107 protein-coding genes and 1 tRNA gene (1 of these 108 running past the window's edge) are annotated in these 115343 nt (G+C 40.9%); 31 read left to right on the top strand and 77 right to left on the bottom strand.

Going from position 1 to position 115343, the window contains the following annotated elements; all coding sequences use genetic code 11:
- Nucleotides 1–149: the 5' portion of an OmpA family protein gene (locus tag J8L86_RS15105; RefSeq protein WP_211030935.1), read on the bottom strand. It extends 436 nt beyond the left edge of the window; 149 of the gene's 585 nt are visible here — the first part of the coding sequence; the start codon lies at nt 147–149; its stop codon lies off the left edge, out of view.
- A gap of 620 nt (nt 150–769) precedes the next feature.
- Here J8L86_RS15105 and J8L86_RS15100 point away from each other — a divergent pair.
- Nucleotides 770–2242: a peptide MFS transporter gene (locus J8L86_RS15100; RefSeq protein ID WP_055024999.1), complete on the top strand. Its 1473-nt coding sequence runs from the start codon at nt 770–772 to the stop codon at nt 2240–2242.
- A 147-nt stretch (nt 2243–2389) separates the two neighbouring features.
- Here J8L86_RS15100 and J8L86_RS15095 read toward each other — a convergent pair whose 3' ends face one another.
- Both J8L86_RS15095 and J8L86_RS15090 read right to left on the bottom strand, forming a co-directional pair.
- A complete protein-coding gene (locus J8L86_RS15095; protein ID WP_055025000.1) occupies nt 2390–3535 on the bottom strand; it encodes a response regulator in 1146 nt (381 codons plus the stop codon).
- 49 nt (nt 3536–3584) lie between these two features.
- On the bottom strand, nt 3585–4370 hold the full coding sequence (locus tag J8L86_RS15090; RefSeq protein ID WP_055025001.1) for a VacJ family lipoprotein: 786 nt from the start codon (nt 4368–4370) through the stop codon (nt 3585–3587).
- Between the two features lie 386 nt (nt 4371–4756).
- Here J8L86_RS15090 and J8L86_RS15085 point away from each other — a divergent pair, with 386 nt between their 5' ends.
- Together J8L86_RS15085 and J8L86_RS15080 are read left to right on the top strand one after the other, a co-directional pair.
- Entirely contained in the window at nt 4757–6901 is a 2145-nt protein-coding gene (locus J8L86_RS15085; RefSeq protein WP_211030934.1) for a hypothetical protein, read from the top strand.
- Between the two features lie 90 nt (nt 6902–6991).
- Nucleotides 6992–7291, top strand: a complete 300-nt coding sequence (locus tag J8L86_RS15080) for an EscU/YscU/HrcU family type III secretion system export apparatus switch protein (protein ID WP_211030933.1) — start codon at nt 6992–6994, stop codon at nt 7289–7291.
- A 12-nt stretch (nt 7292–7303) separates the two neighbouring features.
- On the opposite strand, the gene J8L86_RS15075 is transcribed toward J8L86_RS15080, so the two are convergent.
- The 50 genes from J8L86_RS15075 to J8L86_RS14830 form a co-directional block, all read right to left on the bottom strand.
- The gene (locus tag J8L86_RS15075; protein ID WP_055025004.1) at nt 7304–7702 is read right to left on the bottom strand and encodes a DUF2802 domain-containing protein; all 399 of its coding nucleotides are present in this window, start codon (nt 7700–7702) and stop codon (nt 7304–7306) included.
- A gap of 84 nt (nt 7703–7786) precedes the next feature.
- Complete coding sequence (locus J8L86_RS15070; protein ID WP_055025005.1) at nt 7787–8281, bottom strand: chemotaxis protein CheW; 495 nt, start codon at nt 8279–8281, stop codon at nt 7787–7789.
- Nucleotides 8282–8289: 8 nt separating this feature from the next.
- A complete protein-coding gene (locus J8L86_RS15065) occupies nt 8290–9522 on the bottom strand; it encodes a chemotaxis protein CheW (RefSeq protein ID WP_247663429.1) in 1233 nt (410 codons plus the stop codon).
- Nucleotides 9506–10297, bottom strand: a complete 792-nt coding sequence (locus J8L86_RS15060) for a ParA family protein (protein ID WP_055025007.1) — start codon at nt 10295–10297, stop codon at nt 9506–9508. Before J8L86_RS15060 ends, J8L86_RS15065 begins: the two co-directional genes overlap by 17 nt.
- A 51-nt stretch (nt 10298–10348) precedes the next feature.
- Nucleotides 10349–10798 (bottom strand): membrane anchored protein in chemotaxis locus, encoded by a 450-nt coding sequence (locus J8L86_RS15055; RefSeq protein ID WP_247663427.1) that lies wholly within the window; start codon nt 10796–10798, stop codon nt 10349–10351.
- Between the two features lie 13 nt (nt 10799–10811).
- Nucleotides 10812–11951: a chemotaxis response regulator protein-glutamate methylesterase gene (locus J8L86_RS15050; protein ID WP_211030932.1), complete on the bottom strand. Its 1140-nt coding sequence runs from the start codon at nt 11949–11951 to the stop codon at nt 10812–10814.
- A gap of 24 nt (nt 11952–11975) precedes the next feature.
- Nucleotides 11976–14285, bottom strand: a complete 2310-nt coding sequence (locus J8L86_RS15045) for a chemotaxis protein CheA (protein ID WP_211030931.1) — start codon at nt 14283–14285, stop codon at nt 11976–11978.
- 16 nt (nt 14286–14301) lie between these two features.
- Nucleotides 14302–15039 carry a protein phosphatase CheZ gene (locus J8L86_RS15040; protein ID WP_055025011.1) on the bottom strand — a complete coding sequence of 246 codons (738 nt, stop codon included), beginning with the start codon at nt 15037–15039 and terminating at the stop codon, nt 14302–14304.
- 14 nt (nt 15040–15053) lie between these two features.
- Nucleotides 15054–15437 (bottom strand): chemotaxis response regulator CheY, encoded by a 384-nt coding sequence (gene cheY, locus J8L86_RS15035; RefSeq protein WP_080916243.1) that lies wholly within the window; start codon nt 15435–15437, stop codon nt 15054–15056.
- Nucleotides 15438–15478: 41 nt separating this feature from the next.
- Entirely contained in the window at nt 15479–16198 is a 720-nt protein-coding gene (locus J8L86_RS15030; RefSeq protein ID WP_055025013.1) for an RNA polymerase sigma factor FliA, read from the bottom strand.
- Complete coding sequence (locus tag J8L86_RS15025) at nt 16191–17072, bottom strand: MinD/ParA family protein (RefSeq protein WP_055025014.1); 882 nt, start codon at nt 17070–17072, stop codon at nt 16191–16193. The genes J8L86_RS15030 and J8L86_RS15025 overlap by 8 nt, the downstream gene beginning before the upstream one ends.
- 4 nt (nt 17073–17076) lie before the next feature.
- Entirely contained in the window at nt 17077–18465 is a 1389-nt protein-coding gene (flhF, locus tag J8L86_RS15020; protein ID WP_211030930.1) for a flagellar biosynthesis protein FlhF, read from the bottom strand.
- Nucleotides 18466–18495: 30 nt separating this feature from the next.
- Nucleotides 18496–20595, bottom strand: a complete 2100-nt coding sequence (gene flhA, locus J8L86_RS15015) for a flagellar biosynthesis protein FlhA (RefSeq protein ID WP_055025016.1) — start codon at nt 20593–20595, stop codon at nt 18496–18498.
- Nucleotides 20596–20727: 132 nt separating this feature from the next.
- The gene (gene flhB, locus J8L86_RS15010) at nt 20728–21858 is read right to left on the bottom strand and encodes a flagellar biosynthesis protein FlhB (RefSeq protein ID WP_055025017.1); all 1131 of its coding nucleotides are present in this window, start codon (nt 21856–21858) and stop codon (nt 20728–20730) included.
- Between the two features lie 7 nt (nt 21859–21865).
- On the bottom strand, nt 21866–22672 hold the full coding sequence (gene fliR, locus J8L86_RS15005; RefSeq protein WP_055025018.1) for a flagellar biosynthetic protein FliR: 807 nt from the start codon (nt 22670–22672) through the stop codon (nt 21866–21868).
- Between the two features lie 4 nt (nt 22673–22676).
- A complete protein-coding gene (gene fliQ, locus J8L86_RS15000; RefSeq protein WP_055025019.1) occupies nt 22677–22946 on the bottom strand; it encodes a flagellar biosynthesis protein FliQ in 270 nt (89 codons plus the stop codon).
- 9 nt (nt 22947–22955) lie between these two features.
- Nucleotides 22956–23702 carry a flagellar type III secretion system pore protein FliP gene (gene fliP, locus J8L86_RS14995; protein ID WP_055025020.1) on the bottom strand — a complete coding sequence of 249 codons (747 nt, stop codon included), beginning with the start codon at nt 23700–23702 and terminating at the stop codon, nt 22956–22958.
- A gap of 5 nt (nt 23703–23707) precedes the next feature.
- The gene (gene fliO / locus J8L86_RS14990) at nt 23708–24121 is read right to left on the bottom strand and encodes a flagellar biosynthetic protein FliO (protein WP_065108528.1); all 414 of its coding nucleotides are present in this window, start codon (nt 24119–24121) and stop codon (nt 23708–23710) included.
- 41 nt (nt 24122–24162) lie between these two features.
- Entirely contained in the window at nt 24163–24549 is a 387-nt protein-coding gene (fliN, locus tag J8L86_RS14985; RefSeq protein ID WP_055025022.1) for a flagellar motor switch protein FliN, read from the bottom strand.
- A 9-nt stretch (nt 24550–24558) separates the two neighbouring features.
- Complete coding sequence (fliM, locus tag J8L86_RS14980) at nt 24559–25587, bottom strand: flagellar motor switch protein FliM (protein ID WP_055025023.1); 1029 nt, start codon at nt 25585–25587, stop codon at nt 24559–24561.
- 27 nt (nt 25588–25614) lie between these two features.
- On the bottom strand, nt 25615–26139 hold the full coding sequence (gene fliL / locus J8L86_RS14975) for a flagellar basal body-associated protein FliL (RefSeq protein ID WP_055025024.1): 525 nt from the start codon (nt 26137–26139) through the stop codon (nt 25615–25617).
- A 95-nt stretch (nt 26140–26234) separates the two neighbouring features.
- On the bottom strand, nt 26235–27737 hold the full coding sequence (locus tag J8L86_RS14970) for a flagellar hook-length control protein FliK (protein ID WP_211030929.1): 1503 nt from the start codon (nt 27735–27737) through the stop codon (nt 26235–26237).
- A gap of 220 nt (nt 27738–27957) precedes the next feature.
- The gene (gene fliJ / locus J8L86_RS14965) at nt 27958–28404 is read right to left on the bottom strand and encodes a flagellar export protein FliJ (protein ID WP_055025026.1); all 447 of its coding nucleotides are present in this window, start codon (nt 28402–28404) and stop codon (nt 27958–27960) included.
- The gene (fliI, locus tag J8L86_RS14960) at nt 28404–29741 is read right to left on the bottom strand and encodes a flagellar protein export ATPase FliI (protein ID WP_211030928.1); all 1338 of its coding nucleotides are present in this window, start codon (nt 29739–29741) and stop codon (nt 28404–28406) included. Before fliI ends, fliJ begins: the two co-directional genes overlap by 1 nt.
- Complete coding sequence (gene fliH / locus J8L86_RS14955) at nt 29710–30783, bottom strand: flagellar assembly protein FliH (protein ID WP_211030927.1); 1074 nt, start codon at nt 30781–30783, stop codon at nt 29710–29712. The genes fliI and fliH overlap by 32 nt, the downstream gene beginning before the upstream one ends.
- A 71-nt stretch (nt 30784–30854) precedes the next feature.
- Entirely contained in the window at nt 30855–31901 is a 1047-nt protein-coding gene (gene fliG, locus J8L86_RS14950) for a flagellar motor switch protein FliG (protein WP_055025029.1), read from the bottom strand.
- On the bottom strand, nt 31891–33510 hold the full coding sequence (gene fliF, locus J8L86_RS14945) for a flagellar basal-body MS-ring/collar protein FliF (protein ID WP_247663437.1): 1620 nt from the start codon (nt 33508–33510) through the stop codon (nt 31891–31893). Before fliF ends, fliG begins: the two co-directional genes overlap by 11 nt.
- 107 nt (nt 33511–33617) lie before the next feature.
- Nucleotides 33618–33959 carry a flagellar hook-basal body complex protein FliE gene (gene fliE / locus J8L86_RS14940; RefSeq protein ID WP_055025031.1) on the bottom strand — a complete coding sequence of 114 codons (342 nt, stop codon included), beginning with the start codon at nt 33957–33959 and terminating at the stop codon, nt 33618–33620.
- A gap of 228 nt (nt 33960–34187) precedes the next feature.
- On the bottom strand, nt 34188–35534 hold the full coding sequence (locus J8L86_RS14935; RefSeq protein ID WP_065108531.1) for a sigma-54 dependent transcriptional regulator: 1347 nt from the start codon (nt 35532–35534) through the stop codon (nt 34188–34190).
- A complete protein-coding gene (locus J8L86_RS14930; RefSeq protein WP_247663425.1) occupies nt 35527–36750 on the bottom strand; it encodes a PAS domain-containing sensor histidine kinase in 1224 nt (407 codons plus the stop codon). Before J8L86_RS14930 ends, J8L86_RS14935 begins: the two co-directional genes overlap by 8 nt.
- Before the next feature lie 132 nt (nt 36751–36882).
- Nucleotides 36883–38313, bottom strand: a complete 1431-nt coding sequence (locus tag J8L86_RS14925) for a sigma-54 dependent transcriptional regulator (RefSeq protein WP_055025033.1) — start codon at nt 38311–38313, stop codon at nt 36883–36885.
- Between the two features lie 438 nt (nt 38314–38751).
- A complete protein-coding gene (gene fliS / locus J8L86_RS14920) occupies nt 38752–39156 on the bottom strand; it encodes a flagellar export chaperone FliS (protein ID WP_055025034.1) in 405 nt (134 codons plus the stop codon).
- 14 nt (nt 39157–39170) lie between these two features.
- A complete protein-coding gene (locus tag J8L86_RS14915) occupies nt 39171–39491 on the bottom strand; it encodes a hypothetical protein (protein ID WP_055025035.1) in 321 nt (106 codons plus the stop codon).
- A 5-nt stretch (nt 39492–39496) separates the two neighbouring features.
- Nucleotides 39497–40864, bottom strand: a complete 1368-nt coding sequence (fliD, locus tag J8L86_RS14910) for a flagellar filament capping protein FliD (RefSeq protein ID WP_211030925.1) — start codon at nt 40862–40864, stop codon at nt 39497–39499.
- Between the two features lie 60 nt (nt 40865–40924).
- Entirely contained in the window at nt 40925–41314 is a 390-nt protein-coding gene (locus tag J8L86_RS14905; RefSeq protein ID WP_082972216.1) for a flagellar protein FlaG, read from the bottom strand.
- A gap of 108 nt (nt 41315–41422) precedes the next feature.
- The gene (locus J8L86_RS14900) at nt 41423–42241 is read right to left on the bottom strand and encodes a flagellin (RefSeq protein WP_065108533.1); all 819 of its coding nucleotides are present in this window, start codon (nt 42239–42241) and stop codon (nt 41423–41425) included.
- 264 nt (nt 42242–42505) lie between these two features.
- Nucleotides 42506–43327 (bottom strand): flagellin, encoded by an 822-nt coding sequence (locus tag J8L86_RS14895; RefSeq protein WP_065108534.1) that lies wholly within the window; start codon nt 43325–43327, stop codon nt 42506–42508.
- A gap of 112 nt (nt 43328–43439) precedes the next feature.
- On the bottom strand, nt 43440–44642 hold the full coding sequence (gene flgL / locus J8L86_RS14890) for a flagellar hook-associated protein FlgL (RefSeq protein WP_055025040.1): 1203 nt from the start codon (nt 44640–44642) through the stop codon (nt 43440–43442).
- Between the two features lie 11 nt (nt 44643–44653).
- On the bottom strand, nt 44654–46588 hold the full coding sequence (flgK, locus tag J8L86_RS14885; protein WP_065108535.1) for a flagellar hook-associated protein FlgK: 1935 nt from the start codon (nt 46586–46588) through the stop codon (nt 44654–44656).
- The gene (flgJ, locus tag J8L86_RS14880) at nt 46588–47667 is read right to left on the bottom strand and encodes a flagellar assembly peptidoglycan hydrolase FlgJ (protein WP_211030924.1); all 1080 of its coding nucleotides are present in this window, start codon (nt 47665–47667) and stop codon (nt 46588–46590) included. Before flgJ ends, flgK begins: the two co-directional genes overlap by 1 nt.
- A 17-nt stretch (nt 47668–47684) precedes the next feature.
- Entirely contained in the window at nt 47685–48797 is a 1113-nt protein-coding gene (locus J8L86_RS14875; protein WP_082420009.1) for a flagellar basal body P-ring protein FlgI, read from the bottom strand.
- A 10-nt stretch (nt 48798–48807) separates the two neighbouring features.
- Nucleotides 48808–49482 (bottom strand): flagellar basal body L-ring protein FlgH, encoded by a 675-nt coding sequence (flgH, locus tag J8L86_RS14870; RefSeq protein ID WP_055025043.1) that lies wholly within the window; start codon nt 49480–49482, stop codon nt 48808–48810.
- 23 nt (nt 49483–49505) lie between these two features.
- A complete protein-coding gene (flgG, locus tag J8L86_RS14865) occupies nt 49506–50294 on the bottom strand; it encodes a flagellar basal-body rod protein FlgG (RefSeq protein ID WP_055025044.1) in 789 nt (262 codons plus the stop codon).
- A gap of 11 nt (nt 50295–50305) precedes the next feature.
- The gene (flgF, locus tag J8L86_RS14860) at nt 50306–51049 is read right to left on the bottom strand and encodes a flagellar basal-body rod protein FlgF (RefSeq protein WP_065108537.1); all 744 of its coding nucleotides are present in this window, start codon (nt 51047–51049) and stop codon (nt 50306–50308) included.
- Between the two features lie 206 nt (nt 51050–51255).
- A complete protein-coding gene (gene flgE / locus J8L86_RS14855; RefSeq protein ID WP_211030923.1) occupies nt 51256–52620 on the bottom strand; it encodes a flagellar hook protein FlgE in 1365 nt (454 codons plus the stop codon).
- Nucleotides 52621–52695: 75 nt separating this feature from the next.
- The gene (flgD, locus tag J8L86_RS14850; RefSeq protein WP_055025047.1) at nt 52696–53466 is read right to left on the bottom strand and encodes a flagellar hook assembly protein FlgD; all 771 of its coding nucleotides are present in this window, start codon (nt 53464–53466) and stop codon (nt 52696–52698) included.
- A 24-nt stretch (nt 53467–53490) separates the two neighbouring features.
- Nucleotides 53491–53907 (bottom strand): flagellar basal body rod protein FlgC, encoded by a 417-nt coding sequence (flgC, locus tag J8L86_RS14845; RefSeq protein WP_211030922.1) that lies wholly within the window; start codon nt 53905–53907, stop codon nt 53491–53493.
- Between the two features lie 2 nt (nt 53908–53909).
- Nucleotides 53910–54308, bottom strand: a complete 399-nt coding sequence (gene flgB / locus J8L86_RS14840) for a flagellar basal body rod protein FlgB (RefSeq protein ID WP_065108539.1) — start codon at nt 54306–54308, stop codon at nt 53910–53912.
- 149 nt (nt 54309–54457) lie between these two features.
- Nucleotides 54458–55291, bottom strand: coding sequence for a protein-glutamate O-methyltransferase (locus J8L86_RS14835; RefSeq protein ID WP_055025050.1), 834 nt, complete (start codon nt 55289–55291; stop codon nt 54458–54460).
- A 153-nt stretch (nt 55292–55444) separates the two neighbouring features.
- The gene (locus J8L86_RS14830; RefSeq protein WP_065108540.1) at nt 55445–56365 is read right to left on the bottom strand and encodes a chemotaxis protein CheV; all 921 of its coding nucleotides are present in this window, start codon (nt 56363–56365) and stop codon (nt 55445–55447) included.
- Nucleotides 56366–56664: 299 nt separating this feature from the next.
- Between J8L86_RS14830 and flgA the strand changes: the two genes are divergently transcribed.
- From flgA to J8L86_RS14815, 3 genes are all read left to right on the top strand, one after another.
- Nucleotides 56665–57387, top strand: a complete 723-nt coding sequence (flgA, locus tag J8L86_RS14825) for a flagellar basal body P-ring formation chaperone FlgA (protein WP_080916258.1) — start codon at nt 56665–56667, stop codon at nt 57385–57387.
- A gap of 72 nt (nt 57388–57459) precedes the next feature.
- Nucleotides 57460–57789, top strand: coding sequence for a flagellar biosynthesis anti-sigma factor FlgM (gene flgM / locus J8L86_RS14820; RefSeq protein WP_055025053.1), 330 nt, complete (start codon nt 57460–57462; stop codon nt 57787–57789).
- 81 nt (nt 57790–57870) lie between these two features.
- Complete coding sequence (locus tag J8L86_RS14815) at nt 57871–58296, top strand: flagellar protein FlgN (protein WP_065108542.1); 426 nt, start codon at nt 57871–57873, stop codon at nt 58294–58296.
- Between the two features lie 143 nt (nt 58297–58439).
- Here the strand turns inward: J8L86_RS14815 and J8L86_RS14810 are convergent, their stop codons facing one another.
- Nucleotides 58440–58898 (bottom strand): LPP20 family lipoprotein, encoded by a 459-nt coding sequence (locus tag J8L86_RS14810; RefSeq protein WP_065108543.1) that lies wholly within the window; start codon nt 58896–58898, stop codon nt 58440–58442.
- Nucleotides 58895–59602, bottom strand: coding sequence for a FlgO family outer membrane protein (locus J8L86_RS14805; protein ID WP_065108544.1), 708 nt, complete (start codon nt 59600–59602; stop codon nt 58895–58897). Before J8L86_RS14805 ends, J8L86_RS14810 begins: the two co-directional genes overlap by 4 nt.
- A 290-nt stretch (nt 59603–59892) precedes the next feature.
- Between J8L86_RS14805 and J8L86_RS14800 the strand changes: the two genes are divergently transcribed.
- The 3 genes from J8L86_RS14800 (at nt 59893) to J8L86_RS14790 (ending at nt 63824) form a co-directional block, all read left to right on the top strand.
- Nucleotides 59893–61080 (top strand): flagellar assembly protein FlgT, encoded by a 1188-nt coding sequence (locus J8L86_RS14800; protein ID WP_055025057.1) that lies wholly within the window; start codon nt 59893–59895, stop codon nt 61078–61080.
- 59 nt (nt 61081–61139) lie between these two features.
- A complete protein-coding gene (locus tag J8L86_RS14795; protein ID WP_211030921.1) occupies nt 61140–63623 on the top strand; it encodes a 6-hydroxymethylpterin diphosphokinase MptE-like protein in 2484 nt (827 codons plus the stop codon).
- A gap of 125 nt (nt 63624–63748) precedes the next feature.
- Nucleotides 63749–63824 (top strand) — tRNA-Arg (locus J8L86_RS14790).
- Between the two features lie 66 nt (nt 63825–63890).
- Here the strand turns inward: J8L86_RS14790 and J8L86_RS14785 are convergent.
- The 14 genes from J8L86_RS14785 to J8L86_RS14720 form a co-directional block, all read right to left on the bottom strand.
- The gene (locus tag J8L86_RS14785) at nt 63891–64955 is read right to left on the bottom strand and encodes a putative sugar O-methyltransferase (protein ID WP_211030920.1); all 1065 of its coding nucleotides are present in this window, start codon (nt 64953–64955) and stop codon (nt 63891–63893) included.
- A gap of 134 nt (nt 64956–65089) precedes the next feature.
- The gene (gene pseI / locus J8L86_RS14780) at nt 65090–66127 is read right to left on the bottom strand and encodes a pseudaminic acid synthase (RefSeq protein WP_065108557.1); all 1038 of its coding nucleotides are present in this window, start codon (nt 66125–66127) and stop codon (nt 65090–65092) included.
- Nucleotides 66120–66353 carry a phosphopantetheine-binding protein gene (locus J8L86_RS14775; protein ID WP_055025067.1) on the bottom strand — a complete coding sequence of 78 codons (234 nt, stop codon included), beginning with the start codon at nt 66351–66353 and terminating at the stop codon, nt 66120–66122. Before J8L86_RS14775 ends, pseI begins: the two co-directional genes overlap by 8 nt.
- Before the next feature lie 13 nt (nt 66354–66366).
- A complete protein-coding gene (locus tag J8L86_RS14770) occupies nt 66367–67290 on the bottom strand; it encodes a ketoacyl-ACP synthase III (protein WP_211030919.1) in 924 nt (307 codons plus the stop codon).
- Nucleotides 67290–67874, bottom strand: a complete 585-nt coding sequence (locus J8L86_RS14765) for a hypothetical protein (RefSeq protein WP_065108559.1) — start codon at nt 67872–67874, stop codon at nt 67290–67292. Before J8L86_RS14765 ends, J8L86_RS14770 begins: the two co-directional genes overlap by 1 nt.
- Before the next feature lie 15 nt (nt 67875–67889).
- On the bottom strand, nt 67890–68537 hold the full coding sequence (locus J8L86_RS14760) for a NeuD/PglB/VioB family sugar acetyltransferase (RefSeq protein ID WP_211030918.1): 648 nt from the start codon (nt 68535–68537) through the stop codon (nt 67890–67892).
- A 26-nt stretch (nt 68538–68563) separates the two neighbouring features.
- Nucleotides 68564–69634: a UDP-2,4-diacetamido-2,4,6-trideoxy-beta-L-altropyranose hydrolase gene (gene pseG / locus J8L86_RS14755; RefSeq protein ID WP_211030917.1), complete on the bottom strand. Its 1071-nt coding sequence runs from the start codon at nt 69632–69634 to the stop codon at nt 68564–68566.
- Nucleotides 69631–70317: a pseudaminic acid cytidylyltransferase gene (gene pseF, locus J8L86_RS14750; RefSeq protein WP_055025072.1), complete on the bottom strand. Its 687-nt coding sequence runs from the start codon at nt 70315–70317 to the stop codon at nt 69631–69633. Before pseF ends, pseG begins: the two co-directional genes overlap by 4 nt.
- On the bottom strand, nt 70314–71462 hold the full coding sequence (gene pseC / locus J8L86_RS14745) for a UDP-4-amino-4,6-dideoxy-N-acetyl-beta-L-altrosamine transaminase (protein ID WP_211030916.1): 1149 nt from the start codon (nt 71460–71462) through the stop codon (nt 70314–70316). Before pseC ends, pseF begins: the two co-directional genes overlap by 4 nt.
- A gap of 2 nt (nt 71463–71464) precedes the next feature.
- Complete coding sequence (gene pseB / locus J8L86_RS14740; protein ID WP_055025074.1) at nt 71465–72457, bottom strand: UDP-N-acetylglucosamine 4,6-dehydratase (inverting); 993 nt, start codon at nt 72455–72457, stop codon at nt 71465–71467.
- A 540-nt stretch (nt 72458–72997) separates the two neighbouring features.
- A complete protein-coding gene (locus tag J8L86_RS14735; RefSeq protein ID WP_119969021.1) occupies nt 72998–73777 on the bottom strand; it encodes a class I SAM-dependent methyltransferase in 780 nt (259 codons plus the stop codon).
- A 236-nt stretch (nt 73778–74013) separates the two neighbouring features.
- Nucleotides 74014–74520, bottom strand: coding sequence for a prepilin-type N-terminal cleavage/methylation domain-containing protein (locus J8L86_RS14730; RefSeq protein ID WP_211030915.1), 507 nt, complete (start codon nt 74518–74520; stop codon nt 74014–74016).
- Between the two features lie 195 nt (nt 74521–74715).
- Nucleotides 74716–75237: a protein disulfide oxidoreductase gene (locus tag J8L86_RS14725; RefSeq protein ID WP_211030914.1), complete on the bottom strand. Its 522-nt coding sequence runs from the start codon at nt 75235–75237 to the stop codon at nt 74716–74718.
- Nucleotides 75238–75411: 174 nt separating this feature from the next.
- Nucleotides 75412–77490 carry a protein-disulfide reductase DsbD domain-containing protein gene (locus tag J8L86_RS14720; protein ID WP_211030913.1) on the bottom strand — a complete coding sequence of 693 codons (2079 nt, stop codon included), beginning with the start codon at nt 77488–77490 and terminating at the stop codon, nt 75412–75414.
- Nucleotides 77491–77932: 442 nt separating this feature from the next.
- Here J8L86_RS14720 and J8L86_RS14715 point away from each other — a divergent pair, with 442 nt between their 5' ends.
- Together J8L86_RS14715 and J8L86_RS14710 are read left to right on the top strand one after the other, a co-directional pair.
- Entirely contained in the window at nt 77933–80518 is a 2586-nt protein-coding gene (locus J8L86_RS14715) for an acylase (RefSeq protein WP_211030967.1), read from the top strand.
- Between the two features lie 381 nt (nt 80519–80899).
- A complete protein-coding gene (locus J8L86_RS14710; RefSeq protein WP_065108565.1) occupies nt 80900–82312 on the top strand; it encodes an endonuclease/exonuclease/phosphatase family protein in 1413 nt (470 codons plus the stop codon).
- Between the two features lie 71 nt (nt 82313–82383).
- Here J8L86_RS14710 and J8L86_RS14705 read toward each other — a convergent pair whose 3' ends face one another.
- Nucleotides 82384–82737 carry a winged helix-turn-helix transcriptional regulator gene (locus J8L86_RS14705; RefSeq protein WP_055025080.1) on the bottom strand — a complete coding sequence of 118 codons (354 nt, stop codon included), beginning with the start codon at nt 82735–82737 and terminating at the stop codon, nt 82384–82386.
- A gap of 115 nt (nt 82738–82852) precedes the next feature.
- On the opposite strand from J8L86_RS14705, the gene J8L86_RS14700 reads away from it, so the two are divergent.
- Nucleotides 82853–83641 (top strand): SDR family oxidoreductase, encoded by a 789-nt coding sequence (locus tag J8L86_RS14700; protein ID WP_211030912.1) that lies wholly within the window; start codon nt 82853–82855, stop codon nt 83639–83641.
- On the opposite strand, the gene J8L86_RS14695 is transcribed toward J8L86_RS14700, so the two are convergent.
- On the bottom strand, nt 83638–84297 hold the full coding sequence (locus tag J8L86_RS14695) for a glutathione S-transferase (RefSeq protein ID WP_065108568.1): 660 nt from the start codon (nt 84295–84297) through the stop codon (nt 83638–83640). The genes J8L86_RS14700 and J8L86_RS14695 overlap by 4 nt on opposite strands.
- Nucleotides 84298–84423: 126 nt before the next feature.
- Here J8L86_RS14695 and J8L86_RS14690 point away from each other — a divergent pair, with 126 nt between their 5' ends.
- The 4 genes from J8L86_RS14690 (at nt 84424) to J8L86_RS14675 (ending at nt 90199) form a co-directional block, all read left to right on the top strand.
- Entirely contained in the window at nt 84424–86715 is a 2292-nt protein-coding gene (locus J8L86_RS14690) for a peptidase U32 family protein (RefSeq protein WP_211030911.1), read from the top strand.
- A 356-nt stretch (nt 86716–87071) separates the two neighbouring features.
- Nucleotides 87072–88634 (top strand): PAS domain-containing methyl-accepting chemotaxis protein, encoded by a 1563-nt coding sequence (locus tag J8L86_RS14685; RefSeq protein WP_211030910.1) that lies wholly within the window; start codon nt 87072–87074, stop codon nt 88632–88634.
- 163 nt (nt 88635–88797) lie between these two features.
- Nucleotides 88798–89277: a DUF2947 domain-containing protein gene (locus J8L86_RS14680; RefSeq protein ID WP_055025085.1), complete on the top strand. Its 480-nt coding sequence runs from the start codon at nt 88798–88800 to the stop codon at nt 89275–89277.
- 349 nt (nt 89278–89626) lie between these two features.
- On the top strand, nt 89627–90199 hold the full coding sequence (locus J8L86_RS14675; protein WP_065108571.1) for a chalcone isomerase family protein: 573 nt from the start codon (nt 89627–89629) through the stop codon (nt 90197–90199).
- A gap of 163 nt (nt 90200–90362) precedes the next feature.
- Here the strand turns inward: J8L86_RS14675 and J8L86_RS14670 are convergent, their stop codons facing one another.
- The 3 genes from J8L86_RS14670 to J8L86_RS14660 form a co-directional block, all read right to left on the bottom strand.
- Nucleotides 90363–91175 (bottom strand): hypothetical protein, encoded by an 813-nt coding sequence (locus J8L86_RS14670; RefSeq protein WP_211030909.1) that lies wholly within the window; start codon nt 91173–91175, stop codon nt 90363–90365.
- A 79-nt stretch (nt 91176–91254) separates the two neighbouring features.
- Complete coding sequence (locus tag J8L86_RS14665) at nt 91255–92184, bottom strand: DUF6268 family outer membrane beta-barrel protein (RefSeq protein WP_211030908.1); 930 nt, start codon at nt 92182–92184, stop codon at nt 91255–91257.
- A gap of 159 nt (nt 92185–92343) precedes the next feature.
- A complete protein-coding gene (locus J8L86_RS14660) occupies nt 92344–92988 on the bottom strand; it encodes a TetR/AcrR family transcriptional regulator (RefSeq protein ID WP_055025088.1) in 645 nt (214 codons plus the stop codon).
- 233 nt (nt 92989–93221) lie between these two features.
- Here J8L86_RS14660 and J8L86_RS14655 point away from each other — a divergent pair, with 233 nt between their 5' ends.
- The 4 genes from J8L86_RS14655 (at nt 93222) to J8L86_RS14640 (ending at nt 100196) form a co-directional block, all read left to right on the top strand.
- Nucleotides 93222–94334 carry an efflux RND transporter periplasmic adaptor subunit gene (locus tag J8L86_RS14655; protein WP_065108574.1) on the top strand — a complete coding sequence of 371 codons (1113 nt, stop codon included), beginning with the start codon at nt 93222–93224 and terminating at the stop codon, nt 94332–94334.
- On the top strand, nt 94331–97405 hold the full coding sequence (locus J8L86_RS14650) for an efflux RND transporter permease subunit (RefSeq protein WP_211030907.1): 3075 nt from the start codon (nt 94331–94333) through the stop codon (nt 97403–97405). The genes J8L86_RS14655 and J8L86_RS14650 overlap by 4 nt, the downstream gene beginning before the upstream one ends.
- 169 nt (nt 97406–97574) lie before the next feature.
- Nucleotides 97575–99578, top strand: a complete 2004-nt coding sequence (locus tag J8L86_RS14645; RefSeq protein ID WP_211030906.1) for a methyl-accepting chemotaxis protein — start codon at nt 97575–97577, stop codon at nt 99576–99578.
- A 141-nt stretch (nt 99579–99719) separates the two neighbouring features.
- Nucleotides 99720–100196 carry a DM13 domain-containing protein gene (locus tag J8L86_RS14640; protein WP_055025092.1) on the top strand — a complete coding sequence of 159 codons (477 nt, stop codon included), beginning with the start codon at nt 99720–99722 and terminating at the stop codon, nt 100194–100196.
- A gap of 136 nt (nt 100197–100332) precedes the next feature.
- On the opposite strand, the gene cydX is transcribed toward J8L86_RS14640, so the two are convergent.
- Genes cydX through J8L86_RS14625 form a run of 3 tightly spaced genes read right to left on the bottom strand, consistent with a single transcriptional unit; the run spans nt 100333 to nt 103183 of the window.
- On the bottom strand, nt 100333–100458 hold the full coding sequence (cydX, locus tag J8L86_RS14635; RefSeq protein WP_063124246.1) for a cytochrome bd-I oxidase subunit CydX: 126 nt from the start codon (nt 100456–100458) through the stop codon (nt 100333–100335).
- 13 nt (nt 100459–100471) lie between these two features.
- Entirely contained in the window at nt 100472–101611 is a 1140-nt protein-coding gene (gene cydB, locus J8L86_RS14630) for a cytochrome d ubiquinol oxidase subunit II (RefSeq protein WP_055025093.1), read from the bottom strand.
- 15 nt (nt 101612–101626) lie between these two features.
- Complete coding sequence (locus J8L86_RS14625; RefSeq protein WP_065108577.1) at nt 101627–103183, bottom strand: cytochrome ubiquinol oxidase subunit I; 1557 nt, start codon at nt 103181–103183, stop codon at nt 101627–101629.
- 2437 nt (nt 103184–105620) lie between these two features.
- On the opposite strand from J8L86_RS14625, the gene J8L86_RS14620 reads away from it, so the two are divergent.
- From J8L86_RS14620 to J8L86_RS14570, 11 genes are all read left to right on the top strand, one after another.
- Nucleotides 105621–106526, top strand: coding sequence for a hypothetical protein (locus tag J8L86_RS14620; RefSeq protein WP_211030905.1), 906 nt, complete (start codon nt 105621–105623; stop codon nt 106524–106526).
- Entirely contained in the window at nt 106523–107194 is a 672-nt protein-coding gene (locus J8L86_RS14615; protein ID WP_211030904.1) for a hypothetical protein, read from the top strand. Before J8L86_RS14620 ends, J8L86_RS14615 begins: the two co-directional genes overlap by 4 nt.
- A 156-nt stretch (nt 107195–107350) precedes the next feature.
- Nucleotides 107351–107983 carry a hypothetical protein gene (locus J8L86_RS14610; RefSeq protein WP_211030903.1) on the top strand — a complete coding sequence of 211 codons (633 nt, stop codon included), beginning with the start codon at nt 107351–107353 and terminating at the stop codon, nt 107981–107983.
- A gap of 585 nt (nt 107984–108568) precedes the next feature.
- Nucleotides 108569–109576, top strand: coding sequence for a prolyl oligopeptidase family serine peptidase (locus J8L86_RS14605; RefSeq protein ID WP_211030902.1), 1008 nt, complete (start codon nt 108569–108571; stop codon nt 109574–109576).
- A 362-nt stretch (nt 109577–109938) separates the two neighbouring features.
- Complete coding sequence (locus tag J8L86_RS14600; RefSeq protein WP_211030901.1) at nt 109939–111000, top strand: sensor domain-containing diguanylate cyclase; 1062 nt, start codon at nt 109939–109941, stop codon at nt 110998–111000.
- A 1073-nt stretch (nt 111001–112073) separates the two neighbouring features.
- Complete coding sequence (locus J8L86_RS14595) at nt 112074–112607, top strand: hypothetical protein (RefSeq protein ID WP_211030900.1); 534 nt, start codon at nt 112074–112076, stop codon at nt 112605–112607.
- A 101-nt stretch (nt 112608–112708) separates the two neighbouring features.
- A complete protein-coding gene (locus tag J8L86_RS14590; protein WP_211030899.1) occupies nt 112709–113041 on the top strand; it encodes a hypothetical protein in 333 nt (110 codons plus the stop codon).
- A gap of 120 nt (nt 113042–113161) precedes the next feature.
- Nucleotides 113162–113557, top strand: coding sequence for a hypothetical protein (locus J8L86_RS14585; RefSeq protein ID WP_211030898.1), 396 nt, complete (start codon nt 113162–113164; stop codon nt 113555–113557).
- Between the two features lie 103 nt (nt 113558–113660).
- Nucleotides 113661–113960 carry a hypothetical protein gene (locus tag J8L86_RS14580; protein ID WP_211030897.1) on the top strand — a complete coding sequence of 100 codons (300 nt, stop codon included), beginning with the start codon at nt 113661–113663 and terminating at the stop codon, nt 113958–113960.
- Nucleotides 113961–114088: 128 nt separating this feature from the next.
- Nucleotides 114089–114832 carry an endonuclease NucS domain-containing protein gene (locus J8L86_RS14575; RefSeq protein WP_211030896.1) on the top strand — a complete coding sequence of 248 codons (744 nt, stop codon included), beginning with the start codon at nt 114089–114091 and terminating at the stop codon, nt 114830–114832.
- Between the two features lie 124 nt (nt 114833–114956).
- Nucleotides 114957–115328: a DoxX-like family protein gene (locus J8L86_RS14570; RefSeq protein ID WP_211030895.1), complete on the top strand. Its 372-nt coding sequence runs from the start codon at nt 114957–114959 to the stop codon at nt 115326–115328.
- The last annotated feature ends 15 nt before the right edge of the window (nt 115329–115343 follow it).

Here is a 115343-nt window from a genome sequence, read left to right as displayed (position 1 = left end):
CAGCCATTGGCTAACACAACCGCATCAGCGGGTGTATCAGGACATGCATCTTTTTTATCTGGTACGCCGTCTTTATCGGTATCAACCCACGCCGAACAAGGTAAACTCAAACTTAATAAGCAAGCTAAGACAAATACTTTGTAAAACATCTTGCCTCCACGCTTATAAATCCAAGATTAGGCATGCGAAAACAGCACATGTTACTAACACGTAAATCAAACAATTGAATATCTAATTAAGACAAACAGATCCAAAGAGTTACATTTTATCTTTTTGTTAACAGATTGCAAAGCAATTAACCAAACTTACTCTAGTATAGGTAGGATTTTTTAACTTGCTTATCCTTAGCCCCTCTCGCTTCAACACTGCATTAACCAAAACAGTGAAATACAAGCTTGAACTTGCACCAGCGTTAAACGAATACAAACCCACTACAAATCTCAACAAAGGTATCTAAAAATCCAACGAAGTTGTGATTTTATACAAGTATTTACAGAGCCAGATGTCGCATTAGCATTGACTTTTAAGGCCTTTAAAGGGTATATAAGGTTAGCTTTTTGAGGTTTTAATGATTAAAACTTTAAAATGATGACATTTAATATAATAAATAAACAACAAAGTGATTAATTTTATAGCAACTAAATTGAAACACTAACGGGCGTAGACCCTTAAATAATCAATACGTTGAAATTAATCACCATTTGCAGACAACAATTTCTGTGGCGACCCTTGTCCCGCAGGCAATCACAAGCTTAAGGTGGAAGACTTAATGAGCAATGCAAAACCACAGGGGACCATGCTTGGTCATCCCAAGGGGCTTTTCCTGCTGTTTACAACAGAATTATGGGAAAGATTTAGTTACTACGCAATGCGCGCCATTTTGGTGCTCTATCTAGTCGATAAGGTTCAATCAGATGGTGGTCATGGTCTTGGTTGGACACAAGCAGATGCAATCTCTCTTTATGGTACTTTCACAGGTCTAGTATACTTAACACCGCTTATTGGTGGTTGGTTAGCTGATAATTATTTAGGCCAACGTAAAGCCATCATGATTGGTGGTGCATTAATGGCTGCTGGTCAATTTACTTTGGCATTTCCTCATAGTTGGGCACCAGGTGCCGAAACGACTATTTTCTATATCGGTCTATTTACTCTTATCATTGGTAACGGCTTATTTAAGCCAAATATCTCTACTATGGTAGGTGACTTATATGAAGAAGGTGATCACCGTCGTGATGGTGCATTTACTATCTTCTATATGGGTATCAACGTAGGTGCATTCCTTTCAGGTATTATTGTTGGTTCGGTTGTTGCAGCTTACGATGGTAACTTCCAAATGGGCTTCTTGTGTGCAGGTATCGGTATGGTACTTTCACTGATTATTCAATTTGTTTTTGCGCAAAAATTATTAGGTGACATTGGTCGCTACCCTGCTGCAAAACTTGAAAAAGAGAAGCAAAAAGAAAAAGGTGATGTACGTAAAGAGCCATTAACCAAAGTTGAGCGTGACCGTATTAAAGTGATTATGGTTATGGGTCTGTTCACCATTATCTTCTGGGCTGGCTTTGAGCAAGCTGGTGGTCTGATGAACTTGTTCACTAATGACTTTACTGACCGTATGATTGGTAGCTGGGAAGTACCAACAACTTGGTTCCAGTCTTTAAACGCTATGTTTATTGTTATTTTTGCGCCAGTGATAGCCTCTATTTGGGTACGTCTTGGTAAAAATGAGCCTAACTCACCTGTAAAATTTGCTTTAGGTTTAGTATTACTGGGTATTGGTTTCCTATTCATGATTGGTGCGGTATTAGAAATGGGCGGTGACGCCAATGCCAAATCAAGCATGTGGTGGCTTGTAGGTGCATACTTCTTCCATACTATGGGCGAACTATGTTTATCTCCAATCGGTCTATCAATGGTAACTAAACTTGCTCCACTGCGTATTGCTTCTCTAATGATGGGTGCTTGGTTCCTATTCGTTGCTATTGCAAACAAAGTTGGCGGCATTGTAGGTTCATTCATTGGTCATGGTGGCGAAAAAGAAGAGCAACTTGCTAATGCAATGGCTATTTTCGCTGGTATCGCAATTACTTCTGCTGTATCAGGCATTATCCTTTACTTCATGGCTGACAAGCTCGTTGACTGGATGCACGGCGCTGAAGGACACAATGAAAGCGAAGAAGAAGCATTAGCAGAAGAAATCGCTGTTACTGCTGAACATGAAGCGATTAAACCAAGTTAATCGATAAGTGTTAAAAAGCTAAAAACCTCGCAATTGCGAGGTTTTTTTATTTTACTTTCTTAATGCTTGTTGGCTAATGACTTATCACTTATTTATAAACTTGAAACAGCCCTAAATAAACCCACCTTGTCTTATACTAGTAACCCACTAGTTAACCGCTAACTCAATAAAACCACCAGCAGGAACAGTTTCATCATAATATAATCCGTCAAATTCATTATTCAAAAGTTTATTACGATGCTGACTAATATTACTGGCGATACAAATTTTTTCTTCAGGCATTAACGTTCTAAACTGCATACTTGGTTTATTCCATTCAACAGTTCCCAGCTGTAACGATTCAGACATTGCCAATGGCGCAAGCCCATTATTATTACGTAAATAACAGCGTAAACCGCTACCAGCCTGCCCTATTGCCACTCTAAAGTTACTTAAATCAATGCAGACATAAACAATATCTACAAATAGATTAATGCCAGAATTAACCATACGGTCATTTAGGTAGCTCAACATATTAAACGGCTCAATGAGTGTGGTGCTCAATCCATTTCTAAATAACTTTAGTTTTTGATTTACGAAACTTCTTAATAGTACGCAGCCAAATGCAGCACGATTATCCTCGGGATGGAAATGAGCCATATACATCATTAAGTGATTGTCACCCACCATCGTTGAGTCAATAAAGTAGGCACTGACATCACTATTTTTGCAGAGGCTATAATGAATTTTAGCTGATGGATAACACACATTTGATGCAGGAAATAATTGCTGCTGAACACTTTTAGCCGCTTCTGAATTATGTTCAAGCAAACTGAAATTATCAGTTAACTCTTGGTAGGATAAATCCTGACTCATGTTTGCCGCTGAATTAATCACCGCGTCGCTATCATTAAAATCGAGATGTTCTAATTGCGTGTTTTGTGGGGAAATAGCTTGCAAGATGGCTTGTTCGATAATACTAAAATCAGCCAAAGGTTTAACCAAATAATCACTGGCGCCATATCGCAAAGCCTCAACAACATCGGCCATGACATTGTTTCCAGAAATGACGATTGAAGGCACTGCTGGATTAATTTTAATAATTTGCTTGAGCATCCCTAACCCATCGAGTTTAGGCATACTCAAGTCTGCAATCACAATATCAACAGTATGAGCCTGAAACTCACTGACTCCTTCGTTACCATCTGCGGCTTCGAATACAACAGCACCTTGCTGGACTAAAAAATCGGCCAACAATTGCCTAAAAACTGAATCATCTTCAACTAACAGCACAGCGACATCTGTTAATGCCATACTTTTCCCCGGCAGATTATCTACCGGCGAAATAATTAGTCCGGCAGGTTTACTCGAGCTCTAATAGGTATTCTTCGAGTAACTCGTCATCGTCTTGTTTTGAAGGCACATTGCCGTCATAAACTTTATAATCCATATACTGAAAATAGGCTTCTTTTACAAAGGTATATGGATCAAGCGCATTATCCAATAAGCGTTCTTGATCAATAGCAGCAGCACGAGAATCAAGGTTTTTTAAACCCCATTTCAAAATGGACTGCCATAACAAGAACTCTGATAAAGGAAAGTATAGACCATCAACCCAATCTGAGGCGAGTTCCCTTGTCACATAGGGCCCAAAAAAAGGCGCCATAAAATAAGGCCCATTTGGTACACCGTAATAGCCCAAAACTTCGTTAAATTGATCTTGTTTTCTTACCATCCCCATCATGTCAGCAACATCAATAATGCCGAATAAACCTAAGGTGGTATTAACTGTGAAGCGGCCACCAGCATTGGCCGCCCAGCCCCATTTTCCTTGTAATGCATTATTCACAAGTGAACTTGGCTCTTCAAAGTTACGTACAAAGTTATTGACACCTGATTTAACGGGTAAAGGTAAATAGTCGTTGTAGCCGTGGGCTATGGGGCGAAATAAATGCCTGTCTAACACCAAGTAATTAAAGTCCCACATTGCACGGTTAAAACCTTCAATGGGATCTCTTGGGTCGTTATAAATAACTTCAACCGCTGGTTTTACGGTTGCTTGAGGTGCATTGGTTGAAGCTTCTTCAGCGTGCGCTAAAAAAACCGAATTACCCAACATCAAAGAAAGTAACATCCATTTATACTTCATACATCTCTCTTTAGGGAATTAGTAACTACCAGCAATTGACAATATTTATGATACTAATGAGTACGTTATATACATATGATGAGATCAAATAGAGACTACAAAGAAAGTTGGAAATCATCATATTCTTGCTGATAGTGTTAAAGCTTAATCTTAGTAAGTCGATAAAAGAGCACTGAGGTTATAACTTGTTCGTTGAGCTTATCGGCAACGATAAATAACAAAATTATTTAAACAATAAGTCAATATTTGTAAGTTTAGCAATGTTACAAATAGCACCAAGTGACTTACGATTAGGCTACACAATGACTTTTAAGGATACGTGTGGCCAACAAGATATCAACCATTAAATTGTAATAGAACATATTATAAGGTGCTATTGCCCTGTTATGACAACTATCAAAACAAGTGCACATATAGACAAAAGTGAGGTAGGTGCCGCATTAAAAAATGCAGCTAAATCCCACAGTCTAGACTCATCCTCGTCAAGGCCAGCATCGTCACAATTAGAGCAAGGTGCTGTGCTGGTTCCTGCTAAAATAATTGCTGATAAACCAATAGCTAATTCTTCAACAAGTCGTGCGCAAGTGGACAAACCTCAACCACCAGCAGCGAATCCAAGTCAAGTTACACTTAATATAAAAGGTAAACAGATACAATTTAAACCGAGCCTGCAAGTCAACCAACTGTTGCAGGCTGGCGCTAAAGTCATGATTAGCGCCGAGCAAGTCACTCAGTTGACAACCAGCACACAGCCAAGACCAACACAAGCCGTTAATCTAGGGCAACAACAAATTGTTATTGTGGGCCAGCCTGTTAGGCTTAACTTACCGGATGAAATTTTAAATATTGCCTATTCAAATGGAATTTCATCCAAGCAGCTTTTGACGTTAGCATCTCGACCACAGGGTTATCCGCTACCAATTGTAAACATCAACACCAATGTAATGAGATTCGATAATGGCACCAATGTCACTGTTTCAACATTACCCACACTACCTAGTGGTACCCAAGTTGCCTATGTATCTCAGATCGCAGGCAAACTGCAGCTCATATTAAGCCCAGTAAGACTTATAGAGTCGGTACCAATGACACTAAAAGTCGACCATATTACCGATGCGAGTACTAAGGCTGCGCCCAGCTTGACCTCCCAATTAGACCAACGAATTATCACTCGAAATGAGCCGGTCCAGGTCTTATCGCAATTTTTAAAAAAGCTTGAGCACATGCCTGCAGCTATAGAGAATAGTCATGCCAGACCGGTACAATCTAATACAACCACGTACCCAGTGCAGAATCCTGCTACAGAGTTGATTGCAAAACAAAGCCATCAAGAACAAGCGTTGTTTATAAAAATTAAAGATGTATTAACGAGTCCTTTCAATAACAGAAGCATTGACCTTCTCAACAACAATGTTTCGCAATTATTATCTAAAGGGGCGTCGTTATCTCCAGATCAGTTTAAACAACTCAACAACCTTATTCTGCAAATGGCTCAATCAAGCAATGCTGGGAGCTTGAGGGTGAGGCAGGATCAAATAGCTGCGATTACTGCGCAGGTGAATAAGTTAACCCCTCAAGCTAAGCTTGATGCCGCTCATATTAGCGCAGCAACTAAACTAACTGGCGAAACTTTGGCGAATACAGTCTCGAATAGCACTGTGGCTGGTAATAGCCTAGTTAGTCATAGTAAGTCACCATTTGAAGTACTAAACCAAAATTTATCTAAAGCTGGTGCAATGCCCTCTCAGCAAGCCGATACTGCTCAATCACAAAGCCTAGCATCACAACTATTAAAAATACTGCCTAAGCTCGATCCATCACCAATAACTGAGTTAGTTAGTCCTCAGCTTCTAAAGGCTGAACTAACACAGCTTGCAAACCTTAACCTGAGCCAAACAGCATCTATTCCAAATAGCGCACTAATGGGTGGAGCAATAACAAGTCTATTTCAATTATTGCTCGGATTTAAACTCAAAAGTGTTAATACCAGTATGAGCCCGAAGCTGCAAAACTATATGGCTAAATTACAACAGAAAGTTGTTAGTTCAATGACCGCCAATCATCCGATGCTAGCAGCATTAGATAAAGCGGGCAGCTTAGAATCACTCACTAAATTTGCATCAAGTGTGAGCCTTTACCAACAAGCGAGTAATGAAAACAGTCAAACGCAGACTTGGTATTTTGCTTTACCTTATTCTATTGGGCAAAGAAATGAGCAGTTTGAAGGCAAATTTGAACAGTCCACAGCTAAGGATGAAGATGAAAAACAGCAAGGTTGGCGTCTTCAGCTTAAGTTTAACCTTGCCCATGGCCCATTACTAATTAATGCCCATAAACAAGGTGAGTACCTAGACTTAGCCTTCACTGGTGACAATCCGGCTATTTTGTCAAAAGTGGATTCATTTCAAGAAGCTTTAGCTGAGAAAATAAACCAAGCAGGCTTACAAGCGCGAGAGATAAAAACCACTGTAGCCCCAGTTGCCGCGACCTTATTACCTGGCGATCATTACTTGGTGAAAACCAACGCTTAATAAAGCTGGGAGAGTAAAACCAGTACAAGTGAAATCAGTGTTGAATCAAAACACATTTTAATTGAAAGCAAAGTAAAGAATAGGATATGTATGAGTAAGATTAAGAAAGCGGTTGCGTTGAGCTTTGATGGAAAAGAAGCGCCAAAAGTAACTGCAACAGGCAAGGATTTAGTCGCGCAAGAAATCATTGCTTTAGCAGAAGCAACGGGGGTTTATATCCATCAGGATGAGCATTTAAGTGAGTTTTTACAATTGCTAGAGCTAGGTGAAGCAGTTCCCAAAGAGCTCTACACGCTAATCGCAGAGCTCATTGCATTTGTCTATATGCTAGATGGTAAATTTCCTGAGCAATGGAATAACCTTCATCAAAGGATCTTAGATAAAGCCTAATGACAATGTACGCTATTTTTTATGTAAACGAATGATAAGTTCAGCTTCAGCTTTCGGTAATTCACATTCTTCCATTAATTCTTGTACCCCAGCGCCTAACCCCACCATTTTTAATGCGCGAGAATATAACTTAGACTGAGGATCTTGCTGACTGGCCTCTTCAATCATATCGGATTGTTTAGCAATCTTTTGCTCGAGTTCTAATACTCTTTTACCTACCCCTATGGTGCCACTTCTTAGCTCTTGCAGCTCGCGCTTAACCGACTCGCGCTGTCGATCATTTTCTTTCACTAACAAGGTAAGTGCATCAACTTTGCTTTGCAGCTTAGCTGTTTTTTTACTAAACACAGCCCAAAAAATTGCCCCTGCAACAACAATAATAGCGGTAAGAATCAGCAACTCTTGTGACATTTATTTTCCTTGGTAATTTTTTAGTCATTAAAACACAAAAGCCAGCAAAAAATAATGCTGGCTTTCATTGGTATAGCGTTAACACTATAACTGAGTGATTTCAGCCCACTCATCATCCGATAATAATTTATCTAAGTCGACTAAAATAAGTAACTCATTGTCACGGTTGCTCACACCTTGGATAAATTTAGCACTTTCTTCAGTGCCGACATTCGGTGCATTATCAATTTCAGAGCGGCGTAAGTAAACGACTTCAGCAACGCTATCCACTAAAATACCAATAACTTGTTTTTCAGCTTCAATGATCACGATACGAGACGAGTCATCGACCTCAGCCGAATCAAGGCCAAAGCGCGAGCGTGTATCAATAACAGTAACCACATTACCACGAAGATTAATAATACCCAGTACATACAATGGCGCACCTGGTACAGGGGCGATTTCAGTGTAACGTAACACCTCTTGTACTTGCATCACATTAATGCCGTAGGTTTCATTATCTAACTTAAATGTTACCCACTGTAAAACTACATCTTCTTTACCCGTAGCAACCGCTGCTACATTTCTTGAGTCTGTCATAAATAACCTCAGTCAATCGAATCTTGACAACCTAATCCTGCATCTAGCATTTCAATAAGCGCTTGCACGTTTAAAATGCCACACATTTGTTCTTTTACCACACCAGCAAGCCACGGACGCTTACCAGGTTTTTCACGCCAATTAACTTGTGATTTATCTATTTTTACAGCGTTAACTAATGACTCACAAGCCAAGCCCCAATCACTGTCTTCTAGCATTACTAAATACTGATAATCTACGCTTTCAGCCAATTCTTTAGTGTATTTCTCTGGCATAACCCAGCGGCAACTATCCACTACGTTAACTTTTTGCTCCCTGCGTGTTTGTACTCCTAAAAACCAATCCGGGCGACCTATTAGATGACTAATATGCTCTATTTTAACAATACCACCTAGACTTACCAATGGCACAGCAAGTGTCAGCCCTGCAACATTAAAAAACAGTACCTGAAACTCATTATCAAGCACTTCTTGCAAGTTTTGAGTGACACTTGGTGGTGTTGCTCCAGTTTGTAAAGCAGGAGATGACTCTCGTTTACTATCAAGGGTGTCTTCCCTTGAATGGTTTTTCTCTAATGATATATCGGCAGTTTTTTCAGATACTTTACTGACAGATGCGCCTGAAGTGTCAATTTTTTTATCTAGGCTGTTTGGCTGAGTTTCAGGGCTTGCTTGGCTAAGCTTTTCCCTCAATAACTGTGCTTTTAATTTAATATCATCTTGAACCTTGCTACTTGAAGGTTGTTTAATATCCGCAGCAAGATTTTCTTGTGTTTTTTCTAATGTAGGCTCGACAACACCTTGCTTCTTAATCGTTGCACTAGCGGCTGGTTCAGCATGTTTCGACACGACTGAAAGTAATTTAGATAAAGCCGCTTTATCAACTGGAGGTTCAGCAAACGCTTTGCTCTGTTGTGATGTGCCAGCAACCCTAGCCTCGTTGAGCTGCGGAACATCGTCAGTTGGAGCGACAGGCTTGTGTACCACTTTGCTGTGCTTTTTCTTGAAATCTACTGAATTGATATCTCGAGGGTTAGCTGCTGTTTTTTCATTTATTAATGCCTCGTGAGTATCAATAGTCTTTTTCGTTGCGGCTATGGAGTTAGTTGCATTGTCTGTTTTAGCAGTTGTTGAATTAGATAAGGGAGTTTCGGAGTCAGCTACGCCTGCCGGCTCTTCTGGAGCTTCTTGTAATAAAACAGAAAAAAAATCAAAAACAGTTTCGTCAACCGATTTTGACATGCTTAAACTCCTTGGCGAGCAAAAAATCTAATAGTCGATTATAAGCTTTCATACCTCGGCTGCTCGGGGAATAGTGAGAAGCAGGGACATGCGCAAGACTCGCATCTCTAAACTTAGTATCGACAGGAATAACATCTGGCCACAAGGTATCAGGATATTTTTCTTCTAACGACTGCAATGCAATAGGTGATGCTTTGGTTCTTCTATCGAACATGGTAGGTAAAATGGTAAAACTATAGGTCGTTTTTTTAGAACGCCCCATTAACCCCATTGTTTTAACCATACGTTCTAAGCCTTTAATCGCCAGAAATTCTGTTTGCACAGGAATAACAATATGCTGGCTCGCAGCCAATGCATTGACCATCAACACCCCTAAAATAGGTGGACAGTCGATGATAGCCACATCGTATTTATCTGCAAGTAACGAGGTCACATTTCTAAGTACTAACCCCATCCCCTCTTGATGACCGAGCGCTCTATCTAGGGTAGCAAGGGCCATTGAAGCAGGAATAATATCCAATCCATCTATGGATGTGGGGACGATATGCTTTTCAACACTTTCAAGAGTAAGGGTCTTATGTGAAAGGAAAATATCATATAGTGAACTTGGGATTTCTTCTGAATCAATACCGAGATAGTAACCCAATGAAGCATGAGGATCCGTGTCAATCATAAGCACTTTTTGGCCACGTTTTACTAACGCACCCGCTAAACTTGCCACCGTTGTGGTTTTGCCGACACCACCCTTTTGATTAGCAATTGTCCATACTTTCAAATCACGCCTCATTACTCATAAGTGTTTGCACTATATTATTGTTATTGCTTGTTATTGCTTGTTATTGCTATTATTCGGCTCAGCCTCACGTGTGGTAACTCTGATCCCCCCATGGGGTAAGGTAATCACTTTCACACCTTGTGCATTTTCAGTTACAACTCCGTTTGAAATGACTGAGTTTGAAAATTGCTGCTCAGCATTAGTGCTTGCCGCTGACTGTGATGAAACCGCATCGCTCCCTGGGCCAAACGTCATTGTTATTCCTTCTCCATCAGCCGCTCTTGCCGCCAAAGCTTTAGTTTGATCAGGGTATTTCGCTAACCAATTGGCAATATCTGCAGCCTGTTCATCGGGTACCATCAATAATACTTGCGATGCTTTAAGCTCTTCTACTTGTTTTGTTAATTGTCGATTTTCTTTAGCAAGATCAAAATAAAGTGCGCCAAGCGCAATCACTCCAATAACCAACAAAAACACGACAAGCATGTGTTGGGTCGACATTGAATGGCTCGCTTTAGCCACGAGCTGTCTCTTTCAAAATCGCTTCAGCCATATTATCTAAGGCTATAGAGTGTGATGATATTCCCGCTGATGTAACGGCTTGAGGCATGCCATAAACAACACAACTCGCCTCATCTTGCGCCCAAATAGTGGCGCCAGCGGCCTTTAACATTCTAGCACCTTCACGGCCATCTGCTCCCATTCCTGTTAGCACAACGGCCATAACATCGCTGCCAAATGCTTTTGAAGCAGAAGCAAAGGTAATATCGACACTGGGTTTGTAGTTCATGTCAGTATTACCTGCAATCACTTTTAATCGCCCTAGCGCCCCCGCTTTTTCTATCATCAATTGCATGCCACCTGGCGCTAAATAAGCACAACCGGGTTTCAAGGTATCGCCAGTTTGTGCTTCTTTCACGTCAATTTTACATAAGCTATTAAGTCGACTGGCAAATGCTGGAGTAAAAGCAGCAGGCATATGTTGAATTAGCAATATTGGATGAGGATAACTAGCAGGAAATGACGTCAAAATTTTCTGCAGTGCGACTGGACCACCTGTCGATGTGCCGATTAGCAATGCTTTATATTTTTTACCACTTGCTCTAATGGATGACACAGATGTGGCATTAACTGGTTGTTCGCTAGCTGAACTCGTTTTTGAACGCAGTGATGTCAGCGAACTGGTAGGCTTGCCTGTTGAATGACTACTCAACGGACGAGAAGTCGCATTGGCACGAGCGATAGGTTTATACAGTCTTCTACGACCTAACGCTTTTACCCTTTGTTGTAGTAGCTTAATCGCATCATCTTTATTAGATGCAATATCTTCAAATCGTTTAGGTAAAAAGTCTAACGCACCCGCATCTAATGCATCAAGCGTCGCCTGCGCACCATCATGGGTTAATGATGAAAACATTAAGATCGGTGTTGGATTCGAAGCCATGATATGGCGCACGGCAGTAATACCGTCCATAACAGGCATTTCAATATCCATAGTAATCACTTGAGGCTTAAGCTTCTCAGTCATCTCAATGGCTTCTTTGCCATTAACTGCAACACCAACAACTTCTAGGTCAGGATCTTGATTAACAATCTCACTGACCCGTCGTCTAAAGAAACTTGAGTCATCTACAACTAATACTTTGGTAGCCATTTAAGTCCTTAAAAATTGGAACTCTTACTTCTTATTCTTGGCGTAATATTTCAGCAATCCAGGTACATCTAAAATAAGTGCAATACCACCATCAGAAGTAATTGTTGCCCCAGCCATTCCTGGCGTACCTTGTAACATACTGCCAAGAGGCTTAATCACAACTTCTTCTTGGCCGATCAAGGCGTCAACGACAAAACCAATTTGCATTGTCCCTAACTGAACAATCACTACATGGCCTTGCTGCTTATCACCATGAGTAAAGTTGGTCTTATTTCGATGTAACCATTGCTCTAGATAGAATAGCGGTACCGCTTTATCACGCACAATGACAGTTAATTGACCATCTACTACATTTGTTTTAGTTAGATCGAGATGGAAAATTTCGTTAACACTTGATAACGGTAAGGCAAAGACTTGTTTAGCCACATCCACCATCAAGGTTGGCATAATTGCTAAAGTCAGAGGCACTTTAATTTCTAAAATGGTGCCTTTACCCTTCACAGAATCAATATGTACGGTTCCGTTAAGCTGGGTAATACGTGTTTTAACGACATCCATACCAACACCACGGCCGGAGATGTCTGAAATTTCAACTTTGGTCGAAAAGCCTGGTGCGAAAATCAAGTTATAAGCTTCATTATCAGTCATTCTAGCGGCTGAATCTTCATCCAATACACCACGACTAATAGCAATTTCTTTTAACTTATCAGCATCCATTCCAGCGCCATCATCTTCAATTTTGAGAAGAATATGGTCACCTTCTTGGCTTGCCGACAGGGTAATTGTACCTGCACGTGACTTGCCATTGGCTTCACGAGTGATAGGCATTTCAATACCATGATCCACTGAGTTTCTCACCAAGTGAACCAAAGGATCGGCTAATGCTTCAACCAAGTTTTTATCAAGGTCGGTATCTTCACCCACCATGACTAAATCAATTTCTTTATTTAATGTTCTCGCTAAATCACGTACAACTCGAGGGAAGCGACCAAACACTTTCTTGATCGGTTGCATACGTGTTTTCATCACTGCGCCTTGAAGGTCAGCAGTAACAAGATCGAGGTTAGCTAAAGCTTTAGACATCTCTTCATCATCGCGAGAAATACCTAAACTTACTAATCGATTTCTAACCAGAACCAACTCACCGACCATATTCATAATTTGGTCGAGTCTCGAGGTATCTACGCGAACAGTTGTCTCACCTTGAGGCATTTGCGCTTTTGCAGGCTCTGCCTTCTTAGCCACTGCAGCTGCTTTAGGCGCTGCTGGCGCTTTTGCAACCGGAGCAGCTTTCTCTACTTTAGCAGCAGGAGTTGCAACTGGTTCAGCAGCTTTAGCTTGGGTAGTTTGCGCTTTATCTGCAGCTGACTGACTTGCGTTTGATGGCGATGAGCTTGTTGCTGATGTAGCAGCTTTTGAGGATGTCGATGCTGTTGCTGCAGGTTTAACGGCCGCTGGTGCAGACCCCTTTCCATGCAACTCATCTAATAACTTTTCAAATTCGTCATCAGTAATATCATCGGCATCTACGGCAGGTTCTTGTTCAACTGGCGCAGGAGTCGCTTTCGCTGTTGGCGCGGCATTAAAACCACTTGAACCATGAAGCTCATCTAATAGCGCTTCAAATTCATCATCGGTGATTTCATCGCTGTTGGCAGCAGGTTCAGATTCAGCAACTGGCGCAATTGCAGGTTCAGGGTCTACTTGAGACGTTGGACTTTTTCCTTCACCATGAAGTGCATCAAGTAAAGCTTCGAATTCACTTTCGTCGATATCATCAATAGAGCCTGACGCATCTGAGGTTTCGTCATCAAGTTGTGCTTCAACTGCAGGTTCTTCAACAGTCTCTACAACGTCTTCAGAAATTGATTCAATAAATTCTTCGACAACTTCAACTTCATGTTCAGCATGAGTTGCACTACCAACAAGCTCTGATGGCAAAGGCTCACCAGAACTTAATAATTTGAGTTTTTCCAACAACTCAGGGTCAGCATCATCTTGTTGCTGACCTTGCTGAGTTTGTTCGAACATGCTGTTGATGGCATCAACTGCTTGCAGAATAATATCCATTAATTCTGCATTTACTTGGCGCTTGCCCGTTCTTAGTAAGTCAAAGGTATTTTCTGCCTCATGACACACATCGACCATTGGGCCTAAACTTAAAAATCCAGCACCACCTTTAACAGTGTGGAACCCTCTAAAAATAGCATTCAGTAAATCAGCATCATCAGGATTATTTTCAAGAGCGACAAGTTGCTCTTGCAGAAGCTCTAAAATTTCACCAGCTTCAATTAAAAAGTCCTGGAGTATCTCTTCATCAACATCAAAAGACATTAAATTTGACTCCTAGTTAGAAACCCAGACTTGAGAGCAGATCATCCACTTCATCTTGGCCAGTCACCACGTCTTCACGTGTTTCAGCATTCAAGATAGGGCCTTCTGCTTCAATTTTATTTTCATCAACGACCCGTGCCGAGTCAGCTGCATTTTCGCCAAAGATGGTTAGCATTGACACTAAACTGCTTTCCACTTCTCTGACTAAATCAATAACACGACGGATCATTTGCCCGGTTAAGTCTTGGAAATCTTGCGCCATCAATATCTGATTGAGCAATTCTCTTAATCGACTTGAGTCATGTTCGCTATGAGACATGATATGTTGGACGTCATGACACAGAGCCTTAAACTCATTAAGAGCAATGTCCCTACGCATCAATTTATCCCACATTGGCGTGACCGATTGAATGTTATTTATTATTGTATCGGCCAAAGGTAAACATTCTTCAACTGCATCCATGGTTTTATTTGCAGCTTGCTCTGTCATATCGATGACAAAGTTCAATCTTTCTTTTGCGTCAGGTATTTCGTTGTTGGCAAGTTCGGCTAAACGCGTATCTAATTGGAATTCATTTAATGAACTGTGTAATTGACGTGTCAATTTACCCACTTCATCAAACAACTCTCTTTGAAGCGGCGCTGATAAGTCACGAATGACGTCATCAGCTTGTTCTTGTTGTCCATCTTCAAGTAGTGCTACGAGCTGCTTGGCTTGCTCAAGGTCGATTAACCCCGATATTGCTGCCTGCATAACTTATCCTTAGCTTATGCTAAACGCTCAAAGATTTTATCGAGTTTTTCTTTTAGCGTTGCAGCGGTAAACGGTTTAACAACATAACCATTCACACCAGCTTGCGCTGCTGCGATAATTTGTTCGCGTTTTGCTTCTGCGGTCACCATTAAAACAGGTAAATGTTTTAATGAATCATCAGCACGAATAGCCTTTAGCAAATCAATTCCTTGCATGCCTGGCATATTCCAGTCAGTGACAACAAAATCAAATTCGCTTTTTTGTAACATTGGTAAGGCGGTTGAGCCATCATCTGCTTCTTGGGTATTATTAAACCCCAAGTCTCGCAACAAGTTCTTGATGATGCGTCTCATTGTTGAAAAGTCATCAACAATAAGAATCTTCATATTCTTGTCCAAGGTTTCCTCCGGTGAGCTTCACACTGTGCTTTTATTAATAATTATACCTGTGTCCAATGCTTAAGCTTGCCTTTAAGACGCAGCATTGCCTGACTTAATATCTGGCTAACACGCGACTCGCTGACCTCAAGAATGGCACCGATTTCTTTTAAATTTAATGCTTCGTCATAATATAGCGACAAAACTAACGCATCTCTTTCGGGTAATGTTGTAATTGCTTCGGCTAACGCAGATTTAAACTGAGTTTCAGCTAAAGAATCAAAATTTTCATCGTGAGTTGTTTCCTCACTTACAATCACATCTTCAGAAACACCAAGATCTTCTATTCCGATGACTTTACCGACTGACACATCATTGAGAATATGGTGATATTCTTCTAATGTCATTTCTAGCTTTTCAGCAATTTCGGTATCTCTAGCATCACGGCCAAGTTCTTGTCCTAGTTCATCAATAACCTGAGCCACTCGGCGCTGATTACGGTGCACAGAACGAGGAACCCAGTCTCCGCGACGGATTTCATCAATCATAGAGCCACGAATTCTGATGCCTGCAAAGGTTTCAAATTTTGCCCCTTTGCTTCCATCAAACTTCGTTGATGCTTCTAGCAACCCCATCATCCCTGCTTGTAATAAGTCATCTAATTGCACTGATGCTGGCAGCCTTGCTAGCATGTGATGTGCAATTCTTTTTACCAACGGAGCATACTGTTCAACAATTGAAGTTTTATTATCAAACTGAGTATACGCGGCGGCTTTATTCACTCGTAGTATCCTCTTGTGGATCTTTACGCTGAACTAAACGTTCAACAAAAAATTCAAGATGTCCACCAGGCTGTTGCGGTATCGGCCAGCTCATAATTTTATTCGCTAAACCATGGTATGCAATGGCCGCAGGAGACTTAGGAAAGGCTTCGATAACTAATTTTTGTTTACGAACAGACTTACGTAAGTTCTCATCGAATGGCACCGTAGCAACCAATTCTAAAGCCACATCTAAGAATCTATCGGTTACTTTACTCAGTTTGGCAAATAACTCCATACCTTCGCGTAAACTTCGTACCATATTTGCTACAATTTTGAACCGGAACACACCATGTTCACGACTCAGAATTTTTATCAAGGCATATGCATCGGTAATTGATGTCGGTTCATCACAAACCACAATCAATACATCTTGTGAAGCACGAGAGAAACTTAACACCATATCTGAAATACCTGCTGCCGTATCGACAATCAGTACATCAAACTGGGTTTTCATTTCGCTGAAAGCACGAATTAATCCAACGTGCTGAGCTTGAGTCAATTCAACCATCGCTTGTGTACCTGAAGTGGCCGGTACAATACCGATCCCTTTAGGACCACGAACGATAATATCATCCAGTTCAGCTTCGCCAGACAGTACATGAGATAAGTTACGTTCAGCTCGAATACCGAGCATCACATCGACGTTCGCTAAGCCTAAATCGGCATCAAGTACGAGTACTCGTTTACCTTTCTCAGCAAGGGCAACAGCTGTATTAATTGACACACTGGTTTTACCCACGCCGCCTTTACCGCCACTTACTGCGATTACTTTTACTTTGTCGTTATTTGGTTGATTCATCATACGTAAACCACTTGCTTGATCTCGGGTCATATTTTTACTCGAATGCGTAGGCCATGTCATTTGACCACGCAGTGTCAGGTGACGTTTGAGGTTTGGTGTCGTTTAATGCTGCTAACGCTTGTTTCGCTAACATTAGCGTATCTGCAACTTGCATATCTTCTGGAACACGTTGACCATCAGTTACATAACTTAATGGTAACCCATTTTGAATCAATACACTTAATGCGCCGGCAATCGATACGGATTCATCTAGTTTTGTCAAAATAACTCCCGATAACGGGATGCGTTTAAAATGCTCAACTGCATCTTGTAACACTCTGCGTTGTGAAGTTGCTGACATCACTAAATAACTTCTAATCGGTATTCTTGTATTTGCCATTAAATCATCTAATTGCTGATATAGGCGTAAATCACGTTGTCCCATACCTGCAGTATCTATTAATACTAACTTACGATTCTTAAACTGATAAAGAATTTGTTCTAATTCAGCTAAATCATGTGCCTGTTTAACAGGACAGCCCATTATTTTGCCATAAGTTGCTAATTGCTCAAAGGCTCCAATACGATAATGATCGGTTGTAATTAATGCAACTTGCTCTGGGCCATGATGTGCAGCAAATCGAGCAGCTAGTTTTGCTAGTGAGGTCGTTTTTCCAACACCTGTTGGACCAACAAAAGCAACAACGCCACCAGTGCGCACAATATCATCACCTTGATTATCTAATAAATTCGCTAAACTCTGTGGTAGTGCTCTAACCAAATCTGCTGGGGTATATTGTTGACTAAGCCCTGCTAATTTTGCGGCGACAGCTGGAGAAAACTCAGCATTAATGAGTTTACTTTCAAGCATAGCCCCAACTGGGTCTGTACGTTTTTTCTGATCCTTCATCAAGGATGAAACTTGATGGGTCAACAATCCGCGTAATGACGCCATTTCTTCGCGCATGGCTTCCATTTCTTCAGATTGACTATGATTTCTTGATGAACTTCTTGGTTGGTCGAATTGCGGCTGCGGTTTAGTGTCAGCTTTAGCGGCTTTAGTATCTTGAAGCTGTTTTGCCCAATCAGGTAATTCCGTTTCTTCTACTCGCTGAGTCATCTGTTGTTGTAAACGATTATGCTGCTTTTCTAATAACGCTTGCAGAGAGTCTGCCGCAGGTGGTGGGCTCACTTTGGTCTGGGCTTTAACTGATGGCTTGTTGATACCTAACGAAACTTGGTCATCACTCACGTCCATAAAACCAGGAACAGGTGAGTTCACTGCAACATCAGCTTTTGGCTCGTCGTAATCAACAGCTGCAACAATTTCTATACCACCAGTGACTTTCTTATTTGACATGATCACAGCATCTGACCCCAAGGTGTCTTTCACTTGAGCTAATGCTGAACGCATGTCTTTGGCAAAAAATCGTTTAATTTTCACTTAACACCTCTTTCAAACAGAAAGTCATCGCTATTGCCCTACTGCAGATACTATGCGTATTTGCTTTTCATCAGGAATTTCTTGATAAGAAATAACCCGTAAATTCGGGATAGTATATTTAACAAATCGTGACAGCGTTGACCTTAGCATACCTGATGTCAATAAAATGGCTGGCTGACCGACCATTTCTTGCTTCTGAGAAGCGTCTAATAATGACTTCTGCATGCGTTCTGCAAGGCCTGGTTCAATATTTGGCCCTTCACCGCCTGTCGCTTGCATAGACTTGTGCAACATCTGTTCCAACTCTGGCGCCAATGTTATGACAGGGATTTCTAATTCTGGTCCAGATATCTCTTGAACAATCATTCTCTTCAATGCAATCCGCACTGCGGCTGTTAATACTTCAGTATCATTACTCTTTGTACCGTATTCTAACAGTGTTTGCACTATTGTACGTAAATCTCGTATAGAAACACCTTCATTAAGAAGGTTTTGCATCACTTTAACCACTGAGCCAAGTGGCATGATGTCTGGAATAAAGCCATCAATAAGCTTCGGAGAGTTTTTAGCTAGCATGTCCATTAATTGCTGTACTTCTTCATAGCCCAGTAATTTCGCAGCATTGTTCGTCAATAACTGACTAATATGAGTCGCTACTACCGTTGCGGTATCCACGACCGTATACCCTAATGTTTGGGCATGTTCACGCTGCTCAGGTGCTATCCATACTGCTTCTAAACCAAAGGCTGGGTCAGTTGTCTCAATGCCATCAAGTTTACCGTAAACTTGTCCAGGGTTGATGGCAAGTTCACAGTCATGCCTAACTTCAGCCTCACCAACAACAACGCCCATCAGCGAGATTCGATAACTATTTGGTGATAAATCCAAGTTGTCGCGAATATGCACAGCGGGAACAAGGAAGCCTAACTCTTGAGATAGTTTTTTACGCACCCCTTTAATACGGCCAAGTAATTCGCCGCCTTGACCTTTATCCACAAGAGGAATTAAGCGATAACCCACTTCTAGTCCAATAGTGTCAACATGTTGAACATCTTCCCAGCTCAGCTCTTTGGGTTCAGCATCTTTAACTTCTGCTGGGCTGCTCACAGCTTTTTCAAGGGCCGCTGTTTTAGCGTCATTATTACGTTTATAAATCATGTAAGCTGCTATGCCAGTAATCACAGCAAAAGTTAAGAAAGCAAAATGAGGCATACCAGGGACAATACCCATGATGAACAATACAGCAGATGCAATCGCCATTGATTTATGACTATCAAACATCTGGCTAATCATCATACCGCCCATGTCACCAGATTCATTTTGACGAGTGACCATTAATGCAGCAGCAATCGATAGTAACAATCCTGGAATTTGAGCCACTAAGCCATCACCAATAGTGAGCAGAGTATAAATTTCAACGGCACTCGAAAAATCTAGCCCATGTTGCACCATACCAATAACAAAGCCACCAAGAATGTTGATGACCAAAATCATGATACCCGCAATGGCATCACCTTTTACAAATTTTGACGCACCATCCATCGCCCCGTAAAAGTCTGCCTCTTTAGTCACTTCAGCACGTCTAACTCGAGCTTGGTCTTGCGTCAATGTACCTGCGTTAAGGTCAGCATCAATCGCCATTTGTTTGCCGGGCATAGCATCCAATGTAAAGCGAGCACTGACCTCAGAAATACGTCCAGCACCTTTAGTTACAACGGCAAAATTAATAATGATCAAGATAAGGAAAACCACTAAACCGACAGCATAGTTACCACCGATAACGACTGAGCCAAATGCCTCAATGACTTTACCTGCAGCATCTCCACCGTTGTGGCCTTCTAACAATACAATCCGAGTGGAAGCGACATTGAGCGCTAGACGTAATAAGGTCGCAACGAGAAGCACACTAGGGAAAGCAGCAAAATCTAATGGACGATCAGAATAAATAGCAACTAACAGCACAACCAGAGCAAGTGCAATGTTAAATGAAAACAAGATGTCGAGTAAAAATGCGGGCATTGGTAGCACGACCATGCCGAGTGCAGCAAGTACCAATAGCGGTGTACCAACACCTTTGAAAGTACTGAATCTAACTTGTTTAACTTGGCCTAATGCTGCTTTTACATCCATCAGTAGGAAACCTTTATAGTAATATTCTTGACGCTAACGTCTCTAGTTAGCAATTACTACGCCAAAAGAAAGGTTCAAACAGAAATTCTCAGCTGAGTGACCAAGTTATAACCAAAAAACAATAAATCTCAATTAGTGTTTTAAGTCATCGGGGATAGGTTGATTTAAAGGGATAGGTTTAGGGCGCTTCCCTTTGCCTTTTTGATATTGTTTAAGCTGAAAAACATAAGCAAGAATTTGCGCAACAGCAGTAAAGAGCCCTTCTGGCACTTGCTGTTCAATTTTCGTCGTATGATAAATGGCGCGGGCTAAAGGCGGTGCAGAGACAATCGGTACTTCATGCTCTCGAGCAATTTCGCGTATTTTAAATGCGACATCATCCACACCTTTCGCCACTAAAAAAGGCGCAGATGATTGCATAACATCGTATTTTACAGCCACAGCGTAATGCTCGGGGTTTACCACAATAACATCGGCATTAGGGACTTCAGACATCATGCGCTTATTCGCCATTTCATGCTGCATTTGCCTAATACGCCCTTTCACTTCCGGCTTACCTTCAGTGTCTTTATATTCATCTTTTACTTCTTGTTTGGTCATTTTTAATTGTTTGTTGTGATTCCATATTTGAAATGGCACATCAATAATTACAATGAATAACATCGAAGAACACAGTAAAATAAACATCCACACTAATAGCTCTAGCGCATGATATACATTGCCAGGCAAGTGGTCAGTCGACAGTGTCAAAATGTCAAAGAAGTAAAAACTTAACAAGAAATAGGCTGAAATGGCCACCACAGAAAATTTGGCAATCCCCTTAGTCAGCTCAACCAATGCTTGAGTACCAAACATCCGCTTAAAGCCTTTAGCAGGATTCATTTTACTGCCTTTAGGCATAAACGCTTTTACAGAAAACGTCATACCGCCAAGAATGATATTACCGATAAATGCGATGACAGTTAAAAAGCCAATAAAGCTGAATAACGGGAACGCGAGCTCTGTGCCAATAATTCCCCAAACGAGAAACATGGAGTTGGTATCAAAAATCTGGTCACGTTCCATGGTCAAAATTTGCGTCATGATGGTATGCAGACTTCGCGCAAGGTTTGGCCCCACAATAGCAAAACCCACTGCTGATGCGAGTAATACCGCTGCTGTACCTAACTCTTTTGAACGAGCCACCTGCCCTTTATCACGCGACTGTTGCAGTCGCTTGGCGGTGGGTTCCTCGGTGCGTTCTTGACCAGTATCTTCTGCCATCAGTAATTTACCGAGTTATCGAGCCGTCAGTTTGACAGGTCAGTTGCAAAATATCACACATCAATACTTGGCCTTGCAGCCAAACCTCATCGAAATGAGACATGATGGGTCCTAAAGTTAACCACAAAATTAGCAATCCACTCACCATAGTGACTGGAAAACCAATTGCGAAAATATTCAATTGAGGTGATGCACGAGTCATTACCCCAAAAGAAAGGTTTATTAATAATAAGGCGACAATCGCTGAAATTGACATGGTGAGTGCAGCGCCAAACATATAGCCACCAAACTCAGCAAGTCTGCGATAATTTGTAATTGTGAAGCCCTGATTTGAAATAGGAATCGTATCAAAACTCGCCACCAGCATAGTAAACATCAGCAAATGCCCGTCCACAGCAAGAAAAATCAATGTTGCCAATAATAAAAAGAAATTACCTACAACGGGCGTCTGCTGTCCTGAGCCTGGGTCAACCATTGACGCAAAACCCAAACTGGTTTGCATACCAATAATTTGTCCAGTTAATACAAAAGTTTGCATGACCAAAATAGTGACAAACCCCATTGCAGTACCGATAAGGATTTGTTGCGCTGTAATAAACACTGCACTTAACGAAAATAGCTCAATATTGCCAACGGGTTCAGGTAACACTGGCGCCACAGCAATGGTAATGGCGACTGATAATAATAAGCGGACTCTTGCTGGAGTGGTATTAGCGCCAAATACCGCCATGACCATCAACATTGAAGAAATTCTAAATAACGGCCAGACATAAGCTGCTATTGTTTGGCTAATTTCCTCAAATAGAATCTCCATCAAGCTAGCCTATCACTTGCGGGATCATATCAACCATGGTGTAAAAGAAATCCATCATGGTTTGCACTAACCAATGGCCTAAAAACATTAATGAAAAAAGCGTCATTAACAGCCTTGGTAAAAAGCTTAAGGTTTGTTCATTAATTGAGGTGGCCGCTTGAAACACAGCGACAATCAAGCCGACAAAAAGACCCGGTAAAATAATCGCTGAAACGATCAATACAATAACCGACAGCCCTTCACGAAATATATCAATTAACGACTCTGGTGACATAGTTGGCCCTTACGTGCCGAAACTGTTGGCAAGTGTTCCCATGACTAACCCCCAACCATCAACTAATACAAACAACATAATCTTGAATGGTAAAGAAACAATCATCGGCGATAACATCATCATACCCATCGCCATCAAAATACTCGCAACCACTAAATCGAGCACTAAAAATGGCACAAACAACATAAAGCCAATTTGAAAAGCCGTTTTTAATTCGCTGGTGATAAAAGCAGGTACCAGAACACTCATAGGCACTTGCTCTGGAGATGAGATATTGGTGTAACCAGAGATTTCAATAAAGGTTTCTAAGTCTGTGGTTCTGACTTGAGACAGCATAAATGCCCTAAGTGGCTCTTTGCCTACCTCATACGCTTGCTGCATTGTCAGTGATTCATTGATATATGGCTCAACCGCTTGGTCATAGATTTTGTCGAAGACTGGCGCCATGATAAAAAATGTCATGAACATGCTCATACCAATCAACACTTGGTTTGAAGGGGTTTGCTGTAATCCAAGCGCTTGACGCAAAATAGAAAGCACGACAATGATACGGGTAAATGAAGTCAGCATGATGACCATGGCTGGAATAAAGCTCATCGCCGTCATCAATAACAAAATCTGCATTGTTACTGAGTATTCAGTGCTACCATCGGCCCCTGTTGTGACTGTGACGGCTTTTAAAATACCGTCTTCTGCAAAGCTATAAGGGGTGAAAAATAATGCCGTCAATAATGTCAGAACAATCCATTTTTTCATTATCGTTATTCCTTGGAAGCTGACTTAGCTTGCTCTTTGGCTTGCTTTAAACGGCTTGCAAATGAAGTGGTTTCAACTTGTACTGCGCTGTCTAATTTTTCAATCAGATTCACTTGCTGCGCGGTCACGCCGAGTAAATATTGTTGGCCTTCTAGCTCAACAAGCACCAGTTTTTCTTTTTGCCCTAACGGCGTCATTGCAACGGTTTTTATGACACCTTGATTAGATTGAACGAGGTTTAGCTTTTTAACGATGTATGCCAGAACAAAAATGATCGCAATCACTAATATCAGGCCACCCATCATACTGGATAAGGCTGCAATATTTGATGTTTCCGCCCCCCGAGTAGCCACCACGGGTGACGCAGCCTCATTGACAGCAGAACTCGCAATGGCAAACAAACTAACAGCATTTAACACAAATAAATCCTTTACTAATTGATGGGTGTTTTATCTCTATTTTACTTAAGCTTTTTGATCCGTTCAGTTTGGCTGATCACATCTGTTAGGCGAATACCAAATTTATCATTCACCACAACCACTTCACCATGGGCAATCAAGGTACCATTAACCATAACATCTAATGGTTCACCCGCCACCCTATCAAGCTCAACAACTGAGCCTTGGTTAAGTTGCAGTAAATTACGAATACTAATAAAGCTTCGCCCTACCTCCATTGAGATGGTGACAGGAATGTCCATGATGCTATCAAGTTTTTCTGCTTCTTCTTTTGAAATAGGCGCAGACTCATCAACTAACTCATCAAGCTCGACTTGTTCAGCAACATTTGCTTCTTCAAGGGCTTGCTCTGCCATCGCTGCTGCCCAATCATCAGTATCATCACTCATTACTTCACCTTATAATTCTGAAATATCACGCGCTTTACCTTTCTTACGCGTAATTAATTGTAGTTCCGATTTAGCGGTTTCTGGTCGAGGTATTTTCTCGCTGATTTTTAACGCTAAGTTATCTCTAGACTTACCTAATTTACATCGATAAGTCGGTAAATCTTCGATTCGCATCATGATGTGTTCTGGTAATTCAATCGGTATCACATCACCAGCTTTAAACTCCATGACATCTCTAAGAGTCACTTCATGTTCAATAATATTGGCATCGATTCCAACCTGCACGTCCATGATTTCATCACGTAATGCTTGGCCCCAGCGCATGTCGGTATCTTGTTTATCACTTTGAACACCCGCATCTAATAATTCTCGAATCGGTTCAATCATTGAATACGGCATCGTGATATGAAAATCACCACCGCCGCCATCCACTTCAATGTGGAAGGAGTTAATCACCACAACTTCAGTTGGGCTAACAATATTCGCCATTGCAGGGTTAACTTCAGAGTCAAGGTACTCAAATTCGACATCCATCACGGGTGCCCAAGCATCCTTGTAGTCTTCAAAAATAATTTTCAGTAATAGTTGTACAATACGGCGCTCGGTCGGGGTAAATTCACGTCCCTCAATCTTGGCGTGGAAACGTCCATCACCACCAAAGAAGTTATCAACGAGAATAAATACCAGACGTGCTTCCATCGTGATAAGTGCAGTCCCTTTTAACGGACTGAAACGCACCATATTTAAACTTGTTGGCACAAATAACGTATGCACGTACTCGCCAAACTTGAGCATTTGTACGCCATTAATCGAGACTTCGGCTGCACGGCGCATCATATTAAACATGCTAATGCGAAGATGACGAGCAAAACGTTCGTTTACAATTTCCAGCGTCGGCATTCGCCCACGCACAATTCTATCTTGAGATGAGAAGTCATATACCCGAGTATCGTCATTCTCATTAATGTCATCTTCATCGACATCATCAACACCATGGAGTAGCGCATCAATTTCGTCTTGGCTTAATAAATCACTCACGTCATCACCTTGGCTTTTTCACTGGCGTTATTGCATTACGAAGCCAGTAAATAGTACTTTTTCGACTATTTTTCGACCCGCTACAGGTTGCAATGTATTTTGCACGTTTAGTAAGGCCATTTGTCTTAACTCGTCTTTTCCAGCTTGAGTACTGAGCTTTTGAACATCAGCAGCACTAAATGTTGTCAGTAACGCATCTTCAATTAAAGGAATATGCATTTTAGCTGTTTGACCATCGTCGCCACGTACCATTAGTTGAACTTTAATTTCAACTAACCTTGCTCTATCGACTCCTGGTAAATTAAACAAAAACGGCCTAGGCATACCGACGTAGTTCGCTTTACCTTTGGTTGAATCATCTTCCACCACTTCACTTGTTGCTGCTGTGCCCGGAGTTGTTGAAGCAGACTCTTCATCTCCACCTAAAAAGAACATTGCAGCACCTGCGATAACCGCAAGCAACACCACACCTATTACAATAAAAATGATGAGCTTCTTTTTACTTTTAGGTTGGTTCTCTGTGGTTAACTCTAAAGACTCTTCTTCAGCCATAATTCATTCCATTTATTTATTGCGCTGCCAGTAAAATTATTAACATTCGCTATAGCGCACCAACAGTCTTAACTTGTTGGCTATAGATTACCGACTTAGGCGTAATAATCTATAGCAGAATTGCTACTCAGTGAATGTTTTGCTGCAATGTCGAGTTCTTGTGCTGATATTTCATCCAACATCGCATCACCATTGCTGTTTTGTTCATCATATTCAGATTTCGACTCGTTATCACCATCTTGAGAAACATGACTATCAGCAAGTTGAAGTCCTTCTTCAGCTAACATTTCGCGTAACTTAGGAATCGCTTGTTCGACGAGATCTCTTGTTTGTGATTGTGCGACTTGAAACTGTACTTGCGTTTGCTCACCGTGAACTTGAACTCTCACGACCATATGGCCGAGCTCGGCAGGATCAAGTCGAATTTCAGCATGTTGAACGCCTTGTCCAACCATAGTGATTAATTGCTGCTTCATCACTGGAGCAAATTTTTGAATCATATCTTGCATGTTCACCGCAGCTTCAGCCCCTTGGCGTAAAGATAGCTGAAATTGTGGGACATCACTTTTATGTTGCGCCGTAAAGCTGCTTTGATTTTGTAATGCTTTTACTTCTGTTGACTCTGGTGTTAACTCAGACGTTGCTGCGCTAGCAGCTGAACTGGCCAACGCTGCATTTTTAGCTATTTGTTTATCCATTGACACTGTTAACTCTGCTTTGGACAAATTGATTTGAGGCACTTCTTTAGAGGATGACTTCGTCTCTGCTTGGCTTGCTTCGCCTAATATCGTGCCTTTTTCGGCATTGAGATTCGCCTCTGCAGTATTTTTACTGGCTTGCATTTCAAGTGTCGTATTAACCACTGACTGAGGGTTCACTAATGATGCATTATTTGTTTGATTGGTATTAGCTTGCGTATTGGACGCTAAATTAGCGACGTTTTTAACTGAGTCACTGTCAGCCGCACCTTCATTAGCATTTGCAAGCACAGCTTGCTTATCTGTCAGAGCCATTAAAGGCAACGCTTGTTCACCGCTTAGCTGATGCTGACGATTGAAATCAGCAATCAATTGATTAAGCTGCGCTGGCGTGAGGCTCGCTAATTTCTCGCTATCCATTGATGAAAACTCACTTAACTGAGTAAGCTGTTCAGCCGTCAACGATGATAGAAAAGCGTTGACGGTTTCATCAACCTCAGTCTCAAGTTGTTCATCAGAGTTGATTGTCTGAGTATTTGCCAATAATTCAGAATCCAGCATGTCAGAATCTATTGCTGAGCCTTCGTCCGCTAAAAGCTCTTCATCTAACGGCAATTCTTTGCCACTTGGATCTGAAGGCCCGACTTTATCAAAATTTTCAGACATGCCAATTTGCGCAAAAATTAACTCTACATCAGCCTCTTCAATTGCGACATCAGACTGCTCTTCTACATTTGTCTCGCTACTTTTTGCCAACTTGGTCTTTTCAACATCCATTTGTGACGCTTGGTTAAAAACAGATAGAAAAGATTGATTATCAGCACCTTGCGATTTATCTGAACCAGTAACACTTGCAACTTTACCACTATTGCCTAATAAAATATTACTCATCTGCTGCATAACCAACTCCAAATCACTCCCCTAATCGAAACCATTTTCAAGGTCATTTCTGGGGGTTTATCCATTGTCACAAAGCTGACACTTTGCGAAGTTAATACAAGTAACTAGCAAATTAAATGCCAAACTTTTATCTTTGTAAAAAGTTGCAAATTGGTAAGAGTAATGACAGTAAACAGTGAAATGAAACTAATGATGAATTGATAAAAATAATAAAAAGACCTTAGCGAGATTTCTTGCGGATAAACTGCTGCATAGCAAATTCATCTGATGCTTTTTGTTCCTTTTTATTGGCAAGCTGCTGGGCTTTTTGGGCGTTTTTTTCAAGTAACAATTCAACAGCTTTGCGCTTTTGTTGTTTTTCTTGCCAGTGAACCTGACGATAACCCGTTTGTTTCTCAGCCTCTTTTACCGCATTAACTTGTTGTAATAAGGCTTGATCTACTTGCTTTATAAATTCATGAAAAGAATGATACTGGCTTGCGCTGAGGGTTTTCCCTTGGTTTTCGCCCATTTGTTTCATGTATTCAAGCCGATAATTATTAAGCGCATCAAGTTGGCTTTGATGTTTTTGTTGTTCAAGCTGAGCAGACTTTAGCTGAAGCGCAGCTTGCTCTTCAGCTTCTTTGTTCAACTTTAATACGGTTAACAAGGGATCAGTTCGGCGCATTATTTACATTGAGCAGCAATCTGCCCAACCATAGTTTGACTATCATCAAAAGTAATTACATCTTTAAAGCCTTGCCTTAAAAAGGCATTCATAGCCGGTTGTAGGCGAATCGCATTATCAATTCGAGGGTCACTCCCTTGGGAATAAGCACCAATCGAAACAAGATCTCTGTTTTGCTGATACAAGGAATACATTTGTTTAACCAGTCGCATCGACTCAAGGTGCTCTGCTGAAATAACCATAGGCGCAACACGACTAATAGATTGTTCAATATCTATTGCAGGGTAATGCCCTGAATCTGCAAGCGTCCTTGATAACACAATATGACCATCTAAAATCGCTCGAGACGCATCTGCAATGGGATCTTGTTGATCATCACCTTCGGTTAATACCGTATAAAACGCAGTAATAGAGCCTTGCCCCGGTCCACCATTACCGGCTCGTTCCACTAAACGTGGCAGCTTGGCAAATACTGAAGGCGGATAGCCTTTGGTTGCTGGCGGCTCCCCGACGGCAAGGGCAACTTCACGTTGCGCTTGAGCATATCGAGTTAAACTGTCCATCAATAACAAGACGTTATAGCCGAGATCTCTAAAGTATTCAGCTATTCGTGTAGACGTTTCACACGCTCGAAGTCGCATTAACGGTGAAGTATCAGCTGGCGCAGCGATAACGACCGAACGAGCTCGACCTTCAGGGCCCAAAATTTCTTCAATAAATTCTTTTACTTCTCGACCACGCTCTCCCACTAAGCCAACAACAATAATATCTGCCGTTGTCCCCCGGGTCATCATGCCAAGTAGCACACTTTTACCGACACCAGAACCAGCAAATAATCCCATACGCTGACCTTTACCTACGGTTAGCATGGCATTAATCGCTCTGACTCCCACATCTAAGGGTTCTGAAATAGCCCGTCGAGAAAGCGGGTTAATCGGTGGTGCATGTCTTGACGCTTGCTGTTCTGTGTTTAATGGGCCTAAACCATCCAACGGTGCACCACTACCATCAAGCACGCGCCCTAATAAACTTAAACCGACATTTAACCCTGATTGCTCACCTAAGGGTTGAACTCTTGCTCCTGGTAACACACCTCTTAATTCTTCTACCGGCATCAAATACAAGAGTTCATCATCAAATCCAACCACTTCAGCAATTAGCTCACCAGCCATAGTTTCAATTGAACATAAACTACCGACAGGTGCACGACAGCCCGTTGCCTCTAGCGTTAACCCTACAACACGCACCAATTGCCCACTTGCAACAGGGCGCAAAGGACTGACTTTTTGGCTTTGTATTTTGAGTTTATTCAGTAGCTGATGTTGACGGCTTTGCATCGTCTATATCCTCAGCAGTTACAGAAATGTCAGGAGCTTGACTCGCTTCCTCTACAGGCGCGTCTGATGCTGCTAGATTGGCTATTTCAGGGGACAGTTGTTTTGGCGACAATGCAGCGTCAGGCTCATTCACATCTGCAATCGTTGTTTCTGGCTCATGTCGAACTGGTGAAGATGTCGCCGTTGAATCCAAATCTCTTGCTGGCAGTTCATCGACAATATCAGTTTGATAAAGGTTAGAATCCGATTTCACCGTTTGAACATTATGCTGAATACCTTGTGCTTGCTCTTGAAGCTGAGAGAGCACCTGCTTCATTCTCTCTTCAACTCGCAAATCCACGCTTGAACGTAAGCTATTAATAATACAGTCACCGGAATTCAGAGAAGGATCGGCATCGATTTCCCAATGGTTTTTTGCTAACTGAGCATCACTGTACATTTTGGTGACTAAGGTGGCGTCGTCAGGATGTAATCGAAGTTTTACTTGCTGTTCTTTAATAGGCAGTGAGTCAACACCTTGGCGTAACACAGATAAAATATGTTCTGGATGAGTTTTTAGCTCATGGCCCACAATGGATTTTGCCAGATTAATAGCAAGGGTGAGCATTTCTGACTCAATTTCAGCGTCGAGAATCATTAACGGTTGCTCAAACTGTTGCACAATGCCCGTTAAGCGCTCTAACATCTCATGCGCTTTATTCAACCCCTCTTCATAGCCTTGTTGCTCGCCTTGGCTAAATCCTTCTGAGTGACCTTGTTCTAACCCTGCTAATTTCCCCTGCTCAAGCCCTTGGTTATACCCATCAACTTTGCCTTGTTCAAACCCTTCTTGCTCTGCCTCTGCTCGAATTTGCTCAATCTCAGCCATGGTTGGCGGTAATAACGGTTTGTCATCCGCTTGCGGTGGCGGATTATTGGCACCTAAGTGACCAAATAAGTTTGACGGAGCATCAGCTTGAGATTCAGTCACATCAGGTAATTGCCAGTGACTAAAATCATGTTCTTCATTTTCAAGCGGTTTGTTGGTTTTAGCGTCCGTCATCTTAATGGCCTAATTGACTGCAAAAATACTGGTTAAGTCGGTGATGTCACTCACTCGTTTAGCACAAGTGATTATAAGAACTCTTCTCCACCACCGCCGCCAAGCATAATTTCACCACTATCACTCAAGCGTCGTGCAATTGCGAGAATTTCTTTTTGAGCCACTTCCACTTCACTGATCCTAATCGGTCCCATAGCCTCAAGATCGTCACGTAGTAACTCACCTGCACGCTTAGACATATTACCCACGATTTTATCAGATAACTGGTCATCGGCTCCTTTCAAGGCTTTCATAAGTACATCTTGTTGTACTTCTCTGAGCAAGACTTGAATGCCACGGTCATCAACGTCAATCAAGTTCTCAAATACAAACATTAAGTCTTGGATCTGTTGCGCCATTTCCTCATCAGATTCACGCATGGTTTCCATAATCTGACTTTCTACGCCAGTATCAAGGAAGTTCATAATATTCGCAGCTGCTTTTAAGCCGCCCATTTTAGCCGCTTGTGCGCCGCCTTGGCCTGCAAACTGTTTCTCCATGATGTCATTTAACTCTTGCAGTGCAGCAGGTTGCACTTCTTCCAAGTTAGCAATACGCATCATTAAATCTAAGCGGGTATTTTCTGGGAACTGACTAAAAATTTCAGCCGCTTGATCGGGCTCTAAATAAGATAAAACAATAGTTTGGATTTGCGGATGCTCGTTCTGAATAATGGTGGCAACCTGACGTGCATCCATCCATTTCAAAGAATCCAAACCTTTGGCACCACTGCCCATGATAATTTGTTCAATCAAATTACCCGCTTTATCTTCACCAAGTGCCGCTGTTAAAGCTTTTCTGACAAATTCTTCACTATTAAAGCCAATAGATGAGAATTTTTGGATTTCTTCAAGAAATAACTTATGAACGCCAATGACTTTTTCTTGGCCAAACTCTTCCATAGCAGCCATTGCCATACCGACTTTCTGGACTTGCTTGGGTTCAAGGTGCTTTAAAATCGAAGCTGCATCAGCTTCACTTAGGCTTAACAGCAAAATAGCCGTTTTCTCGATACCCGTTAAGTCATCAGGGTTAAACCCTTTAGTTGCCTCTGCAACTGCTACGTCATCATTTGCCATCTTCTTGTAACCAACTCTTAATTACTTGGGTAGAAAGTTCAGGTTCATTAGCCACTAATGCCCTAATCGACTTGATCATATCATCATCTTTGTGCAGGTTCGGTATTTGAATCGAACCGTCATCAGCATAACTGTAATCAGCTTGCTGAGTATTTAACATGCCCAATGTGTCTGCAGCGTACTGATCTTCAATTTCAGCAAGCTCATGGCCTAAACGTGTTTCTTCAGGCATCTCAACTTCGTTAGATTTCAATAACCTGTTTAGCATTGGACGAATAACAAATAATATCAGAACTAGCACTAATAAAGCGCCTAGTATTAGCCTTACCGCTCGCCAAAACCATGGTTGCTCCCACATTTCAAGCGCTGGTAATTCTTCAATTAGTTGGTCCATAAATGGAACCGTTACCACCTCCAACGTATCACCACGTTGACTGGTAAATCCCATCGCCCCTTCTAATAAACGTCGGATATTAGTCAGCTCTTGTTCGGTTCTAGGTACTCTTGTTACCACACCATTTTCATCAACAGGTCCAGGCTTGTAGTCAATGGCGACCGATACACTTAATCTTCTAACCACACCAACTTGCTGACGAGTATGGCTAATAGTCGTATCAAGCTCAAAGTTACGAGTCGCTTCACGGAAACTATCTCCAGTAGCTGCAGTGGCTTCAGATTCACCCACTTCTTGTGGAATATCAGACTCCATAGGTGGTTGGTTTGATAATGCACCTGGAATACCACCCATTGCCTGACCCGATGAATTACGCTCAATGGTCATTTCGCTGCGTACTGCTGGTAAATCAGGAGAAAAACGTTTTGCTGTTTGCTCAACGGCAGTGAAGTCCATATTGACATCCACTTGCGAGGTAAAGTTTTCAGGGCCTAAAATCGGCATTAAAATAGAATCAACTTTATTACGGTATTCAGATTCTTTTTGTTGAACTAACTCTTGTTCACGGCGAGCTCTTGCTGAAGCGCCATCTTGGCTTCCAGAGTTAAGTAAACGGCCATTAGAGTCAGTCACTGTGACTCGAGTAGGCTCTAAACCCTGAACAGCAGAAGCGACAATATCAACAATGGAATCAATTTCTTCTTGGCCTAAGCTGCCACGGCGCACGCTAACGACTACGGTTGCACTAGGTTTAGATTTGTTTCTGGCAAATACATTTTCTTTTGGTAACGCTAGAATCACTTTGGCACGAGTAACACTTTTAAGCTCTTCAATTGCACGAGCTAAATTGACTTCTTGGCTTTGTTTTAATCTCGCCTGCTCCATGCGTTGACTCACACCAAAGCCACTATCTTTACTCAAATAATCGGTTGGTTGACTTGAGGTTTCAACACCTGCACGGCCTAATAGTAATTTTACATCTTGATACTTATCTTCTGGAATACTGACTACATCACCAGAAATTTTATAGGCAATTTTATTTTTATCGAGAACGTCCAGAACCTGGATCATTTCATTGGTTTCCATCTGACCTAGAGGTCTAAACTCAGGCTCTTGCGCCCAAATCATCATGAAAACCGCCAGCACCAAACAGACTGCCAACGCTAATATCATGGTGATTTGACGCATGAAATCAGCACTGCCAAATGAACTCATTAAGCCAGATTTGTTCTCTTGCTGAATCCCTGTGCTATCAACGGTATCTGAATCTAATACGAGATCTGTGCTCACAATAATTACCTACTTTCTAATCTGATAAGAGCCTAAACAGGCATGCTCATAATTTCTTTATAAGCTTCAACAAGCTTGTTTCTTACTTGCACAGTTGCTTCAAATGCCACACCTGACTTTTCACGAGCTATTACGGTATCTGACAGTGTGACTGTCGAATCACCCATTTCTAAACGTGTCGCTAGGTTGGCGGAATTTTTTTGTAAAGCAGTAACACTTCCAACGGCTTGAGAAAGTAACTCTCCAAAATCAGCCCCTGATGTATTACCCACCTTCTGAGTCATATCCGGTTGAATTGGAGAACGAAGATTAGGTGAAATTTCACCACGAAGTGATTGCATTTCTTGTAAAAAAGGATTTCCGCTAACCTGCATTGTAAACTCCTATTCGTCGGATATTTGACGACTAAAAACCAGTTACAATAGATTTAGCAATTAGGATGCCAATAATATAAAAATGCCTATTAACAATAGATATTGGGGGTAAAAAGCAGTGCGTTTGCTCAATGTGTGCGCAGTAATCGTCATTGTAGATAAGAAAACCTAGCGAAAGTGCTAGGTTTTCTGGCTGACGTTAACAACAGAAACGTTAACAGGAGAAAATTAAGCCGGCACTTGAATGCCCATATCGCGCATTTTCGCCATTTTATATCGTAAGGTTCTTGCGCTAATTCCCAGCTTTTCAGCTACCGCTTTGCGACTGCCATTACACTGATTTAATGTTTCCAAAATAATCACATGTTCCTGGGCTTTTAATTCACCCCCTAAGCCATCTGTTTCTGTGCTCGGTTTAGCTTGTTGCTCAGTAGGCTGCAGCGGCACTTCGGCACTATCAAGCACAATATCATTGCTTGTCACCTCTTCACCTGTATGCAATATCAGCGCTCGTTGAATGACATTATCAAGCTCGCGCACATTACCAGGCCAGCGATAAGTCAGCAGCCTTCTACAAGCCACATCATCGATTGTGGGTACTGGTGAAATATTCGCAAGCTTTGCATGTTTCACAATCAAGTGACGAGCAAGCGGTAAAATATCAGCAGGTCGCTGATTTAGTGCTGGCCAAGTAAGCGGAAACACATTAATGCGATAATATAAGTCTTCTCTAAAGGCACCTGAAGATGCCATTTCTTTCAAATCACGGTTGGAGGTTGCTAACACTCGAACGTTTAGCGATATCGTTTTACGACCGCCAAGGCGCTCTACTTCCCTTTCTTGCAGCACACGTAAAAGTTTAGCTTGCAGACCAAGCTCCATTTCAGAGATTTCATCTAATAAAATCGTCCCGCCTTGTGCTTGCTCAAATTTACCAGGACACGCCTGATAAGCGCCAGTAAAGGCGCCCTTTTCATAACCAAATAGGGTTGCTTCAAGCATATTCTCAGGTATAGCGGCGCAGTTAATGGCAATAAAAGGCTCATCTGCTCTGGCACTGTTTTGATGAATGTATCGTGCAAGCACTTCTTTACCTGAACCGCTCGGCCCCATAATCATCACTGATGCATCGGAACTTGCGACTCGTTGTGCAATTGACAGTAATGCCAAACTTTTGTCATCAGCCACAACAGGTTGATCGAGGTTTTGTTTTAACGGCAAGTAGCGTGACACTTGATTGAGCAGCACCTCTGGTGCAAATGGCTTCGCCAAATAATCCACCGCGCCTAACTTAATGGCACTTACCGCATTATCAATGGTGGCGTAAGCTGTCATTAATAATACTGGAATCTTATTATTATTTTGCTGGAGGTAATTTAATAAGCCGATGCCACCAATGCCATCCATCTGAACATCACTGATAACCAGATCAAAATCATTAGATTTTAACGCTATGATGGCTTCTTCGGCTGAACCAACATCAACACAATCGTAATGAGCTAGCATTAATGTATCCAGTAATGCTTCTCTTAACGATGCATCATCCTCAACGAGTAGTAATTTTGCTTCACCCATGAGAAGTCTCCGTTTGAGTTAAACTTGCCTTAGCGTTGACTTGTTCATCAACATTATGCACTGGAAATGAAAGCCTGATAAGGCAACCTTTATCGGGTTGCGATGACACCTGCACCGTGCCGTTATGGTTTCTCACAACGGTTTGCACTACAGCAAGCCCAAGCCCTGTACCTTGGCTTTTTGTGGTAAAAAAGGGCTCAAGTATTTGTTGCTGCATATCAACAGCTAGCCCTTTACCATTATCAATCACATCAATATTCAGACGATGATCGGTTGAACTGGTTATGATACGTACTTCAGTTGCATTGGCTTCTAAGCTGTTCATCACTAAATTGTTAATCGCTGAACTTAATGCATTACCATTAGCTAAAATCGCATCACTAGAATGATTAAAATACTGTAATTTACACGACTTGTTTTCAGCAATAGGTTCACAGTTAGCTAACACAGGTTCAATAATTGCTTCAGCCAATAAAGCCTCTGAGACATCGTCTTGTTTATTCTTAGCCATTAGCAGCATGTCATTAACTTGTCGCTCAAGTTCATTAAGGCGATCAACTAACTTAGACTGAAAGCGTTTTTTAGCCGTTTCAGCCAACTTAGGGCTGGCTAAATTCGACGCATATAGCATTGCAGCAGAAAGCGGAGTTCTGACTTGATGAGCCAATGTTGCGACCATTTTCCCAAGCGCTGATAATCGCTGTAAATGCGATAAATTCTTTTGAAGTAAGCGGGTTTCAGTTAAATCCGTCAGTACAATTAACTGACCAGGCTCCGGTGTTAAAGGGGTAATTGCTAACTTAACTCGACGACCATTTTTAAGAGAAACCTCATGACCATCATCTTCTTGGGGAGAGAAAGCGCGATTAATAATTTCAAACCACTTGGCACCTTGTAAAGGTCTGCCTAATAATTCAGTGGCCACAGGGTTAGCAAGAGTGACAACACCATCCCCATTAATAATCACAACGCCAGATGGCATGGCTTGTAATATATGTGCCATTTGATTTGACATATTAGCCGCCTTTTGCGGAACCGCTCGCTCATTTTGTTCAATAAACTGCTGATTAAAAGGCGCCGATGAACTGACTGAGCCAGTTAAGTCAATTTTAGCAGTGCTTTGCTGAACTGAATCGTCATCTATATTAAAGGCATAGTGCTCTGCTGATGCTTGCGCCGTTACTGATTGTTCTGAAACTAGTTGCGCTGAAAACATAGCCACTCCGTCAAAATATTTACTTTTAACAGGCTAATGCATTTGGTATGCCACTTTAATCAAACTTATCAAGAGGCATAAAAAAGCATGCCAGAAGGCATGCTTTAATAGAACATTTTTTGCGCGATGATACTAGTCTTTACTCATACCGTATTTACGCATTTTCTCAACGAGTGTCGTTCGGCGAATACCAAGCATTTCTGCAGCCCTTGCAACGACGTTATCTTGCTGCTCAAGTGCTTGACGGATCATATCGATTTCAAGCTCGGCTAATAAATCTTTTAAATTCACGCCTTCAGGAGGTAATTCGCTTGGGAATCGTGTTTCAGGGATTTCGATTGGCTCATCATCACTGAAAATTGAAGCTAAGGCGTCACGCTCTTGTTGCTCCTCACTGATTTCCACGCTGTATTCAGGCACATCAATATAACGATACTTACGTGGTAAGTCATTGACATCGACAAGCCCGCCTGGGAATAAAATGGTTAGTCTTTCAACTAGATTCGACAGTTCACGTACATTACCAGACCAGTTATGTTCTTTTAATGACTCTATCGCACGTTGGGTAAAACGAATTTTACCGCGACCTTCATTAAACACACGGCTAACTAATTCTTGCAGTAACAGTGGTACGTCATCACGTCGTTCACTTAACGACGGCATTTCAATTGGAAATACGTTTAGTCGATAGTATAAATCTTCACGAAACTCATTCTTATCAATCATGGTTTCAAGATCACGGTGAGTCGCAGCAACCACGCGCACATCTGTTGTAATCGTTTTAGAACCACCGACACGTTCAAAGACTTTTTCTTGCAGTACACGTAATAGTTTTACTTGCATCTGCAGCGGCATATCGCCAATTTCATCTAGAAATAATGTACCGTTTTCAGCTAATTCAAAGCGACCTTTACGGGTAGAAATCGCGCCAGTAAAAGAGCCTTTCTCATGGCCAAATAACTCACTTTCTAATAACTCAGGTGGAATAGCACCACAATTGACAGGAATAAACGGTCCATCACGTCGCTCTGACATATAATGAATATTACGAGCAACCACTTCCTTACCTGTACCAGATTGACCTAGCACTAACACAGTGGCATCAGACGTTGCGACTTGGCTTATTAGGTGACGGACATTGGCAATCCCTTCACTACGACCAACAAGTGATCTAAACAGTTTGGTTTGATTGGCGCTGGTTGGTATTTGAGGTTGCTTAGCTTGACCGTAAATTTGGCAAAAATGAAGCAGCTCAGTGAGCTGAGGATAGTTTATTGGCTCTTCGATTGTACCAAGTACATTCACGCCATTAATCTCTTGCGAACCGATTAATAGAACGGGTTGCCAAGGAATTGAGGATTGCACATCTTTAATGAATTCAGCTGAAACAGATTCAGTGTCGATAACTAAAGCTCTAAAACGAGAGTCACGAGTTAACGGCGCAAGATCATCAGTTGAAATGAGGTGATGTTTTTCATCTAAAAATTCAAAAATACAACAAAGACGAGACACGCGCTCAGAAGGTTCAGCAACAATTAAAATTCGTTGTTCTATTTGCATCATTAAGAAGGCCAAAGCTCTAGTTATTAGTAATTCAGAGTCAAAATTCTTCGTTATCAAAAATCAATAACGCTCACCTGACTTGAATGTAGTTTATCACGCTATATTTCTATGAGTCAGATGACACAATTATAATATAAACATTAACATAGAAGATCGCGAACACATATTTTTTAATCTTTACTTAAATATAGCCAAAACTGCAATAAAGTTTAAACGAATACGCAAAAATAAATACTGTATTATCAGAGCAAGAGAATCAAGCTTGATCAGCCAATATTCTACCATGCTATTGATTTAAGTCACTAACAGCTGTTTTTATATACAACCAATACGATAAGCCAGACTAGAAATGCCATTAATGGGCGAATAGAGACGCTCATTTTTACCTGTCGAAATACAAAAAAGGCGCCTATGGCGCCCTTTACAATGATATCAAAATTAACTCGCTTCTGACGTCATTTGATGCATCTCTGCAGGGATTGCATCCCAACCTTCTTTAATCGTTCTAAGGATGTTTGTGACATCATCAATGGCTATCACATCATTATTCACGTTTGCCTCTGAAATACGGCGTAACATGAAATCATAAAGATCACTTAAATTGCTTGCAACAGAGTCTTTGACGTCCATATTAAGACTATTATTCAAGCCATTTATGATACCTATTGCTTTGTTAATCGCGACACCTTTAGCCTGTAAATCATGATTTTCAATTGCGTATCGGCTTTGCGCTAATCGTAATAAAGCACCATCGAACATCATTTGAATAATTCGATGTGGAGAAGCAACAGCTATCTCACTGTCGATTGATACCTTTTGGTAAGATTTAATTGATCCTCTCATAGGGTTCACCTTTGCTACTTATTTGAGTCTATAGATTGATAAACATTAATTTGGCGCTGATTTTTCTTTCTAGCCTGAAGTAAAGATTGAATGTGTTTTTGCAATGCTATGACCTTCTGCTCAAACACTTTGCCAATAGAAATCTGTTGTTCTAACATTTTTCTTTCAGTTTCTTCATCTTCAAATTTCAGGTTATCGAGTAAAATTTGACGCTCACCTATAAGTACTAGCAAGTTAGATACCAACTCATCAGAAGATTCATTTTCTGAAGGAGTATTATCAATATTTTTTAGCAATTCTTCTATTTGCAGGTTTTTTTCAGATAGTTGTTTCATATAAATTAGCTACTTGGCACAGAGCCTGGTAATGAATTTAATCGCTCTGTTAATCCAGAGCTTTGTTGATTCAATGATGCAACGACCAAATCCATGGCATTAAACTGTTTAAATAAACGTGCTTCAAGTAACTCCATTTTCAAACTAAACGCATCACGCTGATCGTCTAAACGGCTTTTCTCACTGGTTAAACTATTATTACGGCTATCAATTAACCCACCCGTTTTAACATAACCTTCGACCATGGTATCTAATTGGCTTGCAATACCTGTGTCAGGAGTCGCAAATAATCCTTCAACTAAATCCATGTTTTCACTGATAGATTCATCTAGTTTTTCGGTATTAATTGACATTTTTCCGTATCGATCAGTTTCAATACCAATGTCATATAATGCAACGCTCTGTCCGTCAACATCGACTCGATTACTGATCATGCTTCTCATTTGGGATTCTATCGAACGAATCATTGAATCCCCTTGCAGCGCAGCGGCTTCTTCTTTTTCAGTGTCATATTTAGACATATCACTGATTGAAGTCACTAACGTATTGTATGCATCCACAAATGCTTGCACATTTTCTTTAACTAGCTCGTCATCTTGCTCAATTTTTAATGTTGAGGTTTTTGATACATCAGCATCAGTTAGCGAAAGCGTGACACCAGCAATGGCATCGGTAATTTCATTAGATTGAGAAGTAACCTTTTGACCATCAATATAGATAACGGCATTTTCCGCATTTTGAAGTGTCGTCAAATTTCCAGCGCCAAACATGTCATTTAACCCTGAGCCGGCAGTATCGTTCGCAGTAATTGTCACTTCATTGTCGGTACCTGGCTCATCAGAGCTAAACACGATACGGCTACCATCATCACTTTTAATGATCGTTGCGGTTACACCAGAATTGTCTGTAGCGCCATTGATTTTTTTGGCGATATCATCAAGTGAATCGGTGGCTTCAATATCTACTGAGAAAGCTTCACCATTAACCGATAAATCCAGGCTACCAGTTCCCACCCCTAAACTCGGGTCGGCCACATTAGCTCCAGCCACTTTATGAGAAGACGCCAGCTGTTCGACTTGAATTTGATAACTGCCTGATTGTGCATTCTTATCGGCTGTAGCGCCAAAATAAATGCTTTCGCCAGTCGACACTTTTCGAATATTAAGTGCATCTGGGTCACTCAACTTCTCTAGTGCATCTTGGAATGTCGATAATTTACTTTTCAACGAACCAATGGCTGACACTTTTGCATCTATTGTCGCTTCACTTTTATCGAATAATGCTTCTTTAGGGAGTTTTTCAGCATCGACGAGTACACCGACAATGGTGTTGATATCTAGACCTGAGCCAATACCAGTTGCTGTTAATGCCATAAATTCCTCACCTATTATTCAATAATTCTTACATTAATATTAAAGCAAAAAACGCCTTAATTATGCCTCTGTATTAAGCAAAATCCCTGCCACTTCAGCTAATTTTTTCGACAGTTCTAACGCTTCTTCATTAGGTATTTGCCTAATGACATCACCAGAGTCAATATCCATGACACTGATCACATTTTTCCCAGAGTCATCATCCACTTTAAAGGCAAGCCCTTTACGCATTATTGACGCCATATCATTTAGGTCATCAGTAACTTCGGTTAACTCTTGATTATTTGACTCTTTATCAACATAGTCTTTAGCTTGTTGATCTGACTTTACTAACTCAGCAACTTTGGTTTTTTCTTCTGCGACCTGAGCTTTACTCTCAGTCAGTTGACGAGTCCCCATATTATCAGTAAGGGTATTTGAGGTACCAGTAAAATTGATATCCATAGCCATCTTACGCCTCTTAATTAGTTTAGTACGATAATCAATATCAAAACGACAAAAGGGAGACCTAACAAGATCTCCCTTCTCTAATCATCAAAATTTAATTAACTAATCAAATTATAGAAGAGATAATGCCACTTGAGGTAACTGGTTAGCTTGTGCAAGCATCGCAGAACCTGTTTGTTGTAACACTTGGTTTTTAGTCATTTCAGCGGTTTCTTTCGCGAAATCAACATCTACAATACGTGATTTAGCATCTGCAACGTTTGCTTGTGTATTTGCACTGTTAGCGATGTTATGCGCAAGACGGTTTTGTTTCGCACCTAAATCTGCACGTTGGCTATCAATTGTTTTAATTGCCGCATCGATTTTAGACAGAGCAGAAGCACGGCCCGCTGATGTTGCGTTAGTTAGTGCGGCAACTGATAAGCTTGTAGAGTCACTTGTTTTAACTGTAATAGTGATATCTTCACCATCTTGGTGACCTACTTGGAAGTTTTTACCACCTGAAAAACTACCATCTAATAATTTAGTTTCACCAAATGCGGTGTTATTACCAATTTCAGTAATTTCTAATGCAAGTTCGTCCATTTCAGCTTTAAGAGCCGCTAAATCTTCAGTACTGTTTGCACCATTCTCAGATTGTACCGTTAAATCACGCATACGCTGAAGCATGTTTGTTTGCTCTTGCATTGCGCCTTCAGAGATTTGAGCGATTGAGATTGCGTCGTTAGCGTTACGCATACCCACTTCTAAACCACGAACTTGAGAGTTCAAACGGTTCGAAATAGCTAAACCAGCCGCATCATCTTTTGCGCTGTTAATACGTAAACCACTTGATAAACGCTCCATTGAGGTTGCTAAGTTACCTGTAGAAGCATTTAAGTTCTTTTGCGCTTTCATTGATGTTACGTTTGTATTTACTGTAATAGCCATAATTTGTTTCCTCTTTATACCTGGCTTTAAAACTTGCCTGTCTCTATTGCCAGGCGGGTCTATTGGGTTACAAATACTTTAACGGCAGCAATTTAGGTTACTTTAGAATTTTTTTGAACATTTTTCGCACATCAAGTCTTAATCACATAAAATCAATAACTTAAATAAACAAAAAAGCCATACTTGTTATTATTTAAACAAGTATGGCTTAATTTTTAGCCCGAAAGATTTTATAAAAAGCTTTAGGGTGTTAACTCGGTGTCATTAACCTAATAATGATAGCGCCACTTGTGGCAATTGGTTAGCTTGAGCCAACATTGAACTACCCGTTTGTTGCAACACTTGGTTTTTAGTCATTTCAGCGGTTTCTTTCGCGAAATCAACATCAACAATACGCGACTTAGCATCTGCAACGTTAGCTTGCGTATTTGCACTGTTTGCAATGTTATGTGCTAGACGGTTTTGTTTTGCACCTAAATCTGCACGTTGAGTATCAATATTTTTAATTGCAGCATCAATTTTGGTTAGCGCTGATGCACGTCCTGCTGAAGTCGCATTTGTTAATGCTGCAACAGATAGACTTGTCGCATTACTTGTTTTAACTGTAATGCTGATATCTTCACCATCTTGGTGACCAACTTGGAACGTTTTACCAGCAGAAAAGTCACCTGTTAATAATTTCGTGTCACCGAAAGCCGTACTATTACCAATCGCGGTGATTTCTTCCGCTAATTGATCCATCTCAGCTTTCAATGCTGCTAAATCGTCAGGGCTGTTTGCACCGTTTTCAGATTGAATAGTCAAATCACGCATACGCTGCAACATGTTTGTCTGTTCTTGCATCGCACCTTCTGAGATTTGCGCTATCGAAATTGCATCGTTCGCATTACGCATACCAACCTCTAACCCACGAACCTGCGAGTTCAAGCGGTTAGAAATAGCTAGACCGGCCGCATCATCTTTTGCACTGTTAATACGTAAACCACTTGATAAACGTTCCATCGAAGTACTTAAATTTTGCGTCGACGCATTTAAGTTCTTCTGTGCTTTCATTGATGTAACATTGGTATTTACTGTAATAGCCATAAATAAATCCTCATTCTTAGTTTTGTTGCCAAGACTTTGGAGCTTGGCTAAATTTTACAATTTAACGTTGGTCTTTCTTGCTTTATATATCTTGCAAGATCTGAACGCCTTACTAGATATAATCAAACAACGAAATAGAACCGACTTTGCCGAACACACTCGACACGGCATTTAATGCCAGTTGCTGTTTTTCAAATTCAGTTATTGCTGCGGCATAGTCCAAATCTTCAAGCATGGATAATGCGCTATCATTAACGATTTTTTCTTCAGCGTGATTCGTAGAGATACTCTCTAAACTTTTCAAGCTATTGCCAGCAATACTTCTTGCTGTACTGACTTGATTTTGACCACTATCGATATTATTCAATAGCTGTGCCAACTTTGAGTTTCCTTGAGAAGTATTTGGAATAGTAGGATCTTCAAGCATCGCAATCGCTTCATTAAAGGTATCTAGAATACTAACGGTTTCTTGAGGTTCCATGGTAAAAGAGTCACCCGCGACAGGCTGACCTGACAGTTGAACTTCTATGCCGTTAAAACTTACCGGATTGCTAGGATCAAAGTTTGCAACCGTTGATACGACGGTGCCGCCCGAATCTTCAATTTGTAAATCAAGGACACCTGCGTTATCAACAAACTTAAAGGTATAGGTATCTTCTACGTGTGCAGCGGAATCAAAAATGGCCGCCTTATCAACAACAAAATCACCCTGTTGAGATGGCAAATAATTGACACCATAATCACCAAGCGGATTAGGTGCGTTCATAAACACAGTGTCACCTGGCACATTTGTTCCGATGGTAACACCCGAGGCAACGATACTTTGCCGCTCGCCACTGTCACCGCTGTAAATTATTTGACCATTATTATCAAACGCAAAAGGTGGATTATTAGTATTGTTGCCAGCAAAGATATAATTACCCGATTCGTCTTTTGTGTTGGCAATCGACATTAACTCTTCGAGACTATCTTTCATTTCATCGGCAATCATTTGCCGTTCCGATTGAGATAGGCTGCCGTTTGCGGCGCGCTGTAGTTGCTCACGCATACTACTCATAATTGTTTCTGTGCTGCCTAACTTACTTTCGCTTAATCCAAGGTGCTTTTGTGCATAGTCAATATTCTTGACGAATTGATCCACCAAGGCGTTTTTCTGTTTTAAGTTATCAACACCAATAGCTGCAACAGGATCGTCTCCCGCGGTATTGAGCCTTTTGCCACTTGCCAGTTGTTCCAAAATTTTATTGGTTGAAGACTGACCTTTAGACAGACTTAAAGTATTTTGATGAAACATTTGAGCAGTTGAAATACGCATGACTAATTCTCCTAACGAACAGAACTAAGCAATGAATCAAACATTTGCTGAGCTGTTGTCATGATCCTGGCTGAAGCTTGGTAAGATTGTTGATAACGCATTAAGTTGGCAGCTTCTTCATCTAAGTTCACTCCCGACTCACTTTGTACACGGTTATATGCTTGTAGATAAACAGCTTCATTTGATTCAAAAGACACGGCAGCGGCTTTGGTTTTGCTAGCAATATCAAGCTTACTACCTTCAAACACGCCAGCTAAGGTCGTTGTGCCGCCATTCATTAATTTTTCATCTGACAGTTTCGCCATTTCTATCGCATTGCTGTTATCTCCTTCGGCAAATGATAAATCGAAGGTATAACTGTCGGTTACGCCAGCTGTTGACGTGTCGCTAATTTCAAAATCAAAGCCATAAGGTGTACTAATTTGTGGAGGAGTAAATGCCGTTGGGCCACCAATTGCTGCGCCACTGGCGTCAAAAGCTTGATAAGTATTTGTAACGGTATCGATTTGAATAGTGATTTCACTATCAGTCACAGGGAAATTAGCATTTGCTCTATCTATGCTAGTTAACTTAACACTGGTGTCACCCGAGTTAGTGGGTTCACCAGTAATTTTAGGGGCAGCTGCTGCAATACCTTTGGGATCGGTCATTTCGACACCAATACCTGCTGCGGCGCCTGCATTAGGTCTAATTTCAAACTTATCACCATCTGCAAAACCTGCTGGCACCGAGTCAATTTGGATACTGAATCCATCTCCGCCCGTTAACTGGTTATTGACAGCATCATAGGTCAAAGCTTGTACTTCACCTGTTTTAGTATCTTTTAACTCATAGGTTGAAGGTGCAGTAAACGACAGTTCATATGAACTTCCTGTCAATTCACCGACATCATCTATGTTGACTCGGATTTTGGCAGTACCAGTATTTCCGTCAAATTCACCGACACGCCCAGCTGACATCAGTGGATCATTTATATCAGTAAATATATTTTGACCAATTTCACCATTTAAATCATAGCCATTTGACTGCATTTCATTGAATGCATCAGCAATACCTAACGCTAATTGACCTAATTCTTGGCCAACAGGCACTAAGGTTTCATCGCGAAATTTAAATAGCTCCCCAAGTTGACCGCCTAGTTTTGATCCATCAATAACTAAACTTTGATTACCAGTGGTTGTGGTCAAACGAGATTCATTGGGATAAGGGTCTCCAGTCGTGGTACCGATTTGCATTGAAACTTCACCAGACACCAGCATCACAGAGCCGCCTAACATGACACTTTTAGCACCATTCTCAAGCGGAATAACGTTGACTTCGGAATACTCACTTAACTCCAAAATAAGTGCATCTTGTTTATCTAGTAACTGGCTGTCTGGACTTTCGCTTTTCATTAGCTCTAGATTAATGCTAGCCAGCTCATTGCTGATTTCATTGATGCGATCAGCCATCGCACCGATTTGACTATTAGTCTGTTTCATCTGTGAGTCGAGATGAGACTGCATTTGATTTAGGCTACTTGCAGCTTGTTGCGCTGCGCCAAGCATACTGTCACGCATACCGATATCGGTTGGTAAATCCGCCACACTATTAATGCTTGAGAAAAAGTCATTTAATCGATCTGGCACCATTGAACCAATTTGTGAATAGAGCTGATCCATCTCATTCATTTTGGTGTAACGAGTTTCTGCGGCGCTCATTGAGGTTTGACCTATACGTAACTCTCTGGCAGCAAAGTCATTGTAGATCCGTTTTACATCAGTAACGTAAGTACCCGTGCCATAAAAGCTGTTACCAATCTTTTGGGATTCTAACGACGACTGCTCGGCAACTTGACGGTGATAGCCAATCGTATTGGCGTTAGCAATGTTATTACTGGTAACGCCCATTTGAGATTGAGCCGCCAGTACGCCGGTGCGGGCGATATTTAATAAATCAACAGCCATTAGTTAGTCTCTCCTGGTAATGCAGACTTAAGTCCATTAGTCACTGTTTCCATCACTTTTAGCACTTTCTTTGCGTATTGAGGATCAGTGGCGTAGCCAGCTTTTTGTAACTCATTAATAAATTTTGCAGGTTCTGCAGCCACTTTTTTGGCCTCTTGGTAACGTTCACCATTGGCAATAAAGGACACAAAATCATTAAAGCTTTGTTCAATACTGTCGTACATTCTAAAGTCAGCTCTTTGTTTAACAGCCTTGCCTTGCTCATACTCCAAGGTGTTCACCGATGTCTTATCACCCTGCCAGCGAGTATCGGCTTTAATGTTAAACAGGTTATTACTAGCCGTGCCGTCTTGACGTCTGATCATTTTCTGACCCCAGCCTGTTTCAAGTGCTGACTGAGCAAGCAACACTTCAGGTGTTGTTCCCAGGGCTTTAGCTGCTTTTTCAGCATGGGGATAAAGCGTATTAACAAAATGCGCAGGGTTGCTAAATTCGGACGGCGCTTTATTGACTGATTGCGGCAATTGATTGCCATTAGCGGCAACTGAAGTACCCTTTTCGCCTGCCAGAATTTTCGCCATTGCTTGCTCATCGATAACCGAGTGATGACTGGCAAGCTGATTAACATTTACTACTGGTTCATTGGGTATTTTTTGCGCAAATGACGGTATTGGACTGACCGCAATGTCTGCTGATTTGTTATCAAATAAACCATGTTGAATGTTTGCATCAATATCGCCACGAAGGACAGAGGCAGGCTTAAATGGTGTATCTTGAGGTGATAATTGCTGAACCATTAAATCAGCAATGCCCAGCATACCTTTATCAGACAAGTCCACTGACATTTGTTGATCACGCATGTTCTCAAAAAACTCAGTGGTTTGACTGTTCATTGGACTGTCTGATTTAAAAGCTGCGTTAGCATCACGCATGCTTTTCATCAGCATTTGAATAAAGATACCTTCAAACTGTTTAGCGACTTCTTTAAGTGCCGCTTTCTCGTCTTTCTGAGCCTGAGAACGTAATGAATCTAGTCCTCCTAGATCCAGAAAGTGCGATGAATTTGACAGCTTTTCCATAGTCGTACCGACAATATTTAGATGATGATAAGTTCACCATGCAAAGCGCCTGCCATCTTTAACGCTTCTAATATTGCAAGCACATCAGAAGGCGCTGCGCCAACCAGGTTTACAGCACGTACAAGCTCATCTAATGTCGTACCTGGGTCAAACAAAAACATACGACTGTCTTCTTCAGCAACATCAATTGTGCTATCTGTAGTGACAACCGTTTGACCATTTGCAAATGCATTTGGCTGCGAAACTTGCGTTGCTTCTGCAATGGTGACCGTTAATCCGCCATGCGTCACAGCTGCAGGCATTAAACGCACATTTTGGCCAACGACAATGGTGCCAGTGCGTGAGTTAACAATCACTTTCGCAGATTCATCAGCTATCTCGACTTCAACATTTTCTAATGTCGCTAAAAAAGAAACTCGCTGTGATGCATCACGAGGCGCACTGACTTGAATAGAGGTTGCATCTAACGCTCTTGCCATACCTGGACCTAAAAAGTCGTTAATTGCATCTGCCATACTTTTAGCGGTAGAAAAATCTGAACGACGTAGGTTAAAAGTTAGATGATCCCCTGTCGCAAATGGACTCATCACACTGCGTTCAACAATCGCACCACCAGGAATACGCCCAACTGTTGGCGTATTTTGAATCACTTGCGAACCATCTAAACCTTCTGCACTGAAACCACTAACCACTAGACTACCCTGTGCAATAGCGTAAACATTGCCATCAACCCCTTTTAAAAAGGTTTGCAGTAAAGTACCACCACGTAAGCTTTTTGCTTCACCTAAACTCGATACGGTAATGTCAATATTTTGACCGGGCTTAATAAATGCTGGCATCTCTGCATGCACCGCTACCACGGCCGCATTCTTGGTTTTAGGGTTCACATTATCAGGTAAATTAATGCCAAAGTTTTTCAGCATGGTTCTGAATGTTTGTTCAGTGTATTTGGTTTTTTCACCAGTGCCGGGCAAACCAACCACAAGGCCATAACCAATCAGTTGGTTACTACGTACACCTTGAACGTTGGCAATATCTTTAATTCGCTGTGCTTGAACTGGCGCAGAAAATACCGTTAATGCAACTGAGGCGGTAAGGGCAATGGAGATAAATAAAGATGAAATTTTCATGGCATACTCCTTAGAAAGGCCACCATTCGCTCATAAAGAATGAGCTTAACCACCCTACTTTTTGAACATCTGCAAATGTACCCGTTCCGCTATATTGAATGCGGGCATTGGCTACTCGAGTTGACTGAACTGTATTCTCAGGAGTGATATCTTGACTTCTTACCATGCCTGTAACACGAATAAATTCATCGCCATTGTTAATCGAAATCCATTTTTCACCACGGATAACCAAGTTGCCATTACTGAGCACTTGCATCACGTTAGCTGAGATACTGCCATCAAGGCTGTTAGATTGGTCAGCATCAGCTTCACGCTTGGTGTCCATCGCATCAGAATAACGTAAATCAAGTGGTACACCTTTAATGGTCACATTGCCGCCACCAGCATAGATAGGGTCAACACTCAAATTAGAGTCTTTTTTGATTTCGTTATTGGCGCTTTTTTTAGCTTGAGTCGATTCATTTAACAACACTGTGATAATGTCACCGACTTTATGTGCTCGTATATCTGAATATAAGCTCGACGATTGATGATCCATGTAAATCGACCCCGTCGACACCATTTTAGTTGGTGGTGCTTCTGGATACACTGGCGCATAAAATGGATCATCAGGTATAGGTTTTTGTTGCGTTGAACTACAACCGGCAATGAAAATAACGGATGCTAACGCTAGGTATTTATTCATAATCCAGTTCCTTTCAATAACAGTTATAGGTTCTGAGTCACGTAAGACATCATCTGATCAACAGCTGATATCACTTTAGAGTTCATTTCGTAAATACGCTGACTTTGAATCAGGTTTACTAGCTCTTCAGTCACATTAACATTTGATGTTTCTAATGCCCCTTGGCGAATAGCGCCTAAGCCATCTAAAGAAGCTGTGCCCTGAATAGGCGTTCCACTTGCGCCAGTTTCGGTATACAAGTTTTGCCCTAATGGATCTAACCCTGATGGATTAATGAAATCGCTCATGGCTAACTGTCCAACAACTGTGCTTTCTGTCGCGCCAGATAATTTTACGGATACTTCACCTTCGGCAGAGACTGTAATTGAAGTTGCGTCATCAGGTATGGTGATTGACGGTTGCACGACATAACCAGAACCTGGAGTCACAATCTGGCCATTTTCATCTAAGCTAAATTGACCATTTCGGGTATAAGCAGCGGTGCCATCAGGCATCTCGACTTCAAAAAATCCAGGGCCTTCAATCATTAAATCTAAAGAGTTATCAGTGGTTAACATGTTACCTTGGGTGAACATTTTTTGAGTTGCCACGACCTTAGTACCGGCACCAATGTTCAAACCATTCGGCAGCTTAGTATTATCAGCACTTATACCACCAGCTTGATTGACTGTTTGATATAGCAAGTCTTCGAATACTGCACGGCTTTTTTTGTAGCCTACGGTGCTCGCATTCGCCACGTTATTAGAAATAACTGCAATATCGGTTTGTTGGGCATCTAAGCCTGTTTTACTGATCCATAAAGCGGGATGCATAATTATTACTCCTAACTCACTCTCATTAAGGATGATGAAGCACGGTCTAGCTCTTCGGCATTTTTCATCATCTTCACTTGCATTTCGTATTGACGCTGGATATCAATTAACGCCACCATTTCTGAAACAGCGTTAACATTACTGCCTTCAACAGCCCCTGTTTCGATATTCACATTAGGATCGTTCGGCGCATTTAAGCCCGAAGTCAGCCTAAATAACCCATCTTCACCACGCATCATTTCTTCATTTGATGGATTAACTAATTTAATTCGGGCCACTTCTTCAACCACATCCGCAGTTGCGCCCTGAGGTCTTACAGAAATAATGCCATCAGGCGAGATTTGAACTTTGTCGATTGGTAGTGGCAAAACTATCGGTCCAGCCTCTCCCATAACAGGGTTGCCTCGACCATTAGTTAATAAGCCTGTACTGTCAAAACTTAGACTACCGGAGCGGGTATACGCTTCGCCGCCATCAGCACCTTGCACTGCAATCCAACCTTTATCTTTAATCGCAATGTCTAAATCACGACCCGTAGTTTTAATTGGGCCTGAACTAAAATTTTGCCCAGGGCTTTCAGTCATAGAAAAGACACGTGTCGGTAAGCCTTCCCCAAATGCTTGCATAGAGCGAGCTTGAGCCAAATCAGCTTTAAAACCATCGGTATTCGCATTGGCTAAATTATTGGCACGAACAGCCAAAGCATTCATATTTTGCTTTGCCCCACTCATGGCAACATACAGTAATTTGTCCATCTGCCGCTCCGTCAAACTTTTTACATAACTAAAGATATAACTAGAACTAGCAATGAGTGTGCCAATATATAAATTGTGAATAGAGAATGGCTAACTAAATGAAATGTATTTGAAAAGCAGGAAGTGAAAAGAAAAACAACAAGAGGCAAAAAACGAAAAGGCAAAGAGTTGCCGTTGCGGCAACTCTTTGTCAAAACAAGTCAAACTTATCGAATTTGAAGAATCGACTGATTTAACGTGTTATTCACTTCAAGTGTACGAGAGTTCGCTTGGAAGTTACGTTGTGCAGAAATCAAATCCACTAACTCAGTGGTCAAATCAACGTTAGATTGTTCAAGCGCCGATGAACGAATACTACCAAAGGTACCACTATTTGCTTCACCTGCTAGCGCTGGACCAGAATCTAAGCTGGCTTTCCAAGAAGTATTACCCACTTGGGTTAAACCTTGCTCGTTAGCAAAACGAACCAAAGCAACTCGAGCTAACGGTTCAGTCGAGCCGTTACTGTAACTTGCTGTCACCAAGCCATCTTCGCCAATACCTACGTTAGTCAAACGACCGACGGTGGTACCATCTTGAGTTAACTCAGTCACTTCAAATGGAGATGCATATTGAGTTGGGTTATTAAATCCAACGGTGACTTTTTGACTGCCATCTGCGCCAGGGCCTAATACGTTAGCACCATTAACACCCAGCTCAACAGTTTCAACCACCGCAGGATCTGAGCCAGTATATGCGCCCGCATCATTGAACTTTAATACCGAGCCTTTCCAACCTGATGCATTTTCAGCAAACCTTGTCGTATCAGCAACACCGTCACCAGTCGTATCAGCGCCGTATGAACCACCATTTGCTTGGTCAATATCAACTTGTTTGCCATCTACAGCATAGAATGCAACCCAATTACTTTCACCGGTATAAGCCCCTTCTGTCGGCTTAACAAAATAGGTGGTCATAATGTGCGATTCACCAAGTGAGTCATAAATCGTCACTGAAGTTGATTTATTAAACGTGTCAGGATCGTTGGGATCAAAGTTAGCAGGATCTAATGGCGTTTCACCCACATCAAGGTTCATCTGTAGGCCAATATTCTCAGTTTTTACTGGGCTACCTGCCGTATCAGGGATCTTAATTGGTTGAGTCGTCGTTAAACTAACCGAGGTAGAGTTACCGTCAGCATCGACTGGGAACCCTTGTAAATAGTTACCAGCTGAATCAGTCATGTAACTTTCTGAGTTAACTTTAAATGCGCCAGCACGAGTGAATGCGTGATCTTGAACTCCCACACCTGATGATGTCACAAAGAAACCACCGCCACTTATCGCCATATCTAAAGAGTTACTAGTAAACTGTAAACTGCCTTGCTGAAATTGCTGTGCAACCTGTGTCGTTGTCGCACCGCCACCGACAGCAGTTTTGCTGTTTGAGAAAATTGAATTAGCATATACGTCAGCAAACTCGGCACGAGATTCTTTAAAGCCTACGGTGTTAACGTTAGCAATGTTATTCGCAGTGGTATTGAGATCTTTTTGAGCTGCAGAAATACCACTCAAAGCAATGTTAAACGACATAATTCACCCCTTTCCTACTCATTCTGTTTGTTTTACTGACTGCCACAGCTGCCAGCTTTAAATTTGATAAGCTAATTAACTTTCAGTGACAGCTAAGACATCTGACAGCTGAATACCACCAATACCACGTAGGTTTAATATTGCCCCTGTTGTGGTGTTACCCAGTGACACGCTCGTCACATGCGCATAGGTCGATACTGCTAAATCTTCTGATTTTCCATCAATTTTGCCGTTCGCTTTTATCGCGTAATTGCCTTCAGGAGCTGGGTCGCCATTTTTATCTAGCCCATCCCATGACACATCAATGTTACCGCCAGCAGAGCCGTCAACTTCAAAGGTTTTAATAACTTGGCCACTTTCATCTTCAATACTGACTGTTATCGTATCGATAGAAGTTGGTGTACTTATCACGCCATTGACTTCTGGACTATCTGACGATATGTGCCCCGTATCAGACGGAATTAACACTTTACGGCCTACTAAACTTGAAGCCTGCAGCGCCTGACTCGAACTCGTTAAGTTATTTAAGTTGAGAATTTCTTCATTCAACTTGGCAATACCGTCAACGGTTGAGAATGATGCCATTTGCGAAATCATTTGATCGTTTTCAACAGGCTTAAATGGATCTTGCATTGATAACTGTTGACTCAATAAAGCAAAGAAATCTGATTGAGTCAGTTCCTGGCTATTAGGTTCAGGTGTTTCTGGCTCTCCTTGTAAGGCCACACTGTCTAAAAATGCATTCCCCGTACTGGCTGTTTCTTGTGTATTGGATGCAATACCAGTACTACTAGCAGATTGAGTCTGTGGTAAAGACTGACTGCTGTAAGGATTAATGAGGCTCATCTTTTACCCCCCACAAAATTCATATTACTTACCCATACGAAGTGTTTGTTGCAGCATAGATTTTGCCGCATCAGCCACTTGGACATTCATTTGATAAGAACGAGATGCTGAAATCATATCCGCCATCTCTTCCATCACATTGACATTCGGTTTGTAAATAAAGCCGTCACCATCAGCCATAGGATGATCAGGAGAAAACTCCTTTAATAACGGTTTATCACTTTCAACAATGCCCTTAACATTGACACTGTGAGAACTATTTTGCTCATGGCTTGCTTTGGCCATTTCAGCTTCAAAAATCGGATGACGAGCCTTATAAGTTTGATCAACACTACTGGAAACTGAATCAGCATTGGCAATGTTACTGGCGGTAGTATTAAGTCGCACTGATTGTGCTGACATACCAGAACCCGACACATTAAAAATATTAAATAGACTCATGATTAATCACCTCTAATAGCTTTACGCATGCCTGAGAACTTGCTTTCAAGAAAACCCAGTGACATTTGATATTCCAAGGAGTTCTGCATAAAGGCCGCTTGTTCTTGTTGAGAATCAACGGTGTTGCCATCACCTGTATCTGGTTGATTAGGCACTCTAAACTTAACGTTTTCCTGGCTTAACGCTTTCAAGTCGAAATGTTTGTCAGTTGTTTGACTCATCTGTAATCCACTTTGCTTAGCGCGTGCGCTGTTCATTGCTGCAGCAAAGTCGACATCTCGAGCTTTATAACCTGGCGTATTAGCATTGGCGATGTTGCTGGATAGCACTTCAGCCCGTTGTGCACGTATGCCCAAAGAGTATTGATGTATACCTAAACCATTTTCAAAATTAATCGCCATAAAATTGCCTCCACCAGCTAACTGACAGAATTAAAGCAAAGCTTATGCCAAAAAAATTAGATTATTAGAAATGAAATGATAAAAATGAAAATGCCAACGAATGCTGGCATTAATAAATAAAAATATTCAACTATTACAATAAATTATAGTTAACTCTTCTTCTGGTAATATATACCAGGGTTGCACCTAACCATATTGAACTCGTCCGTTAATCCTGAGATAGACTCTGACGCCCCTAAAAACAAAATACCGTTAGGATTTAAAGCGGCAGCAAATTGCCGCAATATTTTTGCTTTTGCCTCTGGGGCAAAATAAATCAGAACATTACGGCAAAAAATAATATCAAACTTTCCTAAAAGGCTATAACTTTCAAGAAGATTGTGTGCCCTAAAGTTTACCAAACGCTTCACATTATCTTTTACTTTCATGTTACCGGAAGGCAAAGGATCAAAAAATTGGCGCTTACGCTCAGGTGATAACCCTCTAGCGAGGGCTAAACTATCGTATTCAGCATTTTTACAACGCTCAAGCATTGACGGAGATAAATCTGTCGCTTGAATGGTTGCATTACCCGGTAATGCGCCTGGTTTACGTTGCTGGTATTCCAAAATCGTCATCGCAAGCGAATAAGGCTCTTGCCCTGAAGAACAAGCAGCAGACCAAATTTTTAACGGTCTTCCTAAGCGACTGTATTCAGGTAATAACGCATTATTGAGCAACTCGAACGGATATTTGTCCCTAAACCACAAGGTCTCATTCGTTGTCATTGCATCAATGACTTCGGCCCTTAAATGCCTTTCCGTTGGCTTCATCGACCTTTTAACCACTTCTGATAATGACGGCAAATCATATTTACCCATCAAAGGAGCTAATCGGCTTCTTACTAAATATTGCTTGTTGTCACCTAATACAATGCCGCTGTGCTGTTCTAAAAAGAGCTTAAACTGATTATATTCTGCTTCAGCGAGTGATTTATTCGTCACATTTACATCCTATTATAAGAAATGACACTAGCGTCACTTCAGAGTGAACAGGTTACTTTTATTAACTTATCACGACTATCGACAAGCACAACGTATTGCTCACAATAACTGTCTGACTATCTATTTAATCATAGTCAGACTTATCAATATTGCTTATAAAATTAGGTGTTTATTTACAGCAGATGCTAATTCATCTGGATTAAACTTGGCGATAAAGTCATTGGCACCCACTTTCTCAACCATTGCTTGGTTAAATACACCACTAAGGGATGTATGAAGTACCACTTTAATGTCTTTCAACTTAGGATCGTCTCTAATTTCAGCCGTTAAGGTATAACCATCCATTTCTGGCATTTCGATATCCGAAATAATCAAAGGTATTTCTTCAGCAACATTATCCATCTCTGTCGCAATCGCTTTAAGCTTTTCTAGCGCATCTTTACCATCAATGGCGGTATCAATTTGCAAATTAAGCGACTCAAGCGAACGAATAATTTGTTTACGGGCCACTGCAGAATCATCAATGACCATGATGTGATAATGCTGGTCACGATCAATGGTTAACGCTTCATTAGCTTCTTCACTGATTTCAGTCTTAACAGGTGATATTTCGTCTAAGATTTTTTCAACATCTAAAATCTCAACCAATTCACCTTCGATTTCTGTTACCGCAGTTAAATAAGAGTTACGCCCAGCCCCTTGTGGTGGTGGCATAATCGATTCCCAGTTCATATTGATAATACGTTCAACTGAACTGACTAGGAACCCTTGAATACTTCGGTTGTATTCAGCAATGATAATAAAACAATTCTCTGTCGATGTAAGAGGACGCCCACCTGTTGCAGCACTCAAATCAATCACAGAGATGGTTGAACCACGGATATGGGCAATACCTTTAATCAGCGGACTCAAACGAGGTAATGTCGTTAACGGAGGACATTGCAGCACTTCTTTTACTTTAAATACGTTAATGCCAAAACGCTGACGTCCATTCAACTTAAATAGTAACAACTCTAATCTGTTTTGACCTACAAGCTGCGTACGTTTATTAACTGACTCAAGAATACTCGACATAACCCTGCCTTGTTTTATTTATACTGCCCCTAAGGACTTTATTACTTATGACTTAAAGCGACCATAAGCCATATTTGTCAAATTGTAGCATACGCTGCAATTATTTATGTCGCGATGACTATCGCATTTAGGTAATAGGCATACTTATTGCTTATTTAAACCGTATCGGTGCTTTCAAGCCAAAAAAGTCAAACTTATGACGCTTTATTTGCCCGATAACCATTTATCCAAAATCAAAGCGTTGTTAGCTTAACTTAAAAGTATAGAGGTATTCTGGCCACCACCGCTAGAAACAAGATATGAAGAAAAACACATTACTGTTATTGCTCATTCTTTGCATTCATTTACCGGTTTTTGCCAGTGAACAAAGCACTATTACCTATACTTTATCGACCATCACCGAGCTAGCTAAAGAGACAGTTGCAAAAAAAATTGCAACCAGTCCAAATGCCAACCCCAATGCGAAAGTGAATATCATTCCCCAAAGCTTAGAAGGAAGGTTAACCCCACCCGCTTGTTACCCTCCTCTCTCTGTTGCTATGGCAAGCGACCGACCGATTAACCGAACCAATACCGTTAAAATTAGCTGCATCAGCCCAGACTACGATTACCCTTGGCAAATGTACTTATCGGTTAAAGTCGAAGTCATGTATCCCGTCGTCACCGCAATTGGCATCATTGAAAAAGGTGAGCTCATCACTCCTGAAGCCATCGAAATTAATTACGTTGACCAACACAGTATCCGAGGACAGTTTTTCTCAGACACAAGCAACATAATCGGCACCCGCTCTAAAAGACGTGTCGCAGCGAAAGCCCCATTGCTGAATAATAACCTATGTTTTGTCTGTAAGGGGGATTCGGTATCCATTTACGCAAAAACAAATAGCTTTGAAATAAAAACAGCTGGTGAAGCATTAAGAGATGGCAATATAGGCGATGCAATAAGAGTCAGAAATGCCAACTCAAACAGACGATTAGATGTCATTGTCACAGGAGTTGGCGAAGTTGAAGTTAGGATGTAAAATATTCCTAAAGTTTTTTCCAACAGGGTCGATAGCCTGTTAGGAAAACCATAAATTACGCTGGAGCCTAAAATGGCAATTGATATTAACAATCTTAAAACAGCATCACACACTCAGTTGCGTACTAATCGTGACTCAGGTGCTGCCCCAAAAGCTGCCGAGTCAGCTGGGCAACAGGCTGCACCTATTAAAAGTGATTCGGTCAGCATTACCTCGCAAGCACAGCAGCTGCAAGGAGCCCAAACTAACATGGCATCTTTACCTGAAATTGATCAAAGCAAAGTTGATGCAATAAAGTCAGCCATTTCAGAGGGACGTTATAAAGTCGACCCTGAAAAATTAGCGGCAAATATTGCAAGCTTTGAAGCTGACATGAGCGGACTAAATTTCGACCAAGAGTAGCGTCATACCTGCTCTTGGATAAACAATCATCATCGCATTACGCCTTGTCGTTATGATGTGGGTTTTTATAAAGAGTAAATTATGAATGAATTACTACAGCTGTTATCTTTTCAGCACGGCACTTTGTCGTCGCTGAAAAAACTTGTATCTGCAGAAAAGCAGGCCTTAGCAGATCAAGATGCCGACACCTTGTTAGCACTTGCACGCGAAAAAGTGGCGTGTTTGAATACGCTTCAACAAAATGATGAGAAATTAGCTAATCATCCTGATAAATCTTTGCTCAATTCAGAGCCTAAACTCATTGAGAAAGTCGCTGAAGCTAAAACCATTCTCGAAGAGTGTAAAGACATCAATAATCAAAATGCTAGCTTAATCGAACTGAATATCGCGAGCTTAAACCGCTTTTCTCAAGCCATGCAAATGAGTAGAAATGCCACCAGTTTAACTTATAACGATAAAGGCCGAACGTCGACAATTTCATCTTTAGGCCAAAACCTAAAAGCCTAAGTTAAGCTAATATCAATTTAAGCCATGTAGACAGTTCATCCTAGGTCAACTGCAATTTCTCCAATGGCAAAACATCATCGCTAATGACAAACATAAAAAAACCGCCTTTATTGGCGGTTTTTTTATGTTTGTCGGAATTTACATTAAAAGTATGTCACTTCTTTTACACGACGGGGGCGGTTTTGTTGCTGATAAAGATCCCACACCTGAGCAAAATCCAGCTCTAACTCGGTCACATACATATCCCCCGCAGGATAGCTTTTTACTACTTTCGCCCCTTTAATCATTCCTGACACATTGGCAGAAACGGTTTCGTTATTGAGCATCCAGTCGCTCATTTGGCTATGAGCATCAATCTGTTGACCATATACCTGCTCGGCTAATTCTCGATATGCCGCGATTTTTGACGCTTGCATGGCCATTAGAACTTTATGTGACTGCTCTTTCGCAGGCTGAGTCGCTAAAGGCGCATAACCAATTGCAGTTAACTTAGGGAACTGATCTGGCGCTTCTGTTTCCCATTGCACATATTTATCATTACTTGCACAACCACTTATCGAGATTGCCAATAATGAAACCAATAGAACCACTAACTTATTCATAATTTCGCTCCCAATACTACGGCATTACCTTGACCAGACGCTTCATGGCGGAAAAGCAATCCATCTTGAAAAATGACTTGATTTGAAGGTGATAAATAGCCAGGTAGACTATTCATATTCACAAAAGTTTGCACTGCTGACACCACCCGATTATTAGTCACATTCACAATTCTTGCATTAAGAACTAAGCCCATTGGTGTGGTATCCATAGTCGAAACGACAACGTGAGAGACAGGCAAATCAGACGGAAGTAACTTCCAATCTCGACTTAAAATAAACTCGCCATGCTCAGTTGAACGTAATGCATTCGCCACATTTAAATCGACCAAGTTAAATTCATGACTATGAAAAGCGGCAACAAAACCTTGCTGTAACTGTAAGCCTAAAGCATCCGTTTTGCTGTAATCACTGGTATTAACCGGAGTGGTTACAAGTAAAGGTTGGTCAGAGCGTAAACTGTCATTTTGTAAAACCAATTCATTTACGACTTTTTCAGCCAATATATTCACATGTGATTTAGGGGCTAGACCGGCTTTAGTAATGTCATATTGTAAAGGCGCAGGCTGCACTTCAGCATCATCACTAAACCAAAAGCTAGTTTCAGTAGGCTTTTCTACATAAGCTAACTCATTTGTCGACACAGGCGGCTCGCTAGCGCAAGCAGCCGCTAGCAACGCAATGGGAAAAATGATTAAACGGCTCATGGCTTATTCCTTATTACAATGACGTCTCAGCATTGATGTGATGTTAGGTTCAGTAATGTTGCCGCTAACTGGCTTTAGGCCTAATCAGAGCACACATTAAACACACTATAGATAGTGTATCGACCACACATTCAAAACCTTTACCTTGAAATGAAGAATTTATCTCCATCTGTTCACTGCTAAAAGCTCATACAGGCATGGTTTTTGCTTTTATTATGATAATTAATTTAAGTCGTGCTAAACCGTCATAGAGTTGGCACCCTTTTTCTTCGATATTGTGAAAAGCGAACATGAACATGCCAAACGTTAGCTCTAAATATTTGACGATTATCATGCTGGTTATTCTTTCAGCTTGTTTCAGTCACTCTGTATTAGCGCAAAGAGTTGAAGTGTCAGGAAAAGCCAAAATTATTGACGGCAATATAGATAAAGCCCGCGAGGATGCGATTAATCAAGCATTAAACTATGCCAGCTTAAAAGCGGGTGTGAACTTTAATAGCCAGCAAAGTATTAATCAGGGCAACTTAACTCAAGATGCATTTCAAATAAAACGCATGGGTCAAGCTAACGATATTGAGCTCGTGTCTGAAATCATCAGCGCATCAGATATCACGGTTATGTTGCGGCTCAATCTTGAGTCTAAACCCCAAGCACAGCAATGCCACAGCCAACAATTAAAAGCGGCAATAATGATCCCCCAAGCCATCATGCGTGACCGCTCACAACTTCGATACGGACAACTTGCTAACTTTGAACAAGCTTTATCACAGCAGTTTGGCAATTTATTAAATAATGGCTCTGACTACAGTTTTGCTCGTATGCACGCCGAGGAGAAGCTTGACCATACCAACCAACTCATTAACTTCAAAGGCCAACGCATACCAAGCTGGCTTGGCGAAATAACCGACAGCCAATATATCTTACAACCGGAAATCCTGGATATTTCAACCGAGCCATACTCGAGCTCTTTATTTGGATTATGGGATGAGACACCTTTAAGGCAAATTAATTTACGGTTTACCATGTTCCATGGCATTAGTGGTGAAAAAGTGTGGAGCAAAGACTATCAAGCAGAAGCTGAGTGGGATTTTGAACGAGATGAAACCGTTTCACCTTCAACCCAACGGTTTTGGGGCTCAACTTATGGTCAAACTATGAATCAGCTTTTACAACAAAGCACTCAAGATATTGATAATTTACTAAATTGCCGACCTTTACTCGGTCAAATCGTTGCTAAGCAAGGTAATAGAATCATCATTAATTTAGGCCGTCGAAATAACGTCAAAATGGGTGATAACTTCCAAATCGTGTTACAACAAAACATTCCTGATAGAGTGAATTTAATGCGAGCTGTTGCAACTAAAAATAGAGCTACGGTCACCATAGAACAAGTTTCAGAAGAAAGCGCCACAGCCCTACTAGAAGGTATTGAAAGCTCTGGCAACATACAGATCCAAGATATTGTGATTAAGATTTAAACATCAGTGAACATGAATCGATAAAACATATACCAATAGACAAGAAGGTTTTACTTACAATGGCTACATCACAATCAGTTTTTAATAATCAGTTCGCCATTAGTCAATTTGATGAGTACTACTTGCCCTGCATCAACAGGAATACCTTTGAAAAAGAAGACTCTATAACCGCTTTTAAAAAGAAGTATAAACAGGATATTTTTAAGGAAGATACATTACACATCATTCTAGGTCTCGATTCTGGCTTATTGGTTAATTATATTCTTGAGTCTCCACAGGTAGCAGGAAGTAAATACATTTTTGTAGAGCTTCCAGAAGTCATGTCGATGTTAAATATTGATATACCAGAGGAGCAGAAACACTACCTTAAAGTGCTAAGTCTTGAAGAACTTAATGAACATATAGAATCGGGCGAAGATGATTTATTCCTTATAAAAGATCAAATCGCCATTACACTCTCATTAGCCGCCTCTGCAGGCGTGGTTGAAGAATATTCAGGCTACTACAGCCAAATTTATAAGTTAATAAAACAACAAACCACCTCACATAAAGCAAATTTTACTCAAAAGTCATTTTTTGTAGAACAATTTTTCAATGTTGTCGAAAATAACCAACCAGCTTCGATATTGAAAAATCAATTTGCAGGTAAAACTGCAATAGTGATTGGTGGTGGCCCATCACTTGATGAACATATTGATTGGATTAAAGCTAATTATGAACAGCTTTTCATTCTTACCGTATCAAGGTTCGCATCAAAGTTGTCTGCTGCTGGGATCCCAGCTCATATTATTGTTTCAGTAGATCCTCAAGATACAAGTTTTGAGGTTAACCGCGATATGATGGGCCTCGCAAATGAAAGCCTGTTTATTAACTCACATCATGTCAATCATCGAATCATTGCTCAGTGGAATGGAAAATCATTGTTCTTAGGCAATCGGTTCCCATGGGAAGAAACTAACAACATTCTTACCATTGGTCCTACGGTAACCAATAGTGCTATCAGAGTGGCAATTGAAATGGGCTTTAAACAAGTGCTTTTAAGCGGCGTTGATTTATGTCACTCCTCTGCAGGCGTCACTCATGCAAAAGGAAGCGTTGAAGCCAGTGCCGGAAGTAATAATAGTATTATTCATGAGTGGGTAGAAACCTACTCAGGTAGCATTGCTGAAACGCCCATTCAACTGATACATGCAGCACTCGCGCTAAAAGAAGAAGCTGAGACTTACCCTAATGTTGAAATCGTTAACCTATCTATAAATGCAGCTAAAATTCAAGGTATTACCCATATACCAAAAGAACAAGTTTCAATTGTTTCAGCTGATTGCAGTCCAAGTCAGTTACTCGACATGGTTCCATCTGCTAGTGAAAACAAACAAGAAAAATTACAACGTATTCAAACTGAATTATTTGCTGCTAACGAGGCTTTCAAAGCAATAAGCAAGCTGGCTATCAAAGCCTTACACATTAATAATGAAGCTAAAAAGTTGAAACAGCACTCTGCAGCGTTTCAAGCTAAAGCGAGTGAAATCGATAAAATTGAGCAAAAAATAAATAAGAAATTTGCAAAATATAATATGTCGATAAAGGTATTCGGCTATTTTGAGTTTACGCAATTTCTGACAACAAAGGAGACTCAGGATTGGTCCTTTAAACAAATGAATTCAATGACTCATTTGTACTATAGTGCTTATCAAATCATTACTGAACAGCTTCAAGAATTAACAGAGACCGCGCTAGATATTGTCAAATTAAGACGTGAAGAAATAAGCGACACACCATCAATAGAATTGATTACCGAAGGCTGGAAAAAACATAACCAACCGGGACGAGTCAATATTTTTCAAGCGATGCTCAACAACACAGCCGCTAGCTCTTTGACACTAGATGAAAAATCCAAACTAAAATCAGCAAGTGACAGCTATCAAGATCAACTCACAAGCTTTGCTCATCCATACTTTTCGATGAAGAAAAAGAACCAAAATTTAGACAATACATTAGCCAAAATTCTAGATTTGAAACAACATAAGAATATCGATGGTTTAACACTACTCACTAACAATATAGAGCCATTAATTGCCAATGATAAGTTTGCACATAGGTTATTCCATCTCGCGTTGCATTATGTACATTTTTTAGAAAATAACTTTGATGCAGCATTAACTGCGTTACTGGAAATTGAACCCACAAGCAGAACTGAAGTCGAATTAAAGCAGCAGTTATTGCTGGCACTAAAATTACACAAAATTGACTTAGCAGAAGAAACAATAACGTCTTTAGGTCAGTACAGTGACGAATATTACCCTCAGCATGCCCATATATTGTCCTTACAAGGTAAAAACCAGCAAGCATTGGATTTGTATTTAAATTATTTAGACAAATACCCTACTGACGAAAGTACATTGATTAAACTCGGCGTCTTTTTAGCAGGGCTTGGGCAAATCGAAGGGGCTAAATCAGCTTTCGATAATGTGATGCAAATCAATCCTGATAATGTCACCGCTAGAAACTACCTAAATCAGTTAGCAACAGGTAATGCATCTTAAAAGTCTATGATGTTGAAACTACGCGTTAGTTGACGATTAAAGGTCAACTAACTCAACTGCTTAACTATTAAGCATTTAAATTTGAAGCCTTTTAATCATATTAAAAGCTTGTATAATTGCCCTGTCTCCCTATAGCTCAACAGGATAGAGCAGTCGCCTCCTAAGCGATCGATCAGGGTTCGAGTCCTTGTGGGGAGACCATATCAGCTTATTAAGATGCTAATAACTCCCCCCTCTAACTCTTATGTGAACTTTACTTATAAAGACTTAACTCAAACTCTTGTGTTTATAGAGTCGCAATTCTGAATTAAATCCATCTACCGTTTCAAACCCAAATGGATGAACATTCGTTGATACCAACTGATAATCAGGTAAAAAGGTATCGTAATCATCACCTTTAATTTGCTCTTTAACCCCTGCATGGCTGCCATCTGTTGCCAATTGTTTTCCTTCACGTAGATTTCGTAAAAGCACGTATTTACAGTTGAGTCTGGCAACATGTTCAAGATAGTTCTTAACGATATCAGGTTCCATTTCTTGAAAAGAAATAAAGTTAACGAACATGTCTAAATCGCCGCTCACCTGAGGCAATTGCCATGGACACAAAACGGCCCCTTTATAACGTTTAGAAAGGTTAGGTAAAGATGGTTCTTGCATCGATTTAACCGTTTGATAATCAGCAATATTATCTTTTCCAAAATGCGTTTGGAGGTAGTAAGTCGAAAATAAGCAAGTCGGTGCAATATCAACATTCATATAGAATGTGTTGTTACGACTATCGCTTAATAAAATCTCGCCGAGGGAGCCAAAACCGCCACCGATTTCAAGCACTGTATTAATTGGAACATCTTTAATTTGCTGTTTAAGGAAATTAAGACCCAATAAATAATTCAAACTAGAGCGACTAAACTTACGGTTTTCGAACTCAAAATGTTCAATTGGTGTACCTATCGAGCTTTCACTGAACTTATCAGTAAACGGCTGCTTGTTAGTCTCACTTGCTTTATACACTCTAAAATCACTTCTTGCATGGCTTTCACCCGACAAGAAATCCTGCATAGATAGAATTGCTTTTTGATCTCCAGCTAACTGAGCTTCGCAAACTCCGACCAGGTCTTGATACTTTTCATGACGCGTCGCCCAACCATGAAATTTATAGGTTGGTACAAAAAACGATAATGCACTCTTAAGACTTCGGAAATTTTCAATACCATGAGTTTCAATATCTTGCTGCAAGCCATTAGCACCAAATTGCCAAAAGCTGGTTGGCAAATATTTGGAATCAACTTGCTTCATATCTTTACTGATTATTTCAATTTGTTCAGTCCACATGGAACATCACCCTTTCATTTTTTATTATTAACGTCCTGTTAAAGTTAACAAAAACAATAAAGCAGGAAGTAAGTAAAATACATTTTAGCGAATAGCCCACACACAACGACTCCATTGCGTTATGACCAGTTTCACTATTGTTGCAGAAAATCTTTTTTATCAAGATCCTCAGCCAATACTGGCTCACCAACATTAACGCTGCGAATCAATGTTGCCCCAATTAAAGACTTCATATGCTTTGGATGTAAACCACTGCCATTACGCAATACTTTAATATCCTCTTCGCCTATCAGCTCACCGGCAGAGCGGTCTCGGCAATAAAAAATTGAGCGGCGGCGAAGTTTATCTTGTTCAGACACACTGTAATTGACTTTACCTAAACATGATTCGACATTTCTGATCTGATTTACCATGTCACGAAACTCATCAGGCTCCATTGAAAAAGCAGAATCTGGGCCGCCATCATGTCTGTCTAATGTGAAGTGTTTTTCAATGATTCTGGCTCCCAGGCTCACAGCTGTCATCGGCACTAATGAGCCCATGGTGTGATCGGATAACCCAATCGGCACGTTAAACTTTTTCTGCATATCGGTGATCATATGAAGATTGGCATCGTTTAAGCTTGCAGGATATTGAGAGGTACATTTAAGTAAAGCAACATTAGTATTGCCTGCTTCGAAACAAGTCTTAAGCGCTAACTCAATGTCCTTATCATCCGCAACGCCTGTGGAAATAATCAGAGGTTTGCCTGTACGTGCGGCTTTATCAATGAGCGGAATGTGGTTAATTTCGAAAGAAGCAATTTTATAGTAAGGAACATTAAGTGTTTCAAGAAAATCCACACCCTCAAGATCAAACGGACTTGAGAAAAACGCCATACCTAACTCGTGGGTAAGCGCTTGCAATGGCTGGTGCCATTCATAAGGCAATGCGGCTTCTTGATAAAGACTCCATAAGGTACGTCCTTTCCACAAACCCGCTTTCCGTTTGCCAAAATAGTCATTATCGACATCTAGACATAACGATTCTGGACGGTATGTTTGAACTTTAACAATATCCGCTCCAGAATCAGCCATCGCCCTTACCGTGTCGCAAGCTCGTTGTAAGCTACCATTGTGATTGGCTGACAATTCGGCAATCACTATGGCTTTTTTAGGTAACCAATCAGTCATTTAATTTACTAAAATAAGCGATTAAAGCGGCTGGGGAAGTTAACTCGTCAATCAGCTCATCAGGAACTTGATGACCTGTAAGCTGCTCAAGTTCAACAAATAAATTAAACATATCTAGGCTATCAAACCCTGCTTCTTCAAAGGTTTTATCAAGCACTAGACCTTCGGTATCAACTGCTGCACCTGACTCTTCTAAGGCTTTTTTTATTACGTCTAAATTGACCATGTTGGCCTCCTAATTATCTATACATTAATGCACTGGCCCACGAGAAGCCTACACCAAATCCACTTAGTACAATGTTATTCCATTCACTATTCATTGCATGTTTTTCTATCAAAAGAGGAATAGAAGAAGAAACCGTATTACCCGTGTCCTTCAAGTCTTTAATAAAGCGCTTTTTGTCCGTAAAACGCCGTGCAATGGTATCCACAATCGCTGCACTACCTTGGTGAATTAAAAAAGCATCCACTTCAGCCTCTGTTAATTCGCAAGCGGCCAACAACTCTTTGATATGCTTAGGGACATTCATAGAAGCAAAGTTGAATACTTGTCGCCCATTCATCGACAAAATGCCTTCTCGAACTTGTAGGCTTTCTGCTCCCTCTCCGTCCGTGCCGAACAGGACAGGGCCCAGTTTGAATACAGGATTTTGCGAAATCCAACTCACAGTAGCAGCATCGCCAAATAACATGGAAGTGACTCTGTCAGAAGTATCAATAACCTTCGAATAAGGATCTGCTGTTATCAACAAAGCTTGTTTCATTCCAGCAGCTTGCAACAACCCTTTAATAATATAAAGGCCATACACATAGCCTGAACAGCCAAGTGATACGTCAAAAGCGGCAATCGTTTTCGGTAGTCCCGCTTTTTGTTGCACTATTGCTGCGGTATGAGGCAGTTTTTCACCATCACCATTTTGAGTCACGACAATCAGAGCATCGATTTTCTCTTTATCAAAACTCGGCTGTTGCTTAACGAGCTGTTCAATGGCTGCAACACATAAATCAGAACATTCTTGATCTTCGGCCTTACGAGGCAACTTAACGGGGCCTAATTTAGACTCAACAAATTCAGCCGTTTCGCCAAAGTGACTACCTTGCTCTACATTATCAATTGAGGAGGTAGGGATATAACTTGCAATAGCTTGAATACCGATTTCCATTATTGTCCCTCCACGATAAATCTAATTTGACCTAGCTTTACTCCGTCTAGCCACACTTCAGACACTGAAAATTTGCCATGTAGCATGGATTGAAGCTTTATTTCTGCGCTTTGATATTCTGTCGGTAAATTTTGTGTCAGGTTTAACTGGCCGAACAACCATTTCCCTTTGCTAAGAGGAGCAATTTGGTTATGCATTTTTTTGGTCAACGCTACAAGCACTTCAATACAGGTGTAATCGTCAACCGGTTTGTGCATCTTTATTGTTGCTGGTGATATTGTTAGTTCCGCATTAGCAACTAACTCATCTTCATCAAACTCATAACGGCCTTCAACAAGAGTATTTCCCTCAACCCACCATAATGGAACTGTGTCACCATCACTGGGGCTAAATTTACCTGTTGCCACTACCGTGCCAGTATCAGGTCTTTGGGTTGTTAACTCACATTGAAACCGTGCAAGCTTTCTAAAACTCAGTTGGCTCAACCTTGTGTTTTCAGGCATGTGTTGAGCGGCATAATCAAGCGTAAACCGATAAAAATCAGTCCCGTGTAAGTAGTTTCGGTTACCTTTAAATTCAAACATATAACCACCTCTTATCTAGCTGACTCGACGGGCTGGATTACCAAGCCATGTAGTGCCTTCGCCAGCATCTTTTAACAGCGCAGAGCCCGCTCCAATAACAGAAAAAGCTCCAAGGTTTAAACCATCACGTACTACGGCATTGGCAGCAACATGTACCCCTTCTTGCACGCAGGCATATCCACACAAACACACATTAGGACCAATATCGACATAATCAAAGATTTGTACATCATGCCCCACATTCGCTCCAGCTCGAACAAGCACATTGCTGCCGATTTTAACCTGAGGTTGAATAGATACATTCGAGCAAATCACACTACCAGCGCCAATTTGCGAATCAAAACCTATCATTGCACTCGGGTGAATTAAGGTCGCCATCCGCTTAGACGGAATGCCCAGCGACTTTAATAAATCAGCCCTTTCTCGCATTTTCCCAACACTTAACAAAGCAAATACAAAGAGTACATCTTGGTCTAAGTCGCGCCACTGTGAAGGTTTCCCTAGCACTGGCCAATGAAACAGTAATTCATCAATACTGTGATGATCATTAAGAAATCCGGCTAGCTCAATATCATCACCGGCGCGCTGCATATCCAGTATAATTTGCGCTAATACTGCCCCATTTCCGGCACCACCAATGATAACGATTCGCTTTTTACCCATACAATTTTATTCCTAATTTTAATCACTTAGTTGAGTATGTGTGTCATCCAAGTATTTTTCTTATCCCACCCTAACATGACCTTTTTTGCACTCGCAGACATCGCTGACAATATTTCGGGTTGTGCGAATAATAAAGCCATCTTTGACTCAAGTTCGTGCGTTAAATTTTCACTCACTTTTCCGAGGTGAATAATGGCATTTAAGCTGGCTAGTTGTTCATTAGGTACGGTCTGATTATCTGCAATCGTCCAACAAAGCGCTGGCAATGCTGCGGCGCAACGTTCCCAAGAAATCCCGCCACCAGCACCAATGGCTAAATCAGCATCTGCCATCAATTTTGATATTCGTGTCGATTGAACTTCAAGATTCAAATAGCCTGAATATTGCTGACATAACGCACTAAGTCGCTCAATGTGAGGGTATGACGAACCAACCACAACATCGACTTTTTCTAACTTGTTTCGAAATGACGGCTGGGTTAACACATCACAAACTTGTCCCGTGATGTCATCTTTATCAACGCCACCAAAACACACAAACACTTTGTTAAGTTCAGTTCTTCGTTTCGGATTAATCTCGGTAAATTCCTCACGAAGGGGAATATGCCAAGGGCCAAAAAGTACCTGACCTTCTCCTGGTGTAGCAGAACGTTTATTTAGTGTTGGATCAATAAGAAGCTGACATTCATGTGGCCTATCTCTGAGTCCATCAATGACCAAAGCACGAGCGTGGGTTTCTGATGTTAACTTTTGCTCCCAGATTGCACCTAAAGAGAAATGGTCAACGATGACCCAATCAGGCTTTATACCAGCTCGTGTTAACTCACGTATCGTTTGCTCAGCATCTTTTTCTTCTGTGCATCCCAACCAATGACTATGAGGATAATCACCATGCTCGTGGGTATATTTTTCAGGCTCTGGCAGCATGACAAGCGGAAACGCTCTCAAAACGTCAGATTGATGACCAATATGATTTCGACAACAAAATGTCACTTCTGCACCCAGTTTTTTGAGTAACTTTGCAATAGTCAAACAACGCATGATATGACCGCTACCGATATGGCGGCCACTATCTGCACGGATTACGACTTGTTTCACATTCTTCCCGCTAGAAATATACGTTCAGCAAACACCCAATCTTCTTCAGTATCAATATCTTGCACTTGATACCTCGGCACAATAAAAGGCGTAGCATGGTTGGAGTACATTATATCTCCTCGTAAAAAAGCTTCAGCTTTACCCCAATAAAACTGCCCAGCATCGTGATAGGCCTCGACGAGATCTTGAGAGCGAGTTTGTAATTGATGCGGGGTAAACATTTCAACATGGCCAGCGTCATTCATAAATAATGCACGCTGGATAGGTGAGGCAAAACTTGTCACGGTAAAGCAAAAGTCTGTCCCCACTTCAATAAGTTGAGCAAAACTTTGCTTTATCGCTTTGGCTGTTACAAACGGTGCTGTTGCATACAAGCAGCAAGCATGCTCAACATCACCTAAGTTATCGTTGACCCAATTAATGGTGTGATTTACCACAACACGCGTTGTCGCCACATCATTTGATAATTCAGCGGGTCTAACAAAGGGAACTTCAGCGCCGTAATCTTTGGCAATTTTTGCGATTTCCTGACAATCAGTAGACACAATAACGTGATCGAATAATTCAGATTCAATCGCCGCTTCAATCGATCTTGCAATGATTGGCTTACCACAAAAAGAGCGGATATTTTTCTTTGGAATACGTTTACTGCCACCACGAGCAGGAATAATTGCAATTCTCACTTGATTAACTCCTTTAGAGTGCCACAAATGAATGCTAATTCCTCGGAGGTTAAATCAGGAAACAAAGGTAAAGTGAGGCAAGATTGATAGTAAGCTTCAGCTTGCGGAAAATCACCTTTCTTAAAGCCAAGCTCTTGATAGTATGGCTGCAGGTGAATCGGGATATAATGAACATGCACTCCAATGCCTGCTTCACGCATCTTTTCAAAAATTTGTTTTCTGTTGCAGCCTTTTGGCAGCCTAACAAGCAACAAGTGATAAGCACTTAAGGTGTCTTCTAAAGGCGTAACGACTTTAATTTGAGTATCGTTAAACTGTTGCTGGTACTCCAAAGCAAGTGCATTTCGCTTACTTATAAACGTACTCAAAACATTAAGCTGACTATTACCAAGTGCCGCTTGCAAATCCGTCATGCGATAGTTAAACCCTAAAGCGTGTTGTTCGTAATACCAACCTCCTTCATCAGGGTTGAGCAATTCGGTTTGTTTTTTGGTAATACCATGACTACACGTTAGCGCCATTGATTTGGCCAATAAAGGATCATTCGTTGTCGCAACGCCACCTTCAGCTGTGGTGATAATTTTAACTGGATGGAAACTAAAAACGGTAATATCACTATATTGGCAACTACCAATAGGCGAGTTTAGATAATGGCCACCAATAGCATGGGCAGCATCTTCGATAACGTTAACCCCATACTGTCGCGCGAGTGCCGAAATCTGCAACATATCGCAACTATGGCCTGCCATATGAACTGCAATAATGACTTTAGGCAAAGCCCCTTTTTTCGCCGCAATGGCTAATTTTTCAGCTAATGCAATCGGACACATGTTTGCAGTTTGTGGGTCGATATCAACAAAATCTATTTCAGCCCCGCAATATAGAGCACAATTTGAAGATGCAACGAAAGAGATAGGGCTTGTCCAAACTAATGCTTTCTCGGTCACTCCTAATGCAATACAGGCGGCATGTAATAAAGAGGTTGCACTGTTGGCTGCGACCGCGAATGATGACTTAGTGATGTCAGCAATATTTTGTTCAAATAACGGCACTTGCGGGCCTTGGGTCAAAAAATCCGAATGGAGTACCGAAACAACTGCGTCGATATCTGCATCAGAAATGGATTGGCGCCCATATGGAATCATTATTACGCCTCATCCAGATTTTTAATTTGTTCGATCGATAAAAAATCAGGGTTCTTACCGGAATCATACTCAAACCCGAGTTCGACTAACTGCCCTTTCTCACCGAGTTTATTGGTTGAGTAATCGTTATCTCTGCCAAAAAAAGTAATACTCGGGGTAATCACAAAGTGATCATCAAACTCTAAAGTATGGTGAGAATCATCTCCTGGGCACATCACTTCATGCATTTTTTCACCAGGTCTAATCCCCACAATGTCTTGCTTAAGACCTGGTCCACATGCTTCAGCTAAATCAGTAATTCGTACAGAAGGAATTTTAGGGATGAATATCTCACCACCTTGCATTCGTGAGAAGTTTTTCAGCACAAAATCAACACCATCTTGAAGTGTGATCCAAAACCGTGTCATATCAGGGTGAGTAATAGGTAGAGAATCAGCGCCGTTGGCAATAAGCGATTTGAAGAAAGGAACAACCGAACCACGAGAGCCGACGACATTGCCATAACGCACTGCTGAAAAGCGTGTTCTGCCATCACCAACAATGTTGTTACCAGCAACAAATAACTTGTCTGAAGCCAGCTTAGTTGCGCCATATAAATTGATTGGGTTAGCCGCTTTATCGGTTGATAATGCGATGACTCGTTTTACATTATTAGCAATCGCTGCCTTAATGACATTTTCTGCACCATGAATATTGGTTTTGATGCATTCCATCGGATTGTATTCAGCAGCCGGAACTTGCTTAATTGCCGCTGCGTGAATGACATAATCTACATCTTTGAATGCTTGCATCATTCTATCTGCATCACGGACATCACCTAAAAAGTAGCGCATGCAAGGATCATTATAGACTTGCTGCATTTCGTACTGCTTTAGTTCATCCCTTGATAGGATAATCAACCTTTTTGGCTTATAGCGCGCTAAAATAGTCTTTGTATATTTCTGTCCAAACGAACCAGTACCGCCTGTTATCAGAATAGATTGATTATCAAACATGCACTCTCCAAATCATTGTAATTATGTCCATGCGGTAGGCTGAAAACCCATTAAACTTATGCAATATATGATTAAAAGCAAAAATCACACCACAATAAGCTTACTTAACGCACTCAGGGAAAATTTCTAGCCGCGTATTTCTAAGCCTGTATTTTTTGAGTAATTAACCAACAATAATATGCATTACTTTTAATTACTTAACTAAACCTACCGCTAGCTTGAGTCTATCACTCTATAAGCTCAACTAACTATCGACTTAGGCATTTTTTTATCACCCGAGTCTAAAAAGGTGGTATTTGAAGCTCACATTTTCGCATGTCGCCACCTTTGTCAAAATGTTGACTAATGAAATTGAATACTCTGCACACAGCAACTGACTAATATTTCTAGCATAGAAAATTTCATTCATTCAATCTTTAACAATAATATAGTTGAGCAGCATCACCGAAAGCTTGGCATTTGGCCTTATTTCAGCCATAAAAAACGACATAGGGAAACCGTATGCCGTTTTATTCACTCAATGAGCTCAATTGATATTCTTTACTTTGGTTTTCTAAATACCAAAGTGAATCTGTCCGTATTGCCAGTCACGGTTTTACGCCCAACCTCGTAACGTAATTCATCATCAGGGCGGTAAAACATATTCGATGATTTCTCTAACACAAATCCTGCGGCTTGCACTTCTAAAATCACATCGACAGGATCTTCACGGCGACGCATTTCATCAGTTTCAGGCATCATGTGACGTCGAGTATGATCAACAATCACATAAATCCCCCCCGGTTTTAACGCATCAAATGTGGCTTTATTCAGTTTAGTTTTATCTTCTACATTGAAGTTATGGTACTCGCGAATACTGAGCATCATATCGGCATCTGTCATACCAAAATCAATATTGCCTAATGTGTAACTTCTTGCTTTTGGGTTCCAGTCCAATGCTATAGGTAGCTTTTGCGCTTTACTCATCGCATCTTTTGCTAACAGATCATTCAAACCTTCTAACCATTCTGCTTTATAGGCTAAGTGCAATTCGCCTTGAGCTTTTAACAGCGGGGCCAGTATTTTGCTATACCAACCATCACCAGGAGCGAATTCAATGACCTTCATCTCTTTTGTTAAGCCAAAAAATTCCAACGCATAATAAGGGGCACGATTATCATCTCTTTGCTTATCGGCATCTGTACGATGCTCCATTTTCATCACTTCAATGACATCTTGTTGAAATGGCGTAAGAGCAGCAAAAGATGAAAAACTACACAACAAAGAGGTTCCAGCTATCACTGCAGCAATCCAAGTCTTACTCTTATCAATCCTTAACATGTCAATCTTCCTTTTCCGCTCAATGTAATGAGTTGCTAGTCAAACTCGCTTAAATTAAACAATTATCTTAGTTATTGTATGCCGTAATTGTATGTCATAGTGACTATACGTCACTGCCGTTATATGCGCACACACTAATATGTTGCCAATTATGTCTATATTTAACCGACTTACGAGAGAGACTAGCCACTATTGCGCATCGTAGAGTACAAAGAATAACGTTGTAAAAACCACTCTTAGCAACCGGTTTGGTTTGCAAAAAAACTCGGTTCGGTAGCGCCAGGAAATGCTAAGTAAAAAAAGTAGCAAGTATCAGTGAAGGTATAGCCTTTTGGAAATAACAACACCAAGATCCCTGCAATTTCAAAGGTGCCCCAATCAGCAGTGATCTCAGCATTAAGGTTATTTACTTGCTCAAAACTTCCCTCTATCGCATTTTCAATATTGTCAGCAGTAGGCGAAATAAAACCAAAGCTTGTGGTGATAGTTTCTCCGTTAAGTTCAATAGAGGACGAAGAAAGCTTTTCTTTGCCTTCAATTGCCAGCTTGGAGTAAACAATTGAATTTGCCGACTTTATGGCGGCCTCTAAACTATCGAGACTTGCAATGGATGCATCGGTTTTCAGGTTTAAAAACTTGAGGGCAGCGATGATTGCAAGCACGGCTAAAATAATGATTACCACAACCATTTCAATCAATGTAAATCCCGCATTATTTGACTCAATCAGGTTAAATTTTTTCATAGTTCACCTAAGCGGTTATAAAAAGCAACGTCAGATTTGTTCAATAAAAAATCATTCTAATATCAGTTATAACCCTACCTAACGCCTTATTCAAGCTAAGAAAACCAATGACCTATATCAATAACCACATAATAAAAAACCAACACTATGCTGGTGTTGGTTTTTTAGTAAGGCGACATTTATTTCAGTAGTGAGCTAGGCTGTGAGTAATCGCCACCACATCCCGGGTAAACTGGTAAAGCCGGTGGTGTAATATTGCAATTCACCGTTTTTAAATACCATGACAGTTGGCGTCACTTGCACAGACCACTTACGAGATAAGAAACCTTGTCGATCATTTATCGTACTTAATGTATATCCTTTGTCAGACAAAAAGTGCTTCATTTTTTCATCACTGCCTGAGCTCATTGCGACCGAGACCACTGAATAGTGTTCACTAAGTATATCTACTGCTGGAGTCACAAATTGACATACAGGACACCATGTTCCCCAAAAGTAGACTAACACAGCATCGTCATGACTCATGGCCAACACATCAACAAGGTCACCATTTAAGTCGACTGCAGTCATCGTTGGTAATGACTCTGTTGGTAAATCTTTTCCTCGCCAAAGATCAACCACTGTCGATACCAAAATAAACAATACCAACATGATTGATAATTGTTTTAAACCACTGAGTAGTTTCTTACCCCATGTTTTCTGGTTGGGCTCTTTCATCGTAATCTGGTGTTCCAATGTCTTATCGTGTCTAAGAGGGCTCGATTATCGCAATACAGGTTTTACGACTGATTTCAATTCTGATATTCAGACTCAGGTTTTTACTCAGTATTGCGACTGCTCGTTGACTAGACCGCCAGACTCAACATTTGTATTCACATTGGTTGATAAAACTTATCGAGCTGATGCTTGCTCAATTGCAGCAAGCACTTGTTCTGTCGTTAAAATGACCGGGAGCTTTATCCCATCTGGTGCATTAGGGCCGTAAACCACGTTAAACGGCACCCCAAATCGGCCATGACTTTGTAAGTAATCAGTAATCGGTTGCGATGCTGTTGTCCAATCACCTTCCACTAACGCCATATGGTCTTGTTTTAGCGTTGAATAAACAGGGTCTTGTAAAATCACCCCAACCTTGTTGGCTTTACAGGTAATACACCAATCAGCGGTTACATCCACAAATACCGTTTTGCCTTGAGCCACGCTACTTGCAATATCTGTTTGCTCAAGAGGCGTCCAAGCGAGATCCGTTGGCAGCGGATTTGACCAGTCGTCAGACGTTGCAAATGCGCCAATAGCAGCAAACATCACCACCATGCTAAAACTTGCAATAACAGCTGGAACGCCATATTGCTTGGCCATAAGCCCAAAAAAACCTAGCACTAACACAGCCGCAAGGACCCATAGAGCTATGACATTGATAAAGCTTGATAATAGGCTGATTAGCCATAAACTTGTCATCAACAATAGCACCGAGAAGAACACTTTAACGATGTTCATCCAGCGCCCTGGTTTAGGGAAATAACGGGCTATTTGCGGAAACATAGCCACTAATAGCCAGGGTAGTGCCATTCCTATTGCTAATGCAGTAAAGATGACCATTAAGCTAAGTACATCAGCCCCTAAGGCAAAAGCCACTGCGGTCCCTAAAAACGGGGCACTACAAGGGGTGGCGAGTAAAGTGGCAAACATGCCTTGTAAAAAATGACCTCGATGATCATTGCCCCCCGTGGTAGCAAGTTTAGTCTGCAAACTCGATGGAAGATTAATTTCGAATGCACCAAGCATATTCAGCGAAAATACAGAAGTGACAATCACCATAAACCCAATAAACCAAGGGTTTTGGAATTGCACGCCCCATCCCACAGCTTGTCCCGTAACCTTCAGCATAATCACAAAGGCAGCCAACAGCCAAAACGACACAATAATGCCAAATGCAGAAGCGATAAATTGGGTTCTTATTTGATTTTTCTGCAAGTCAGGCGCAGCAATAACAGAACTTAACTTCATCCCTAATACAGGTAATACACAAGGCATCACATTAAGAATCAACCCGCCTAGTAATGCAAAAAATAGCATAGTCAGTAATGAATTATCTGACATATCAATTGAGGCTAACTGAACATTCGCTGCGTATTCATACGCTCGCTGATTATCACTTACCGTAATATTCAGTTGCTTCGTATCCAATTGGGCATCTTCGTTCCAAGTCGATACCTCAAAAAAAGCCGTCCATACTTTCGAGCCATCATCACGTGTTTGTCGACTTACGCTAATAGGATTGAAATTGGTTTCTTTATCGCCATCAACAATGACCTGTGGCTGACGCCAACTGTCATCTAATAACGTCACTTGGAGTAGGTTTTGCGCTTTGTCCCACCCCACATTAACTTGATCATTAGCCGTATCAATATCCACTAATTGTGGCACGGCCGAAATGGCTTTATTGAACTCGAACATTGCTTCTGTATCGGCTTGAAGCTGACTCGCAGTAAAGTCCAGTTCTAGTTGATAATCTGTTAACACACAAACCGTGGTGCACGATGATAAGGTAAATTTGCCCATCAGTGACGTTGGCGCATTAATATCTTCTACCTTCAGCGCAATAGGGAATACCACCTCACCTTGATAACCTTGGGTTTTATAACCCATGATGGTGTATTGCTGAGGCGTCGGCCATTGCCAATTCACGTCTCCAAGATTAGATGACTCACTCCAATCTATTTTCGGGGCAATGCCGCCCTCACCCGGCGTACGCCAGTACATCTTCCAATCATCATCTAATTGCACATCTAAAATGGCAGGAACCGTATTGGTTTTTTCATCAAGCTCTCCGGTCAGCATAAAGCGAACTTTTACTGGCGGATGATTATCATTGACTAGCCAACCTGTCGTAGCAGCATTGGCCAATGGAGTGATGCTTGCCAGCATCAACATCAAAGTAGAAAAAATGATCGTTTTGACAATATTCAACAAACTTTCCTTATATTGCCCTCATTCTGCTCGAGCAATAAATACGGTTGTAAAATGACAATAAAAAAATGCGTTACCAAGGACATAGACAATGGCAGCTTAATAGACCGAAATAATGACAAAATAGTTCATCTAATGTCACTAAATTAGTGGATAAAGTGTAAATCTGTGAAGCGGTACTTTATTTATTGATTTTCATGACAACACACCCATTTTACCCACTCTCATCTAGCGCTTTATTTCTGACATAAACTGAAACAGGTTAAATATAGACATACGTTTGAATGATTGCTTTAATCGAATCAGGTGTTTTTGTTGTATTTCGATATTGTGGCCCTAAAGGCACAACTGCTCTGAAGTTGAGACACCAAGGAAAGGCAAGACTCACTCATTTATCAATAAAATGAGACAACAATAATAAGGATAATTTTCCATGAAAGTAATGCGTTTGAATAAACTCATGCTAGCTATTGGCGTTGCATCTTCAGTTTTTATCGCTGGTTGCGGCAATGACACAGACTACTCTCGCTCCCCTGAAGTTACCCCTGAACCTGAAGTCACACCGCCACTGCAAGCTTTTGCACCAGACGGGATGCTTAAAGCACAAATTCGTCGAACTGCTTATGGCGTTCCACATATTCAAGCTGACAACCTTGAAAGCTTGGCGTTTGGCAGCGGGTACGCCCAAGCACAAGATAACTTATGTATACTTGCCGATGGATTTATCAAAGCCAATTCTGAACGCTCAATGTATTTTGGGCCTCACGCCTCAATTGACTTTGCCACAGGACTTCCAACAGCTGAAGATAACGGCAATTTAATTTCAGATTTTGCTTATAAAGCACTTAAAATTCGCGAGTTAGCCGAAAACCAATACTCACAATTTAGTTATAACTCACGTGCATTAATGGAAGGCTTCAGCGCAGGATACAACCAATATCTTGCTGACGTCGATGCAGGGGAACAGCAAGCTTCCCCTTTTTGCGCAGGTCAACCTTGGGTTAAACCCATTGAAGGGGTCGATGTTGCAAACTATTTATTCTCTATCGCCTTATTACCGGGCGCAGCTAACTTTTTAGATTTAATCTTTTACGCTAATCCTGGTGATGCTGAAGAGTACCTGCCACGTATTGTTGGCCCAGCGCCATCAGCAATGCAAACCGCCTTTATTCAAGATGTGAACACCAAATTAATCGCTCGTGCCAATACCATTACGACACCAGATACCAACCCTCGTGATTTAGGCTCAAACGGCTGGGGACTCGGTAAAGATAAAACTGAAAATGGCAAAGGAATGGTGCTAGGTAATCCGCATTTCCCTCATACGGGCAACTTGCGTTTTTGGCAATCGCATATCACGATTCCAGGCCAGCTTGATGTCATGGGCGGATCACTCGTTGGCATGCCAGGGTTAATCAATATTGGCTTTAACAAAGACCTAGCTTGGACACATACCTTCTCAACTGCCGAGCATTTTGTGATGTATAACCTTGAGCTAGTCAGTGGCGATCGCATGCAATACCTTTATGAAGGTAACCCCATGCCAATCAACAAAGAAACCGTGCAAGTCCTCGTTAATGGCGGACCTGCAGGTATGCTCATTGCGGAAAAAGACATCTACACCACGGCTAAAGGACCAATTGTAGAAGCCCCTGTCGGACTTGCTCCTTTTGGTTGGGATGATGGCCAAGCCTTTATGATTCAAGATGCCAATATGGCAACTAAAGATCCTATCGATCATTGGTTTGCAATGAATCGCGCTACCAATAAAGATGAGTTTCAACAAGCCTTTAAGAACTATGACGGGGTTATTTTTAATAACACCATGTATGCGGATAAAGAAGGTAATGCCTTTTACATTGATGACTCAACAGTGCCGGGCTTAAGTGACTTTGCCGTATCTTTGTTAAAAACCAACCCAGATATTATTGCGGCTAGAGAACAAGCAGGCTTTACCATCTTACCTGGTAACACCTCTATTTTTGATTTCGACAGCCCAATGCCGTACAACCGAGCGCCAAAGCTTGAACGTACTGACTTTGTGCAAAACTCTAATAACTCATTCTGGTCAACTAACCTTGATGAGCCATTAGAGAATTATTCACCAATGTATGGCCCTGAGCGAGGCCAACTGTCACTTCGTACCCGCATGGCACTTACTTTAATGGAAGATGCAGCAGGTGATGATGGTAAGTTTAATATTGATGAGCTAGAGACCGCGCTGCTGTCTAATCGGATATATTTAAACGATCTTATTTTTACTGACCTAATCAGCCAGTGTGATGCACAAGTTGACACGCCAGTCATGGTGACTGATTCGATTTCTAAAGATATCAGTGGCGCTTGTATTGCGCTAAAGGCGTGGAACGGTAAACAAGATAACGACAGCGTTGGCGGCGCATTAATTCGTGAGTTTGCACATCAGTTTGATCAAAACAGCATGTTAGCGGTGCCATTTGACTACAACAATGCCGCAACTACGCCCCATACCTTAACCACAGATGGCAGTGCGCTCGTAGCACTTGCTCGTGCAACTCTTAATGTTGAAGCAGCAGGATTTGAAGTTGATGCGCCAATGGGGTCTGTTCAATTTGTTGAAAAATCATTACCTGATGGCAGCGCTTCTGGCACCAAACTACCTTGGCCTGGAACCCACAATGCAGAAGGCGGATTTAATGTATTTTCTACCAGCTTGTCAGGCGATGATACGTTAATACCTCAGCATGAATATGCCGCAGTGATGGACGCGGTATCAGGGGCGCCTTTGGCTTCAGGGTTAACTGCCGAAGGCTATCACATTCGCTATGGTTCAAGCTGGATGATGGCGGTGAGCTTTACTGATGATGGCCCTGTGGCTAAAGGAATCTTAACTTATTCTGAGTCGAATAATATTCTTAGTCCTTCTTTTGCCGATCAAAGTGTGTTTTATTCAACAGAAAAGCAATTGCGTCCGTTTCTATTTAATGAAGCTGATATTGCCGCATCCGTTGAGTCAACGACTGAACTAAGCTTTCAAAAAGGTGAATAGCTTACTGTTAACTCGTTAATAATCACTTAGCGGCATCTATAGATGCACCTTTAGCTGCATATAAGTTGTCATCAATACTAAGCCCGCATTTCGCGGGCTTTATATTGATACAAGTACAGCTAAAAAGCTCAAGACGTAATGGTAAAATCAAGTTAATCCAACAGCGGCCCACTCAATTAAGCAACTCGCAATAAACACCAACAAAACCAACCTAAGCGCAACCCACAGTAAACATTCAAAACCCAATTAAGACACAAACGGATCTGCGATTAACCCCGCATTTACATTGGTATATTTTATTTGTAGCCCCTCATTACACATGGCTAAAATCTCGCTCAATTCCCAGTAAAGGGAATACATAAATAATAAATGGGGTTCAATATGAAAATGTTTAAAACTGCTGCAGCTTTAGCTGTCGGTGTAGCGTTGCTTACGGGTTGCAACGACGAAACAAACAACTACTATCCAGGTGAACCAGCACCTGAAACAACAGATGTACGCATCGGTGCTTATAACTTGTCATTTGACAGAAACACCTTTGAAGATCTTGTCGCTGAAATGGCGTTAACCGTCGCAGAGCAAGATGAATTAATGGAGAAATGGTTCGATGAGTCACTTAGCGACGAAGAACTAGCTGTTGCAGAAAAGGTTATTCAAATTCGCAACGTTGCAGCAATTATCCAAACTGAACGACCTGCAATCTTATGGATGGGTGAATTCAATAACGACGGGACAGCAGAAAGCCAACAAGCAATTCAAGGTTTCCGTTTAAACTACCTGACTGTGCCACAAAATGCGTTAGGTTCAACATCTGAAGAATTTGAAGCCCTTGAGCCAATACAGTTTGGTTATTTTGAAAACTTCGCCACAAATACTGGCCTATTAAGTGGTCACGACTTGAACCACGATGGTAAAGTTGCCCTTCCTGATGATGCTTGGGGCTTTGGCTTCTACCACGGTCAATATGCATTCAGCTTACTGTCTCAATACCCAATTGATACAGATAACATCCGTACTTTCCAAGACTTCAAATGGAAAGACATGCCAGGCGAAACCAACCCAACCATCATTAACTGTGAAGACGAAAACAATCCGATCCCAGAAGGTAAGGCATGTGGTGATGAATGGTACAGCGCTGAGGCATGGGCAGAAAAGCCAATGTCATCTAAGAACCATGTTGATGCCCCTATTATCATTCCTACAGCAGATGGCGATAAAGTCATTCACTTATTAATGTCGCACCCAACACCACCTATTTTCGACACTGTGACTGAAAACAACAAGTTACTTAACCGTGCTGAAATCAAATTCTGGGATGATTACACATCTGGTGAAGGTAGCTATATTTACGATGATGAAGGTAACAAAGGCGGTATCGATAGCGATGCATCATTTGTGATCTTAGGTGACTTGAATGCTGATCCAGAATCTGGTGACGGCTACTTAGATACCATCAAAGACTTAATGTACAGTGACCAAGTTAACCAACTTGCTACTCACGGAATTTACGCACCAAGTAGCTTAGGCGGACCAGAGTGTTTGTCTAACGGTGAATGTAAAGAAGAAAACTGGGGCACTAAGTACCCAGATCTTGTGACCAGCACATCTGGTTTACGCTTAGACCACGTTATCCCTTCAAGTGACTTGAATGTGACTGACTCAGGTGTATTCTGGCCAGCGACTTTTGAAGAAGGTCGTCTAATGATGAATGACGAGCGTGTAGGTAACTGGGGCGGCGGCGGAAAATCCGTCTCTTCTGATCACCGTTTAGTCTGGATTAACGTAGAACTTTAATCCGTCAATATAGTAAGCTGAAACAGTTTATTTCTAATACAAAAGCCCGCAAGCATTGCGGGCTTTTTGTATCAATTTAGTGATGAAAAATCAGTATCAATTTCTTGCTGTAATTTCTCTAACTCATCTAGTATGCGTAAAAACTTTTGGCCAAAGTCAGTTACCTTGTACTCAACTCTTGGTGGAAGCTCGTTGAAAGTGATTTTTTCTAAAATACCAAACTCAACATTTCGCTTTAAACACACATTGAGCACTTTTGTGGTTAAGCCCTCAACATGACTCACCATAGCCCCAGGTCGATTGATACCATTTGCCAATAACTGATACACAGTCAGTGACCACTTACATCCATAAATCGCCTCAACCATACGCGCACTTTTATTGGGTGCTGACTTCTTTGAAAATAAATTTTCTTTTGTTTTCATAAATATGTACCAATAAGTACCTATGACACTAAATTGTGCCTACTTTTCAATAGCCTAAAGCGTTTATTAAACTGAGTCTATAGGCAATATAACTCAAACAATTTGGAGTCAACTGATGAACAATTTAACACCATCACTCGATGCGTTTTCAGCCATCGTCTTAGGCGGTTCAAGTGGCATAGGGTTAGCAAGTGCTAAGCGTTTGCTTGCTCAAGGCATCAACACCTTAATTGTCGGCAGTTCAGTAGATAAATTAATCGCAGCTAAAACCGTATTAGATGAAATACCTTCAACAGCCACACTACAAACCCTGCAAGCAGATTTATATCAAAGTGATGATATCGCACAACTCATCAGTATCATTGAACAAGCACAGCATCACATTCAATACTTTGTTAACGCAGCAGGTAAATTCATCCCAACCGCCTTTTTAGACCACCAGCAATCAGATTACGATAGTTATATAAACCTGAATCGTGCGAGTTTTTTTATCTCCCAAGCAATCGCTAAAAACATGCGTCAATATCAAGCTGGCACTATTGTACATGTTGGCTCAATGTGGGCTAAACAAGCGATTAAAGCAACGCCATCATCTGCTTACTCTATGGCAAAAGCGGGTTTGCACTCACTAACTCAGCATATGGCAATGGAGCTAGCTGAATACAATATTCGAGTGAATGCAGTCTCCCCCGCTGTGGTCAACACCCCTATCTATGGGGCATTCATTGAACCTGATGCAATGGATGAAACCTTAGCCTCTTTCAATGAGTTTCACCCCATTGGCAGAATTGGTACCTCAGATGATGTAGCGGCAACAATCGACTTTTTACTCAGTGAGCAATCCAGTTGGGTTACAGGCGCCATATGGGATATTGACGGCGGAGTAATGGCAGGTAGGAATTAACCACAAAACAGAATATCTTCTCGATTTTCTAACCAAAGCGGATGTTTAGTCATGACTTTACTGAACATCTTGCTTTGCAAATAACGGTTCAGCCAAATACGTAAATGAGGATATGGAGCGTGTAGATACCATTGGCGCTCAACCCGGGCAAATTGACGAATAAACGGCAGTATTGCAATATCTGCTAAGCTTTCTCTATCAGCCATTAAAAAGCGATGCTGTGACAGTAATTCTTCCAACTTAACGATGTACTTTTCGCAAGCTTGTCTGCATTCCACAATATTAGATTCACTATAACGTTTAGCGCATTTGTAGTTTTCTAAACAGCGCTTAAACTCGCTATCAAAGATGTAGATTAACGCCAGCATGCTATCTAAAGTGTCATCATCGGCAAACAACAAGTCATCAGGATCGCCTTGGGTCAACGCCCATAACATCACTTCAAAACTTTCTTCTATAATAGTACCCGTTGGGGTCACAACGACTGGCACAGTGCCTTTAGGCGATACTGATAGCATTTCAGCGGGTTTGTCGCTTAATACTAAGTCTCGCAGTAATACAGGCTGTTTTGACTTATAAATGGCAATACGAGCTCGCATTGCAAACGGACAATTTCTTAACGAGTAGATTACAGGTAAATCCATGATTTTATTCATTGTTGTCTTGCTTCCCTTACAACTTATATACGGGTTTACTAATTAATTATGTACTTTAACCATATTCATTCGCAACATATACGGGTAACATCCCCCCATTAAAATTAACTGAGAACCTTATAAAGCATGAAACCTAAGATTGAATTATTAGCCCCAGGTGGTGATGTCGATGCAATTAAAGCGGCAATTATAGCTGGAGCAGATGCTGTTTATTGCGGCCTAGATACTTTTAATGCCCGTAACCGTGCTGCTAATATTTCATTCGATCAGTTAGTTGGCATAATTAGATTGGCTCATCAATATGACTGCCAAATATTTTTAACCTTGAACATTGTGATTTTAGAGCAAGAGTTTAAAACACTCATAAAACTACTCAACAAATTGGTTAACACCACATTAGACGGCGTTATCGTTCAAGATATGGGCTTACTGTACGTATTGCGTAAGCACTTCCCTACGCTGGATATTCATGCATCAACTCAGTTAACCACTCATAATGCTGGCCAAATTCCATTTTTAAAGACCTTAGGTGCAACCCGAGTTAACTTATCTCGAGAATTAAACTTAAGAGAAATAACCGCACTTGCCACGGTAGCAAAAGAGCACGATACCTTATTAGAAGTGTTTGTTCATGGCTCATTGTGCGTGGCATTTTCAGGGCTTTGTTACTCAACCTCTGCTAGTGCAGGTAACTCAGGTAACCGTGGCCGCTGCAGCCAAGCTTGTCGTGAAGAATACGAAACCACTGAGTCGGGCAATAACTTCCCGTTAAACATTAAAGATAACTCAGCATTTTTTGACTTACCTAAACTCATTGATGCGGGGGTTTATTCCTTTAAAGTTGAAGGTCGGATCAAAGGCGCAAGCTACGTTCATACCGTTATCGAGAGTTTCCGTAAGCAAATCGATGGCTATATAGAAACCGGAGAACTCACCCAAGATGGCGAACGACTTTATAAAGTCTTTAACCGTGATTTCACCAATGCATTTTTACGTGGTGACTTAAACCAATCGATGTTTATTGATAACCCACGTGATAACTCTAAAAATCACTTGGTCGATAAGCTTAAAGCCGAAAAAGGCGAATCGATTTCAGTCGTCCAAATCCATGACGCACAGCAACAATTGCAAGTGGATAAAAAACAAATCAATGCCTCGGTCGATGACAAAATTGCGCATTTGAGTATTGAAAAAATTAAACTCAAGTTAACGTTTGCCAGCGAACAAGAAAAGCCCTTAACACTGACAGTAACCACTGAGCAAAATAGCAGTGATTTAAGTGATATTGACTCGAAGACAATTGTGTTGAGTTCAACTAGTTTAATGCGCCCGAGTGAAAAATTAAGCGTTGATCAAGAAGCCATTGAAAAGCGCTTTAAAAATATTAATAACGCCAACTATGATTTAGTCGAGCTAAACACCCAAGACCTCACTGATGGCATGAGTATCCCTTATCGTGAAATCACCACGCTGAAAAATGAGTTATTAGCTTATTTAAACGATGGTATTGAAGTCATCCCAGAAGTGGAATTGCCAAAGCTTGCACGCCACCCAAAACCTGAAGGCCAAAAGCCGGCGCTTTCAATGTTGATTTGTGATGAAGCCGACGCAGATTTAGCCAACATCACTGACGGGGATATTTACTTTAAATTACCCGATGCTTATAAACGTGGTTGCACCAAGTATGTCGACTTTTTACAGCAAAATCCTCGTCTAATACCTTGGTTCCCGCCTGTGCTAATTGGTAAAGATTACGATGTCGCATTGAATATTCTTGAGCAAGTGAAGCCGCCGTTAATCGTTACGAACAATACTGGTATCGCTTATCATGCTAATCGATTAGGCATTAAGTGGATTGCTGGGCCCTTCCTAAATACGACTAATTCATATGCACTATTAGCATTACAAGAAGGCTTTGAGTGTAGCGGCGCTTTTATTTCAAACGAAATCAATCGCCAACAAATTAAGCAAATAGCCAGACCAAATAACTTTAAGATGCTCTACAGTATTTATCATCCAATTTTATTAATGGCTAGCCGTCAGTGTTTCTTCCAGCAAAGTGTTGGCTGTGAAAAGCCAAGAATTGATAATGGCTGTATGTTGTCCTGTGACAAATCAACTAGCATCAAAAACCTGAAAGGCGACTCATTTGCCATTGATAAACAAAAAGCAGGTTACCCAAGTATTTATAATCAAGATCAATTTTTAAATACTGACATTATTGAAGATTTAAGCCATATGTTTGATGGCTTTATGATTGATCTAACCAATATTGGTGCTGGCGATAGAGAGTCACCTGATAAAGTGGCGCTCATTAAGCAATTTGAAGCCTTACTCGATGGGCATCGTAATGCCAGTGATACGTTAGCCGAAATGGTGCCAGAGTCTACTTATCTGCAATACCAAAATGGTTTGTAAGTCTGACTGCATTATGACTTAGCAATAAAGATACTATCTAGCCCTGCTTACTATTTTGCAGGGCTTTTTTATGCCCATAACAAACTGAAAGCCTTAAATTTAACGCTAGCCCACACAAAAACTGCAACAAATTGTATCACCTAACATTAACTCAATTGTTCATTAATCCCGCTTAAACACTTGTTTAAATTAAGGTTTTTATACTCCTTAGCATATCCTCCTAAAAAACATCTCTAAGCAGTTGTTTTAGCTACTTTAAATCTCATTAAGTTTGCATTACATTCTTGACACATTTTGAGATAAACGTCACGTTTAGCTCATTTTTGCGACATCAGCAGTTAATAATAAGAAGAACTATGAACACTCATACTGCAAGCAATAAAGAATATTTATTTCCATCAGATACCCCACTCGTTTCCAGTACCGATCCCAAAGGGATTATTACCCATTGCAACCAAGCTTTTATCGATACCAGTGGTTATAGCCGCGAAGAGCTCATTGGTAAACCACACAACCTAGTTCGCCACCCTGATATGCCAGCAGCCGTTTTCGCCACTATGTGGAAGACACTAAAAGCAGGAAAAGTGTGGATGGGGCTAGTTAAAAACCGTCGCAAAAATGGCGATTACTATTGGGTCAGCGCGTTTGTTACCCCAGTATATGATGGCAAAACCTTAGTGGGTTATGAGTCAGTACGGGTTAGCGCCGAACCATCAGAAAAACAGCGAGCAGCCAAGGCTTATTTACGGATTCTCGCAGGGAAATCAGCAGCCCCATTAATGACTCAGCTAAGTCATCATCTGGTAAAGATACTGCCAATTGTTCTACCTAGCCTAGCGCTGATGGGATACTTCGGCTTTCAAGGCTATCACACTGGGTTATTTGCAACGCTGGCAACAGCTTTGCTTAGCAGCTTATGGAGTCTTAAACAGCAATCCAGTTATTGGCAGCACCTACTGGATATCAGCCCTAAATCGTTCGCAGACGCTACCGTAGCCCAAACCTACTTTGACGATGTCGGCATGAGTGCTCAAGCAAAGCTTGCCTTTATCAGCGAAATGGCAAGGTGCCGCACCGCGTTAACTCGCATTAACGAGTCGGTTTCGGGTTTAGGTGACATCTCTAATATCAGTAAAACCCAAGTCGCCGTCACTCAGACCTCCGTAGAACAACAAGGTATTGCCACACAACAGATTGCTTCAGCTATCACCGAAATGTCTCAAGCGATTCAAGAAGTCGCCCAAAAAATTGAGGAAAACTCTCATAGCGCTGAAAACGCCATTCAATTTGTGGATGCAGGTTCAAAGCTGGCTGATGAATCCTTGTCATCAATTCATCAACTCAGTCATACCGTCGACAGTATTGCTGTTACCGTTAAGGAATTAGCTGACTCAACCGCTGAAATCGGTCAAGCCGCTAATCTCATTTCATCCATTGCAGATCAAACCAACCTATTAGCGTTAAATGCTGCTATTGAAGCGGCTCGCGCAGGTGAGCAAGGCCGCGGTTTTAGTGTGGTTGCTGATGAAGTCCGCGCCCTAGCTTTGAAAACTCGTGAATCAACCGACCAAATTCACAGCGTCATTAACCAGCTCTCACAAAGAACCACCAGCGCTGTAGAAATGTCGACCCAAGGTGAGCTTGCAGCAAAACACGGTGTGGAAGTCGTTGAAAATACCCGTAATGCCCTGAATGAAATTAAAGATGCGGTGGTTAATATTACCGATATGACCTTTCAAATGTCCTCTGCTGTCGAAGAACAAAGCGCCGTGGCCGAACACATTAACCAACAGATTATCGATATCGCAGACGGCGCATCTGAAACTGCCAATGCAGCGAATAAATCGCTTACAGCCAGTGAATCACTTGAAAACACTATCGGCATTTTTCATTCGCTGATCAGACGATTTAGAGTTTAAAAGTTTGGTGCGCGGCGCGCTACACTCCCCCGTGAGTGCTGCGCATCAAGCTTTCTTGTTGTATTAATATAACCCTGCCCTACAGCCCTAGCACTATGATGACCGAGTCGTTATAATCCCTGTCTTAATGCAGACCCATCTCTTTCAGACCTAGGAGCTATTTTTGGCACACACTTACATCCCATTAGATGCATACAAGCGCAAGTGGATTTTTAACCATAAAGATTTACCTGTGTTAGATACAGATAAAGCGTTAATCAAGCCACTTACCGATAAGAGTGCGATGACTGTCTGGAATCAATGGATAAGTAATAAGTGTAATCGTGCTGAATTATTCTCTAAAGGTGACTGGGCGGCCAAACAAGACGCTTGGAAACAAACTGAACATTGGCAATCTGCATGGGACTCTGATGACAATGCATTGCTAGAGCCCATTGCTGAATTTATCGATTGGGACGACGATACCCAAGTGTTCTTCTGCTATGAAAAATACCAAATTATTGAAACCACTTGGGCGGTATTTGCCCGTAATTGGAAAGCATTTTTGTTTTTCGATGACGGTCCAATCCTGATTGCTCCCAAGAAAAAACAAGCAATCATGTTTGAACAAAATGGACAATATAAGCTAGGGATGCGCAGCTAAAAACCGATTAGCCACGTTTACTCAAACTTATCAGCGTGGCAAGGGCCTGTTGATCTTTCAAGGTTATTTTTGCAGCGAATTGTTATCCATTTATACAAGGCAGAGACTTTGTGGTGTAGTTATTCTACATAAAAAGTCGATAACGCAGTAAAAATGGACAACAAACGCTGCCCAAAGGGGTCAACTAAAAGTGTTTTACTCTTTGTTGGATGAATCTTTTTAAATAAAGAAGTGCTTAGATGACTAGGCATCAATCCATCCGCCTTAATTAAAACACTTTTATTTCGAACAAAACTTAACCAGCAAAGATCAACAGGTCCTATCAATACAATTATAAAAAGAGTCCTCTATGAAAGCATTTTCAACAATCGCTCTAACCGCTGTTCTTTCAACAAGTTTATTTTCATCGACGCTAGTACAAGCTAAAACCGTATCAGGTGTCGAACTTGAAGATAACCTGACAATCGCAGAGCAGTCTCTTGCATTAAATGGCGCAGGTGTACGCAGTAAATTCTTTATGGATTTGTATGTTGGCAGCCTCTATATCCCAACGCCAGCAACCGATTTAACGTCTGTATTAGGACAACCAATAGCTGTTGTTCGCCTTAACATTACTTCTGGCATGATCACCTCAGATAAAATGGTCGATGCCATTAACGAAGGGTTTGATAGCGCAACTGACGGTGACATTAGCCCAATACAAGCTGAAATCACTCAGTTTATGGGCCTATTTACTGAAGAAGTCAGCAAAGGTGATCAATTTACCTTTGTTACTCATAAAGGTGCTGGCGTAACCAGTTTTAAAAACGGCGTGGAACAAGCCACTATTGAAGGCGAAGCATTTAGACAAGCATTGCTGAAGATTTGGTTAGGTGACGACCCTGCACAAAAAAGCTTACGTAAAAATATGTTGGCTAAATAGTCTATCGATAGATTGGTATCATAAGCCTTTCATGCAGATGTAAGGCTTTCTCGTTTTAAGATAAGAATATTTATTACCAAGCTAAAAAAATTTTTTATGTGGTATTTTCATACTTGTACAAATAAAATTTAGCCACTTGTAAAATTAGATAGAAACTCTGACATTAAGGCTCAAGAGTTAAAGGTTTTGGTTCTTCTTTTCCAAAATAATTCCAATCAACCAAATTATATTCTTTATGTTTGATAGCTTGCATGAAGTTAAAAAAGTACTGTCTGACGACCGCAGAATCTTCAAAATTTGCATAAATTGTAAGACTATAATCACTTTCCTTGACGATAATACTGAAACTATTGTTCCCTAATACACCATAGTCTTTGCCATTAATGTCGTAAACAAAGTCTGTGTCTCTGTAAAATGCGACATCCTTAATAAACAACGTCTGCCAATTTTCAAACCAATTAACATCTACGGTTTTTTTAAAGCTTTCTTCGTCAAAAATTTTATCGCACTGGAGTATTGATGGTGTAATTTCATAACCTTTACGAACAATGTCATGAACTGTATTTTGATAAAACATTTCTAATTTTTGACGTTGCTCATGATTTAATATCTCTATGATTTTAGGACCCAATGGAGAACTATTAATTTCATTGAGTTTCTTATTTCCAAATCTATCCACTGTAATTAAAAATGCAATACCTCTATCTTCTGAACCAAAAAACCAAGTGTTTTCAGGAAATGGCTCTATTAGTGTGAAATCAGTCAGATCAATAACAGGAATGACTGAGTTAATTACTTTAATAGAAAATGGAGTATCTCTTTTAATAGAGTCCCAGTCATTTTTTGACCATGTTAACTCTAATCTTTTTGATGTCAGGTACTCATTTACTGGTTCGCAAAAACTTGAGTATGATTTGTCTTTGGCAAAGGCGTTAAACGAAGCTGCTAACAGTAAAATGAAAATCCATTTCTTCATATATATCCTTTTTGTAGATATTAGAATTACCTAACCAGCTTCACATCTCTTTATACTGTTTTAGCTTTGAATCTGATATTTAGAATCGAATATCGAACGCTAAACCAATTGCGGCTTGATTTTCTAGCTCATCAGTCACTTCAGGCTGACTTAACTCCATTTCGCTGTTAAAGAAATATCCGCCGTAAGCATTCACTGTCGCTTTATTACTAATATTCCAGCCCGCTCTTAAAAAGCTCACCCACTCTTCCACTTCAATGGTTTGCTCAGCATCTGAAATCAAAAAGCGCTCTGTGCGTCGAGATGTCCCTAAACCAAAATCCCACTTTTCATTCAAATTATAAGTCAACTCAAGACCAGCAGGTCCACTAAAGCCCGCTTCAAAGGGGTTACCTAGCGTTAACTTATCAGTAATTTTCCAGCGCACGGCAATGTAAGGTACGGTTTTAACTTCTGAAATATCATTAAGATATGCCACACCAAAGCCGAGCATGTTGCCAGACTCAAAACGATACATCGCCGAGCCAACTACACCATAGCTTTGTGCATCTGAAGATGATGCGGTATTGGCATAAGAATATTGCAGCTTAGGCGCAACCATAAACATCCAATTTTGATTTGGACGGTAAATCAGTGACAAACCCGCACTGTACTTATTGATTGAATTCCAAGGCGTGACTTGGCCGTTCAACACACCGCTATCGATGTTTTTAAAGCCATAATCTAAATTGTCGTAACCAATATTAGCGCCGATCATCCACTCTTTGTTGATAGGCATCGCACCCGATAACTTTAAGCGCCAAACATCACGTTGTAACTCAGCGTTAGTGTCACCCACTTGGGCTGAGTCTGTGGAAGTGCGCGAGACATGAAACTTAAACGGGGAGTAATCTCTCGCGATAACTTGAGGAGCAAGGAGAAGTCCAGCAAGCGCTGTTAACTTAACCACTTTTTTAACAGAACTTACGTCAAGCTGATTAGCCTGGAACAAGCTTGGAATAACTTTCATTAACTGCTTCCTTTCTCATTATTATTGTGGTCGAAATGATTAATATTCAATAGCAAAAGGTAATACCAAGGCACTACCAATTTGGATCACAATTTCAATATATTATGAGATATTACACAGTTTTAGCATGACACAAAAGCACTGATTTACATTCAAATCTTAAATACGGTGAGCCGTTAAAAATAGGTTAACGCTATCGTTTATATATTGCTCTCGATCTGCAATTAAATCGCTCACATCTAAGCCTAGCTCTAGTCGAAGCTTTACCTCACCAAACAACATTAAACATAACCTCACGGCACAGTCATGCGGCTTTTCAAAATAAAAAACGCCTTGTTTGTTGACTTCATCCAAGTACTCACTTAATAAGCCCAATATGTGTTTGGGGCCAGCATCAAAATAAAGCTTGGATAAATTCGGGTGAGTTTCAGCATGAGCCAAACAGGTTTTAAATACAGCAACGACTTCATCACTAATGATTAGCTCGCCAAACTGGTGCGCAAAGGTACGAATTGTATTTTCAGGATTTGTCGCGTCTTCTAGTAAGTTGCCCGTTAACTGATGAACAACACATTTAGATTCGATAGCAGCAATAAACAACTCATCTTTAGATCCATAGTGAGAATAAACCGTTTGCTTTGATACGCCTGCCTTCTTCGCCACCATATCCATACTGGTGCTCGGAAAGCCTTGAACACAAAAAAGCTCAATGGCCGATTGCAGTATCGTTGCTTTTTTTTGCTCACTTCTTGTTCGCGGCAAGTCATGATTACATGTCACTGGAATATCAGAAATTTTGCTCATAAACTCTTCTTTTTTGTCTCAACAGGCGCACGTCATCACTTTACAACTAAACAACAACGATAACATTTAATCACAAATTAGACTGGACAGTCTAGTTTTTTGACCATAAACTAAGCCTAAAATGGACTAGACAGTCTAGTTTTAATTATTGAGCATCACACAGATGTCATTCGCAGGTCAATACAATAGCTATGATTTGCCTTGGAAGTTGCATTAGCAATAGGAATGTTCCCATGAAAACAGCGACGCGTTCATTATCCGCACTCAGTATTGTCATTTCATTTTTGCTGCTAAGTGGTTGCGGCAATGATGAAACCATCCCAACGCCTTCTGTGGCTGTGCCGAATGTCATCACCCAACCCTTACGGTTTAATTCAAGTTATCAACATCAGCAAAGTTACACCGGCACTGTCCGCTCAGCTGATACCACAGGTGTAGGATTTGAACTTGCAGGCAAGCTAAGTGACATTATCGTCGACAGCGGTGATACTGTGATTAAAGGGCAAAAGCTTGCCACCTTAAACACCCAATTACTTGAAGCTGAGCAGCAACAATTAAGTGCATCACTGCAGCAAACCCAAGCGGATTTAGATTTAGCCCAAAGTAACTTGGAACGCTCCATTGAGCTCAAAAAAAAGCAGTATGTTTCTGAGCAGCAATTCGATGAAACCCAGCAGCAAGTCGCTAGTCTTTTAGCCAATCAAAAACGCCTTAAAGCCTCGCTATACGCCACAGAACTTAAACTTGAGAAATCAACATTAGTCGCTCCATTTAATGGCACCATCAGCAAACGTCATCATAATTTAGGTGAAGTGATCGCGTTAGGTAGCCCAGTATTTACCTTAATCGGCACAAATCAACAGCAAGCCTATATTGGTGTTCCGCATAGCGTCGCTCAAACGCTTAAATCAAATCAAGTCGTTGATATTCGCATTGGAGACCAAACCCATAAAGGCTTAATCGCTGGTATCAGCGCCGAAATAGACCCTGTCACTCGTACTGTTCAATTACGTATCGACTTACCCAACAATAGCCAAGTGATTAATGGCGAAATTGCCTACCTTGAGTATCAACAGCAAATCGCTGATGCGGGATATTGGGTGCCAATCTCATCGCTTACTGACGGTGTTAGAGGCTTATGGAATGTCTTTGTGGTCACGAAAAATGAACAAGGACAAGCCCGAATAGAACGCCGAGACGTTGATATTTTATATACCACAGAAAAACAAGCTTACATTAATGGTGCGATTCAAAAAGACGATGTAATTATTACTCAAGGCTTGCATAAACTGGTGGTAGGACAGCGTGTAAATCCCACTTCTGAGACTGTGGCGAGGTCATTATGATTAAGGCCTTTGTCGAAAACGGCAGACTCGCCAGTCTTATGATTGCATTACTATTGGTGGCTGGTTTAGGCGCTATTAGTAGTTTGCCTCGCACAGAAGATCCCACCATAACCAATCGCTTTGCTTCGGTTATTACCCAGTACCCTGGCGCTTCAGCTGAACGTGTCGAAGCGTTAGTCACTGAAGTATTAGAAAATGAGCTGCGCCGCCTAGAAGAGCTAAAGCTGGTGCAATCCACTTCTCGTCCTGGCATTTCAGTAATTCAATTGGAGTTAAAAGACACGGTACTTGATACTGCTCCCGTATGGTCTAGAGCCCGAGATCTCATTGCAGACAGTAAATATCAACTGCCTACATCGGCGCAAAATAGTTTATTGGACGATCAAACAGGTTATGCCAACACAGCCATTTTAGGCTTGGTATGGAACAGCGACACCCCCATCCGTACTGATGTGCTAAACCGCTACGCTAAAGAGTTACAAAGCAAGCTTCGGGTATTAAACGGCACTGATTTTGTCAAATTATCAGGCACACCTGATGAAGAAATATTAGTAGAACTTGATGGCAATAAAATCAGCCAACTCAAGTTAACCCCAGCAAGCATTGCAAGCATTCTGTCAAACGCTGACAGTAAAATTTCTGCAGGTGAAATCAATAACGCCACATTTAAAGCCTTAATTGAGGTATCAGGTGAGCTAGACTCTATTACTCGTGTCAGCGAAGTACCGCTAAAAATTGATGCAAACGGCCAGATTATTCGCCTCGGTGACGTGGCGAATGTCAATCGTCAACCGAAAACCCCTGCTACCAGCATCGCCTTAATTAATGGCGAACCTGGGGTACTAGTCTCAGCACGTATGATTGATAATAACCGTGTTGATAAATGGCAAGCGCAAGTGAGTCAGGTAGTTGAAAGCTATAATGCAAACCTGCCTGCTAACATTGAGGTGCAATGGCTATTTGATCAACAAGCTTATACCAGTGTTCGTCTTGGCGACTTAGTCATCAATCTGATCCAAGGCTTTTTGATCATTCTTTTTGTACTAATGTTAACACTCGGGCTGCGTAACGCCGTTATTGTGGCGCTATCACTACCGCTAACTGCGCTCTTCACCCTTGCTTGCATGAAATACACAGGCTTACCCATCCATCAAATGTCAGTCACAGGCTTAGTGGTTGCTCTTGGGATTATGGTCGATAACGCCATTGTGATTGTCGATGCCATTGCCCAGCGCCGCAAGCAAGGGCTAACCAAGCTTGAGGCTGTGAGTAAAACCTTGCATCACCTTTGGTTGCCTTTAGCAGGCTCTACTATCACCACGATGTTAGCTTTTGCGCCAATTGTACTCATGCCTGGCGCTGCTGGTGAGTTTGTTGGTGGCATTGCTATTTCAGTCATGTTCGCTTTGTTAGGGTCTTACCTCATTTCCCACACGATTATTGCAGGCCTTGCGGGACGCTTTAGTCAAGATAACGAGTCCATGGCTTGGTACCAAAAAGGCATGGCCTTTCCCCGCCTAGGACACGCTTTTAAAGCTAGTTTACGCTTTGGCTTATCAAAACCCTTAGTCACAGCCATACTCATCGGAATATTACCGGTATCGGGCTTTTATGCTTCGACAAAAATGACCGAGCAATTCTTTCCGCCTTCAGACCGAGATATGTTCCAAATTGAAGTCTATTTAGCGCCTCATGTCAGCCTAGATAACACCCTCAAACAAGTTAAAAGCATTGATGAACGTCTTGAGTCGATTGACGATGTTGAAATGATCACTTGGGTGGTTGGCGGTAATACACCTTCGTTTTATTACAACCTTACCCAACGTCAGCAAGGGGCAACAAACTATGCTCAAGCTATGGTGAAAGTCACTGATTTTAACGCTGCCAATAGATTGATTTTATCGCTGCAACAAGAATTTGATGCTGACTTCCCTCAGGCACAAATCTTGGTCAGAAAGCTTGAACAAGGCCCACCATTTAATGCACCAGTAGAACTGCGGATCTATGGCCCGTCATTGGATACATTAAACCAGTTAGGCGAGCAAGTGCGTGGCTTACTGATGGACACAGAGGATGTGATTCATACCCGTGCCACCTTGAGTGCAGGATCACCTAAAGTCTGGTTACAAATAAACGAAGATGCCAGCTTAATGAGTGGTCTCAGTTTATCTGATATCGCTAAGCAAATAGAAATGGCGACCACAGGTATTATTGGCGGCAGCATTTTAGAGCAAACGGAGTCATTACCTGTTCGAGTTAGGCTTGCTGATACGTCTAGAGAAGAAGCAACGCGTCTAGCAGAACTTAACTTAGTCTCTAGCCAAGGAGACACCATCCCGCTTTCAGCAGTATCACAAAACCAAATTAATGTGAGTCGTGGCGGTATTCCTCGCCGTAACGGCGAGCGAGTGAACACAATAGAAGCATACATTGTCAGTGGGGTTTTGCCCGGTAAGGTGCTTAATGACGTTAAAACAAGGTTAGAACAAATTGAGTTACCGTCTGGTTATCATCTTGAAATTGGTGGTGAAAGTGCCAAACGAGACGAAGCCGTTGGTAATTTACTGTCCAATATCGTTGTGGTAGTGACCCTGCTATTAGCCACTGTAGTGCTATCGTTTAACTCATTTAGATTAACCGCCATTATCTTACTCAGTGCCTTCCAGTCTGCAGGGCTTGGCTTACTCGCCGTTTACCTGTTTGGTTATCCGTTCGGCTTTACCGTCATCATTGGCTTGCTGGGCCTAATGGGTCTAGCCATTAACGCTGCTATTGTGATTTTAGCTGAATTAGAAGACGTACCAGAGGCTCGGTTAGGCAATAAAGACACCATTATTGCCTTAGTGAGTGGCTGTGGCAGACACATTGGATCAACCACTATCACCACCATTGGCGGCTTTTTACCCTTGATCATTGCTGGCGGTGGATTCTGGCCACCCTTTGCCATTGCAATTGCAGGCGGCACATTACTCACCACCATGCTGTCACTTATTTGGGTACCCACCATGTACCTTATTTTAATGAAGAAAAAACAACAGAAATCTGAAATATTGTCGCCCGTACAAGTTTAATATAATCAACTACTAACCAACAAAAAACGACGCATTAATGCGTCGTTTTTTATTATAGAATCGCCAATTACACATTCACGAATTTACTCAATCTAGACATGATCTCAATCAAGTCATCTTGGCATTATTTGCTCTAGATTGGAGTGACCTTTAATTCGGAAACTATCAAATGAACTATCGAAGTTGGTCTCTAACAAAACAAATAACGTACTTTTCTTTAGCGCTGACGGTGTTAGTCTTCAGCATCATTTCTTCCGTGTCATATTTTAGCTCATCAAACGTATTAAAAGAAAAAGCCATCGACTCGATGAACGAGCAAATGCAGAGCAATGCAGCGCTAATTGAGCTGCAGTACACAAGCTTACTTGCCCTAGCCCGCCGTAATGCCGACATACTACGTGCAATGTACCCTGGAAACTTTCACAAACCAGATCGCACCGTCAGAGTTTACAGCACTCAAACACCTGCCCTAGTACATGAAAAAGAGCAAATTAACGCCACCAAAAGTAAAGTAGATCGTTTTTCAAACTTAACTGGCGGCACAGCCACCATTTTTGTAAAAGACGGCGATGACTTTCTTCGTATTTCGACTTCACTGAAAAAAGCCGATGGTAAACGGGCATTGGCAACTTACCTAGGTAGTAGCCACCCAGGCTACCAAACATTGATAAACGGTCATGAATATGAAGGTTACGCCAAACTATTTGGTAAAGACTACATGACCGTTTACCGACCAATCAAAAATGCCAGCAATGAAGTCATCGGTATTTTGTATATTGGTTTTGATATCACCGACTCAATTTCTGAGCTGCAAAAGACAATTAATAACCTCAAAGTTGAAGAAACAGGTCATTACATGTTGGTGCGCAACAATGACCAACGACTGATTTCGCATCCCAACTTCGCCACGGGTGAAGCATTAAATAGCGACATATTAAATGGCCTAGACATCAACCAGTTATTGGGCCGCCACCAAAGCGTTGAATACGTTAACCACCAACAACAGCAAATGTTTGCTAACAGTATCAACATACCGGGGTGGAACTGGACATTAATAGGATTAACTCAAACCGCTGAGCTTAATAATGAAAGCCTACAACTCTTGTATATTACCACTGGTGTTGCCGTGTTAGGGATACTGCTAATAAGTGGGTTATTAGCCGCTCTGCAAATAAAAGCATTAGCGCCTTTGCAGCGTTTCCAGCAACAACTGAAAGCCTTAGGTAAAGGTGATTTATCCCAGCAATTTGAAGTCAGTGATCCTAATAGCAAGAACGAAATAGATTTAATTACGCTCAGTGCTGCCGACATGTCAAACAACTTAAAAGAGCTGATTTTCTCGCTGCAGCACTCAGTGGAAACCCTTGAGTCACAGGCTCAAAAAGCCCAAGAGATGGCAAGGTTAAATGGCGATGAATCGGCATCGTTAATGATGCAAACGAACCAAATTGCCACAGCAATTGAAGAGATGTCAGCTTCTATTCGAGATGTTGCTAGTCACTCGAACGAAGGGGCAGTCAAGAGCCAACAAGTAGATCAATCCTCTCGTAGTGGTCATAAGCAGCTTACTGACGTTGTTGAGTCGCTGAATGCGCTTAAAACCCAGCTTAATGAAAGCCAAGATAACATTGAAAATGTCAGTAAAGAGAGTGAAGCAATTAATCAAGTCACAGAAGTGATTAATAGTATTGCCGAGCAAACTAACTTACTGGCACTAAACGCTGCTATTGAAGCTGCTCGAGCAGGCGAGCAAGGACGAGGTTTTGCGGTTGTCGCTGACGAAGTAAGATCATTAGCACAGCGCACGCAAAGTTCGATTTCCGAAATCAGTAAAACCATTGGCCAACTGCAAGCGCAAGTTAAGGTAACCAGTCAGCAAATGTCAGACAGCCATAGACTCGGCACCGAATCGGCAGAACAAGGCTTTGAGACCAGTGAACAGTTAAGCCAAATCACCGCAAGTATTGGTGAGCTTGCCACCTTCACTAGCAGCATTGCGAGTGCAACAGAGCAGCAAAGTGCAGTCGCTGACGAAATCACCCTTAACCTACATCAAATATCGACACTCGCAAACGAAGGACAAGAACGCGCTAGCGAAACCGTCGATGTGGCTGATGGACTCAGCTCTCTTGCCAGCGAACTGAATACTAAAATTAATTTCTTTAAAATCTAATGCGTTTCTTTGAAATAATATCCTGATAACTCAGGTCTTTATAAAGGCATGTCCCATAGGTACATGCCTTTTTTATTTGAACAAACAGCCTAACACACAGTGTATTTGATGTTAGTCCTTGGTGTTAAAAACGGAATCAATATGAAAAAACGAACTCTCGCTGCCCTTCTCGCATCTCACACTTTGGCTCTTGCTATTGGTTTTGGTGGTGGCATTTATGCCTTACCGATTTTAACTGCGCCTGATGCGCCTTCAAGTGAAAAAGTCGCATCGTTAGATACCCAACAACGCTACACTGCAGAGTTCACTCGAGACCTTAAAGACAGCGATGCACTGCACTGGGGAGAAGGAACAGTGATGATTGGCGATGATTACATTACCTTAAACGGTAAGCTATCACCTGGGCCTGACTTTAAGGTATACCTTGCTAAAGAGTTTGTTGAAACAGAAGCCGACTTTAATCGTCTAAAGTCCTCTATGGTGCAAGTGGCTGACGTCAAAACCTTCGATAATTTTTTAGTGCCAATTACAAAGGATATTGATGTTGGCGATTACAATACCGTCATTATTTGGTGCGAAAGTTTCGGCCAATTTATTACTGCTGCTCAATATCAATAAAAGCAATTACCCCATAATCAATTCGCGATTTAGAGTGTTCCTATTAAGAGTTAGCATGAACAGCTGGCCTTCATTGAGTTAATAAAGCAATAAAAAACCCTGCACTATGGCAGGGTTTTTTATCAGCTCAAATTACTTACTTATCTTTTGCATCAGCTTCGCTGATACGATCTAAGTTTTCAGTGTTTTCAAGCCAAAGCGCATTAATGATGCCAAAAGCACAGGCTAGTAATACACCTAGTATCCAAGAGAAATACCACATAATGGCTCCTTAATTAATAAAGTGACGCTTTGTTCTTTTCAATAAACTCACGGTTTAGACGACCATACATCTTGAAGTACGTCCAAATGGTGTAGCTTAATACGATAGGTACAAAGATAATCGCAGCCCAAGTCATAACGTTCAGAGTCATTTCACTTGCTGTGGCATCCCACATCGTTAAGCTCACGTTTGGATCAAGCGATGAAGGCATGATGAACGGGAACATTGCTGCGCCACATGTCACGATAATACCTGCAATAGCGAGTGAGCTAAATAAGAATGCAAAGCCACTACGATTCAAACGACTAGCGAGTAATACAAGAATCGGCATAACTAGACCCAATACAGGGAATAACATTGTTAGCGGGTATTTATCGTAGTTAGCTAACCAAGCACCAGCTTCAACAGCAACGGTTTTAGTCGTTGGGTTTGAAGGGCCCGCAGTGTCAATTACCGAAGTAATAACATAGCCATCAATACCATTAACTAACCAAACACCTGCAGCAGCAAATAGTACCGTCACAAGTAAGCCACAAATTTGCGCCGCTTTAGCAGCACGAACACGTAGCTCACCTTCAGTTTTCATTTGTAGCCATGATGCACCTTGCATCATCACCATTAATGCACTGATTAAACCAGCAAGTAAACCGAATGGGTTTAATAAACCAATTAAGCCACCGTGGTATGTCGCACGTAAAAATTCGTCAAAATTAAACGGTACGCCTTGGAGTAAGTTACCAAACGCAACACCGATAATCAGTGGTGGAACAAATCCGCCAACGAATAACGCCCAATCCCACGACTTACGCCATCTTGGATCTTCAATTTTTGAACGGTAATCAAAACCAACAGGGCGTAGGAATAACGCAAACAGTACCAACATCATAGCCACATAGAAGCCAGAGAAAGACACACCGTAAACCATAGGCCAAGCAGCAAATAACGCACCACCAGCGGTGATTAACCAAACTTGGTTACCATCCCAGTGAGGAGCAATGGTGTTGATCATAATACGGCGGTCAGTGTCATCTTTACCAATGATAGGTAATAACGCACCCACACCCATATCAAAACCATCTGTCACAGCAAACCCTACTAGCAATACGCCAACCAGAGCCCACCAGATAAATCTTAGCATTTCATAATCAAACATAATCAGGTCCTCAGATTAAGCATCTTGGTTTTCAAAATGATATCTACCAGTCTTAAGGCTTGATGGGCCAAGACGAGCAAACTTAAACATTAAGAACAATTCAATCACTAATAGAATCGAGTAGAACACAGTGATAGAAATGATACTGAACCATAGATCAGACGTTGTTAGACTTGATGCAGACATAAAGGTCGGCAACACTTCTGAAATCGTCCAAGGTTGGCGTCCGTACTCAGCCACGAACCAACCACACTCAATCGCAATCCAAGGTAGTGGTAAGCTGTATAGCGCCGCTTTAAGTACCCAAGGTTTTTCTTCAATCTTGTGACGCGTGCTTTGCCAGAATGCCGCAGCAAACACGAATAACATAATCACACCAGCACCAACCATCACACGGAATGACCAGAACATAGGCGCAACGTTAGGGATAGAGTCTTTCGCAGCAGCTTTAATTTGCTCTTCTGTCGCATCAACTACATTTTCAGTATAACGCTTCAACAATAAGCCATAGCCTAAGTCGCCTTTTACCGCTTCAAAGTCTTCACGTAGTTGTGGACTTTCGTCACCTGCACGTAGTCTTTCAAGGAATGAATAAGCAATCATACCGTTACGAATGCGCACTTCATGTTCATCAATTAAGTCGATGATACCTGTGACTTGCTCATCTAAAGAACGCGTAGCTATGATACCCATCGCATAAGGGATTTTTAGGGCAAAGTCAGTTTCCATTTTTTCTTGATTCGGGAAACCTACCGCAGTAAATGCAGCTGGAGCTGGCTCAGTGTGCCATTCAGCTTCAATTGCCGCTAACTTAACGCGTTGTACTTCACCTACTTTATAGCCAGATTCATCGCCCAGTACGATAACCGATAAAATCGCTGCCATACCGAAACTTGCAGCAATCGCAAATGAACGACGCGCAAATGGTAAATCACGGCCTTTAAGGATGTAGTATGAACTAATTGCAAGAACGAACATTGCACCGGCAACATAACCTGATGCAACCGTATGAACGAACTTAACTTGTGCTACAGGGTTAAATACCACTTCAGCAAAACTAGTCATTTCCATACGCATTGTTTCGTAATTGAATACTGACCCAACTGGGTTTTGCATCCAACCGTTTGCGATCAAAATCCATAGCGCTGACATGTTAGAGCCAATAGCAACTAACCAAGTTACAGCTAAATGTTGGCGCTTACTGAAACGATCCCAACCGAAGAAGAACATACCCACTAGAGTAGACTCTAAGAAGAATGCCATTAAGCCTTCAATTGCTAATGGGGCACCAAAGATATCACCCACATAATGTGAGAAATATGACCAGTTAGTACCAAACTGGAATTCCATTGCTAAACCGGTTGTCACACCGAGTGCAAAGTTAATCCCGAACAACTTACCCCAGAACTTAGTCATATCTTTATAAATTTGATTATCAGTCATCACATAAAGTGACTCCATGATCGCCAAAATAAAGGCTAAACCTAAGGTTAAAGGTACAAACAGAAAGTGATACATGGCTGTTAGCGCGAACTGCAATCGTGACAGCTCTACAACCTCTTCAATAATCATTGGCGACTCCTTACTCGGTACATCCAAATGCCATGATGATTCCCATCAATCACAACAAGTGCCATTGCAGGAAAAAATTTAAAATACTTTAAGTAGCAACATTGCCACGTTAACAACTTGTTAAACACAAGCTTTATTTCATCTCAATCTCGTGGGTAGTTTATCTTGTTAAAACACCTCGTAAATGAGACATTTATCACACTTAAGCGCAAAAAGTGACTTAACACAACAAAACTAAAACCACCAGTAATGATTAATCATTAAATATCAACAACTTAAATAAAAAATCAAATACTGTAGACCTGTAATTTATATCACCGAAATTTGACTCCAATCAACATATTCAGCAATAAAAAAGTGGTTTTTTGCGGGTTTTGAGCATGGGCGCAAAGTACCACTTACTAGGTGTTGACCCCAACACAAATAGCTGCTAGGGATTTGTTTACATTTTTGTAAAATCAACATCTCTAAACCACCTAAAACTAATCAAAGCCCTCCTAAAGCAAAAAATAAACATTTAACATTTAAGGCTTAGATTATCTACACCTAAACAGATATCATCAAACATTAAATCACAATAAAAATCAGCAAGATAAAAACTTTAAGAACATTTTAATCAATAGAAACATTGAGTTTCGGATAAGTTATACTAATAGCTAAGATTAATTTATTTCGTTTGAGTGTTTTATAAGGAGAATATAGAATTCTCCTCGTATTCAGAGAAGGTCGATTGGACTTGAACAAAATGGACATCAAGTTGCATCCCCAACTCTACTAATTTTAATATTACTGAGTGGAGATTTAGCACATGACTAAATTATTTGAGCGTTTCATCAACAGCTACAAAAAAGTATTTGTTGAAATGTACCAAGCGTACTAAACCGTTTTATATTGTTGCTCTCGTTTGTGTCTTAGCTTTAGACACCCATTAGCAGCAATACAACGAAAGATAGAATAAGTATGCAATTGCTTGCTGACGCTATTGGACGTTACCCTTGATGTTTTGTTAGCGCAAAACAGCTCTTGTAGATCACTTGCAACATAGAGCATTGACTAGCCCTTTAGAGTTTCGATTCTAAGGGGCTTTTTAATGCTCCTTATTGATGTCTTTCTTTATCTAGAGCAGAAACTATTCAAACATACGTTTGATATTGAGTTGTTGATCAACTTTTGGCCACACCTGATTCTGATATCTGGGTTTAATCCTACATTTCCAAACTCCGTTTGGATTAAGGTCAACGTCGTGGCGCTTCGCCCACACCAGAGCTAAGGGGGAAAGCGCTTGTCCCCCTTAACAATCCCTCAGCGCTCCGGCGAAATTTAAACAGCAAAATTTCCAACGGAGAATCATCCAGCGTTAACCTTCTTTTGCAGCTTGCTACAGCAAGCTGCAAAAATCACTAACACTTCCGATGGGACGTTGCTTACCTCAATTCAAATTGTGCATTCTAAGAAGAACAAAACACCTATACAACTTGAGCTGTTTAGCTCTTTAATTTGACACAAACACAGCCAAATCTAAGAGACAATAAACCCAGTGTAGATGCAGCATCGAGCTTTGACCGCTAAGGACGGTGGGAATGTCATCATTTGTCTGGAACAAATATGACTAAAACATAGATGTTTTGGCAGTGCTTACAGGGATGCTTACTTTTAAATCAAGAGCCACCAACTCGCAGTTGTATCTGCGCATAAGGTCGCTCTTTCACATCTGACCCATAGGGATATGGGAAATGTCATGATGATGTCGGGAACATCATTGACCATGTGAACGCGACATTCCGTTCATCCGAACATTCCTGCGGCAGGCAATGAATTAGATTGAAGTGATGGTCTTCGATACTTGAGCAGGGATAAATGAATTACATAGTTGCTGTTCGTAACTCATTTATACCCCGTTATGAGTTGCGCAGTTTGGCTTATATGGGGAACATTGAAAATGTTAATCATATATAAAGCTTACTCTGATCCAACTAATTAGCTGGAATCATAAGTGCAGGATGCACTAATGCCTTGAAGCACATGGATGTGCGAAAAGGCATGGTCTGACTCACTTTTGGCTTACCTCAACTCAAATGGAACATGCACATTTTTAAATTTTGTGAAATTAAATCGAAGTTATGCAATCCCAGTGTAAGCGCGGCTGTCGCCGTCCAAGAGATGGATTAGATTGAAGGGATAACTTTCGATAATTTAGCTAACAAAAACTAAGTAAAATATTGAATTATTAACATAAATCATATTAAAGTATAGCCACTTAAGGAAGAGTTGGGTAACCTCGAACATCATCGGGCGCACCATTTAGGGAAGAAAAAGCCATTCAGTTACACGTGCTAATCAATTCCTCTATAAAGTTTACTCTGAAATAACTATTTCACCTTAATCCCCCCTAGCTTAGCTAGCTGACTTTAAACAAAACAATACGAAGGAACGTATATTGAGAATATTTACTTTACTACAAAATGCCTACTTATTTGTATGGCTTTTCTCTGCAATTAAAGCTGGCTTTGTTGCTTTAACCCTCTCATTATTTTTTGGTTTATTTCATGATACTTGGTTTTTCTGGCCTGCATTTTGGGGATTCTGGATACCATGCTTAGTGTTTTCAGCTATTTCAAGTTGGAAAGGCAGACAAGCATTACAGCCTTTTTCGGATGTGACGGCAACTTTTTCAGGAACAGCATCAGAAAAGCAAAAAAAACGAGCCTTTGAGGCGCTTAAAGATGAGCTCAATGAGTTCGAAGACGCTGATGAATACGACGATGAGGAACAAGAAATAACAGTCAGTGTTACTGAAAATAAAACAGAAATGAAGCGATTAATAACGGCTCTGGTTAATGCTGGTGTTATTGAGTTAACGGCGGAAGTGAAAGAGCAAGTTAAGGAATACATAGAAGACTATGATCTTCGTAGTGAATCTCTCTGCAAAGAACACTTCGTGCAAGAGTTATTAGCAGAGAAAAGTATTCTTTGGCAAAGCGGTGAAATTTTTGACCCTGCTGAACACTATGCAGAGGTAATGGGAAATATAGCAAGCGGTGCAGACCAGCTAGAGATTAGCAATATTCATTGTGAATTTGATGAAGAAAACAACAACGTCGAGCTAAAGTTTGATTCTAGAAAGGGATCCCAACATTGGTTGTTTAAACAATATTCCCATTTAGTTTCAGAGAACTTTATTATTCATCTGGCATTAATGCTGAAAAAAGAAACTGGCCTGTCGATGGGATTGCTTGATAACGACGAGAGCGACGAACAAGCATGGGCAATATTACTGCCGAAAAATTCATTGCAATCACTGTCTCAGCAAGGTGTGATTTCTGGTAAGGAGATAGTGTTATGAGTTGGTATTTTTATCTTTACATTGCGCTTTTTGCCGCCTATCAAATCTATATCATCAAAGGCAGTTGGTTTGTTGAGGAACGCGACTTTTGGTGGGGGGCCTTGCATGCTTTTTTATTAACATCAGCAGTGGTTGTGTTTGCCGATTACGCAAATTGGTTGACGTTACCTTATCAGTGGCTAGCATCTGCGGTGACTTCGTCATCAATTATTTTAATTGTAGGTTTTATTTTAGCTCAGGAGTTTAATGCCTATTATAACGCTGAAGATGAAGATGAAGGCACTGTAGAAGACAAAGAAAAAACTAAACCTGATACTGATAGCTTTACTACTTCTAGCCCTAGCTCAGTTTATTCATTCAGTGAATTAGCTGTCGCTAACAATGAAGATAGTTCAACTCAGCCATTAAATATTGATCAGTATCGCCCCGTGTCAGATCCTGCTGAAATAGGAGATGCCATTGGTAAACTGTTTTCATCTAATTCAACTGACGATGAACTTGCTCAAGCCTTAGAAAAAATAGGTGGTACAGATGATGAAGAAGACGATGAAGATACGGGTTCTGGCTATCACTTTGCAGGAACGACTATTGTTTTCGCGTGTTTAAGCCCTGCTATTTACATAGCCTGGCTTGTTTTAGTGGACAATACGCAAGGTCTAATTAGCTAAACAAAAAAGAACCGCCATCAGGCGGTTCTTTTATATCAACAACTAAGTCACTGCCGAGGCAAGTATTCGTGAACCTAAAATGGTATCTGACTTTCGCTCACATTCCGAGTTTGGTTGCGAAATACTCAATAAACAGTAATCGCTGCAAGGAAAATTATGAACTCAATTGACTACTCTAAATACTCAACTGATGAACTACTTGATGTAAAAGAAAATATAGATCCCAATACGGCTAACTATGGTGTTTTAATTAGCGAACTATCCAATAGGCAGGATGAAATAAATGAAAAACGAGAGCAGGAAAAGGCTAAAGCATTCTCACTTGCTGAAAGTAGAGTGAAAGTAATAGGCTATTTTCAAGTTACTGCTGCTGTAGCAATTTTGTTCTTTTACATCACCTCAATATTCGACGGCTCCGTGTCACTGCTAAGTACCGCAGCGTCTATATTTGTTATAGCACTTAATTTAATTGCTGGGCTGACAGCAATAAAGGAAATGTATAAATATTATTGGGTTTCAATTCTTAACCAGTCCCTTCAAGTTCCTAATATTGTAATTGGTTCAATTTCAGCGACATATTCAGGGCTTGGTGGTATTTATACTTACATTAATTGGAACCCTGAGTTTCTATTTGGTATGACTGCTTCATTTTCACCAGGGTTTATCTTTAATGAATACACTGAGAAGCTGCAAACTCAAACAATCTCAATTGATTTCTTGGCAATTATATTTATCCTTGCGCTAGTTACAGTAAGTGATGCCCAAAGCACATCAATCAAGCAGAATTAAGCTCTTATTTTGATGACTGTCTAAATTTATAAAGGCTATGATGCCCCCTATTAAAGACCAATTTTGTTTTTTGAATCGACCTATTTTCCAAACTCCGTTTGGATTAAGTCAACGTCGTGGCGCTTCGCCCACCCCAGACTAAAAGGAGTTAACTGCGACTCCCTCTTACTTTTCGCTAAGAGCTACACCCGCAGCTCCGGCGAAATTTAAACAGCAAAATGTCCAACGGAGAATCAACCAGCGTTAACCTTCTTTGCAGCCTGCCCCGGCAAGCTGCCAAAATCACTAACGCTTCCGATGGGATGGATGCCAAAGAGTGACCCTTCCAGTCGAAATCAAGCTCAAATCTTAAGTGTAGGATGCACTAAATGCCTTGAAGCACATGGATATACGAGAAAGACCATGTCTGGTCTCACGCGATTTTCTTGCTTACCTCAATTGGAATTGAACATTCAAAGAAATAAACCTTTAAACTTCAATTTTTAAAACATATTCTCTCTGTTGATTTAATCTTATCAATCACTTAAGTTAGTTGGCCTATTACATATACATCAAAAGCAGTTTAATCACAGACATGGAGTTCACGTGATAAAGTATATTCTACTATTTACCTTCTTATTCTCTTCCTTCAGCGCTCAAGCAAATAAGTTAATTAACGATGATCGCATCAGTAATCAGACAAATTGCTTTAGCTCTATTTTTACTGACTACGATACTTGGCATAAATTCATGGAAGAAAAGTATCGAAAGAAATTAAAAATTGAACACAAATTCAATAAAGCATTATTACAATTTGATGCCACGTTTGGCACAGAAAAGTTCAATCACTTTAAAGCGAATTTATCTTGTAGCACATTTAGTTATACGGTAAATAATACCGAGGTAATGGGCTATGTCATAAAACCCAAAGAGTCTGAAGCTAAGTTACCCGTTTTAATTTATAACCGCGGTGGTAACGGCAACTTTGGCAGTGTTGTCTTTGGCACAATGATGTATGAATTATTTCCGATTGTAGAGCAAGGCTTTGTCATCATCGGGAGTCAATACCGTGGAGTTCATGTTAAGCAGCCAAGTGCTAAAGATGAATTTGGCGGAAAAGATGTGAGTGACGTTATTGCTCTACTCGATTTAATCCCCAATATTAAAGGCGCAGATCCGCAGCGCATTGGCATGTACGGAGGCAGCCGCGGCGGTATGCAGACACATTTAGCCATGAAACAAGCAAGCGGCATCAAAGCAATTGCTACTATTGCAGGTGTATCAGATTTACAACAAGGGTTACTAGAACGGCCAGAAATGGAAAATGTTTATAAGAAACGAATTCCTTATTATGAACTCAAAAAAGATGCAGAATTATCAAAGCGCTCGGTAATCAATTGGACTAAAAACCTCTCTCCCAATGTACCAATCTTGCTAATACACGGAACTGAAGATAAACGAGTTGCCGCAAACCAATCCATTGTACTTGCAGATGCATTAACCCAATATGGTATTCCCCATAAACTGGTACTTTACCCCGATAATCATTATCTAAGAGATAGTCGAGAACAAATGAACCAAGAGTTAGTCAGCTGGTTTCAAAAGTATTTATAAAATCTATGAACTGGGGGCTATTAGCCCCTTTCTTTACTCTCTCATCACACTCGAAAATAATAGTGGATAAGAAGTTTGCAGCCTTTTAGCGAAGCCATCACTTTACTCTCATATTAATGAAAATTGTTCTTTAACCTAGCGACAATATTGCTAATACTTTAGTTTTCTAAAATGTTGTTTACTCTGACTCAACTTATTTATATTCTGATACTCAACTCATTAAAAATGCGTACTTTTATAAATCGTTTTATATAAGCATTGGGTGGGTATTTACAAATAACTATTAGAACAAAAATTATAAGATACTTGTTCCCCCCTTTCACTCACCTCGGGTGACCCAATTAATTGCAAGGATGAAATTAATGACCAATGAATCAAGCAGTGAACTCGTCATTCGCAGGTTATACCAAGTCACCCAAGATCATAGTAAAGGCTTTGAGCACCAGCTTTTAGAACTGTTAAAAATGGGCCTTGAACGCTTTGATTTAGACATTGCAATTTTATCTAAAATAGATCAAAACAAATATGTGGTTAAATATTGCGTCACACCAGATGAAGTGCCGTTAAATCCTAACGACTGCTTTGATTTAAATGCAACCTACTGCAGCATGACTTGCAATGCCAAAGGTCCTGTTGGGATTGAACATATGGGTGAAGATGATGCATTAGCAGTTCACCCTGCATACCAAGCATTTGGCCTTGAGTCCTATATAGGTATCCCTATTCGCTTAAACGGCCAACTTTATGGCACGCTCAATTTTTCCAGCCCTACCCCTTACCCGAGAATGTTTCGCGATGTTGATATTGATGCCTTGCAGCTAATGGCTTCTTGGGTTGAAGTAGAGTTGATTCGTCGAGAACAAGAAGCACAACTAAAAGCATTAAACAAAGAATTACACCATTTAGCCAACTTTGATAGCTTGACCAATGTGCCTAACCGACGTGGCATGCATCAGACATTGCACAAAGATTTGAACAGATTAAGCCGCAGCCAGGGACATGGAACCATTGCCCTTCTCGATATTGATAGATTTAAACAATTAAATGATACCTATGGTCATCAAGCGGGTGATGATGCATTAGTGGCGATCGCAGAGAAAATCACTCAATCGCTGCGTGACTATGATTTTGTCGCTCGATTTGGTGGTGAAGAATTCTTACTCTGGTTACCTGATACTGCTCAAGAAGAATGCTCTATTGTCTGCAAACGAGTAATGGAGAATATTGCCACCATTGGTATTACAGCTGAACCCATAACGGTTTCAATAGGCGCTTGTCATTTTCGCTTTAATCAATTCAAACCTGATGATATGAGCAAGCTCATTGATAATATTATTTCTGAGGCTGATACCGTACTTTATGAAGCTAAAGCTCAGGGGCGAAATAGATTGAATAGCGTGACCAAAGTGTTATCGGCTGATTAGCTAATTTTTGTGTTCTTGGCCATTGTATTTCCAAACTCCGTTTGGATTAACGTCGTGGGTTTTCTGCCCACTGCTGATTTTGATATCAGGGTTTCAGCCTGTGTTTCCAAACTCTGTTTAGATTAACGTCGTGACGCTTCGCCCACACCAGACCAAAAGGGTATCAACAGCAATACCCTCTTGGAACACCCCGCTGCCCCGCCGAAAAATGCTAAAAAGCGCATAATTTTCGATGGGGATTGCTCCAGCTTTTAACTTCGTTTGTTGTTAACTTCAGACTTATTCGAAAATGCTAACGTTTCCGATGGTGCATCCCTGCACCGCGAAAGCTATGCTCACATCCATGTGAGCATCACCCTATTTTCTTCAACGTCCTCAACCCAAATTGAGTCTTTTAGCTGATTAGATTCTTGGTCTTTGTAGTTTTTAATTGACACGAATATGCCAAATCGAAGAGACAATAATCCCAGTGTAGATGCGTTCAAGACCTTCGAAAACATGGATGTTTTCGCAGAGCCCACATGGATGTGTTTACGGCGTGTCTTGGATGCATCTGCACATAAGCCTGCGGCAGGCAATGGATTAGATTGAAGTGATGGTCTTCGATACTTGAGCAGGGATAAATGAATTTCATAGTTGCTGTTCGTAACTCATTTATGCCCCATAACGAGCTAGCAAGAGAAACTCATGTGGCAGTGAGCGGAAATATCCCCTTATCTTTTCTAATGTATTGCGCACTAAATCTGACTTTGAAGTACTAGATAGAAACACAGTTATAATTGTACGCAGATGACTCGCGAGTATAGTGAGCAAAAAATCGGGTGATTTATGCTCGATAAACTGCTAGTTTTTTGATAAGTTGTTGAATCTAAAGTTATTGATAAAAGGTTGTAGAGACCTCTACATCAAAGCGCTCACTTTTGCGGGCTTGATATTAATAAAACGGGTCTTACATTTTCATTTTATCAATACTAAACAGTCGGTTGGCTTGGTATCGTTGCTACTAAGTTGAATTTTGTCAGGAACATTATCGAGCAGCTATATAATAAGCTGTTAGTTTGCAAGGAAGCATCGTGCATATCGAATTTTTGAGAGATAAAAATCAAATAATGCCACAAATAGAAAACCCTTCTAAGGTTACTTCTATGAAAATATGGCACTGCAATTTTCACTCACTTAAATCAATCCTTGAATGTAATAACTTAGAACAACTATCTATTGCTACGCTACCTGAAAGTGATTTTGAATTTCTGGCTAAATGCCCAAACTTAAAATTGCTATCAATTGTTCACTTGCCTGAAATTGTAAGCTTTGAGAGTTTTCCTATTTTAAATCAACTCGAAACGCTTTCTCTTTCTACGCTACCTAGTTGGGATTCTTCGGGTAAAAAGACAGCAGTAGACTCATTGGCTCCTTTGGCTAAGTTACCTAATCTAAAGCATGTTGAATTGTTTGGCGTTGTACCAGAAGATTTGTCTATTGAGAGTCTTAGCATTTTTAATAACCTACAGAGCGCTCGTTTTTCTAAATATCCTAAAAGGTTACTAAACGCATTTTACAAACAGTCAAGTGTAAGCGATGATTGGGCACCAGAAATTGCAAACTAACAAGCTAATTAATAAGGACAAAAAACAGTTGGCTGTTTTCGTTCCTCAACATTTTAGCCAACAATTTTTTGCCCATTATTAGGGCGTTAGGTGACTATTGAGTGAAGTATCTTCGGACAAATTTGGCAACAGATTGGAAGTTAGAGAAATCGCTATCTCAATTGGTCATTGAAAAGGTGCTTTGGTTTATTCCTAAGGCAAATCCTGATTACGAAAGTAAGCTTCATCTTGTGAAAGAATGGCTAATTGAATTTGATGACAATGATTTACCTAAACGAGAGATAGGTTTAGATAAAAATGGAGATTTAGTTTTATCTGGGCCTAATTCTAATAATGATGGCTTTTGGCTTGATACAAATATGAAGTATCAAGATATAAAAGGTAAAACTTGTACGCCTTATATATTTAGTAAAACGTGGCGTGACGTTTGGTGAAGTAGTCACCTAACAAGGCGCTCAAGAGGGAAAATTTACAGTTGGCTGTTTTCACTTCGTTCAACAATTTTAGCCAACTACAAATTTCCCCTTAGCGGGGCGTTATATACCTAGGTAAGCATGGACGTAGACTACACGAAATACTCCCTATCAGAGTTGAGAGATTGCAGAGAGCATATTGACGAAAATGCTTACCCTGAACGGGTCAAAATTATCGAAGAGCAAATTGCTATTCGTATTAAAAATGGTGACTTAAAAAAATCATCTAAAAAAATGACCAAGAAAGAATCAGATGCTTTTCAATGGGCATGGGGTAATCTATTTCTTTCACTAGTTTTCGCATTTTTAGCAATATCAGGAGTAATAAAAGGGTCTATTGGTAATGCTGCAAAAATGGGTAATTATAATATCTCCGAAGATCCTACTGGCTTTTGGGTCGTGATATTTATTTTAGTTTTGCTTTCAGGGCATAGGCTTTATAAATCAATAAAGGGTTTTGGTGGTAAAGGTATATAACAAGCTAATAAATAAGGACAAAAAACAGTTGGCTGTTTTCGTTCCTCAACATTTTAGCCAACAATTTTTTGCCCATTATTAGAGCGTTATATGGCAGGAAACTATGGCGTGTGATTTCTATTTTGATTCCAATTATGAGTGTATTGAACATCATGAAGAGAGTTTCTTTAGTTTTGTTACAGATGGGCTTCCTCAATTGCAAAAGTTAAAAGCTAATTTTTACCGCGATCCAGGATTTACTAACGAAGAATGCAACTCAATGGTTCATGAGTTAATTTCAATTAGAGCTGAAATTATCAAAACTAAAGAAACTGCATATATTGCAAAAGTCCTAGATAGGCTGATTTTATTTTTTAGTACAGCGTATATAGGTCAGTTTAGTGTTCGGACGGTAAGTGATTAGTCTGTATTAAAGCCATATAACAAGTCGTTGAAGTGGGACTCGTAACTGTTGGCTCGGTTCCGCTTCGCTACACAATTTTAGCCAACAATTACTCGCCCCTTAACGAGGCGTTACATTTAAGGAAAGATATGCCTATATACAATAAGCCAACAGGTCAATTAATGCGTGATATGATTTCTGAAATGGATCTATCAGAGGGCAAAAGTTTTACCAAAGCTGAGGTGATGTTATGGTTCTCATTGAAGTATCCTAAAATCAAAAAGAACACAATTTCTTGCCACCTGATAAAGTTTTCTACAAATGCCAACAGTCGCCATCACTACAATGCAAAAGTTGGAGAAGACGACCTTTTTTATCAAGTTGGTAAAAGTACCTATCGCTTATATAACCCTTCTATTGACCCCCAACCTCTAAGCTCAGATTTAACAGACGAAGATAATGAATCTTTTAATGAGCCTGAGGAAGTAAGAGATACTAACGAGTTTGCATATGAAAGAGATCTTCAAAATTTCTTAGCTAGAAATTTAGAGCTAATCGAGCCAGGACTTAAAGTCTATGAGGAGGACGGAATCTCAGGTATTGAATATCCAGCGGGCGGGCGATTTATTGATATTCTTGCAGTCGATAAAAGTAACAATTTCGTTGTAATTGAGCTTAAAGTGTCTAAAGGCTATGACAGAGTTATTGGTCAATTGCTCAGGTATGTTTCTTGGGTTAAAAGAAATATTATCGAAGTAGGTCAATCTGTAAGAGGGGTGATCATTGCCAGAGATATTTCTGAAGATTTAATGTTAGTCTGTGAGGAGCTTAAAGATATAAGCTTATTTGAATATGAGTTATCAGTTAAGCTAAATCAAGTTAAAAAAATGTAACAAGCGCGTGCACCAAGGACTAAATTTCCGTTACGCGTTTTGGCATAGCTTCGCAATTGTACGCCAAACACTTCACTACAATTTAGCTTGTGACGCGGGCGTTATACATACAAGGAAATGTTAGGTGTCATCTGATCAAATTGCACGATACATTATTGGGTTTAGTTGGCTTTACCACGGTATTTTTCCAAAGTTATTGCATATTGCACCATTAGAAAAAGCAATGACTGCTAGCCTAGGCTTCTCTGACGAAATTTCTTATTTTATTACTAAAGCAGCAGGTATTGGCGAGCTGATATTTGGTTTAATATTTATCATATTTTATAAAAAACGTACTGTTGTAATGTTAAATATTGCAGGTCTAATTGGTTTACTGTTTTTTGTTGCTGTTTTACAGCCTCAACTTTTGGTCGGGGCGTTTAATCCGGTTACAACTAATATCCCACTAATTGGTTTAAGCTTCATTTTATTAGGTAAATTGCAAACTCGACAGTAGTGTAAATTGTATGTA

It is taken from the genome of Shewanella sp. MMG014, from assembly GCF_018100775.1.
GTDB classification, from domain to species: Bacteria; Pseudomonadota; Gammaproteobacteria; order Enterobacterales; family Shewanellaceae; genus Shewanella; species Shewanella japonica.
Note: the sequence above shows the minus strand (reverse complement) of the source record. Positions and strands in the feature narration are given on the sequence as shown.

Bases quoted from the DNA above. Each gene is read 5' to 3' on its own strand.
- J8L86_RS15100 (WP_055024999.1), top strand. From the start codon at position 770: ATGAGCAATGCAAAACCACAGGGGACCATGCTTGGTCATCCCAAGGGG.
- J8L86_RS15095 (WP_055025000.1), bottom strand. From the start codon at position 3,535: ATGGCATTAACAGATGTCGCTGTGCTGTTAGTTGAAGATGATTCAGTT.
- J8L86_RS15090 (WP_055025001.1), bottom strand. From the start codon at position 4,370: ATGAAGTATAAATGGATGTTACTTTCTTTGATGTTGGGTAATTCGGTT.
- J8L86_RS15085 (WP_211030934.1), top strand. From the start codon at position 4,757: ATGACAACTATCAAAACAAGTGCACATATAGACAAAAGTGAGGTAGGT.
- J8L86_RS15080 (WP_211030933.1), top strand. From the start codon at position 6,992: ATGAGTAAGATTAAGAAAGCGGTTGCGTTGAGCTTTGATGGAAAAGAA.
- J8L86_RS15075 (WP_055025004.1), bottom strand. From the start codon at position 7,702: ATGTCACAAGAGTTGCTGATTCTTACCGCTATTATTGTTGTTGCAGGG.
- J8L86_RS15070 (WP_055025005.1), bottom strand. From the start codon at position 8,281: ATGACAGACTCAAGAAATGTAGCAGCGGTTGCTACGGGTAAAGAAGAT.
- J8L86_RS15065 (WP_247663429.1), bottom strand. From the start codon at position 9,522: ATGTCAAAATCGGTTGACGAAACTGTTTTTGATTTTTTTTCTGTTTTA.
- J8L86_RS15055 (WP_247663427.1), bottom strand. From the start codon at position 10,798: ATGTCGACCCAACACATGCTTGTCGTGTTTTTGTTGGTTATTGGAGTG.
- J8L86_RS15050 (WP_211030932.1), bottom strand. From the start codon at position 11,951: ATGGCTACCAAAGTATTAGTTGTAGATGACTCAAGTTTCTTTAGACGA.
- J8L86_RS15045 (WP_211030931.1), bottom strand. From the start codon at position 14,285: ATGTCTTTTGATGTTGATGAAGAGATACTCCAGGACTTTTTAATTGAA.
- J8L86_RS15040 (WP_055025011.1), bottom strand. From the start codon at position 15,039: ATGCAGGCAGCAATATCGGGGTTAATCGACCTTGAGCAAGCCAAGCAG.
- J8L86_RS15025 (WP_055025014.1), bottom strand. From the start codon at position 17,072: ATGACCCGAGATCAAGCAAGTGGTTTACGTATGATGAATCAACCAAAT.
- flhA (WP_055025016.1), bottom strand. From the start codon at position 20,595: ATGGATGTAAAAGCAGCATTAGGCCAAGTTAAACAAGTTAGATTCAGT.
- flhB (WP_055025017.1), bottom strand. From the start codon at position 21,858: ATGGCAGAAGATACTGGTCAAGAACGCACCGAGGAACCCACCGCCAAG.
- fliR (WP_055025018.1), bottom strand. From the start codon at position 22,672: ATGGAGATTCTATTTGAGGAAATTAGCCAAACAATAGCAGCTTATGTC.
- fliQ (WP_055025019.1), bottom strand. From the start codon at position 22,946: ATGTCACCAGAGTCGTTAATTGATATATTTCGTGAAGGGCTGTCGGTT.
- fliP (WP_055025020.1), bottom strand. From the start codon at position 23,702: ATGAAAAAATGGATTGTTCTGACATTATTGACGGCATTATTTTTCACC.
- fliN (WP_055025022.1), bottom strand. From the start codon at position 24,549: ATGAGTGATGATACTGATGATTGGGCAGCAGCGATGGCAGAGCAAGCC.
- fliL (WP_055025024.1), bottom strand. From the start codon at position 26,139: ATGGCTGAAGAAGAGTCTTTAGAGTTAACCACAGAGAACCAACCTAAA.
- J8L86_RS14970 (WP_211030929.1), bottom strand. From the start codon at position 27,737: ATGCAGCAGATGAGTAATATTTTATTAGGCAATAGTGGTAAAGTTGCA.
- fliJ (WP_055025026.1), bottom strand. From the start codon at position 28,404: ATGCGCCGAACTGATCCCTTGTTAACCGTATTAAAGTTGAACAAAGAA.
- fliI (WP_211030928.1), bottom strand. From the start codon at position 29,741: ATGCAAAGCCGTCAACATCAGCTACTGAATAAACTCAAAATACAAAGC.
- fliH (WP_211030927.1), bottom strand. From the start codon at position 30,783: ATGACGGACGCTAAAACCAACAAACCGCTTGAAAATGAAGAACATGAT.
- fliG (WP_055025029.1), bottom strand. From the start codon at position 31,901: ATGGCAAATGATGACGTAGCAGTTGCAGAGGCAACTAAAGGGTTTAAC.
- fliF (WP_247663437.1), bottom strand. From the start codon at position 33,510: ATGAGTTCATTTGGCAGTGCTGATTTCATGCGTCAAATCACCATGATA.
- fliE (WP_055025031.1), bottom strand. From the start codon at position 33,959: ATGCAGGTTAGCGGAAATCCTTTTTTACAAGAAATGCAATCACTTCGT.
- J8L86_RS14935 (WP_065108531.1), bottom strand. From the start codon at position 35,534: ATGGGTGAAGCAAAATTACTACTCGTTGAGGATGATGCATCGTTAAGA.
- J8L86_RS14930 (WP_247663425.1), bottom strand. From the start codon at position 36,750: ATGTTTTCAGCGCAACTAGTTTCAGAACAATCAGTAACGGCGCAAGCA.
- J8L86_RS14925 (WP_055025033.1), bottom strand. From the start codon at position 38,313: ATGATGCAAATAGAACAACGAATTTTAATTGTTGCTGAACCTTCTGAG.
- fliS (WP_055025034.1), bottom strand. From the start codon at position 39,156: ATGAGAGGATCAATTAAATCTTACCAAAAGGTATCAATCGACAGTGAG.
- J8L86_RS14915 (WP_055025035.1), bottom strand. From the start codon at position 39,491: ATGAAACAACTATCTGAAAAAAACCTGCAAATAGAAGAATTGCTAAAA.
- fliD (WP_211030925.1), bottom strand. From the start codon at position 40,864: ATGGCATTAACAGCAACTGGTATTGGCTCAGGTCTAGATATCAACACC.
- J8L86_RS14905 (WP_082972216.1), bottom strand. From the start codon at position 41,314: ATGGCTATGGATATCAATTTTACTGGTACCTCAAATACCCTTACTGAT.
- J8L86_RS14900 (WP_065108533.1), bottom strand. From the start codon at position 42,241: ATGGCTATTACAGTAAATACAAACGTAACATCAATGAAAGCGCAAAAG.
- J8L86_RS14895 (WP_065108534.1), bottom strand. From the start codon at position 43,327: ATGGCTATTACAGTAAATACCAATGTTACATCAATGAAAGCACAGAAG.
- flgL (WP_055025040.1), bottom strand. From the start codon at position 44,642: ATGCGTATTTCAACTGCTCAAATGTTTCATCAAAATACTTTAAGTCTG.
- flgK (WP_065108535.1), bottom strand. From the start codon at position 46,588: ATGGCTGTTGATTTATTAAATATCGCCCGCACCGGCGTACTGGCGGCT.
- flgJ (WP_211030924.1), bottom strand. From the start codon at position 47,667: ATGGAAAAGCTGTCAAATTCATCGCACTTTCTGGATCTAGGAGGACTA.
- J8L86_RS14875 (WP_082420009.1), bottom strand. From the start codon at position 48,797: ATGAAAATTTCATCTTTATTTATCTCCATTGCCCTTACCGCCTCAGTT.
- flgH (WP_055025043.1), bottom strand. From the start codon at position 49,482: ATGAATAAATACCTAGCGTTAGCATCCGTTATTTTCATTGCCGGTTGT.
- flgG (WP_055025044.1), bottom strand. From the start codon at position 50,294: ATGCATCCCGCTTTATGGATCAGTAAAACAGGCTTAGATGCCCAACAA.
- flgF (WP_065108537.1), bottom strand. From the start codon at position 51,049: ATGGACAAATTACTGTATGTTGCCATGAGTGGGGCAAAGCAAAATATG.
- flgE (WP_211030923.1), bottom strand. From the start codon at position 52,620: ATGTCGTTTAACATTGCTTTGAGTGGTATTTCTGCAGCTCAAAAAGAT.
- flgD (WP_055025047.1), bottom strand. From the start codon at position 53,466: ATGAGCCTCATTAATCCTTACAGCAGTCAGTCTTTACCACAGACTCAA.
- flgC (WP_211030922.1), bottom strand. From the start codon at position 53,907: ATGAGTCTATTTAATATTTTTAATGTGTCGGGTTCTGGTATGTCAGCA.
- flgB (WP_065108539.1), bottom strand. From the start codon at position 54,308: ATGGCGATTAATTTTGAAAATGGTTTAGGTATACATCAATACTCTTTG.
- J8L86_RS14830 (WP_065108540.1), bottom strand. From the start codon at position 56,365: ATGTCGAGTATTCTTGAGTCAGTTAATAAACGTACGCAGCTTGTAGGT.
- flgA (WP_080916258.1), top strand. From the start codon at position 56,665: ATGAAGAAAAACACATTACTGTTATTGCTCATTCTTTGCATTCATTTA.
- flgM (WP_055025053.1), top strand. From the start codon at position 57,460: ATGGCAATTGATATTAACAATCTTAAAACAGCATCACACACTCAGTTG.
- J8L86_RS14815 (WP_065108542.1), top strand. From the start codon at position 57,871: ATGAATGAATTACTACAGCTGTTATCTTTTCAGCACGGCACTTTGTCG.
- J8L86_RS14810 (WP_065108543.1), bottom strand. From the start codon at position 58,898: ATGAATAAGTTAGTGGTTCTATTGGTTTCATTATTGGCAATCTCGATA.
- J8L86_RS14805 (WP_065108544.1), bottom strand. From the start codon at position 59,602: ATGAGCCGTTTAATCATTTTTCCCATTGCGTTGCTAGCGGCTGCTTGC.
- J8L86_RS14800 (WP_055025057.1), top strand. From the start codon at position 59,893: ATGAACATGCCAAACGTTAGCTCTAAATATTTGACGATTATCATGCTG.
- J8L86_RS14795 (WP_211030921.1), top strand. From the start codon at position 61,140: ATGGCTACATCACAATCAGTTTTTAATAATCAGTTCGCCATTAGTCAA.
- J8L86_RS14785 (WP_211030920.1), bottom strand. From the start codon at position 64,955: ATGTGGACTGAACAAATTGAAATAATCAGTAAAGATATGAAGCAAGTT.
- pseI (WP_065108557.1), bottom strand. From the start codon at position 66,127: ATGACTGATTGGTTACCTAAAAAAGCCATAGTGATTGCCGAATTGTCA.
- J8L86_RS14775 (WP_055025067.1), bottom strand. From the start codon at position 66,353: ATGGTCAATTTAGACGTAATAAAAAAAGCCTTAGAAGAGTCAGGTGCA.
- J8L86_RS14770 (WP_211030919.1), bottom strand. From the start codon at position 67,290: ATGGAAATCGGTATTCAAGCTATTGCAAGTTATATCCCTACCTCCTCA.
- J8L86_RS14765 (WP_065108559.1), bottom strand. From the start codon at position 67,874: ATGTTTGAATTTAAAGGTAACCGAAACTACTTACACGGGACTGATTTT.
- J8L86_RS14760 (WP_211030918.1), bottom strand. From the start codon at position 68,537: ATGGGTAAAAAGCGAATCGTTATCATTGGTGGTGCCGGAAATGGGGCA.
- pseC (WP_211030916.1), bottom strand. From the start codon at position 71,462: ATGATTCCATATGGGCGCCAATCCATTTCTGATGCAGATATCGACGCA.
- pseB (WP_055025074.1), bottom strand. From the start codon at position 72,457: ATGTTTGATAATCAATCTATTCTGATAACAGGCGGTACTGGTTCGTTT.
- J8L86_RS14735 (WP_119969021.1), bottom strand. From the start codon at position 73,777: ATGTTAAGGATTGATAAGAGTAAGACTTGGATTGCTGCAGTGATAGCT.
- J8L86_RS14730 (WP_211030915.1), bottom strand. From the start codon at position 74,520: ATGAAAAAATTTAACCTGATTGAGTCAAATAATGCGGGATTTACATTG.
- J8L86_RS14725 (WP_211030914.1), bottom strand. From the start codon at position 75,237: ATGAAAGAGCCCAACCAGAAAACATGGGGTAAGAAACTACTCAGTGGT.
- J8L86_RS14715 (WP_211030967.1), top strand. From the start codon at position 77,933: ATGCGTTTGAATAAACTCATGCTAGCTATTGGCGTTGCATCTTCAGTT.
- J8L86_RS14710 (WP_065108565.1), top strand. From the start codon at position 80,900: ATGAAAATGTTTAAAACTGCTGCAGCTTTAGCTGTCGGTGTAGCGTTG.
- J8L86_RS14705 (WP_055025080.1), bottom strand. From the start codon at position 82,737: ATGAAAACAAAAGAAAATTTATTTTCAAAGAAGTCAGCACCCAATAAA.
- J8L86_RS14700 (WP_211030912.1), top strand. From the start codon at position 82,853: ATGAACAATTTAACACCATCACTCGATGCGTTTTCAGCCATCGTCTTA.
- J8L86_RS14695 (WP_065108568.1), bottom strand. From the start codon at position 84,297: ATGAATAAAATCATGGATTTACCTGTAATCTACTCGTTAAGAAATTGT.
- J8L86_RS14690 (WP_211030911.1), top strand. From the start codon at position 84,424: ATGAAACCTAAGATTGAATTATTAGCCCCAGGTGGTGATGTCGATGCA.
- J8L86_RS14685 (WP_211030910.1), top strand. From the start codon at position 87,072: ATGAACACTCATACTGCAAGCAATAAAGAATATTTATTTCCATCAGAT.
- J8L86_RS14675 (WP_065108571.1), top strand. From the start codon at position 89,627: ATGAAAGCATTTTCAACAATCGCTCTAACCGCTGTTCTTTCAACAAGT.
- J8L86_RS14670 (WP_211030909.1), bottom strand. From the start codon at position 91,175: ATGAAGAAATGGATTTTCATTTTACTGTTAGCAGCTTCGTTTAACGCC.
- J8L86_RS14665 (WP_211030908.1), bottom strand. From the start codon at position 92,184: ATGAAAGTTATTCCAAGCTTGTTCCAGGCTAATCAGCTTGACGTAAGT.
- J8L86_RS14660 (WP_055025088.1), bottom strand. From the start codon at position 92,988: ATGAGCAAAATTTCTGATATTCCAGTGACATGTAATCATGACTTGCCG.
- J8L86_RS14655 (WP_065108574.1), top strand. From the start codon at position 93,222: ATGAAAACAGCGACGCGTTCATTATCCGCACTCAGTATTGTCATTTCA.
- J8L86_RS14650 (WP_211030907.1), top strand. From the start codon at position 94,331: ATGATTAAGGCCTTTGTCGAAAACGGCAGACTCGCCAGTCTTATGATT.
- J8L86_RS14645 (WP_211030906.1), top strand. From the start codon at position 97,575: ATGAACTATCGAAGTTGGTCTCTAACAAAACAAATAACGTACTTTTCT.
- J8L86_RS14640 (WP_055025092.1), top strand. From the start codon at position 99,720: ATGAAAAAACGAACTCTCGCTGCCCTTCTCGCATCTCACACTTTGGCT.
- cydX (WP_063124246.1), bottom strand. From the start codon at position 100,458: ATGTGGTATTTCTCTTGGATACTAGGTGTATTACTAGCCTGTGCTTTT.
- cydB (WP_055025093.1), bottom strand. From the start codon at position 101,611: ATGTTTGATTATGAAATGCTAAGATTTATCTGGTGGGCTCTGGTTGGC.
- J8L86_RS14625 (WP_065108577.1), bottom strand. From the start codon at position 103,183: ATGATTATTGAAGAGGTTGTAGAGCTGTCACGATTGCAGTTCGCGCTA.
- J8L86_RS14615 (WP_211030904.1), top strand. From the start codon at position 106,523: ATGAGTTGGTATTTTTATCTTTACATTGCGCTTTTTGCCGCCTATCAA.
- J8L86_RS14610 (WP_211030903.1), top strand. From the start codon at position 107,351: ATGAACTCAATTGACTACTCTAAATACTCAACTGATGAACTACTTGAT.
- J8L86_RS14600 (WP_211030901.1), top strand. From the start codon at position 109,939: ATGACCAATGAATCAAGCAGTGAACTCGTCATTCGCAGGTTATACCAA.
- J8L86_RS14585 (WP_211030898.1), top strand. From the start codon at position 113,162: ATGGACGTAGACTACACGAAATACTCCCTATCAGAGTTGAGAGATTGC.
- J8L86_RS14580 (WP_211030897.1), top strand. From the start codon at position 113,661: ATGGCGTGTGATTTCTATTTTGATTCCAATTATGAGTGTATTGAACAT.
- J8L86_RS14575 (WP_211030896.1), top strand. From the start codon at position 114,089: ATGCCTATATACAATAAGCCAACAGGTCAATTAATGCGTGATATGATT.